The 113,286-nt window shown below is 63.6% G+C and carries 102 protein-coding genes and 1 tRNA gene (2 of these 103 cut by a window edge); 59 read left to right on the top strand and 44 right to left on the bottom strand.

The features are described from left to right. The 3 genes in view from glpK to FSY45_RS05960 are tightly spaced (at most 14 nt apart) and all read right to left on the bottom strand, a layout consistent with a single transcriptional unit that may run on beyond the window. A protein-coding gene (gene glpK / locus FSY45_RS05970; RefSeq protein WP_046461627.1) for a glycerol kinase GlpK crosses the window boundary here: on the bottom strand, positions 1 to 1,364 show its 5' portion. Its footprint begins 133 nt before the window's first position; only the first 1,364 of its 1,497 coding nucleotides appear in the window; it begins with the start codon at positions 1,362 to 1,364; the stop codon falls past the left edge of the window. Between the two features lie 14 nt (positions 1,365 to 1,378). Next, positions 1,379 to 1,858, bottom strand: coding sequence for a GNAT family N-acetyltransferase (locus FSY45_RS05965; RefSeq protein WP_046461628.1), 480 nt, complete (start codon positions 1,856 to 1,858; stop codon positions 1,379 to 1,381). Further along, positions 1,855 to 2,619: a DeoR/GlpR family DNA-binding transcription regulator gene (locus tag FSY45_RS05960; RefSeq protein WP_003068405.1), complete on the bottom strand. Its 765-nt coding sequence runs from the start codon at positions 2,617 to 2,619 to the stop codon at positions 1,855 to 1,857. Before FSY45_RS05960 ends, FSY45_RS05965 begins: the two co-directional genes overlap by 4 nt. Before the next feature lie 500 nt (positions 2,620 to 3,119). Here FSY45_RS05960 and FSY45_RS05955 point away from each other — a divergent pair, with 500 nt between their 5' ends. From FSY45_RS05955 to FSY45_RS05865, 19 genes are all read left to right on the top strand, one after another. Further along, entirely contained in the window at positions 3,120 to 4,715 is a 1,596-nt protein-coding gene (locus FSY45_RS05955; protein WP_034377342.1) for a glycerol-3-phosphate dehydrogenase/oxidase, read from the top strand. 422 nt (positions 4,716 to 5,137) lie between these two features. Next, positions 5,138 to 5,506: a 50S ribosomal protein L14 gene (gene rplN / locus FSY45_RS05950; protein ID WP_003050500.1), complete on the top strand. Its 369-nt coding sequence runs from the start codon at positions 5,138 to 5,140 to the stop codon at positions 5,504 to 5,506. Between the two features lie 12 nt (positions 5,507 to 5,518). Continuing rightward, positions 5,519 to 5,836, top strand: a complete 318-nt coding sequence (gene rplX / locus FSY45_RS05945) for a 50S ribosomal protein L24 (RefSeq protein ID WP_003068411.1) — start codon at positions 5,519 to 5,521, stop codon at positions 5,834 to 5,836. A gap of 10 nt (positions 5,837 to 5,846) precedes the next feature. Beyond that, entirely contained in the window at positions 5,847 to 6,386 is a 540-nt protein-coding gene (gene rplE, locus FSY45_RS05940) for a 50S ribosomal protein L5 (protein WP_003050507.1), read from the top strand. 8 nt (positions 6,387 to 6,394) lie between these two features. Beyond that, complete coding sequence (rpsN, locus tag FSY45_RS05935; protein ID WP_003050509.1) at positions 6,395 to 6,700, top strand: 30S ribosomal protein S14; 306 nt, start codon at positions 6,395 to 6,397, stop codon at positions 6,698 to 6,700. 20 nt (positions 6,701 to 6,720) lie between these two features. Next, on the top strand, positions 6,721 to 7,116 hold the full coding sequence (gene rpsH / locus FSY45_RS05930; RefSeq protein WP_003050510.1) for a 30S ribosomal protein S8: 396 nt from the start codon (positions 6,721 to 6,723) through the stop codon (positions 7,114 to 7,116). A 24-nt stretch (positions 7,117 to 7,140) separates the two neighbouring features. After that, positions 7,141 to 7,674 carry a 50S ribosomal protein L6 gene (gene rplF, locus FSY45_RS05925; protein WP_003068417.1) on the top strand — a complete coding sequence of 178 codons (534 nt, stop codon included), beginning with the start codon at positions 7,141 to 7,143 and terminating at the stop codon, positions 7,672 to 7,674. A gap of 11 nt (positions 7,675 to 7,685) precedes the next feature. Continuing rightward, positions 7,686 to 8,051 carry a 50S ribosomal protein L18 gene (gene rplR / locus FSY45_RS05920; protein WP_003050513.1) on the top strand — a complete coding sequence of 122 codons (366 nt, stop codon included), beginning with the start codon at positions 7,686 to 7,688 and terminating at the stop codon, positions 8,049 to 8,051. A 15-nt stretch (positions 8,052 to 8,066) separates the two neighbouring features. Continuing rightward, complete coding sequence (gene rpsE, locus FSY45_RS05915) at positions 8,067 to 8,588, top strand: 30S ribosomal protein S5 (RefSeq protein ID WP_003050515.1); 522 nt, start codon at positions 8,067 to 8,069, stop codon at positions 8,586 to 8,588. Between the two features lie 14 nt (positions 8,589 to 8,602). Next, on the top strand, positions 8,603 to 8,785 hold the full coding sequence (rpmD, locus tag FSY45_RS05910; RefSeq protein ID WP_003050517.1) for a 50S ribosomal protein L30: 183 nt from the start codon (positions 8,603 to 8,605) through the stop codon (positions 8,783 to 8,785). Between the two features lie 11 nt (positions 8,786 to 8,796). Beyond that, positions 8,797 to 9,228: a 50S ribosomal protein L15 gene (gene rplO / locus FSY45_RS05905; protein WP_003050519.1), complete on the top strand. Its 432-nt coding sequence runs from the start codon at positions 8,797 to 8,799 to the stop codon at positions 9,226 to 9,228. Positions 9,229 to 9,252: 24 nt separating this feature from the next. After that, on the top strand, positions 9,253 to 10,566 hold the full coding sequence (gene secY, locus FSY45_RS05900; protein ID WP_003050520.1) for a preprotein translocase subunit SecY: 1,314 nt from the start codon (positions 9,253 to 9,255) through the stop codon (positions 10,564 to 10,566). Positions 10,567 to 10,684: 118 nt separating this feature from the next. Next, on the top strand, positions 10,685 to 10,798 hold the full coding sequence (rpmJ, locus tag FSY45_RS05895; RefSeq protein WP_003050535.1) for a 50S ribosomal protein L36: 114 nt from the start codon (positions 10,685 to 10,687) through the stop codon (positions 10,796 to 10,798). Between the two features lie 22 nt (positions 10,799 to 10,820). Beyond that, positions 10,821 to 11,186 (top strand): 30S ribosomal protein S13, encoded by a 366-nt coding sequence (gene rpsM / locus FSY45_RS05890; RefSeq protein WP_003068424.1) that lies wholly within the window; start codon positions 10,821 to 10,823, stop codon positions 11,184 to 11,186. A 17-nt stretch (positions 11,187 to 11,203) separates the two neighbouring features. Continuing rightward, a complete protein-coding gene (gene rpsK / locus FSY45_RS05885; RefSeq protein ID WP_003050538.1) occupies positions 11,204 to 11,608 on the top strand; it encodes a 30S ribosomal protein S11 in 405 nt (134 codons plus the stop codon). Positions 11,609 to 11,697: 89 nt separating this feature from the next. After that, on the top strand, positions 11,698 to 12,321 hold the full coding sequence (gene rpsD, locus FSY45_RS05880; protein ID WP_003068426.1) for a 30S ribosomal protein S4: 624 nt from the start codon (positions 11,698 to 11,700) through the stop codon (positions 12,319 to 12,321). A gap of 112 nt (positions 12,322 to 12,433) precedes the next feature. After that, positions 12,434 to 13,432, top strand: coding sequence for a DNA-directed RNA polymerase subunit alpha (gene rpoA, locus FSY45_RS05875; protein WP_003050542.1), 999 nt, complete (start codon positions 12,434 to 12,436; stop codon positions 13,430 to 13,432). A 131-nt stretch (positions 13,433 to 13,563) separates the two neighbouring features. Beyond that, positions 13,564 to 13,947: a 50S ribosomal protein L17 gene (gene rplQ, locus FSY45_RS05870; protein ID WP_003050544.1), complete on the top strand. Its 384-nt coding sequence runs from the start codon at positions 13,564 to 13,566 to the stop codon at positions 13,945 to 13,947. Positions 13,948 to 13,987: 40 nt separating this feature from the next. Next, a tRNA-Met gene (locus FSY45_RS05865) sits at positions 13,988 to 14,064 on the top strand. Between the two features lie 72 nt (positions 14,065 to 14,136). On the opposite strand, the gene FSY45_RS05860 is transcribed toward FSY45_RS05865, so the two are convergent. Next, positions 14,137 to 14,463 (bottom strand): hypothetical protein, encoded by a 327-nt coding sequence (locus FSY45_RS05860; protein ID WP_046461629.1) that lies wholly within the window; start codon positions 14,461 to 14,463, stop codon positions 14,137 to 14,139. Between the two features lie 268 nt (positions 14,464 to 14,731). Here FSY45_RS05860 and FSY45_RS05855 point away from each other — a divergent pair, with 268 nt between their 5' ends. After that, positions 14,732 to 16,237, top strand: a complete 1,506-nt coding sequence (locus FSY45_RS05855) for a DASS family sodium-coupled anion symporter (protein ID WP_003068430.1) — start codon at positions 14,732 to 14,734, stop codon at positions 16,235 to 16,237. Positions 16,238 to 16,246: 9 nt separating this feature from the next. On the opposite strand, the gene FSY45_RS05850 is transcribed toward FSY45_RS05855, so the two are convergent. From FSY45_RS05850 to FSY45_RS05820, 7 genes are read right to left on the bottom strand one after another with little or no spacing between them, the layout of a single operon-like run. After that, positions 16,247 to 16,837, bottom strand: coding sequence for an alkylhydroperoxidase domain protein (locus tag FSY45_RS05850; RefSeq protein ID WP_046461631.1), 591 nt, complete (start codon positions 16,835 to 16,837; stop codon positions 16,247 to 16,249). Beyond that, entirely contained in the window at positions 16,834 to 17,529 is a 696-nt protein-coding gene (locus FSY45_RS05845) for a CMD domain protein (protein WP_046461632.1), read from the bottom strand. Before FSY45_RS05845 ends, FSY45_RS05850 begins: the two co-directional genes overlap by 4 nt. Beyond that, the gene (locus FSY45_RS05840; protein WP_046461633.1) at positions 17,526 to 18,644 is read right to left on the bottom strand and encodes a putative FMN-dependent luciferase-like monooxygenase; all 1,119 of its coding nucleotides are present in this window, start codon (positions 18,642 to 18,644) and stop codon (positions 17,526 to 17,528) included. Before FSY45_RS05840 ends, FSY45_RS05845 begins: the two co-directional genes overlap by 4 nt. Continuing rightward, positions 18,625 to 20,310: an ABC transporter ATP-binding protein gene (locus tag FSY45_RS05835; protein WP_046461634.1), complete on the bottom strand. Its 1,686-nt coding sequence runs from the start codon at positions 20,308 to 20,310 to the stop codon at positions 18,625 to 18,627. Before FSY45_RS05835 ends, FSY45_RS05840 begins: the two co-directional genes overlap by 20 nt. Further along, positions 20,307 to 21,239, bottom strand: a complete 933-nt coding sequence (locus FSY45_RS05830; protein ID WP_046461635.1) for an ABC transporter permease — start codon at positions 21,237 to 21,239, stop codon at positions 20,307 to 20,309. Before FSY45_RS05830 ends, FSY45_RS05835 begins: the two co-directional genes overlap by 4 nt. Next, positions 21,236 to 22,183 carry an ABC transporter permease gene (locus FSY45_RS05825; RefSeq protein ID WP_003068441.1) on the bottom strand — a complete coding sequence of 316 codons (948 nt, stop codon included), beginning with the start codon at positions 22,181 to 22,183 and terminating at the stop codon, positions 21,236 to 21,238. The genes FSY45_RS05830 and FSY45_RS05825 overlap by 4 nt, the downstream gene beginning before the upstream one ends. 27 nt (positions 22,184 to 22,210) lie before the next feature. Continuing rightward, positions 22,211 to 23,923, bottom strand: a complete 1,713-nt coding sequence (locus tag FSY45_RS05820; RefSeq protein ID WP_171832553.1) for a TIGR04028 family ABC transporter substrate-binding protein — start codon at positions 23,921 to 23,923, stop codon at positions 22,211 to 22,213. Positions 23,924 to 24,144: 221 nt separating this feature from the next. Here FSY45_RS05820 and FSY45_RS05815 point away from each other — a divergent pair, with 221 nt between their 5' ends. The 3 genes from FSY45_RS05815 (at position 24,145) to FSY45_RS05805 (ending at position 26,943) form a co-directional block, all read left to right on the top strand. Beyond that, the gene (locus tag FSY45_RS05815; RefSeq protein ID WP_187427533.1) at positions 24,145 to 24,729 is read left to right on the top strand and encodes an OsmC family protein; all 585 of its coding nucleotides are present in this window, start codon (positions 24,145 to 24,147) and stop codon (positions 24,727 to 24,729) included. Positions 24,730 to 24,752: 23 nt separating this feature from the next. Next, positions 24,753 to 25,574: a VOC family protein gene (locus tag FSY45_RS05810; protein ID WP_148747959.1), complete on the top strand. Its 822-nt coding sequence runs from the start codon at positions 24,753 to 24,755 to the stop codon at positions 25,572 to 25,574. Between the two features lie 118 nt (positions 25,575 to 25,692). Further along, complete coding sequence (locus tag FSY45_RS05805; protein ID WP_046461637.1) at positions 25,693 to 26,943, top strand: Hsp70 family protein; 1,251 nt, start codon at positions 25,693 to 25,695, stop codon at positions 26,941 to 26,943. Between the two features lie 84 nt (positions 26,944 to 27,027). Here the strand turns inward: FSY45_RS05805 and rsmI are convergent, their stop codons facing one another. Then, positions 27,028 to 27,951: a 16S rRNA (cytidine(1402)-2'-O)-methyltransferase gene (rsmI, locus tag FSY45_RS05800; RefSeq protein ID WP_003068451.1), complete on the bottom strand. Its 924-nt coding sequence runs from the start codon at positions 27,949 to 27,951 to the stop codon at positions 27,028 to 27,030. On the opposite strand from rsmI, the gene FSY45_RS05795 reads away from it, so the two are divergent. From FSY45_RS05795 to FSY45_RS05785, 3 genes are all read left to right on the top strand, one after another. Next, complete coding sequence (locus FSY45_RS05795; RefSeq protein ID WP_003068453.1) at positions 27,951 to 28,352, top strand: YraN family protein; 402 nt, start codon at positions 27,951 to 27,953, stop codon at positions 28,350 to 28,352. The genes rsmI and FSY45_RS05795 overlap by 1 nt on opposite strands. 89 nt (positions 28,353 to 28,441) lie before the next feature. Next, positions 28,442 to 29,050 (top strand): SIS domain-containing protein, encoded by a 609-nt coding sequence (locus FSY45_RS05790; RefSeq protein ID WP_003068456.1) that lies wholly within the window; start codon positions 28,442 to 28,444, stop codon positions 29,048 to 29,050. After that, on the top strand, positions 29,047 to 29,700 hold the full coding sequence (locus FSY45_RS05785) for a BON domain-containing protein (RefSeq protein WP_003068458.1): 654 nt from the start codon (positions 29,047 to 29,049) through the stop codon (positions 29,698 to 29,700). The genes FSY45_RS05790 and FSY45_RS05785 overlap by 4 nt, the downstream gene beginning before the upstream one ends. 61 nt (positions 29,701 to 29,761) lie before the next feature. Here FSY45_RS05785 and FSY45_RS05780 read toward each other — a convergent pair whose 3' ends face one another. The 3 genes from FSY45_RS05780 to FSY45_RS05770 form a co-directional block, all read right to left on the bottom strand. Further along, the gene (locus FSY45_RS05780) at positions 29,762 to 30,673 is read right to left on the bottom strand and encodes an NAD(P)-dependent oxidoreductase (protein WP_046461638.1); all 912 of its coding nucleotides are present in this window, start codon (positions 30,671 to 30,673) and stop codon (positions 29,762 to 29,764) included. A gap of 148 nt (positions 30,674 to 30,821) precedes the next feature. Continuing rightward, positions 30,822 to 31,958: a PilT/PilU family type 4a pilus ATPase gene (locus FSY45_RS05775; RefSeq protein WP_003068462.1), complete on the bottom strand. Its 1,137-nt coding sequence runs from the start codon at positions 31,956 to 31,958 to the stop codon at positions 30,822 to 30,824. Between the two features lie 125 nt (positions 31,959 to 32,083). Next, positions 32,084 to 33,127, bottom strand: a complete 1,044-nt coding sequence (locus FSY45_RS05770) for a type IV pilus twitching motility protein PilT (protein ID WP_003068464.1) — start codon at positions 33,125 to 33,127, stop codon at positions 32,084 to 32,086. Between the two features lie 37 nt (positions 33,128 to 33,164). Between FSY45_RS05770 and FSY45_RS05765 the strand changes: the two genes are divergently transcribed. After that, on the top strand, positions 33,165 to 33,896 hold the full coding sequence (locus FSY45_RS05765) for a YggS family pyridoxal phosphate-dependent enzyme (RefSeq protein WP_046461639.1): 732 nt from the start codon (positions 33,165 to 33,167) through the stop codon (positions 33,894 to 33,896). A 132-nt stretch (positions 33,897 to 34,028) separates the two neighbouring features. Here the strand turns inward: FSY45_RS05765 and FSY45_RS05760 are convergent, their stop codons facing one another. Beyond that, positions 34,029 to 35,276, bottom strand: coding sequence for a branched-chain amino acid ABC transporter substrate-binding protein (locus FSY45_RS05760; RefSeq protein ID WP_046461640.1), 1,248 nt, complete (start codon positions 35,274 to 35,276; stop codon positions 34,029 to 34,031). 46 nt (positions 35,277 to 35,322) lie between these two features. Next, positions 35,323 to 36,093 (bottom strand): TetR/AcrR family transcriptional regulator, encoded by a 771-nt coding sequence (locus FSY45_RS05755; protein ID WP_046461641.1) that lies wholly within the window; start codon positions 36,091 to 36,093, stop codon positions 35,323 to 35,325. Between the two features lie 165 nt (positions 36,094 to 36,258). On the opposite strand from FSY45_RS05755, the gene FSY45_RS05750 reads away from it, so the two are divergent. Further along, the gene (locus FSY45_RS05750) at positions 36,259 to 37,857 is read left to right on the top strand and encodes an AMP-binding protein (protein ID WP_046461642.1); all 1,599 of its coding nucleotides are present in this window, start codon (positions 36,259 to 36,261) and stop codon (positions 37,855 to 37,857) included. A gap of 68 nt (positions 37,858 to 37,925) precedes the next feature. Further along, positions 37,926 to 41,222, top strand: coding sequence for a carboxyl transferase domain-containing protein (locus FSY45_RS05745; protein ID WP_046461643.1), 3,297 nt, complete (start codon positions 37,926 to 37,928; stop codon positions 41,220 to 41,222). Between the two features lie 9 nt (positions 41,223 to 41,231). Here FSY45_RS05745 and FSY45_RS05740 read toward each other — a convergent pair whose 3' ends face one another. The 3 genes from FSY45_RS05740 to FSY45_RS05730 form a co-directional block, all read right to left on the bottom strand. Beyond that, on the bottom strand, positions 41,232 to 42,008 hold the full coding sequence (locus tag FSY45_RS05740) for a class II aldolase/adducin family protein (protein WP_046461644.1): 777 nt from the start codon (positions 42,006 to 42,008) through the stop codon (positions 41,232 to 41,234). Positions 42,009 to 42,069: 61 nt separating this feature from the next. Further along, on the bottom strand, positions 42,070 to 43,428 hold the full coding sequence (locus FSY45_RS05735; RefSeq protein ID WP_046461704.1) for an MFS transporter: 1,359 nt from the start codon (positions 43,426 to 43,428) through the stop codon (positions 42,070 to 42,072). A gap of 219 nt (positions 43,429 to 43,647) precedes the next feature. After that, on the bottom strand, positions 43,648 to 46,197 hold the full coding sequence (locus FSY45_RS05730; protein ID WP_187427532.1) for a LuxR C-terminal-related transcriptional regulator: 2,550 nt from the start codon (positions 46,195 to 46,197) through the stop codon (positions 43,648 to 43,650). 264 nt (positions 46,198 to 46,461) lie between these two features. Between FSY45_RS05730 and FSY45_RS05725 the strand changes: the two genes are divergently transcribed. Together FSY45_RS05725 and FSY45_RS05720 are read left to right on the top strand one after the other, a co-directional pair. After that, on the top strand, positions 46,462 to 47,604 hold the full coding sequence (locus tag FSY45_RS05725) for an aminotransferase class V-fold PLP-dependent enzyme (protein WP_046461646.1): 1,143 nt from the start codon (positions 46,462 to 46,464) through the stop codon (positions 47,602 to 47,604). Between the two features lie 90 nt (positions 47,605 to 47,694). Continuing rightward, positions 47,695 to 48,105, top strand: coding sequence for an FKBP-type peptidyl-prolyl cis-trans isomerase (locus tag FSY45_RS05720; protein WP_039050153.1), 411 nt, complete (start codon positions 47,695 to 47,697; stop codon positions 48,103 to 48,105). Here FSY45_RS05720 and norR read toward each other — a convergent pair whose 3' ends face one another. Further along, positions 48,106 to 49,692 (bottom strand): nitric oxide reductase transcriptional regulator NorR, encoded by a 1,587-nt coding sequence (gene norR, locus FSY45_RS05715; protein WP_003068486.1) that lies wholly within the window; start codon positions 49,690 to 49,692, stop codon positions 48,106 to 48,108. 159 nt (positions 49,693 to 49,851) lie between these two features. Here norR and hmpA point away from each other — a divergent pair, with 159 nt between their 5' ends. Continuing rightward, the gene (gene hmpA, locus FSY45_RS05710) at positions 49,852 to 51,030 is read left to right on the top strand and encodes an NO-inducible flavohemoprotein (RefSeq protein WP_003068487.1); all 1,179 of its coding nucleotides are present in this window, start codon (positions 49,852 to 49,854) and stop codon (positions 51,028 to 51,030) included. Between the two features lie 82 nt (positions 51,031 to 51,112). Here hmpA and FSY45_RS05705 read toward each other — a convergent pair whose 3' ends face one another. Beyond that, positions 51,113 to 51,817 (bottom strand): hypothetical protein, encoded by a 705-nt coding sequence (locus FSY45_RS05705; protein ID WP_046461647.1) that lies wholly within the window; start codon positions 51,815 to 51,817, stop codon positions 51,113 to 51,115. An 11-nt stretch (positions 51,818 to 51,828) separates the two neighbouring features. Beyond that, positions 51,829 to 52,074 carry a DUF3297 family protein gene (locus FSY45_RS05700; protein WP_003068494.1) on the bottom strand — a complete coding sequence of 82 codons (246 nt, stop codon included), beginning with the start codon at positions 52,072 to 52,074 and terminating at the stop codon, positions 51,829 to 51,831. A 519-nt stretch (positions 52,075 to 52,593) separates the two neighbouring features. Here FSY45_RS05700 and FSY45_RS05695 point away from each other — a divergent pair. From FSY45_RS05695 to FSY45_RS05665, 7 genes are all read left to right on the top strand, one after another. Beyond that, on the top strand, positions 52,594 to 54,006 hold the full coding sequence (locus FSY45_RS05695; protein ID WP_003068497.1) for a hypothetical protein: 1,413 nt from the start codon (positions 52,594 to 52,596) through the stop codon (positions 54,004 to 54,006). Positions 54,007 to 54,008: 2 nt separating this feature from the next. Beyond that, a complete protein-coding gene (locus FSY45_RS05690; RefSeq protein WP_003068498.1) occupies positions 54,009 to 55,334 on the top strand; it encodes a glycosyltransferase in 1,326 nt (441 codons plus the stop codon). 10 nt (positions 55,335 to 55,344) lie between these two features. Next, entirely contained in the window at positions 55,345 to 57,621 is a 2,277-nt protein-coding gene (locus FSY45_RS05685; protein WP_052951084.1) for a TolC family protein, read from the top strand. Next, entirely contained in the window at positions 57,618 to 58,748 is a 1,131-nt protein-coding gene (locus FSY45_RS05680; RefSeq protein WP_046461648.1) for an HlyD family secretion protein, read from the top strand. The genes FSY45_RS05685 and FSY45_RS05680 overlap by 4 nt, the downstream gene beginning before the upstream one ends. A gap of 67 nt (positions 58,749 to 58,815) precedes the next feature. Continuing rightward, positions 58,816 to 60,141: a DUF445 domain-containing protein gene (locus tag FSY45_RS05675; protein WP_012840058.1), complete on the top strand. Its 1,326-nt coding sequence runs from the start codon at positions 58,816 to 58,818 to the stop codon at positions 60,139 to 60,141. Positions 60,142 to 60,489: 348 nt separating this feature from the next. Continuing rightward, positions 60,490 to 62,511 (top strand): ligand-gated channel protein, encoded by a 2,022-nt coding sequence (locus FSY45_RS05670; protein WP_003068506.1) that lies wholly within the window; start codon positions 60,490 to 60,492, stop codon positions 62,509 to 62,511. Positions 62,512 to 62,590: 79 nt separating this feature from the next. After that, positions 62,591 to 63,559 carry a siderophore ABC transporter substrate-binding protein gene (locus tag FSY45_RS05665; protein ID WP_046461649.1) on the top strand — a complete coding sequence of 323 codons (969 nt, stop codon included), beginning with the start codon at positions 62,591 to 62,593 and terminating at the stop codon, positions 63,557 to 63,559. A 113-nt stretch (positions 63,560 to 63,672) separates the two neighbouring features. On the opposite strand, the gene FSY45_RS05660 is transcribed toward FSY45_RS05665, so the two are convergent. The 3 genes from FSY45_RS05660 to FSY45_RS05650 form a co-directional block, all read right to left on the bottom strand. Continuing rightward, entirely contained in the window at positions 63,673 to 64,104 is a 432-nt protein-coding gene (locus tag FSY45_RS05660; protein WP_003068510.1) for a hypothetical protein, read from the bottom strand. A gap of 100 nt (positions 64,105 to 64,204) precedes the next feature. After that, entirely contained in the window at positions 64,205 to 64,609 is a 405-nt protein-coding gene (locus FSY45_RS05655; protein ID WP_046461706.1) for a hypothetical protein, read from the bottom strand. A gap of 99 nt (positions 64,610 to 64,708) precedes the next feature. Continuing rightward, the gene (locus FSY45_RS05650) at positions 64,709 to 66,130 is read right to left on the bottom strand and encodes a heavy metal sensor histidine kinase (RefSeq protein ID WP_046461650.1); all 1,422 of its coding nucleotides are present in this window, start codon (positions 66,128 to 66,130) and stop codon (positions 64,709 to 64,711) included. 58 nt (positions 66,131 to 66,188) lie between these two features. Here FSY45_RS05650 and FSY45_RS05645 point away from each other — a divergent pair, with 58 nt between their 5' ends. Beyond that, complete coding sequence (locus FSY45_RS05645) at positions 66,189 to 66,530, top strand: DUF5713 family protein (protein ID WP_046461707.1); 342 nt, start codon at positions 66,189 to 66,191, stop codon at positions 66,528 to 66,530. Between the two features lie 10 nt (positions 66,531 to 66,540). On the opposite strand, the gene FSY45_RS05640 is transcribed toward FSY45_RS05645, so the two are convergent. Further along, positions 66,541 to 67,230 (bottom strand): heavy metal response regulator transcription factor, encoded by a 690-nt coding sequence (locus FSY45_RS05640; RefSeq protein WP_046461708.1) that lies wholly within the window; start codon positions 67,228 to 67,230, stop codon positions 66,541 to 66,543. Positions 67,231 to 67,377: 147 nt separating this feature from the next. On the opposite strand from FSY45_RS05640, the gene FSY45_RS05635 reads away from it, so the two are divergent. From FSY45_RS05635 to FSY45_RS05615, 6 genes are all read left to right on the top strand, one after another. Next, a complete protein-coding gene (locus tag FSY45_RS05635) occupies positions 67,378 to 68,655 on the top strand; it encodes a TolC family protein (protein ID WP_046461709.1) in 1,278 nt (425 codons plus the stop codon). 15 nt (positions 68,656 to 68,670) lie between these two features. Then, complete coding sequence (locus tag FSY45_RS05630; protein ID WP_003068530.1) at positions 68,671 to 69,999, top strand: efflux RND transporter periplasmic adaptor subunit; 1,329 nt, start codon at positions 68,671 to 68,673, stop codon at positions 69,997 to 69,999. Between the two features lie 162 nt (positions 70,000 to 70,161). Beyond that, positions 70,162 to 73,284 (top strand): efflux RND transporter permease subunit, encoded by a 3,123-nt coding sequence (locus FSY45_RS05625; RefSeq protein ID WP_046461651.1) that lies wholly within the window; start codon positions 70,162 to 70,164, stop codon positions 73,282 to 73,284. A gap of 228 nt (positions 73,285 to 73,512) precedes the next feature. Further along, positions 73,513 to 73,686, top strand: coding sequence for a hypothetical protein (locus tag FSY45_RS27775; RefSeq protein ID WP_003068537.1), 174 nt, complete (start codon positions 73,513 to 73,515; stop codon positions 73,684 to 73,686). Between the two features lie 25 nt (positions 73,687 to 73,711). Continuing rightward, positions 73,712 to 75,946 carry a phosphocholine-specific phospholipase C gene (locus FSY45_RS05620; RefSeq protein ID WP_187427531.1) on the top strand — a complete coding sequence of 745 codons (2,235 nt, stop codon included), beginning with the start codon at positions 73,712 to 73,714 and terminating at the stop codon, positions 75,944 to 75,946. 75 nt (positions 75,947 to 76,021) lie between these two features. Next, the gene (locus FSY45_RS05615) at positions 76,022 to 77,353 is read left to right on the top strand and encodes a D-serine ammonia-lyase (RefSeq protein ID WP_046461653.1); all 1,332 of its coding nucleotides are present in this window, start codon (positions 76,022 to 76,024) and stop codon (positions 77,351 to 77,353) included. Positions 77,354 to 77,367: 14 nt separating this feature from the next. On the opposite strand, the gene FSY45_RS05610 is transcribed toward FSY45_RS05615, so the two are convergent. From FSY45_RS05610 to purU, 6 genes are all read right to left on the bottom strand, one after another. Further along, on the bottom strand, positions 77,368 to 78,630 hold the full coding sequence (locus FSY45_RS05610; RefSeq protein ID WP_046461654.1) for a sorbosone dehydrogenase family protein: 1,263 nt from the start codon (positions 78,628 to 78,630) through the stop codon (positions 77,368 to 77,370). Positions 78,631 to 78,644: 14 nt separating this feature from the next. Next, entirely contained in the window at positions 78,645 to 80,192 is a 1,548-nt protein-coding gene (locus tag FSY45_RS05605; RefSeq protein WP_003068550.1) for an FAD-linked oxidase C-terminal domain-containing protein, read from the bottom strand. Positions 80,193 to 80,330: 138 nt separating this feature from the next. Next, entirely contained in the window at positions 80,331 to 81,452 is a 1,122-nt protein-coding gene (locus FSY45_RS05600) for an ABC transporter substrate-binding protein (RefSeq protein WP_046461655.1), read from the bottom strand. A gap of 156 nt (positions 81,453 to 81,608) precedes the next feature. Further along, positions 81,609 to 83,528 carry a UvrD-helicase domain-containing protein gene (locus FSY45_RS05595; RefSeq protein WP_003068554.1) on the bottom strand — a complete coding sequence of 640 codons (1,920 nt, stop codon included), beginning with the start codon at positions 83,526 to 83,528 and terminating at the stop codon, positions 81,609 to 81,611. A 111-nt stretch (positions 83,529 to 83,639) separates the two neighbouring features. Further along, positions 83,640 to 84,542 (bottom strand): LysR substrate-binding domain-containing protein, encoded by a 903-nt coding sequence (locus tag FSY45_RS05590; protein ID WP_012840040.1) that lies wholly within the window; start codon positions 84,540 to 84,542, stop codon positions 83,640 to 83,642. Positions 84,543 to 84,566: 24 nt separating this feature from the next. Beyond that, the gene (gene purU / locus FSY45_RS05585) at positions 84,567 to 85,415 is read right to left on the bottom strand and encodes a formyltetrahydrofolate deformylase (RefSeq protein WP_046461656.1); all 849 of its coding nucleotides are present in this window, start codon (positions 85,413 to 85,415) and stop codon (positions 84,567 to 84,569) included. A 51-nt stretch (positions 85,416 to 85,466) separates the two neighbouring features. Here purU and FSY45_RS05580 point away from each other — a divergent pair, with 51 nt between their 5' ends. Next, positions 85,467 to 88,169 carry a GGDEF and EAL domain-containing protein gene (locus FSY45_RS05580; RefSeq protein ID WP_046461657.1) on the top strand — a complete coding sequence of 901 codons (2,703 nt, stop codon included), beginning with the start codon at positions 85,467 to 85,469 and terminating at the stop codon, positions 88,167 to 88,169. Between the two features lie 25 nt (positions 88,170 to 88,194). On the opposite strand, the gene FSY45_RS05575 is transcribed toward FSY45_RS05580, so the two are convergent. Further along, entirely contained in the window at positions 88,195 to 89,091 is an 897-nt protein-coding gene (locus FSY45_RS05575; RefSeq protein WP_003068562.1) for a ChaN family lipoprotein, read from the bottom strand. A 147-nt stretch (positions 89,092 to 89,238) separates the two neighbouring features. Here FSY45_RS05575 and FSY45_RS05570 point away from each other — a divergent pair, with 147 nt between their 5' ends. After that, positions 89,239 to 90,339 (top strand): AbrB family transcriptional regulator, encoded by a 1,101-nt coding sequence (locus tag FSY45_RS05570; protein WP_046461658.1) that lies wholly within the window; start codon positions 89,239 to 89,241, stop codon positions 90,337 to 90,339. Then, positions 90,336 to 90,581 (top strand): hypothetical protein, encoded by a 246-nt coding sequence (locus FSY45_RS05565; RefSeq protein ID WP_003068567.1) that lies wholly within the window; start codon positions 90,336 to 90,338, stop codon positions 90,579 to 90,581. The genes FSY45_RS05570 and FSY45_RS05565 overlap by 4 nt, the downstream gene beginning before the upstream one ends. Positions 90,582 to 90,665: 84 nt before the next feature. Here FSY45_RS05565 and FSY45_RS05560 read toward each other — a convergent pair whose 3' ends face one another. The 3 genes from FSY45_RS05560 to FSY45_RS05550 form a co-directional block, all read right to left on the bottom strand. Next, complete coding sequence (locus FSY45_RS05560) at positions 90,666 to 90,959, bottom strand: DUF3567 domain-containing protein (RefSeq protein WP_046461659.1); 294 nt, start codon at positions 90,957 to 90,959, stop codon at positions 90,666 to 90,668. A 285-nt stretch (positions 90,960 to 91,244) separates the two neighbouring features. Further along, positions 91,245 to 92,396, bottom strand: a complete 1,152-nt coding sequence (locus FSY45_RS05555; protein WP_046461660.1) for a DUF3108 domain-containing protein — start codon at positions 92,394 to 92,396, stop codon at positions 91,245 to 91,247. Between the two features lie 25 nt (positions 92,397 to 92,421). Then, the gene (locus FSY45_RS05550; RefSeq protein WP_046461661.1) at positions 92,422 to 93,213 is read right to left on the bottom strand and encodes an IclR family transcriptional regulator; all 792 of its coding nucleotides are present in this window, start codon (positions 93,211 to 93,213) and stop codon (positions 92,422 to 92,424) included. A 109-nt stretch (positions 93,214 to 93,322) separates the two neighbouring features. Here FSY45_RS05550 and FSY45_RS05545 point away from each other — a divergent pair, with 109 nt between their 5' ends. The 3 genes from FSY45_RS05545 (at position 93,323) to FSY45_RS05535 (ending at position 96,525) form a co-directional block, all read left to right on the top strand. Next, on the top strand, positions 93,323 to 94,393 hold the full coding sequence (locus FSY45_RS05545; protein ID WP_046461662.1) for a fumarylacetoacetate hydrolase family protein: 1,071 nt from the start codon (positions 93,323 to 93,325) through the stop codon (positions 94,391 to 94,393). 18 nt (positions 94,394 to 94,411) lie between these two features. Continuing rightward, positions 94,412 to 95,452, top strand: coding sequence for a TraB/GumN family protein (locus tag FSY45_RS05540; RefSeq protein ID WP_046461663.1), 1,041 nt, complete (start codon positions 94,412 to 94,414; stop codon positions 95,450 to 95,452). A 98-nt stretch (positions 95,453 to 95,550) separates the two neighbouring features. Next, on the top strand, positions 95,551 to 96,525 hold the full coding sequence (locus tag FSY45_RS05535; RefSeq protein WP_003068579.1) for a tripartite tricarboxylate transporter substrate binding protein: 975 nt from the start codon (positions 95,551 to 95,553) through the stop codon (positions 96,523 to 96,525). Between the two features lie 110 nt (positions 96,526 to 96,635). On the opposite strand, the gene FSY45_RS05530 is transcribed toward FSY45_RS05535, so the two are convergent. Next, positions 96,636 to 97,538, bottom strand: a complete 903-nt coding sequence (locus tag FSY45_RS05530; protein ID WP_148747958.1) for a LysR family transcriptional regulator — start codon at positions 97,536 to 97,538, stop codon at positions 96,636 to 96,638. Positions 97,539 to 97,716: 178 nt separating this feature from the next. Between FSY45_RS05530 and FSY45_RS05525 the strand changes: the two genes are divergently transcribed. The 5 genes from FSY45_RS05525 (at position 97,717) to FSY45_RS05505 (ending at position 103,077) form a co-directional block, all read left to right on the top strand. After that, a complete protein-coding gene (locus FSY45_RS05525; RefSeq protein ID WP_046461664.1) occupies positions 97,717 to 98,436 on the top strand; it encodes a pirin family protein in 720 nt (239 codons plus the stop codon). A gap of 84 nt (positions 98,437 to 98,520) precedes the next feature. Further along, the gene (locus FSY45_RS05520; RefSeq protein WP_003068587.1) at positions 98,521 to 99,198 is read left to right on the top strand and encodes an isochorismatase family protein; all 678 of its coding nucleotides are present in this window, start codon (positions 98,521 to 98,523) and stop codon (positions 99,196 to 99,198) included. Positions 99,199 to 99,379: 181 nt separating this feature from the next. After that, on the top strand, positions 99,380 to 101,269 hold the full coding sequence (locus FSY45_RS05515) for an amidohydrolase (RefSeq protein ID WP_046461665.1): 1,890 nt from the start codon (positions 99,380 to 99,382) through the stop codon (positions 101,267 to 101,269). A gap of 1 nt (position 101,270) precedes the next feature. Then, positions 101,271 to 101,462: a hypothetical protein gene (locus tag FSY45_RS05510; RefSeq protein WP_046461666.1), complete on the top strand. Its 192-nt coding sequence runs from the start codon at positions 101,271 to 101,273 to the stop codon at positions 101,460 to 101,462. Beyond that, positions 101,452 to 103,077, top strand: coding sequence for an MFS transporter (locus tag FSY45_RS05505; RefSeq protein ID WP_046461667.1), 1,626 nt, complete (start codon positions 101,452 to 101,454; stop codon positions 103,075 to 103,077). The genes FSY45_RS05510 and FSY45_RS05505 overlap by 11 nt, the downstream gene beginning before the upstream one ends. 83 nt (positions 103,078 to 103,160) lie before the next feature. Here FSY45_RS05505 and FSY45_RS05500 read toward each other — a convergent pair whose 3' ends face one another. The 5 genes from FSY45_RS05500 to FSY45_RS05480 all read right to left on the bottom strand — a co-directional run bounded on the left by FSY45_RS05500 (position 103,161) and on the right by FSY45_RS05480 (position 109,971). After that, positions 103,161 to 103,706 carry a RidA family protein gene (locus tag FSY45_RS05500; protein ID WP_080944466.1) on the bottom strand — a complete coding sequence of 182 codons (546 nt, stop codon included), beginning with the start codon at positions 103,704 to 103,706 and terminating at the stop codon, positions 103,161 to 103,163. 18 nt (positions 103,707 to 103,724) lie between these two features. Continuing rightward, on the bottom strand, positions 103,725 to 104,222 hold the full coding sequence (locus FSY45_RS05495; RefSeq protein WP_034354874.1) for a cytochrome c: 498 nt from the start codon (positions 104,220 to 104,222) through the stop codon (positions 103,725 to 103,727). A gap of 30 nt (positions 104,223 to 104,252) precedes the next feature. Continuing rightward, positions 104,253 to 105,848: a flavin monoamine oxidase family protein gene (locus tag FSY45_RS05490; protein ID WP_046461668.1), complete on the bottom strand. Its 1,596-nt coding sequence runs from the start codon at positions 105,846 to 105,848 to the stop codon at positions 104,253 to 104,255. A 304-nt stretch (positions 105,849 to 106,152) separates the two neighbouring features. Then, complete coding sequence (locus FSY45_RS05485) at positions 106,153 to 107,712, bottom strand: sensor domain-containing diguanylate cyclase (RefSeq protein ID WP_223305688.1); 1,560 nt, start codon at positions 107,710 to 107,712, stop codon at positions 106,153 to 106,155. A 195-nt stretch (positions 107,713 to 107,907) separates the two neighbouring features. After that, a complete protein-coding gene (locus FSY45_RS05480) occupies positions 107,908 to 109,971 on the bottom strand; it encodes a molybdopterin-dependent oxidoreductase (protein ID WP_046461670.1) in 2,064 nt (687 codons plus the stop codon). A 160-nt stretch (positions 109,972 to 110,131) separates the two neighbouring features. Between FSY45_RS05480 and FSY45_RS05475 the strand changes: the two genes are divergently transcribed. Beyond that, complete coding sequence (locus FSY45_RS05475) at positions 110,132 to 111,292, top strand: ABC transporter substrate-binding protein (protein WP_148747957.1); 1,161 nt, start codon at positions 110,132 to 110,134, stop codon at positions 111,290 to 111,292. Between the two features lie 84 nt (positions 111,293 to 111,376). Next, entirely contained in the window at positions 111,377 to 112,588 is a 1,212-nt protein-coding gene (locus FSY45_RS05470) for a M20 aminoacylase family protein (RefSeq protein WP_046461672.1), read from the top strand. Here the strand turns inward: FSY45_RS05470 and FSY45_RS05465 are convergent. Then, positions 112,575 to 113,286, bottom strand: the 3' portion of a protein-coding gene (locus FSY45_RS05465; RefSeq protein WP_003068608.1) for an AraC family transcriptional regulator. The gene runs 323 nt beyond the window's last position; only the last 712 of its 1,035 coding nucleotides appear in the window; its start codon lies beyond the right edge, outside the window; the stop codon is at positions 112,575 to 112,577. The genes FSY45_RS05470 and FSY45_RS05465 overlap by 14 nt on opposite strands.

Genomic DNA, 113,286 nt, shown 5'->3' with positions numbered 1-113,286 from the left:
ACGCCGCTGGACAGGCCGGCCAGATAGGCCGCACCCAGGGCCGTGGTTTCCACGCAGGCCGGGCGCACCACGGGAATGCCCAGCAGGTCGGCCTGGAACTGCATCAGCAGATTGTTCACGCAGGCACCGCCGTCCACGCGCAGCTCGCTGACCGGCGTGCCGCCCGTGGCCACGGCGTCGCGGCTCATGGCGCCGAGCAGGGCCGCACTCTGGTAGGCAATGGATTCCAGGGCCGCGCGAGCGATATGGGCCATCGTCGTGCCGCGCGTCAGCCCGGTGATGGTGCCGCGCGCATCGGGCTTCCAGTAGGGGGCGCCGAGGCCGGTAAAGGCCGGCACCAGCATCACGCCGCCGCTGTCGGGCACGCTTTCGGCCAGTTGCTGTACCTGGCCGCTGTGCTCGATGGCCTGCAGGCCGTCGCGCAGCCACTGCACCACGGCACCGCCGACGAAGACGCTGCCTTCCAGCGCAAACTGGGGCTGGCTGCCCGCCTGGGCGGCCGATGTGGTCAGCAGGCCGTTGCTCGAGGTCTGGAAGCTGCTGCCCGTGTGCATGAGCATGAAGCAACCCGTGCCATAGGTGTTCTTGGCCATGCCGGCGTCGAAGCAGGCCTGGCCGAACAGCGCGCTTTGCTGGTCGCCGGCCACGCCGCCGATCTTGATGGAGCCGCCCAGCACCTCGTCGGCCGTCTGGCCGAAATCGGCGGCAGAGGGCAGGACTTCGGGCATCAGGCCCGCAGGAATGTCGAGCAGGGCCAGCAGATCGGCATCCCACTGGTTGCTGTGCACATTGAAGAGCATGGTGCGGCTGGCATTGCTCACATCGGTGACATGGCGCTTGCCGCCCGTCAGCTGCCAGATCAGCCAGCAATCCACCGTGCCGAAGGCCAGCTCGCCGGCCTGCGCTGCGGCGCGTGCGCCGGGCACGTTGTCCAACAGCCACTTGAGCTTGGTGCCTGAAAAATAGGCATCGATGCGCAGGCCGGTTTTCTGCAGAATGGTGTCGCTGTGGCCGGCTTCGCGCAGTTGCACGCAGGTGGGTTCGGCGCGGCGGTCCTGCCAGACGATGCCATGGTGAATGGGCGCGCCGGTCTTGCGGTTCCAGACGATGGTGGTCTCGCGCTGGTTGGTAATGCCCACCGAGCGGATATCGGCGGCCTTGAGGCCCGCCTTGGCCAGCACCTCCTTGGCGGTGCTCAGCTGGGTGCGCCAGATCTCGCGCGGGTCATGCTCCACCCAGCCCGGCTGCGGGTAGATCTGCGGCAGCTCCAGCTGGGCCGATGCCACGATGCGGCCTTGCGTGTCGAAGACGATGGAGCGGGAGCTGGAGGTGCCCTGGTCCAGGGCGAGCAGATAGGTTGTCATGGGTTGTCCGTGATTCAGAGGGGGAGCACAAAGCGCGCCATTTCGGCCTGCTCGCTCCAGCCCTGCCGGGAGTAAAAGCCGCGCACATAGGAAGGGCGCTCGCGGTTGTTGACCAGCCAGATGCGTATGCAATGGCGCTCGCGCGCAGCCTGGGTGGCTGCGTCCAGCAGCTGCTGGCCCAGGCCTGCACCGCGCGCTGCCTCGGCGACAAACAGCTCGCTCACATAAGCTTCCCATCCTTGCAGCACGGCGACCGGCAGCCAGTGCACGGCGCAGTAGCCGTGAATATGCTGCTGAGCGTCTTGCGCCACCAGCATCAGAGAGCGCTCCGGACCGGCCTGCAGCTCGTCCAGCAGCGCCTGCACGGCCTCGGTGTTCTGGGCGGCAGAATGGGTTTCATAGGCCTTGAACCAGCCTATATCGTGCAGCAGCTGGGCAATGCCTGCTGCATCCTTGGGCAGCGCGGGGCGGATCAGATAGGGGGCAGCATTCATTGGGCGATGGTGCATTGCACCTCGGCATCGCGCAACAGGGCATCGAATGGCGCGGAGGGCGCAACGTCGGTGAACAGGCGGTCGATCTGATTCAGTCGGGCCAGCTCCACCATGGCCTGGCGGCTGAATTTGCTGTGGTCGGCTGCCAGCCAGACTTCGCGCGACTGGCCGATGATGGTCTGGGCCACCTTGACCTCGCGCAGGTCGAAGTCGCGCAGGCTGCCGTCCGATTCGATGGCCGAGATGCCGATCACGGCAATGTCCACCTTGAACTGCCGCATGAAGTCCACGGCCGCCTCGCCGACAATGCCGCGGTCGCGTGTGCGCACCACGCCGCCGGCGACGATGACCTCGCAATCGGCATTGCTGCTGAGGATGGCTGCAACATTGAGGTTGTTGGTGATGACGCGCAGCCCCTTGTGCTGCAGCAGGGCCTGGGCCACCGCTTCGGTGGTGGTGCCGATATTGAGAATCAGCGAGCAGCCGTTGGGAATGGCTTCGGCAATGGCGCGTGCGATGCGCATCTTGCCTTCGGCATGCAATACCTGGCGCTGGGTATGGGCCAGGTTCTCCACGGTGGCGCTGGGCACGCGCACGCCGCCATGAAAGCGCACCAGCAAGCCGGCATCGGCCAGCTTCTGTATGTCTCGGCGCACGGTCTGCAGCGTGACCCCGAGGATTTCTGCCAGTTGCTCCACCGAGGTGGACTGACGGGCGCGGACTTCTTCGACAAGCTGCAACTGGCGGGGATTGCTGTTCATGACTGATGACTGGTTATATAGGTGCTATTGGCGCATGGACGGGCTGCAGGTGAAGAGCTCTATAGGGGAGAGCGCCAGCCGCAGCGGGCAGTGCAGGGATTGTGAGCGAATCCAAACGAACCTCTAATAGGGTGATTTTCTATGGAATTGCCCGGTAAAAAACAAAAATGAATCCACGCCGAGTCTGAAGTCTGACAGCAAGCTGCGGTTATATGTCATCGTGGCGAGTTGTTGCAGCAGTAACAATTGGCGCTGCAAGAAGAATGCAGTTCATGCATTGAGAGTGTGCAAGCGTGCCGATTGCCGATGTTGCGGCCTGACCGGGGTGGCGCTGGGCTAGTGGTTTTGGCTTGAATCGCGCAAAAACGAATCGATATTTGGGATTTGCAATGCACTAAAAGCGAAAAAGAGCGAAAATATTCGATCTGAAATTTGTTCTTTGCTGTGCGCGTCTCATCGCTGGATGATGGCGGCGCGGCGATCACCGCAGAAGTCGTTCCATGAACCAGTCCACTCAACCCTTGGCTACAACGCGCGCGCAACTGCTGGAGCGCCTGGCGCAGACCGAAAGCTTCGATCTGGCTATCGTGGGCGGCGGTGCCACGGGGCTGGGCGTGGCGGTGGATGCGGCGGCGCGCGGCTTTAAGGTCGTGCTGCTGGAGTCGCTGGACTTCGCCAAGGGCACTTCCTCGCGTGCCACCAAGCTGGTTCACGGCGGCGTGCGCTATCTGGCGCAGGGCAATATCTCCCTCGTGCGCGAAGCACTGCACGAGCGCACGACCCTGTTGCACAATGCGCCGCATCTGGCCCAGCCTCTGGCCTTTGTGATGCCCTCGTACAAGCTGCTGGATACGCCGTTCTACGGCATCGGCCTCAAGATGTACGACGCGCTGGCCGGCAAGGCCGGCCTGGGGGCTACCGAATTCCTCTCCAGCGCCAAGACCGTGAAATACCTGCCGACCGTGCAGCAAAAAGGTCTCAAGGGCGGGGTCAAGTACTGGGATGGTCAGTTTGACGATGCGCGCCTGGCGCTGGCGCTGGCGCGTACCGCAGCGGCCAAGGGCGCTTTGCTGATCAATTACTGCCCGGCAGAAAAGCTGATCTACGAGGGTCAGCAGATTGCCGGCCTGATCTGCCGCGATGCGGAATCGGGCCGCAACTTCACCGTGCGCGCCAAGTGCGTGGTCAATGCCACGGGACCATGGGTGGATCTGTTCCGCCAGCAGGATGCCGAGGCCCAGGGCAAGCCCGTCAAGCCCATGGTGGCGCCCAGCCAGGGCGTGCACGTGGTGGTGGACCGCGAGTTCCTGCCCACGGATCATGCGCTGCTGATCCCCAAGACGGCCGATGGTCGCGTGCTGTTTGCCGTGCCGTGGCTGGGCAAGGTCATTTTGGGAACCACCGACACGCCGCGTCACGATCTGGCGCGCGAACCCCTGCCTTTCCCAGAAGAGCTGGACTTCATTCTCGGCGAGGCCGGCAAATATCTGAATCGCCAGCCCACGCTGGCCGATGTGCGCAGCATGTGGGTGGGCCTGCGCCCCCTGGTCAAGCCGCAGGACGATGACGGCGAGAACACCAAGAAGATCAGCCGCGAGCACACGGTGATGGCCAGCAAGACCGGCCTGGTGACCGTCACCGGCGGCAAATGGACGACGTACCGGGCCATGTCCGAGGATGTGCTGGCCGAATGCTTCCAGATCGGTCGTCTGCCCAGCCGTCCTGCCGGGGTGACCGTGAACCTGCCCCTGGTCGGTGCGCCGGCCGAGGCCGCAGTCACGCACAGCATGAACCAGAGCCAGGGCCTGCACTCCTACGGCACGGATGCCGCCGCCGTGGCTGCGCTGCCTGGTGCGCAGAACTGGCTGATGGATGGTCTCTCGGAAGCCATGGTGCGCTTTGCCGCCCGCTTTGAATACGCGCGCACCGTCGAGGACATGCTGGCGCGTCGCAGTCGCCTGCTTTTCCTCGATGCCCGCAAGGCTGCCGAGATCGCGCCCCGCGTGGCGGCCATCCTGACCGAGGAGCTGGCCCAGGATGTGCAGCTCAACGACTTCCTGGCCCTGACCCGCCAATATCTGCCCGCCCAGGGCTGATCCGCGCGGCCGCCCTGCGGGGCGTGGCGTACGGGCAACAGGCTGTGGTTCGCAGGTCTTGCGAAAATGTGAGCTGTCAGCGCTTTCTATCTGTTGATTTCAGATCAAATATTGTTTGAAATCAATGCTCCAAGAGCGCTATGCGCTATTGTTTTGGTTGCAAGTGCGAAAGACCTGTCTGCCAGGCTTTGCGCCAGTGAAATCAGTGCGGGTATTGCAGGCTAAACGCTTGACGCACAAAGGATTTCCTGCGACAATCTACTGCTTCACGTTTAAAAGCGTGGAACTTTCTGCCCAGCGGGAAGCCCTCCGGAATGGTCCGGAAGGTGGACGACGGGCCCAAGACTGACCGGCTGCTTGATCAGCCCTTGAGAAGACTCTGGGGCTGTCGAGCGTTGCTGGAGCAAGTTGGGAATATTGAAATGATCCAAACAGAATCTCGGTTAGAGGTTGCCGACAACACCGGCGCGAAGTCTGTTCAGTGCATTAAGGTGCTGGGCGGTTCTCATCGTCGCTACGCAAGTGTTGGCGACATCATCAAGGTGAGCGTCAAGGAAGCAGCTCCTCGTGGTCGCGTCAAAAAAGGCGAGATCTACAGTGCTGTGGTGGTGCGCACCGCCAAGGGCATCCGTCGTGCAGACGGTTCGCTCGTGAAGTTCGACGGCAATGCCGCCGTGCTGCTGAACGCCAAGCTGGAGCCTATCGGCACCCGTATCTTTGGCCCCGTGACTCGTGAACTGCGTACCGAAAAGTTCATGAAGATCGTGTCGCTGGCCCCTGAAGTTCTCTAAAGGAATAGCACCATGAACAAGATTCGCAAGGGCGACGAAGTTATCGTGCTGACCGGCCGTGACAAGGGCAAGCGTGGCGTGGTTTCTCTGCGCAAGGATGACTCCCACGTGATCGTGGACGGTGTCAACCTGGTCAAGAAGCACACCAAGCCTAACCCCATGAAGGGCACCACCGGCGGTATCGTGGAAAAGGCCATGCCTATCCACCAATCCAACGTGGCTATCTTCAATGCAGCGACCGGCAAGGCCGATCGCGTGGGCATCAAGGTGAACGCCGACGGCACACGTGTTCGCGTGTTCAAGTCCAATGGCGCTGAAATCGCCGCCTAAGGAGTAACACATGGCACGACTGCAAAAACTCTATCGCGAAAAGATCGCGGCTGAACTGAAGGAAAAGTTCGGCTACACCTCCGCTATGGAAGTGCCCCGTCTGACCAAGATCACTCTGAACATGGGTGTGAGCGAAGCCGTGGCCGACAAGAAGGTGATGGACAACGCCGTGGCTGACCTGACCAAGATTGCTGGTCAGAAGCCTGTGGTGACCAAGGCCAAGAAGGCTATCGCTGGTTTCAAGATCCGCGAAGGCCAAGCTATCGGCTGCATGGTGACCCTGCGTGGCGTTCAGATGTACGAATTCCTGGACCGTTTCGTGACCGTGGCTCTGCCCCGCGTGCGTGACTTCCGTGGTATCTCGGGTCGTTCGTTCGACGGTCGCGGCAACTACAACGTTGGCGTCAAAGAACAAATCATCTTCCCCGAAATCGAGTACGACAAGGTGGACGCTCTGCGTGGTCTGAACATCAGCATCACGACAACAGCGAAGAACGACGAAGAGTGCAAGGCACTGCTCGCCGCTTTCAAATTCCCCTTCAAGAACTGAGGTGGCGCATGGCTAAAGTAGCAATGATTCAGCGCGAACTGAAGCGCGAAAAGCTGGCAGCCAAGTATGCTGCCAAGTATGCAGAACTGAAGGCAATCGCCGGCGACGTGAAGCGTTCCGACGAAGAGCGCGACGCCGCTCGCCTGGGTCTGCAGAAGCTGCCCCGTAACTCGAACCCCACTCGCCAGCGTAACCGTTGCGAGATCACTGGCCGTCCTCGCGGTACCTTCCGCCAATTCGGTCTGGGTCGTGCCAAGGTGCGTGAATTGGCCTTTGCTGGCGACATCCCCGGTGTCACCAAGGCCAGCTGGTAAGCAAGCAGGAGAGATTAAACATGAGCATGAGTGATCCCATCGCTGACTTGCTGACCCGCATCCGCAATGCACAACTGGTCTCCAAGGCCACTGTGTCGGCTCCTTCCTCCAAGGTGAAGGTTGCCATCGCACAAGTGCTGAAGGAAGAAGGCTATATCGACGGCTTCGAAGTGAAGTCCGAAGGTGGCAAGTCCGAACTCGAAATTACCCTGAAGTACTACGCCGGTCGCCCTGTGATCGAGCGTATCGAACGTGTGAGCCGTCCCGGCCTGCGCGTGTACAAGGGTCGTCACGCAATTCCTCAGGTCCAGAACGGCCTGGGTGTGGCCATCGTCACTACTCCCAAGGGCGTGATGACTGATCGCAAAGCACGTGCTGCCGGTATCGGCGGTGAAGTGCTGTGCTATGTGGCCTAACGGACATTAAGGAGAAATACTGAAATGTCTCGCGTAGCAAAAGCTATTGTGACCATCCCCGCAGGTGTGGATGTGTCCATCAACGCTGAAACCATCAAGGTCAAGGGCAAGGGCGGCGATCTGTCGCTGGCTCTGAACGGCCTGGTGACCATCGGCAACAACGACGGCAAGCTGTCCTTTGCTCCCGCCAACGATTCCCGTGAAGCTGACGCTCTGGCCGGTACCATCCGCCAGCTGGTCAACAACATGGTCAAGGGCGTGACTGAAGGCTTCGAGAAGAAGCTGACGCTGATTGGCGTGGGCTACAAGGCCGCTGCACAAGGTTCCAAGCTGAACCTGGCTGTGGGCTTCTCGCACCCCGTCAACTTCGAGATGCCTGCCGGCATCACTGTCGCTACCCCCACTCCGACTGAAATCGTGATCAAGGGTGCTGACCGTCAAGTGGTCGGTCAATTGGCTGCTGAGATCCGTGCCGTTCGTCCTCCCGAGCCTTACAAGGGCAAGGGCATTCGCTATGCGAATGAGAAGGTCGTGATCAAAGAGACCAAGAAGAAGTAAGGAGCTGCATGATGTTGAACAAGAAAGAGCAGCGTCTGCGCCGTGCCCGTCAGACTCGCATCCGCATTGCCCAGCAAGGCGTTGCACGTCTGAGCGTGAACCGCACCAATCTCCATATCTACGCCTCCGTGGTTTCGGAAGACGGCACTACCGTGCTGGCTTCGGCCTCCACTGCAGAAGTCGAAGTGCGTTCGCAACTCGGCGCCGCTGGCAAGGGTGGCAACGTGGCCGCCGCCACGCTGATCGGCAAGCGCATTGCTGAGAAGGCTAAGGCTGCTGGCGTTGAGAAAGTGGCTTTCGACCGCGCCGGTTTTGCATACCACGGCCGCGTGAAGGCTTTGGCAGAAGCCGCTCGCGAAGCGGGCCTGCAGTTCTAAGCGGAGCGGATACAAATGGCTAAATTTTCCCCCAAAGTGCAAGACGAAGGTCGTGACGACGGTCTGCGCGAAAAAATGATCGCGGTCAACCGCGTCACCAAGGTTGTGAAGGGCGGTCGTATTCTCGGCTTCGCTGCACTGACCGTGGTTGGCGACGGTGACGGTCGCGTTGGCATGGGTAAGGGCAAGTCCAAGGAAGTGCCTGCTGCCGTGCAAAAAGCGATGGAAGAATGCCGTCGCAACCTGATGAAGGTTGCACTCAAGAGCGGCACCATTCACCACTCGGTGAAGGGCCATCACGGCGCTGCCAAGGTCGAGCTGCACCCAGCTCCCAAGGGTACCGGCATTATTGCTGGCGGCCCTATGCGCGCTGTTTTTGAAGTGGTGGGTATCACCGACATCGTGGCCAAGAGCCACGGTTCGTCGAACCCCTACAACATGGTTCGCGCAACTTTCGACGCTTTGAAGAACTCCACGACCCCTGCGAACGTGGCAGCAAAGCGCGGCAAGTCGGTCGAAGACATCTTCACCGCCTGATCGGAGTCCAGCACATGACAACACAACAAACTGTCAAGATTCAGCTGGTTCGTAGCCCCATCGGCACCAAAGAGTCGCACCGTGCGACTGTGCGTGGCCTGGGTCTGCGCAAGCTGAACAGCGTCAGCGAACTGCAGGACACTCCTGAAGTGCGCGGCATGATTAACAAGATCGCCTACTTGGTGAAGGTTCTCTGAAAGGATTGATGATGGAACTCAATAGCATCAAGCCTGCAGACGGCGCCAAGCACGCCAAGCGTCGCGTGGGTCGCGGTATCGGTTCTGGTCTGGGTAAGACTGCCGGTCGCGGTCACAAGGGTCAGAAGTCGCGTTCGGGTGGCTACCACAAGGTGGGCTTCGAAGGCGGTCAAATGCCTCTGCAGCGTCGCCTGCCCAAGCGTGGCTTCAAGTCGCATCTGCTGAAGTTCAATGCAGAAGTGACCCTGTCCGAGCTGGATAAGCTCGGCCTGGCCGAAGTCGATCTGGCTGCTCTGAAGCAAGCCGGTCTGGTTGGCTCTATCGCTAAGGTCGTGAAGATCATCAAGAGCGGTGAACTGACTAAGGCTGTCAAGCTCAATGGTATCGGCGCTACCGCCGGTGCCAAGGCTGCCATCGAAGCTGCCGGTGGCAGCATCGCCTGATTAAAGTTCTGAAAGAAGACATCCGTGGCTACTAGCGCAGCTCAAATTGCAAAGACTGGAAAATTCGGCGACCTGCGTCGTCGTCTGGTTTTTCTGTTGCTTGCGCTGGTCGTATACCGCATCGGGGCGCATATCCCCGTTCCGGGCATCGACCCAGCGCAGCTGCAGCAGCTGTTCTCTGGCCAGCAGGGCGGCATTCTCAATCTGTTCAACATGTTCTCGGGTGGAGCGCTCTCGCGCTTCACAGTGTTCGCACTGGGGATCATGCCGTACATCTCGGCATCGATCATCATGCAGCTCATGACCTACGTGGTCCCGACATTCGAGCAGATGAAAAAGGAAGGTGAAGCGGGTCGTCGCAAGATTACCCAGTACACCCGCTACGGCACTCTGGGCCTGGCGCTGTTTCAGTCCTTGGGAATTGCTGTTGCCCTGGAAAGCTCCGCAGGCTTGGTTCTGAACCCTGGTTTTGGCTTCCGCATGACTGCGGTGGTCAGTCTCACGGCCGGTACCCTGTTCCTGATGTGGCTCGGTGAACAGATCACTGAACGTGGTCTGGGCAACGGTATCTCGATACTGATCTTTGGCGGTATCGCCGCAGGCCTGCCGAGCTCCATCGGCGGTCTGCTGGAACTGGTGCGCACCGGTGCCATGAGCATTCTGGCGGCAATCTTCATTGTTCTCGTTGTGGCAGCCGTGACGTATTTCGTCGTGTATGTCGAACGAGGTCAACGCAAGATCTTGGTGAATTACGCACGCCGGCAAGTCGGCAACAAGGTGTACGGTGGTCAGTCTTCGCACTTGCCACTGAAGCTGAACATGGCAGGTGTGATTCCTCCCATCTTCGCTTCGTCGATCATCTTGCTGCCCGCTACGGTGGTGAATTGGTTCAGTGCAGGAGAATCCATGCGCTGGCTGAAGGATATTGCGAGCACGTTGACCCCTGGTCAGCCAATCTATGTCATCCTTTATGCTGCCGCGATCATTTTCTTCTGCTTCTTCTATACGGCCCTGGTTTTCAACAGCCGGGAAACTGCCGACAACCTGAAGAAGAGTGGCGCTTTCATCCCCGGGATTCGTCCTGGCGAACAGACAGCCCGCTACATTGACAAGATTCTGGTTCGCCTGACCCTGGCTGGCGCGATCTACATTACCTTCGTGTGCTTGTTGCCCGAATTCCTGATCCTGAAGTACAACGTTCCGTTCTACTTCGGTGGTACATCGTTGCTGATCATTGTGGTCGTGACAATGGACTTCATGGCGCAAGTGCAGAACTACGTGATGTCGCAGCAATACGAGTCGCTCCTGAAAAAAGCGAACTTTAAGGCTGGTATTTGATGACAAGGCTGCCCAAGGGGGCAGCCTGCCAAAAGTTAGTAGACGCCCATCGATCTATCGCGGGCATTGTTTCCCGGTCGATAGGCCGATAGTGGATGGAAAGTTTTAGGAGAAAAGAATGAGAGTTTCGGCTTCGGTCAAGAAAATCTGCCGTAACTGCAAGATCATCCGCCGCAAAGGTGTTGTGCGCGTGATCTGCACTGACCAGCGCCACAAGCAGCGCCAAGGTTGATTGAAAGCATTAGAGGACTAATATGGCACGTATTGCTGGCATTAACATCCCGCCGCACAAGCATGCTGAAATCGGCCTGACTGCCATCTATGGCATCGGTCGCACTACAGCTCGCAAGATCTGCGAAGCATGCGGTATCGAGTATTCCAAGAAGGTCAAGGACCTGACGGACGCTGATCTGGAAAAGATCCGTGACTTCCTGAATCCCATGACTCTGGAAGGTGATCTGCGTCGCGAAACCACGATGAACATCAAGCGCTTGATGGACATCGGTTGCTACCGCGGTTTCCGTCATCGTCGCGGCCTGCCCATGCGCGGTCAACGTACCCGCACAAACGCCCGTACTCGCAAGGGTCCGCGCAAGGGTGCTGCGGCTCTGAAGAAATAAGAGATTGAAAGATCATTATGGCTAAGTCTCCCGCAAACAACGCAGCTGCTCGCGTTCGCAAGAAGGTCCGTAAGAATATTTCTGACGGCATCGCGCACGTGCACGCTTCGTTCAACAACACGATCATCACCATCACCGACCGTCAAGGCAACGCTCTGTCGTGGGCTTCGTCGGGTGGCCAGGGCTTCAAGGGTTCGCGTAAGTCGACTCCCTTTGCTGCTCAGGTTGCTTCGGAAGTGGCCGGTCGTGCTGCTATCGAACAGGGCATCAAGAACCTGGAAGTCGAAATCAAGGGTCCCGGTCCTGGCCGTGAATCCTCGGTTCGCGCCCTGGGTGCTCTGGGTATCCGTATCACTTCCATCTCGGACGTGACTCCGGTTCCCCACAACGGCTGCCGCCCTCAAAAGCGTCGTCGTATCTAATTTTTTATCAAGCCCACCGCCGCCCAGGTGCATTTGCATCGCGGGCGGCTCCCGTGTTTGCGCACGGTAGATGACACAAAGGAAATCAAGTGGCACGCTATATTGGCCCTAAGGCAAAACTCTCCCGCCGCGAAGGCACCGATCTGTTCCTGAAGAGCGCACGTCGCTCCATCGCAGACAAGGCAAAGTTCGACACCAAGCCTGGTCAGCATGGCCGCACTTCCGGTCAGCGCACTTCCGACTACGGTCTGCAACTGCGCGAAAAGCAGAAGGTCAAGCGCATGTACGGCGTGCTGGAGAAGCAATTCCGCCGCTACTTCGAAGCTGCTGACCGCAAGCGTGGCAACACTGGTGCCAACCTGCTGTCGCTGCTGGAATCGCGTCTGGACAACGTCGTGTACCGCATGGGCTTCGGCTCCACTCGCGCTGAAGCACGTCAGCTGGTGTCGCACAAGGCTATCACTGTGAACGGCCAGTCCGTGAACATTCCTTCTTTCTCCGTGAAGGAAGGCGACGTGGTTGCCCTGCGTGAAAAGTCCAAGAAGCAAGCTCGCGTGGTCGAGGCTCTGCAACTGGCTGCTCAAGTGGGCTTCCCCGCATGGGTTGAAGTGTCTGCTGACAAGGCAGAAGGTACTTTCAAGAAGTCTCCTGACCGCGATGAATTCGCAGCTGACATCAACGAATCCCTGATCGTTGAGTTGTACTCGCGTTAATCTTTAGCAGCGACATTTCTGTAAACCGTCCCCACGGCGCGAGGCATCGCGCCGTGGGTGCTTCACCAGCCTTACCGGTGTAACGAGCCGAGGGTATTGAGAGGAAGTCTGCATGCAAACGAATTTGCTGAAGCCCAAGACAATCAATGTCGAGCAACTTGGTCACAACCGTGCCAAGGTTGTTCTGGAGCCGTTTGAGCGTGGCTACGGTCATACGCTGGGCAATGCCCTGCGCCGTGTTCTGCTCTCCTCCATGGTGGGTTACGCAGCGACGGAAGTGACGATTGCTGGGGTGCTGCATGAGTACTCCTCCATCGACGGTGTCCAGGAAGATGTGACCAACATCCTGCTGAACCTCAAGGGTGTGGTGTTCAAGCTGCACAATCGTGACGAAGTCACCCTGAGCCTGCGCAAGGATGGCGAAGGTGTTGTCACTGCCCGTGACATTCAGACCCCCCACGACGTAGAAATCGTCAACCCTGATCATGTGATCGCCCATCTGTCGCAAGGCGGCAAGCTGGACATGCAGATCAAGGTGGAAAAGGGCCGCGGCTATGTGCCCGGCAACGTGCGCCGCTACGGTGACGAATCGACCAAGTCGATCGGCCGTATCGTGCTCGACGCTTCGTTCTCGCCCGTCAAGCGCGTGAGCTACGCTGTCGAATCCGCACGTGTGGAACAGCGTACCGATCTGGACAAGCTGGTTCTGGAAATCGAAACCAACGGTGCCATCACCGCTGAAGACGCAGTGCGTGCATCCGCCAAGATCCTGGTGGAGCAGCTGGCAGTGTTTGCCCAGCTCGACGGTGGCGATATCGCCAGCGTGTTCGACGCTCCTGCCGGTGGCCGCGGCGCTGCCACGTCGTTCGATCCCATCCTGCTGCGTCCTGTGGACGAGCTCGAGCTCACCGTGCGTTCTGCCAACTGCCTCAAGGCAGAGAACATCTACTACATCGGTGACCTCATCCAGCGTACCGAAAACGAGCTGCTCAAGACTCCCAACCTGGGTCGCAAGTCGCTCAACGAGATCAAGGAAGTTCTGGCTTCCCGCGGTCTGACTCTGGGCATGAAGCTTGAAAACTGGCCACCCGCTGGCCTGGAAAAGCGTTAATTGCTACAATAGAGGACTTTGCTGGAGTTGATCCGGCAAAGTCCAAGTGCCTCGGGCAGTACCTGATACGGCTGCCTGATTTAATTTAGAAAAGATCTCCGGATAAAAACGGGGAGCAAAGGAAAAGCACCATGCGTCACGGCAACGGCCTCCGCAAACTGAACCGCACTTCTGCACACCGCAAGGCAATGCTGCAGAACATGATGAACTCGCTGATCGAGCACGAAGCAATCAAGACCACGGTCCCCAAGGCCAAGGAACTGCGTCGCGTCATCGAGCCCATGATCACTCTGGCCAAGGTTGATACCGTGGCTAACCGTCGTCTGGCTTTCGACCGCCTGCGCGACCGCGACAGCGTGACCAAGCTGTTCAACGTGCTGGGTCCCCGCAACGCTCAGCGTCCCGGTGGCTACACACGTATCCTGAAGATGGGCTTCCGCGTGGGCGACAACGCTCCCATGGCCTATGTGGAACTGGTCGAGCGCGCTGAAGAAGCCGCTGCAGCAGCTGAATAAGCCAGGGCAGGCTGCAAAGCCTGCTATAATTTGGAAATACCGCGCGATGGAGCAGTCTGGTAGCTCGTTGGGCTCATAACCCAAAGGTCGGAGGTTCAAATCCTTCTCGCGCAACCAAATTGAAAAGGTCACGACAATGTCGTGACCTTTTTTTTGTCCATTTTCCATTGAAGGGCGGCAGCGCTGGTATCAGCTCGTCATACCTCCCGACGCTGTGCCCGAGCGCCGGCTCAGATGCTCGCGCACCCGGCTGGCAATCACCTGAGCGATTTCCGGGCTCAGTACCTCGCTGATATGAAGTACCTCGGTGTAGTGCAGATAGAGCAGGCCGCGCAAGGTCCTGAATGCCGTCTCATGTTCGGCACCGCAGATGCCGGCATCGTTGGCCAGCACGCGTTCGACGGCACCGGGCTCAAGCAGCCGGATCTTGCAGATAGCAGCCTGATGCAGTATCGCTAGATCTATTTCTTCAAGGCGGCTTTCCCATTCATCGGGCAGGAATCGGTTCGCTGGCATTTAGAGTGTCTCTCCTGCTGAATCCATGGGCATGTGCCCAATGCTTGAATACTGACATGTACGAGGTCTTGCCATTGGTTTTGCTTCTGCAAGTCTTGCCGTCGATCAAACTTTGGCAACGTAAAAGTCGGCCTGGAGTCGAAGCCATGCGGCACTGCATCATGATGCCAGTCTGTGACCCGAGCGCCAATGTCCGTCGGGGACTCCTGGCTTTTGCTGAGCTGAGGTATGGTGTCTCGATGCGCTGCAGGTAAAGAAAAGGACTTCTATGTTCGAGAAGATCGTCTCGATGTTCCGTTACTTCAAATCGGCCGTTCCGTTTCGGGTCGTGCCTGCACTGATTTCCACCCTGGTGCTGACCGGTCTGCTGCTGACGCCGGTACCTGCGGGACTGGACAGCAAGGCCTGGCAACTGGTGGCCATCTTTCTGACGACCATCGTGGCGATCATCCTCAAGGTCATGCCCATAGGCGTGATGGCATTGATGGCGATTGTCATCGTGTCGCTGTCCCAGGTCACCTCCAGTTCGTCCAAAGGTGCGATCACGGATGCGCTGAGCAGCTTTGCGAATCCTCTGATCTGGCTGATCGTGGTGGCGGTTCTGATATCGCGCGGTCTCAAGAAGACGGGGCTCGGCAACCGCATCGGATTGCTGTTCATTGCGCTGATGGGCAAGCGCACCATAGGCATAGGTTACGGACTCGCGATCTGCGAGCTGGTACTGGCCCCGTTCACGCCCAGCAACACGGCACGCGGTGGCGGCATCGTGCATCCGATCATGAAGTCCATCGCCAATGCCTTTGAATCGGATCCGGCCAAGGGAACGCAAGGCAAGGTCGGGACCTATCTGGCGCTGGTCAACTACCATTCCAATCCGATCACCTCGGCGATGTTCCTGACCGCGACGGCGCCCAATCCGCTGGTCGTGGACCTGGTGGCCAAGGCCACGGGTCAGTCCCTGCACCTGAGCTGGACAAGTTGGGCTCTGTACATGCTGCTGCCAGGGCTGCTGTGTCTGCTGTTGATGCCGCTGGCGATCTATCTGCTGTCGCCACCCGAACTCAAGGCCACGCCCAATGCCGTGGAGTACGCGCGCGCCGAGATGGCAGGCATGGGCCCGCTGTCAGGCAAGGAGCGCGTGATGCTCGGCACCTTCGGCGTGATGCTGTTGCTATGGGCGAATGTGCCGCAAATGCTGTTCGGCCCGGCGTTCACGCTGGACCCGACCGTGGTGGCTTTTCTCGGTTTGTTCGCCCTGATCATCACGGGGACCATCGATTGGGATGATGTGCTGTCCGAGAAAAGCGCCTGGGACACCCTGATCTGGTTCGGTGCCTTGGTCATGCTGGCCGAGCAGCTCAACAAGCTCGGTGTGGTCGCCTGGTTTGCCGAGGGTTTGAAGAGCGCCATCGTCGCCAGCGGCCTGGACTGGCTGCCCGTGGCCGCCATTCTGGTGGGCGTTTTCGTCTTCTCGCACTATCTGTTTGCCAGCACCACGGCCCATATCAGCGCCATGATGCTGGCCTTTCTGACCGTGGGCGCGCAACTGATCCCGGCTGACTACGTCGTCCCCTTCATGCTGATGATGACGGCCGGTTCGGCCATCATGATGACGCTGACGCACTACGCGACCGGCACTTCACCCATCATCTTCGGCAGCGGCTATGTGACTCTAGGTGTCTGGTGGCGCGTGGGGGCTGCGATGTGCGTGCTGGAGTTGCTGATCTTCGCTGTCGTCGGCAGCGCCTGGTGGAAGTTGCTGGGGCTGTGGTGAGCCGCGCTGTCAGCTGCTCGTGCGCAGGGGCTCGCCCAGAGACAGCATGAGCCGGTTGGCCCAGTTGAAGAAGGCAGTGCCCTGCAGCGCATCGGAGATGGCCGCGTCATCCAGGCCGGCGGCGCGCAGCGCATCGATATGACTGGACTCCAGTGCGGGCGGCGTCTGCGTCAAGGCCACGGCGGCGGCGACGATGGCGTTCCAGCGCGGGCCCAGATCGCTGCCCGGACCTTCATCGAGCAGGCGCTGCACATCGGCGGCGCGTTGCGAGAAATGCGTGGCAAAGCGCGCATGTACCGAAGCGCAGTAGATGCAGCCATTGGTGCGTGAGGTTGCAGCTGCTGCCAGTTCGCGCTCGGCGCGCGGCAGGCCGGCGTCGGGGTTGTAGAAGATGTCCTTGTCGGTGCGCGTGCGTGCTCCCAGCGTGTCGGGGTCGCGCGCCAGCAGCCGGAAATAGGGTGAACGCGCGCGCGCCGCGTCCACCAGGCCTGCATGGTGGCGCTCGCTCAGCTCGCTCTCCTGCAGCGGAGCTATCCATGGCTGCCAGTCGAGCTGTTCCTGGGTGAAGACCTGGGGGGAGGTGTTGTGCGTGGTGCTCATGGCTGGGCTTGCAGGGCGAGGGTGGAAGATGCCGTGGTGACTGCAGCTCGTGCGCCAAGCACGCGCAGCCCCGCCACAAGGCGGATCTGGAAGGACAGGAAAGAGGCGAGCTGGGACAGGATGACGATATCGGTCTCGCTCCAGCCGGCCTGCTGCAGCGCCAGCAAGGCCTGGGCACTCGCATCGCGTGGGTGGTAGGCCAGCAGATGGGCATGGGCCAGCGCGGCGCTCAGGCGCGGGCCCAGCAAAGTCGCATGGGCCGGGTCCACGGCGTAGTTGGGGCCGCTCTGGTCCTCGCGGCTCAAGGGGCCGGCCGGATAGATCCCGTAGGGACCGTGCGGGCCGCTGCCGGGCTGCAGGCTGGCAGCGCGCCCGCGCACCACTTCCGAGCTCACGGCATCGGCCAGATCGGCATCCTCGCCCGCCAGGGCGCGTGTATAGAAGGCCGTGCTGCGAGGCTCGCCATGTAGGCCTGCCGTGAAGGCGGCCAGCGTCAGGCGCTCGCGCAGCGAGACGGTTCCTGCAACCGGCTCGGCGGGGGTGAACAGCGCGGCAAAGCTTTGCTGGGCCTGGGTGCGTGCCTCGCTACGGTGGCGGCGCACCTGATCGAGCGTGCTGCCGGCAGCGATATCGGCGAGATGGTCGATCACATCTTCGGGAAAGCGGGTCTGTGCGGTGTTGCTCATGGTCATGCGGCTTGAAGCAGTTCGGTCCGGACTGGGGGTTGTGAAGCGCCGGCGGGGGCCTCGCTGCGGCGCCAGCCCAGAGCCGGCGCCACGACGGCTGCCGTCAGCTCGATGGAGCGCAGAATGGCCTGGTGCGGCGGGTCGATGGAGTGGACCTGGAACACGATGTCGCTGGCTTGCGCCAGCGCCGTGTCGGCGCGCAGCGAGGCGATCACCTCCTCGGGCGTGCCCACATGCACGTCGTAGGCTTCAATGAGCTGCTGCAGCGGCGCCTGCGGATCGACGCGCGTTGCCCATTGCGTGGAGGAGGTTGAGGCCAGGGCCGCATGGCGCTGGGCCGCGCGGCGCAGACCGGCTTCGGCCCATTCCAGTGCCTGGGCGCGCTGGTCGGAAACCAGCAGGGTGCGCGAAGCCAGGATGCGCGGTGCGCGTCCTGCGGGCAGGGCCGCGAGATAGGCTTCGATGATGGGGTTCTGTATCTCGGACAGCGTGGCCCGGGGGCGGCCTTCGGGTCGGGGCTGTGTGCGCGAGAGCATCAGGCCGTCCCTGTTGGCACCAGCGCGTGCCCCGCCTTCGACCGAGAACGTGGCCTGCCAGACGCGCTCCAGCAGATGCGGGGCTGCGGGGTACAGACGCACGCCGCCTGCCAGCTCGCGCCCGGCCCAGGCATCCCTCAGCACGGCGAAGTTGCGCGCAAAGACCGCGCCGCGCTCGCTGCCTGTGACGCCGAAGGCCTCGAAGGACTCCGCCGTGCCGCCCGTGCCAAGGCCCACCTCGAGGCGGCCGTCCGAGAGCAGGTCCAGCACGGCCGCATCCTCGGCCACGCGCAGCGCGTTTTCCAGCGGCAGCGTGACCACGCCCGTGCCCAGGCGGATGCGCCGCGTGTGTGCCGCCACATGCGCGAGAAAGACAAGGGGCGAGGGCAGGCCGCCCTCGCTTTCGTGGAAATGATGCTGGGCGATCCAGGCCGAGTCGAAGCCCTGGGCTTCGGCATGGGCGATCTGCTCGGTGACCAGGCGGTAGCGTTCGCCGGCCGGTACCTCATCGAGCAGGCGGCTGAAGAAGCCCAGGCGTGGGGCAGGGCGCACGCGAGCAAGAGTGTCAGGCGGGGTGGGGGACAAAATCAATGCTCCTTTTGCCGGGAATGGCGTCCATGAGTTCGCGCGTGTAGTCGCTGGTGGGGCGCAGGAACACGTCCTCGACGCTGCCCGCGTCCACCACCTTGCCTGCGCGCAGCACCGACACCGTGTCGGCGATCTGGCGCACCACGGCAAGGTCGTGCGAGATGAAGAGATAGCTCAGGCCGAGGTCCTGCTGCAGCTGCGCGAGCAGGGCGAGGATCTGGGCCTGCACGGTCACGTCCAGGGCCGAAACGGCCTCGTCCAGCACCACCACCTCCGGTTGCAGCACCAGGGCGCGTGCAATCGCCACGCGCTGGCGCTGGCCGCCCGAGAGCGCATGCGGGCGCCGTTCGAGCACGGCGGCAGGCAGGCCCACGCGCTCGAGCATGTCAAGCACGCGCTGGCGGCGCTCCTGGGGCGGCAGCGGCTCGAAGTTGAGCAGCGGCTCCTCGATGATGTCGAAGACACGCTGGCGCGGGTCCAGCGAGCTGAACGGGTTCTGGTAGACCAGCTGGACCTTGCGCCGCAGCTGGCGCAGGGCCTCGCCGCGCAGGCCCGTGAGTTCGGCGCCGGCGATGCGGATGCGACCCGATGTAGGGCGTGCCAGGCCCACGATGTCGCGTATGGTCGTGGTCTTGCCCGAGCCCGACTCGCCGACGATGGCATGCGTGGAGCCCCGGCGCAGGCGCAGCGACACGCCGTCCACGGCGCGGAAAATGCCGCGCCCCTGGCTGGGGGCATGGAAGTCGTGAACCAGGTCCTCGACCTCGATGGCCCAGTCCTCGGTGGCAATCGCCGTCTCAGGCGGTGTGCGACGGGGGGCGGGCGTGAGCGAAGGTGCGTCCGACAGCAAGCGGCGCGTATAGGCGCTTTGCGGATGGCGCAGAAGCTCCAGTGTCGGGCCTTGTTCCTGGATGCGACCGCCCTGCATGACGATGAGGCGATGCGCGCGGTCGGCCGCCACGCCCAGGTCGTGGGTGACCAGCAGCACGGCGGTGCCGGTTTCGCGGCGCAGCTCGTCGATCAGATCCAGGATGCGCCGCTGCACCGTGACATCCAGCGCGCTGGTGGGCTCGTCGGCGATGATCAGCGCAGGCCGCAGCGCGATGGCGATGGCGATCAGCACACGCTGGCGCATGCCGCCCGACAGCTCGTGCGGATACTGGCGCGCCCGCAGGGCGGGCTGGGACAGGCCCACGCGGGTCAGCAGGTCGATCACGCGCGCCTCGATGGCAGAGCGGTCGCGCAGGCCGTGAATGCGCAGGATTTCGCAGACCTGGTCGCCCACGGTGCGCACGGGGTTCAGCGAGGTGGTCGGGTCCTGGGGCACCAGGCTGAGCACGCGGCCGCGAATGCTGTTCCAGCGCGCGGCGCTCCAGTCCGAGACCTCGGTGCCTTGCAGCCGGATGCTGCCTTGCTCGCGGCGCCCGTTGTCGGCGAGCAGGCCAATCACGGCCTGGGCCGTGGTGGTCTTGCCCGAGCCCGATTCGCCGACCAGGGCCACGACTTCGCCGGGCGCCACGGAAAACGACAGGCCGTGGACCACGCGCTGTTCCTGGCCGCTGTGGTCGCGGTAGGCGATGACCAGGTCCTGGACTTCGAGCAGCGGGGCGGCGGCTGCGGCAGTGATTGCAGTGGCGGGGCGGTCTTGCAGCAGGGTGCTCATGCCGGCCTCCGCGCGAAGGAGGCTCCGATGCGGTTGGCGGCCAGAACCACGGCCACCACGACCAGGCCCGGCGCCGTGGTCAGCCACCAGGCGGTGGCGATATAGTTGCGCCCTTCGGCGATCAGCAGGCCCCATTCGGGCGTGGGCGGCGGCGCGCCGTAGCCCAGAAAGCCCAGCGTGGAAATCGACAGGATGGCCGAGCCGAACTGCAGAGCGGCCAGGGCCACCACCGAGGTCAGCGAATTGGGCAGCACATGGCGCCACAGCACGGCCGCAAAGCGTCCGCCGCTGCCGAAGGCAGCCTCCACATAGTCCGAGCGGCGCACGCGTACCACCTCGGAGCGCACCAGGCGCGCGAAGCCGGCCACGGATGCCACCCCCACGGCGATGGCTGCATTGATGGTGCCAAAGCCCAGCAAGATGATGATGGTCAGCGACAGCAGCAGCGAGGGCACGGCCAGAAGCACGTCGATGAGGCGCATCAGCGCGTCATCGACGCGGCCGCCCGCTGCACCGGCCAGCAGGCCGATCAGCGTGCCCGCCACCAGGCCCACGGCCACGGCCAGGAAAGCGCCCGACAAGGAGTGCACCGAGCCATGCACCACGCGGGCCCAGAGATCACGCCCCAGCGCATCCGTGCCCAGCCAGTGCGCGAGGCCGGGCTCCAGCAGTTGCTGGCCGGCCTGGCCGACGACGGGATTCTGATGCGCAAACCAGCCCGGAACCAGGGCCCACAGCGCGGCCGTGGCAATCACCAGCAAGGCCAGGGCCAGCGTGGGCGACAGGCGTCTGAGCCTTTGCAGATCGATCAGGATGGGGCGCAGGCTTTTTGCGGCCGGTGCCGGCGGGGGCGCCAGCCTGGGCGCTGCGGTCGAGGCGACGCCGGATGCCAGTGGCTTGGGAATGGCGGTCGAGACGGCGGTGTTCATGCCCGGTTCTCCACAGAATGACGCAAACGAGGATCGAGCAGCGGGTAGAGCAGGTCCACGGCGAGGTTGATGAGCACGAAGGCGGCGGCCGAGACCACGACCACGGCCTGGAGCACGGCCGTGTCCTGGTTGCCCACGGCCTGCTGGGTCAGCGTGCCCAGGCCGTTGAGGCCGAACACGGCCTCGGTGACCACGGCGCCGGCCAGCAGCTCGCCGAACAGCACGCCGGCAATCGTCAAGGTCGGCAGCAAGGCATTGCGCGCCACATGGTGCAGCAGCACCCAGGCGCGAGAAGCGCCCTTGGCGCGCGCCACGGCCACAAAGGGCTGGGCCAGCACGTTGTCGATATTGCGCAGCAGGATCTGGGCCAGCGGCGCCGAAATCGGGACGGCCAGCGTCAGCGTGGGCAGGACCAGGCCTTCCCAGGGGCCGGGATTGATGACGGGAATCCAGCCCAGACGGAAGGACAGCACCTGGATCAGCATGATGCCCAGCCAGAAAACGGGCACGGAGACAAAGACCGAGGGCAGGGCTTGCAGGGCATTGCGCAGCCAGGCCAGAGGCGCGAGGCTGGCCGCAGCCGCCAGAGCGATGGCCAGCAGCGCCGCCGTGGAAAAGCCCAGGGCCGCGAGGCGCAGCGTGGGCGGCAGACTGGTGGCCAGGCCCTGGCTCACGGGCACGCCGGCCTGCAGCGAGTAGCCGAAATGGCCCGTGAGGAACTGAGCCAGCGTATGCAGGTATTGCTGCCAGACGGGCTGGTCGGCGCCATAGGCGGCGCGGATGTCGGCGATTTCCTGCGGGCCCAGGCCCAGCTCGGGGTTCAGGAACTTGATCAGCACGGCATCGCCCGGCAGCAACTGCAGCAGGATGAAAGAGGCCGTGAAGGCCGCCCACAGCACCAGGGCGGCCTGTGCGATGCGGCCAAGCAGATAGCGGCGTGGCATGGGTGCGCCTCCTTGATCGGTGCGCAATCAGCGCTTGGCCAGCCAGGTGCTGTAGAAGCTGGGACGGCCCACGGCCTCGAAGCCCACCTCGCGCACCCAGGTCGCACCCGCGAAGGCCTGGGGCTCCTCGAAGATCGGGATTACGTAGGCCTGGTCGATCAGATAGTTCTGCACCTCGCCGGTCAGCGCGAGGCGCCGGTTGGCATCGGTCTCGGCCGCGATGGCATCGAACAGGCGGTTGAGCTTGCCGTCCTCGAAGGACTTGACCTTCTGGCTCACACCGCCTTTTTGCAGCAGCACATTGCGGTTGCTCGGGTAGTAATTGCTCTTGATCACGTCAGGATCGGCGCGGCCCACCATGCCCGGCAGCACGCCTGTCTTGTCGGGGTCCAGCGTGTCCACCGTGCGGCTGCCCGAGTCTCCGGCCAGCACATTGAGCTTGATACCCAGCCTGGCCCATTGCTGGGCCACGAGCTGCAGGGTTTCCTTGTTCTGTGGCTGGGGCAGGGATTCGTAGGTCGAGAGCACGAAGTCCTGGCCGTTCTTCTGGCGCAGGCCGTTGGCGCCCAGGCTCCAGCCGGCTTCGTCGAGCAATTGCTTTGCCCTGGCCTCGTCAAAGACCAGCTTGGCCGACAGGTCCACATAGCCGGCTGCCGTGGAGGCGATCACCGAACGTGCCTGCGGGTAGCGCGGCGAGAACAGGGTTTCGACGATCTCCTTGGTATTGGTGCCATGCAACAGGGCCTGGCGCACCTTGAGGTCGGCCACCAGGGCGTTGTCGGGACGGATGGCGATGCTGTTGTTCACACCGCGCGTGGACGGCGCGTAGATGCTGAACTTCTGTTGCTCCACGCGCTTTTCGTCATAGGCCTGGACCTGGCGGATGAAGCCGGCCTGACCGGCCAGCAGTGCGCCTATGCGCACGCTGTCCTCGGGCGTGACGATGAACTTGACTTCATCCAGGCGTGCTCGGCCCTGGTGGGCCAGCTTGGCCGGGCCCCAGCGGTAGTCCTTGCGCGCCTTGAGCACCAGTTCCTTGCCCAGGGTCTCGCTGGCCACCACGAAGGGGCCCGAACCTATGATGCGCGTGGCATCGCCAAGCTCCTCGAAGGGACGATCCAGCGTGGCCGGCGAGACCAGGCCCGAGCCGATCACCGAAGTGCCCTGGAGAAAGCCCGGCGAGGGTTTCTTGAAGAAGAACTTCACGGTCAGCGGATCGACGACTTCGCTGCGCTCGTAATTGTTGATGACCTCGGAAACCGGCTGCTTGAGCGCCTTGTTGCCCAGGCCGTAGGTGTCGAAGTTGCGCGCCACGGCGGCCGCGTCCAGCGGCGATCCGTCCGAGAAGCTCACGCCGGAGCGCAGCTTGAAGCTGTACTCGGTGGCGTCGGCGTTCACGGTCCAGGACTCGGCGATCCAGGGCTGGATTTCCAGCGTCTCGGGGTCCTGATAGGTCAGCTTGTCCGTGATCTGGTTGAGTACGCCGCCGTTGGGATAAAAGCCCCCGGCAGGCGGATAGAGATTGGTATGTGCCTGCTGCTCGAGATAGACCAGGGTGCCGCCCTGGACCGGTTCCGCCGATGCGCCGGCCTGGGCCGTGCCGGATTGCCTGGAGCAGCCGGCCAGCAGCATGCTGCCCGTCAGTACCGCCACTGCGGCCCATAGGGCGCGGCGTTGGGCCGGCTTGTTCACCGGCTGTTTTATCGATGGATCCGTCTGCGAAGGGAAAAACACGTTCATACCTCGTCGCCACATGGCGTTGAAAACTCAGGTTCCGGACGCATCGCCGCAGCAACCGACCGGATTCATGGTTCTCATGCTATCGACACCAAATATTCGTGTTCATATATTGAGTAGCATCGTTATGCGAAAAACAACTAAGCGGTGAGAGGCCGCATATTTGCAAAGCGCATAAGCGCAGACGAATTCCTTTGTTGGCCCGGCGCGCCGCTCTCACAACAATGGCCTGGCATTCCTCTATCGAAAGCCCGCTCATGAGCCATCTCAACGAATATCTTTCCGAAAAACGCGCGGCCGTGCTGGCGCGCAGCGCCGCCATCGAGGCGGGCACGGCCCAGGCCGCCAGGCTCAAGGCCAGCGTGCGTGCCGAGGGGCGCAGCGGCGTGCGTCGTCTGCGCATCCGCGAACACCAGGTCATCAGCGACAGCCCGCCCGACTTCGCGGGCTACAACCTCGGCCCGAGCTCGCCCGAGCTGCAACTGGGCGTGCTGGGCACCTGCGTGACCCATATCTTTCTGATCCAGGCGGCCGAGCGCCAGGTGCCGCTGGAGAGCCTCGAAGTCGAGGTCACGGGCGTCATAGACCCGCGCGGCGGCAAGCCCGGCCATGAGGCGACGCCGATCTGGCCGCACGATATCGGCTACACCGTGCATATCGATTCGCCAGCCAGCCGTGCCGAGATCGATGCGCTGTTCGAGGCCGTGGAGCGAAGCTGCCCCATCCTCAACCTGCTGCGCAACCCCCAGTCCATCCGCGCCGAGGTGCGCCATACCGACTCCAGCGCGCCCGAGCGCCTGGCGGCCTGAGAACCTTTTGGAAAGACTTTTGCATGAGCCTGCCACTCGACCATATCGTCATCGCGGTCCAGGATCTGGAGCGCACGATTGCCGACTACCAGTCCCTGGGCTTCAACGTGCTGCGCGGCGGCGAGCACCCGGGCCGCTCCACGCACAATGCCCTGGTGGTGTTTGCCGACGGCGTCTATTTCGAACTCATTGCCTGGCGTGCGCCCGCGCCCGAGGAACGCTGGTGGCAGCAGTTGCAGCAGCACGGTGAGGGCCTGGTCGACTTTGCGCTGCTGCCCTCCGAGACCGGCGCCGTGGTGGCGGCGGCCCAGGCGCGCGGCCTGGACTATGAAGCGCCTTATGAGGGCGGACGTCTGCGTCCCGATGGAGAGCAGCTGCGCTGGCGCAATGCACGCGCCCACAGCCAGGATCTGCCGTTTCTGTGCGGCGACCTGACGCCGCGTGCCTTGCGGGTGCCCGAAGGCCAGGCCCGGGTGCATCCCAATGGCGTGACCGGCGTGGCGCGCCTGGAAGTGGCGGTGAAGGACCTGCGGGCCAGCCTGGCGCGCTGGCGGGCCTTGCTCGGCGAAGGCGTGGATGTCGGCGCGCTGCGGGTCTCGGCCGACGGCAGCACGCAGCAGGTATCGCTGGGTCTGGGCACCACCGAGCTGGTGCTGGCGGCACCCGTACAGGCTGCAGGCCTCCTGGCCCAAAGACTGGCCACTCGCGGCGAAGGACCTTATGCGGTCGTGCTGTCGGTGCCGCAGCAGGCGGTAGCAGAGGGACTGGACGAAGTTGCCACCCACGGGGTGCGCATTGAACTGGCACTGCATTCCGGCAGCGAGCTGGAAACCGCCGCCGCCTAGGCCCAATAACAGGGGCGCTAGAATAGCGCCCCCGCTGACACCCATGCCCACTTCGGTGGGCGTTTTCGTTGCGGCCGCGTCAGCCTTTGCGGGCCGGCGCGGTGCAGCGCCGCCTTTCATGACCACAGCTCTCACGTCTGCCACTCTGGGCATCGATTTCGGAACCTCCAACTCTGCTGCTGCCTATCGCCTGCCTGGCAAGACCGCAACTTTGCTGCCTCTGGAAGGAGCGGCCACGGGCATGCCCACGGCGCTGTTCTTCAATACCGAAGAACACAGCACGCATTTCGGCCGCGATGCCATGCAGCAGTATCTGGCAGGCGAGGAAGGGCGCCTGATGCGCTCCCTCAAGAGCCTGCTGGGCAGCAGCCTGTTGCTGGAAAAGACCGCGGTGCACGAGCAGCTCGTCAGCTATCAGGACATCATCGCGATCTTTCTCAAGCGCGTGGCCGATCAGGCGCGTCACGCGCTGGACGGTCGTCTGCCCGAGCGTGTGGTGCTGGGGCGTCCCGTGCATTTTGTCGACGAACACCCGGAGCGAGACCGTCAGGCGCAGGATGCCCTGGCCGCTGCGGCGCGCGCTGCTGGCCTGGGCGAAGTCAGCTTTCAGCTGGAGCCGATTGCGGCGGCGCTGGATTACGAGCAGCGCCTGAGCGAGGAGCAGTTGGTGCTGGTGGTCGATATCGGCGGCGGCACCTCGGACTTCACGGTGGTGCGTCTCGGTCCGCAACAGGCCGGGCATGCCGACCGCACCCAGGACATTCTGGCCACCACCGGCGTGCATATCGGAGGCACGGATTTCGACCATCGCCTCAACGTGGCCCAGGTCATGCCGCTGCTGGGCTACAAGCACATCGGCCCCAGTGGGCGCGAGGTGCCCAGCAGCGTGTTCTTCGATCTCTCCACCTGGCATCTGATCCAGTGGCTGTACACAGCCAAGGCCCTGGCTGCGGCGCGCGGTCTCAAGAGCGATTACAGCGATCAGCAGCTGCACCAGCGCCTGATGAAGGTGCTGGATTGGCGTGAAGGCCATAGGCTGGCCGATGCGGTGGAGCAGGCCAAGATTGCGGCTTCGCAAAGCCATGCGGCCTCGGCCATAGCGCTGGACTGGCTGGAGCAAGACCTGCCGGCGGCCATCTCCCCGGAGGTTCTGCAGGAGCAGTTGCAGGCCTTGCTGCTGCAGGTCGTCGAATGTGCGCAGGACTGTGTGCGCCAGGCCGGCGTGGCAGCGCCAGACGCCATCTATCTGACCGGCGGCTCGTCGGCCCTACGTACCCTGCGCGATGCGCTGCGCGTCGCTTTCCCCGATGTGCCGCAGGTCGAAGGCGACCTGTTTGGTGGCGTGGCAACCGGTCTGGCCTACGCTTGAGTCGCAACCAGGCTTCCCCAAACGGGGGCTGCGGGGCAGCCCTTGCCAGGCGTCTCCGGTTTGTACCGCGCCCGGTTGACCTACCTATTCCTCTTCGGCGGCCCGCTTGAGTTCCAGCGCCCGGTCGTAGAGCGTGTTGCGGCTGGCCCCAGTGATTTCGGCGGCCAGCTTCACGGCCGTCTTGGTCGGCAACTCGGCCAGCAGCAGCTTGAGCACGCGCTCGGCCTCGCCCGACTCCTGCTGCACCGCCACGGGGTGCAGCACGATGGCGAACTCGCCCTTGACACGTTGCGGCGAGGCCTGCAGCCAGGCTGCCAGCTCGTGGGCCGGCATGCTGGCGATGTCTTCAAACTGCTTGGTGATCTCGCGCGCCAGCGTGACGCGTCGCTCGCCCAGCAGGGCCAGAGCCTGGGCCAGCTCGATGATGCGGTGCGGGGCTTCCAGCAGCACGGTGCAACGCGGCTGGTCGGCCAGCTTCTGCACGGCGGCCAGTCGTTCGGCATTCTTGGTAGGCAGGAAGCCGGCAAACACAAAACCGCTTTCGCCCTGTGCCGGAGTGACGGCGCCGGCCACGCTGATGGCCGATGTCACGCTGCTGGCGCCGGGTAGCGGAATGCTGCGCAGACCCACGGTCTGCAGCGCCGCGCACAGGCGCGCGCCCGGGTCGCTGACACCGGGAGTGCCTGCATCGCTGACATAGGCGATGCGCTGGCCTTGCTGCAGGCGCTCGATCACCTGCTGGGCGGCTTCTGCCTCGTTGTGCTGGTGCACGGCCAGCAACTGGCTGCCGGGTCGGTCCAGCCCGTAGCTGCGCAGCAGGCCCTGAGTGTGGCGCGTGTCCTCGCAGGCGATGCAGTCCACGATCTGCAGCACATGCAGCGAGCGCAGGCTGATATCGGCCAGATTGCCAATCGGCGTCGCCACCACATACAGGGCTCCCTGCGGATAATGCTGGGAAGCGGCCGCGTCATGTGCGGCAGTCAGTGCAGAGGCGAAAGAGGTAGTCAATGGATTTCCTTGGAAAGCGGCCCAAGCCGGCGCAAAGCACAACCGCACGCGGGCAGCAGGCCGAGGATGCCGCGTTGGCGCATTTGCAGACGCGGGGCCTGAAGCTTGTCGAGCGCAATTATCGGACGCCGGGCCGTGGTGGCGGCGAAATCGATTTGATCCTGCGTGACCGCGACGGGTCTTTGGTGTTCGTCGAAGTCCGCAGCCGCAACACCGAGCGCTTCGGCGGTGCCGGCGGCAGCATCGGCCGTCTCAAGCAGCAGCGCATCGTGCTGGCCGCCAGATACTATCTGATGCGGCTTGCGGCAGCGCCGCCATGCCGCTTTGATGTGGTGCTGGTCGATAGCGCCGGGAACCAGATGCGCCTCGAATGGCTCCAAGCGGCATTCGAGGCGCTTTAGTCGCCGCGTCATAGTTGTGCGCAACACTGATGCGCAAATAACGGTTTGCTACCAAAGAGATAACAGGTGGCGGGTATCATCGGGCCTCCATGCTAGAGCAACGAATTCAACAGCATTTCATCGACAGTGCCGACCTGAAGTACCAGGCCGCCCAGGCGCTGAGCCAACCTATTGCTTCCGCCGTACAGGCCATGCTGGCCTGCGTGACGGGCGGCGGCAAGGTGCTGGCCTGCGGTACGGGCGTTTCGGCCAGCGATGCCCAGTTATTTGCCTCCCTGTGCGTGACAGGGTTCGAGCGCGATCGTCCCGAGCTGGCGGCCGTGGCCCTGACTTCCGATGGCGGCCTGCTGGGCAGCGTGGGAGCCACGGGCTCGGGCGGCAATGCCAGCCAGTATCTGGCGCGTCAGGTGCGGGCGCTGGGGCAGCCCGGCGATCTGCTGCTGCTCATGTCGGTGACCGGCAACGACACGGCTGTGCTGGAGGCTCTTGAAGCCGCCCACGAGCGCGACATGATGGCCGTGGTGCTGACAGGCCGCACCGGCGGAAATCTGGCCACCGCCGTGCGAGAGACCGATGTACTGATCTGCGTGCCCCACGACCGTGCGGCGCGCGTGCGCGAAACCCATACCTTGATCCTGCACTGTCTGGCCGATGGTGTGGACTCTCAACTGCTTGGTGACCAGGAGATGCCTTTATGAAGTTGAAGTGGACCCGTGTTGCATGTGCGGCCCTGACTGTTGCCGCTCTGGGCGGTGCCTTGAGCGGTTGCGTGGCTCTGGTGGGCGGCGGTGCTGCTGTGGCGGGCATGTCGGCAGTGGACAGGCGTACCACCGGCACACAGGTTGAGGACCAGGGCATAGAGCTGCGTGCCGGCAATCGCATCAGCGAGGTGATGGGCGACAAGGCCCGCGTCAGCGCCACCAGCTACAACCGTGTGGTGTTGCTGACCGGCCAGGCAGGCAATGCGACGGACAAGGCAACCATCGAGAAGCTGGTGCGCGAACAATCCACCGTGCGCCAGGTCTATAACGAGATCGAGGTCGCGCCTTTCACGGCCACTCTGGGTCAGCGCTCCCAGGATTCTCTGATCACGACCAAGGTCAAGGCCAGTCTGGTCAACGCCAAGGACATTTCATCCTCGGCCATCAAGGTCGTGACCGAGAACAACGTGGTCTATCTGATGGGCATAGTCACGCCGCGCGAATCCAAGCGGGCTGCCGAGATCGCTCGTGGCGTCAACGATGTGAGCAAGGTTGTGCGCCTGTTTGAGGTCATCTCCGAAGATGAGCTGGCTGCAGCAACATCCAAGGCCGCCCCTGTGGTCGAGGATCGCTCCAGCATGAACTGAGGTGAGCTGACGGTCACAAAAAAGCCGGACTCGAGTCCGGCTTTTTTCATGGCGCAGCGGCTCAGCGCAAGCGCTGGATCAGGCTGGAGGTATCCCAGCGATTGCCGCCCATGGCCTGTACATCGGCATAGAACTGGTCCACCAGCGCGGTGACGGGAAGGCGTGCGCCATTGCGCTGGGCCTCGGCCAGCACCAGCCCCAGATCCTTGCGCATCCAGTCCACGGCAAAGCCGAAGTCGAACTTCCCCACGGCCATGGTCTTGCCGCGATTGTCCATCTGCCAGCTCTGAGCGGCGCCCTTGCCGATCACGTCGAGGACCTTCTCCACGTCCAGGTCGGCGCGCAGGCCAAAGGCAATGGCTTCGGACAGCCCCTGGACCAGGCCCGCAATGCAGATCTGATTGACCATCTTGGTCAGTTGACCGCTGCCGCTGGCACCCATATAGGTAAAGGCGCGCGAGAAGGCACCAGCCACCGGTGCCACCTGGTCGAATACCTCCTGATCGCCACCGCACATGACAGTGAGCTGACCGTTGACCGCACCGGCCTGACCACCCGATACCGGGGCATCCATGAAGTGCAGGCCGCGCTGGAGGGCCTGTGCATACAACTCGCGTGCCACCTGGGCCGAGGCCGTGGTGTGATCGACAAAGATGGCCCCAGGCTCCATGCCCGCAAAGGCGCCGTCGTCTCCCAGCGCAATCGAGCGCAGGTCGTCGTCGTTGCCCACGCAGCAAAAGACCATGCGTGCACCCTTGACGGCTTCACGGGGCGTGGCTGCATGGCGGGCGCCGACAAATTCCTCGACCCAGGCCTCGGCCTTGGTGGTCGTGCGGTTGTAGACCGTGACCTGATGGCCTGCCGCAGCCAGATGCCCGGCCATGGGGGAACCCATGACGCCCAGACCCAGAAAGGCCACAGGAGTGGAAGTGCAGGGTGCGTAGCTGCGGGAGGCGATGGTGGCTGTGCTCATGAAATCCTCTAAGACTGGGTACGGAACAGTTCGATCATGGTAGCGCCGCAGTGCATGGCCTTGGCGTAGAGCAGGGTCCTGGGCGGCCCTGCCGCCCCACAGCAAAGCCAGCGCTCCACCTGTGGGAGGAGATGCCGGCGCCTTGGGGTTAGACGATGGTCAGATGCTCGGTGCCGGCCGCCAGGTCCAGAGTCCGGGCACGCTGGCTGTTGAGCTTGATCTGCAGACGCAGGTCGTTGACCGAGTCTGCATTGCGCAGCGCGTCTTCATAGGTGATGAGATTGGACTCGAACAGGTCGAACAGCGCCTGGTCAAAGGTCTGCATGCCGATGTTGCGGCTTTTCTTCATGATCTCCTTGATCTCGACGACTTCACCCTTGAAGATCAGGTCTGCGATCAGCGGAGAGTTGAGCATCACCTCGATGGCGGCGACACGGCCCTTGCTGTCCTGCTTGGGGATCAGGCGCTGGGAAATGATGGCCCGCAGATTCAGCGACACGTCCATCAGCAGTTGCGGACGGCGCTCTTCGGGGAAGAAGTTGACGATACGGTCCAGAGCCTGGTTGGCACTGTTGGCGTGCAGCGTGGCCAGACATAGATGCCCGGTTTCCGAGAACGCAATCGCGTGCTCCATGGTTTCTCGGTCACGGATTTCGCCCATCAGAATCACATCGGGCGCCTGGCGCAGCGTGTTCTTGAGCGCGGCTTCCCAGCTTTCAGTGTCCAGTCCCACCTCGCGTTGCGTGACCACGCAGTTCTTGTGCGGATGCACGAATTCCACGGGGTCTTCCACGGTGATGATGTGGCCGAAGGAGTTTTCATTGCGCCAGTCCACCATGGCGGCCAGCGTGGTGGACTTGCCCGAGCCCGTCGCGCCGACCAGGATGCACAGGCCGCGCTTGGTCATGGTCACTTCCTTGAGCACCTGCGGCACGCCCAGGCCGTCAATCGTGGGCAGGGTGCTGGGAATGGTACGCAGCACCATGCCGACCTTGCCCTGTTGCATGAAGGCGTTGACACGGAAGCGCCCCACACCGGCAGGCGAGATGGCGAAGTTGCACTCCTTGGTGTGTTCGAAGTCCGCCACCTGCCTGTCGTTCATGATGGAACGCGCCAGGGCCAGCGTATGCAACTGGTTCAGCGGCTGGGGCGAGACCTTGGTGACTTTGCCGTCAATCTTGATGGCGGGCGGAAACTCTGCAGTGATGAACAGGTCGCTGCCGTTGCGGCTGACCATGAGCTTGAGCAGATCGTTGATGAATTTACTGGCCTGATCGCGTTCCATGATCGTTCCTTGAGGCAGCGTCAAAATTGGCAGAGCCCAAGTGAGAGACGCCGAGCAAGAGCCGCCTCGCGGCGAGGGCGTCGTCCCCCTGGGGGGAAGCGGCAAAGCCGCTCAGGGGGGAGGCATCATCCAGGAAAATTCTCGGGAATCTTCGCCTTGCTGCGCGCTTCGGCCGGGCTGATGAGGTTGCGGCGCACCAGATCGGTCAGGTTCTGGTCCAGAGTCTGCATGCCCATGTTCTGGCTGGTCTGAATGGTGGAGTACATCTGTGCCACCTTGGCTTCGCGGATCAGGTTGCGGATGGCGGGCGTGCCCAGCATGATCTCGTGTGCGGCCACACGGCCCTGGCCGTCCTTGGTCTTGCACAGCGTCTGCGAGATCACGGCCTGCAGCGACTCGGACAGCATGGCACGCACCATTTCCTTTTCCTCGGCCGGGAACACGTCGATGATACGGTCGATGGTCTTGGCGGCCGACGAGGTGTGCAGCGTGCCGAACACCAGGTGCCCGGTTTCGGCCGCCGTCATGGCCAGACGGATGGTTTCCAGGTCCCGCATTTCGCCGACCAGGATCGCGTCCGGGTCTTCACGCAGCGCGGACTTCAGCGCTGCCGCGAACGACAGCGTCATGGGGCCGACTTCGCGCTGGTTGATCAGGCATTTCTTGGACTCGTGCACGAATTCGATGGGATCTTCCACCGTCAGGATGTGGCCGTACTCGGTCTCGTTGAGATAGTTGACCATGGCGGCCAGCGTGGTGGACTTGCCCGAGCCCGTGGGGCCGGTCACCAGCACCAGACCACGTGGCTTCAGGGCCAGGTCGGCGAAGATCTTGGGGGCGTTGAGCTGCTCCAGCGTCAGGATCTTGCTGGGAATGGTACGGAACACGGCCGCCGCGCCGCGGTTCTGGTTGAAGGCATTGACACGAAACCGGGCCAGGCCTTCAATCTCGAACGAAAAGTCCACTTCCAGAAACTCTTCGTACTGCTTGCGCTGGGCATCGCTCATGATGTCGTAGACCATGGCGTGCACGGTCTTGTGGTCCAGCGGATCGATGTTGATGCGGCGCACATCGCCGTGGACGCGAATCATGGGTGGCAGGCCTGCCGACAAATGCAAGTCCGAAGCCTTGTTCTTGACACTGAATGCCAGCAATTGCGTGATATCCACGGAGATCCCTCTCTGGTTTGATACTCTGGCGCCAATTATGACGACGATTGAAAACAATCTGGGGCAGATTCATGCCCGCATGGCAGCCGCTTGCGCCAGTGCAAGCCGGCCCGTGACATCGGTGCAACTGCTGGCCGTTTCCAAGACCTTTGGCGCGGATGCGGTGCGCGAGGCGGTGCTGGCCGGCCAGCGCAGCTTTGGCGAGAACTATATCCAGGAGGCCGTGGAGAAAATTGCCGCGGTGCGCGCTATGCAGCTGGCGGGCGGCGAAGCGCTGCAGTGGCATTGCATAGGCCCCATCCAGAGCAACAAGACGCGGCTGGTGGCCGAGAATTTCGACTGGGCTCAGACCGTGGACCGGCTCAAGATCGCCGAGCGCCTTTCGGCCCAGCGTCCGCAAGGCATGGCACGGCTCAATGTCTGCATCCAGGTCAATGTGGATGGCGGTGCCACCAAGTCCGGCGTCATGGCCGAGCAAGCACTGGAGCTGGCCCAAGCCATGGTGAAACTGCCCAATCTGCAGCTGCGCGGCATCATGAGCATTCCTGACGATGCTCCTGATTTCGAGGCGCAATGCGTAGTCCACAAAAAGGCCAAAGCCGTTTTTGAGTCCATCAAGGCCAGTGGTCTCGCGGGGCTGGAACATTTCGACACGCTGTCCATGGGCATGACCGGCGATCTGGAAGCCGCCGTGGCAGCAGGCAGCACCATGGTGCGCGTGGGCAGCGGAGTGTTTGGACGGCGTACTTACAGTACACCAACCCCCTGAGCCGCGTAGCGGCTTCCCCCTCTCTCTTCGGGAGGGAGGACGACAGCCTCGCTGCGAGGCGGCTCTTGCTCGCTGTCTCTGGCTTGGTGCGCGCCGGTTTCAAGCTTCAGTTGCTGTGTTGTAGTCTTTTGCTCAAGGCCGTTTCATTTGGCATTCGGTCGGTAGATCAAGCTGCTGGGCGGAATAGACGGCATCGGTTCTGAAGCCGTAGTTCGTGCCTTCCCAGCCGGTCTTGACCAGCTTGCCGTCCACGGGGGCGATGGTGTTGACGACCTGGGGCAGCAGCAGCTGGTGGTCCTTGCCGCGCATCTTGACGGGGCCGAAGACGGTGTCCATGGACATGTCCTCCATGGCCTTGGCAATTTTCACGGGCTCGGTGGACTGGGCCTTGGCCATGGCAGCGGCCAGCATGCGCGGCACAAGATCCATGCGCGGGGCGAGAAAGTCCTGGTTCATCCTGGCCTTGTACTCCCTGGCCCGGGCGTCTGCCTGGGCTCGGTCGGCCATGCCGGGATGCCATTCCGCGACCCAGGTCACCTGGCCGATCCTGGCCTGGGAAATCGAGGTCACGGTGCCCGGAAAGCCGCCTGCGCTGTGGTTGAAGTAGCGCAGGTTGTAGCCCGAGTCCCCAGCGGACTTGAGCAGCAGAGCCAGATCCTGGCCCCAGTTGCCGGTGATGACCGAATCGGTGCCGACCTCCTTGATCTTGGCCACATAGGGCGCAAAGTCCTTGATGCGGCCCATGGGGTGCAAGGTCTCGCCCACGAACTGCACATCCGGCCTTGCCTTGGCTACCATGCTGCGGCCGAAGCTAGCCCATTGCTTGCCATGGGCGTAGTCCTGGTTGAGCAGAAAGACCTTGCGGATCTCGGGCTGGGTCTTGATGTAGTTGGCAATGGCCTGCATGCGCATGGCCGTGTTGGCGTCGAACATGAAATGCCAGAAGCTGCAGGACTTGCCGGTCAGCTCTGGATCGATGGAGCTGTGGTTGAGTATCAGCACCTCCTTGCCCGGGTTGCGCTGGTTGTAGCGCGCCGCCGCCTGCACCAAGGCCGTGACCACCGATGAGCCCGAGCCTCCGGTCACCACCACGCGTGCGCCCTGGTCAATGGCGGCCTGCAGCGCGCTCTGGCTCTCCTGGGCCGAGAGCTTGCTGTCGAACTGCAGCAGCTGGAATTTCGCGCCGTTGTAGAGGCCGCCCTTGGCATTCACGTCATCGACGGCGTAGAGCACATGGTTGCGCATGACTTCACCCACATTGGCAAACGGGCCGGAGAGCGGGTCGATGAACGCGATCTTGAACGGCTCTGCCGTCTGGGCGGATACGGTGCCGGCACACAGGCTGGCAGCCAGCGCAAGGGCTGAGAAGCGAACTGACATGGTTTTGTCTCCAGGAGTTGGAATGGCGCCTTGGCCTTCGAGGCTCTCAGCTGGCGCTGTTGGTGGTGGATGAAGCGCTCTTGCGGCGCCTGGGGGGCGAAGGGTTCTGCGCTGCCGGCGCCGGCGCGGCTCTGGCCGCGCGTTTGCGCGCAGGGGCCGCCGCAGTGCGCAGGCCCAGCACGCGCGAGGCCAGCTCGGTGAGCTCGACCACCATCTCGGCTGGGCCCAGCTTGCCGCCAGGCTGATACCAGTTGTAGAGAAAGCCGGGCAGACTGCAGGCCGCCTGTGCCGTGATGCGGGTGTCGCGGAAATCGAAATGCCCGCTGGCGCGGCCTTCGTCGAGCAGGGCGCAGAACTGCTTGTAGAACTGCTGGGCCACATTGCGCGAGGCCTTGAGATAGGCGGGGCTGAAGGCCTGCGGCTCGCGGTAGGGGAAGAAGCCCGCCGGGTAGTGCGCAATGGTGGCGGCGATCAGTCGCTGAAGACCGTCGATGGCTTTTTCATGCGCGGGGCGCGGGTCGTCGGCCGCAAAGTCCAGCACCGTGAAACAGGCCTCGGTCGGTGCCCAGCACAGGGTTTCGAAGATCTCCTGCTTGTTGCGGAAGTAGTAGTAGACAAAGGGCTTGGTCACGCCCAGCGCCTGCACGATCTGCTCTATGGTGGTGTTGGCATAGCCATAGCGGTCGAACAGGGCTTCGGCGGCCTTGAGAATGCGCTCGCGCTTCTCGTCGGAGCCGGCTGTGGGCAGGCGCTGGCGGCCGCGCGGCGCCACGGGCGCAGCCGGCTTTTTCTCGGTCTTTCTGGTCGTGGCGGGCATGAGGGTTTGCGTGTGTCGCATTCGTTATACCAATGGGTAGCATTGTTCTACCGGCAGGTATACATTGACAAGACGCCGAGCAGCAGATTGCCCTAAGGCAATCCCTGAGAACGCCCGCAAAGTGGCGCCGCTGTTCGGTCTATACGAGACACCCAGGAGACAACCATGGCTGAATCCGAAATCCTCATTCCCCTGCATGAGGCCTTGCGCCGCAATGCGCGCCAGCACCCCGAGCGCGATGCCTATATCTGGTACGGCCAGCACATCAGCTGGCGCCAGGTGGACGAGGCCAGCGATGCCGTGGCCGCGCATCTGCAGCAACTGGGCGTGAAGCCCGGCGAGCCTGTCGCCCTGTTCATGAACAACTGCCCGCAGTACATCATTGCGCACTACGCGGTGCAGAAGATCGCGGCCATCGTCTGTCCCTGCGGGCCGCTTAACAAGGAGCATGAACTCGAATATCAGCTCAATGATCTGCAGGCCAGGGTCATCATTGCGGCCGATGTGCTGCTGCCCGTGGTCGACAAGGTGCGCGGCAGCACCGCACTGCAGCATGTGCTGGCCGTGCGCTACGGCGACTGGCTGCCCGCCAGAGTCACGCTGCCCCTGCCTGTCGAACTGCAGGCCCCCGTGCAGCCGCTGCCCGGCAATGTGACGTCGTTCTGGGATCTCATGCACAGCGGCGCCAGGCCTTCACATGTCGAGGTGGACATGGACGAGGTGGCGCTGATGACCTACACCTCGGGCACCACGGGCCTGCCCAAGGGCGCCATGCTGAGTTTTGGCGCGGCCGCCTACAAGACGGCCGGCGCGTCCCGGGTGACCGGCGTCAGCGCCGAGGATGTCCTGCTGGCCGTGGCGCCGCTCTATCACATCGCCGGCATGTCCATGGGGGTGAACATGCCCGTGCATTCGGGGGCGCCCTGCGTGCTGCTGCATCGCTTCGATCCGCTGGCCGTGGCGCAGGCGCTGGAGCGCTACCGTGTCAGCTGGTGGTACAGCATCGCGCCCATGAATGTGGCGCTGATGCAGGTGCCCGGCGTGGAGAAGATGGATTTCAGCGCGCTGCGCCGCAACACCGTCACCAGCTTCGGCATCAGCTATACCGAGGATCTGGCCCAGCAATGGCGCAGGTTCGCACCTAATGCCATCTCCAGCGAGGCGGCCTACGGCCTGTCCGAAACCCACACCATGGATACCTTCATGCCGGGCGATGCCATTCGCTGGGGCACCCATGGCAAGCCCGCGCCGGGCAACGAAATCCGGGTGATAGATCCGGAGACCGGCGCACCGCTGGCTGCAGGCGAGGTGGGCGAGATCATCATTCGCGGCCCGGGCAACTTCAAGGGCTACTGGAACAAGCCCGAGGCCACGGCCAAGACGCTCAAGGACGGCTGGGTGCATACCGGCGATATGGGCAAATTCGATGCGGACGGCTATCTGACCTTCATCGGCCGCTTCAAGGAAATGATCAAGGTCTCGGGCTACAGCGTGTTCCCCGAGGAGGTGGAGACGATTCTGATCAAGCATCCGGCCATCGCCCAGGCTGCCGTGATCGGTGTTGCCGACGCTCAGAAAGGCGAGGTCGTGCGCGCCTTCATCGTGCGCAAGCCCGGGCAGAGCCTGGAAGCGGAAGGCCTGCTGGCCTGGAGCAAGGAAAACATGGCCAGCTACAAGGCGCCGCGCGAGGTGCGCTTCATCGATGCGCTACCGGCCACGGGCGCAGGAAAGGTGCTGCGCCGTTTGCTGCGAAATATTCCCTGATTTTTTGCATCAAAAGTGATTGTGATCATTGATTGGTGAGCGCTAAAAGCTATTAAAACGAGAGTCCTATGTTCAAGAAAGTCCTGATCGCCAACCGCGGTGAAATCGCGCTGCGCATCATCCGTGCGCTGCAGGAGCTGGGCATTGCCAGCCTGGCGGTGTATGCCGCCGACGATGCGGCGGCCCCGCATGTGCAGGCCGCTGACGAAGCGCAGGCACTGGGCGCCAGCGGACCGGCTGCCTATCTCGATGGCGCGCAGCTGCTGCGTATCGCGCAGCAGCACGGTTGCGATGCGCTGCACCCGGGCTATGGCTTTCTCAGCGAGAACGCGGACTTTGCGCGCGCCTGTGCGGCAGCGGCCCTGCGCTTTATCGGCCCGACGCCCGAGCAACTGACGCTGCTTGGCGACAAGGCCAGGGCCCGTGCGCTGGCGCAGCAATGCAGTGTGCCCCTGATGCCCGGCAGCACCGAGGCCGTGACGCTGGAGCAGGCACAGCAGTTCTTTGCGCGCCAGCAGGCCGACGGGGCCAGCGGCATCATGATCAAGGCCATCGGCGGCGGCGGCGGTCGCGGCATGCGTGCGGTCACCGAGGCTGCCGAAGTGGCGGCCGCCTACCAGCGCTGCCGCAGCGAGGCCCAGGCAGCCTTCGGCGTGGATGGCGTCTATGTCGAGCGGCTGATGAGCGGCGCGCGCCATATCGAGATCCAGCTGCTGGGCGACGGCAGCGAATGGCCGATGGCGCTGGGCGAGCGCGAATGCACGCTGCAGCGGCGCTTTCAGAAGCTGGTGGAGATTGCGCCCAGCCCCAGCCTGACGCAGCCGCTGCGCGAGCGCATCACCGAGGATGCGCTGCGCATGGCAGCCAGGCTGCGCTACGAAAGCCTGGGCACGTTCGAGTTTCTGGTCGATCTGCAGTCCGAGTCTCTGCCCTATGTGTTCATCGAGGCCAACCCGCGCCTGCAGGTGGAGCACACGATTACCGAAGAGGTCTTTGGCGTCGATCTGGTGCAGGCCCAGATCCGCATTGCGGCGGGCGAGCACTTTGCCGACCTGGGCCTCAACGTGAATGCCCCGCCCCGGCCGCGCGGCCATGCCATGCAGTGGCGCATCAATGCCGAAACCCTGGATGCCCAGGGCAACTCCCGCCCCGGCAGCGGCCGCATTGCCGCGCTGCAGTGGCCGCAAGGCCCCGGCATACGCCTGGACGGTCATGCGCAGCAGGGGGCGAGCCCGTCGCCGCATTACGACACCTTGCTGGCCAAGCTCGTCGTGCACAGCAACGCGCCGCATTTCGAGGATGTGCTGCGCCGCTCCCGGCGCGCGCTGGCCGACTGCCGCATCGCGGGCCTGGCCACCAATCTGCCGCTGCTGCAGGCCCTGGCCCAGCGGCCCGAGATGCTGGAGCAGACCGTGCACACGCGCTGGCTGGAAGAGGTCCTGCCGCAGCTGGTGGAAGCCGCAGAAAAGATAGCTTCAAGCGCAAGTCATTCAAGGAATTTAGATACTTTTGAGTCTAAAAACAATGTATCCCAAGCGCAGCAAGCTCCTGAAAATGCAGTGCTGGCCCCCATGCCGGCCAGGGTCGTGCAGTGGTCTGTTGCGGTGGGCGAGACGGTGGCCAAGGGCGCCGAGCTGGGCATTCTCGAAGCCATGAAGATGCAGCATGTGCTGTTCGCGCAGGCGGCGGGCCGGGTTCAGGCGCTGCTCGCGGAGGCCGGCAGCTATGTGGCGCAGGACCAGGCCTTGCTGGTGCTCGCGCCCGTTCAGGGGGAGGCCGCGCATGCCGAGGTCGTGCCGCAGCGGCAGGATCCCGACCACATTCGAGACGATCTGCAGCGCGTCAAGGATCGCCATGCCTTCACGCTCGATGCAGCGCGGCCCGATGCCATGGCCAGACGCCATGGCCAGGGCAGCCGCAGCGCGCGCGAGAACATTGCCGATCTCTGCGATGCAGGCAGCTTCATCGAGTACGGGGCGCTGGCGATTGCCGCGCAGACACGCAGGCGCAGCCTCGACGATCTGGTGGCCAACACGCCGGCCGACGGCATGGTCACGGGCATGGGCTCCATCAATGCCGCGCAGTTCGGCGCGGAGCGCTCGCGCGCCGTGGTCATGTCCTATGACGCCACGGTGCTGGCCGGCACCCAGGGGGCGCGCAATCACGCCAAGACCGACCGCATGCTGGGCATCGCGCTGCAGCAAAAGCTGCCCGTGGTGCTGTTTGCCGAAGGCGGCGGCGGCCGGCCCGGCGATACCGACACGCCCGTGGTCGCAGGCCTGCATGTGCATACCTTCGCGGCCTATGCGGCGCTCTCGGGTCAGGTGCCCGTGGTGGGTATCACCCATGGCCGCTGCTTTGCGGGCAATGCGGCGCTGCTGGGTTGCAGCGACGTGATCATCGCCACGCGCAGCAGCAATATCGGCATGGGCGGACCGGCCATGATCGAGGGCGGCGGCCTGGGTGTCTTCCGTCCCGAGGAAGTCGGCCCCGCCAGCGTGCAGCATGCGAATGGCGTGATCGATATCCTGGTCGACGACGAGGCCCAGGCCGTGGCCGCGGCCAGGCACTATCTGTCCTTCTTCCAGGGGCGGGTCGAGCAATGGTCCGAGCCCGATCAGCGTCTGCTGCGCCAGGTCGTGCCCGAGAACCGCCTGCGTGCCTACGATACGCGCGCAGCCATGGCCGGGTTGGTGGACGAGGGCAGCCTGCTGATGCTGAGAACCGGCTTCGGCGCCGGTATCCACACGGCGCTGGCGCGCATCGAGGGGCGGCCCGTGGGATTGATGGCCAACAACCCGGGCCATCTGGGCGGCGCCATCGATGCCGATGCGGCCGACAAGGCGGCGCGTTTCATGCAGTTGTGCAATGCCCACGGCATCGCCATCGTCAGCCTGGTCGATACGCCCGGCTTCATGGTCGGGCCGGAGATCGAGAAAACCGCCCAGGTGCGCCATGTCAGCCGGCTGTTCGTCATGGCGGCCAAGCTGCGCGTCCCGTATTTCAGCGTGGTGCTGCGCAAGGGCTACGGCTTGGGCGCCATGGGCATGACGGCGGGCAGCTTTCATGCGCCCATCTTCAATGTGGCCTGGCCCACGGGCGAGTTCGGCGCCATGGGCCTGGAAGGGGCTGTGCGGCTGGGCTTTCGCAAGGAGCTCGAAGCCCTGCCCGAGGGCGCGCAGCGCGAGGCGTTGTTCCAGAAGCTGCTGGCCCAGCAATACGCACATGGCGAGGCCATGCACATGGCGGCCACGCTGGAAGTCGATGCCGTCATCGACCCTGCGGAGACCCGCGCCTGGCTGGTGCGCGGCCTGGCCGGTGCGCGACTGCGCGATGAGCCGGCCCGGTTTGTCGATACCTGGTAGGGCGGAGGGCTAGCGTTCGTAACCGGGGCTGCGCCTGTCCAGCCTGCGTAGCAGCCCCGGCCAGTTCAGCGCGCCGGAGCCCATGCCCTTGGTGACCTGCTGCGCCTGCTGCGCCGAGGTGGCGATGATGGCCGGGTCAATCATGGTCAGTCTGCCGCCGCCGGACTGCGCGCGTACTTGGATCATGCACACCGACTCGAAGGTATACATGGCCATGAAGGCGTCGGCGACGCTTTGGCCCACGGTCAGCAGGCCGTGGTTGCGCAGCATGAAGAAATTGTTGTTGCTCAGGTCGCGCACCAGGCGAGGCTTTTCATCGTCGCGCAGCGCTACGCCCTCATAGTCGTGGTAGCCGAGCGAGCTGAGCACGAAAATGGACTGCTGGGAGATGGGCAGCACGCCATCCGCCTGCGCCGACACGGCCACGCCGTTGACGCTGTGGGTGTGCAGCACGCACCCGGCGTCCTCGCGCGCCGCATGGACGGCGCTGTGGATGGTGAAGCCTGCCGGATTGATGGGGAAGGGCGAGTCCATCACCACATTGCCCGCAAGATCGACTTTCACCAGCGAGGATGCGGTGATCTCGTCGAACATCATGCCGTAGGGATTGATGAGAAAGTGGTGCTCCGGCCCAGGAATCTTGGCGGTAATGTGGGTGTAGACCATATCGTCCCAGCCCATCAGCGCGACTAGGCGGTAGGCAGCCGCCAGATCGATGCGCGTGCGCCATTCCTCGGCGCTGATCTTGCCCTGGAGGCTGGGAGTGTCCTGTATCGATGTCTTCATGAAGTGAACTCATTGTTGGGGGATAGAAGATAGAGGCTTGCGTGCAGGTATCCGGGGCGACTCAGGCCACCTGCGGCACGGCATGCCGTGGGGGCGGGCGCACGGTCAAGAGCAGCAGCAGACCCGCTGAGACATACAGAGCGATCACCAGATACATGCTGTAGGTGTTGTTGCCGGTCTGCTTGATGAGCAGGGCGTTCGCATAGGGGCTGAAGGCGCCGCCCAGGTTGCCCAGGCAGTTGATAAGGGCGATGCCGATGGCGGCTACCTTGGCGGGCAGATACTCGCTGACCATGGCGAAGAACAGCGGCGTGGCCGAGGCCAGGCCGATGACCCCAAGCGACAGAGCGAGCAGCGAGCCCGGCAGATTGCCCTGCAGCAGGGTCGTCGCGTACAGGCAAACCGCGGCTAGGCCTGTGCAGGCGGCAAAGTGCAGACGGCGCTCGCGATGGCGGTCCGAGTGGCGGCCAATCAGAATCATGCCCACCACGCCGCAGGCATTGGGGATGGCGGCCAGCAGGCCGACGGTCAGCACGTCCTTGACGCCCCAACTCTGGATCAGCGTCGGCATCCAGAACACCATGGTGTAGCTGGCCCCCAGCAGGCAGAAATACGTCAGCGCGAGTAGCCACGTCTTCGGATCGCGTAGCAACTGGCCGTGGGTGGCGTTGGCGGCCTTGTCGGTGGCGGAGCTCTGCTCTTGGGCGAAGCTCTCGTTGATCACATCCTTTTCGGCGTGGGTCAGCCATTTGGCCGAGCCGGGCTTGTCCTGCAGCCAGAAAAAAGCCACCACGCCCAGCACTGCTGCGGGCAGGCCTTGCACCAGGAACAGCCATTGCCAGCCGTGCCAGCCGTTGACCCCATTCAGGTATTTGAGGGTGGCACCGCTCAACGGCCCGGCCAGAACGCCGATGATCGTCGTGGCTGCCATGAAGGTGGCGATCACTTGCCCTCGGCGCGTTGACGGATACCAGTAGGTGAAATACAGAATCATGCCGGGGAAGAAACCGGCCTCGAAGGCTCCGAGCAGAAAGCGTGCAATGTAGAACTGTGTCGGCGTCTGCACGAACATCATGCCTGCGGCGATCAGGCCCCAGCACACCATGATGCGCAGCAGCGTCTTGCGCACGCCGATCCGCTCCAGCAGCATGTTGCTGGGCACTTCAAACAAAAAGTAGCCGATGAAGAAAATTCCTGCGCCCAGGCCGTAGACAGCCACATCCCAGGGCAGGGTCTCCTTCATCTGTAATTGGGCGTAGCCGACGTTGACGCGATCGAGGTAGGCCACCATGTAGGCAATCAGCAGCAGCGGCAGGATGCGCCAGCTGACCTTGGAAAAGACGGCATTGGTCACTGCCGTCGATGCATCGCCGGGCTGCCGAGCGCCTGATGTGGGGAATCCTTGCGGTGGATTGCTCATGCTGCCTGCCTCCATCATTCGTTGTGTGGCAGGCAGTCTAGGAACAGGGGGCAAGATGCGTCACCACCTGTTTGGGTGGTATTAGGGTTTGTCGCCAGGTCTTGCAGTCGCCCAGGCGTCTCGCGCTACGGCCCTGGGCGCGTTGTCGGAAGGTGCGGATGAACCCCGAGTGTCCAAGATGAGCGATCAAAACGGACATGTGGGTTCGTGAACAGTGTCTCAGTCCAGCAGGTGCAGACGCCGGGCCTGGGCGATGGCCTGCGTGCGGTTGTGTGCATCGAGCTTCATGTACAGCCGTTTCAGGTACCACTTGACCGTGTTTTCAGTCAGTTGCAGCCGTTGGGCGATTTCCTGGTTGCGTCCGCCCAGTGCCAGTGCCTGGAGCAGTTCGCGTTCGCGCTGGCTGAATGTGCCGATGTGTCGCGGCTTCTTCTGCGCATCAGCCGTGCTGCGTCCTGCCGCCAGCACCTGGTGGAGATATTCGCGCGGTGCAGGCAGTGGCGCGGCGCTGGTCAACCAGGCGCCGATGCGGTCGAGCACGGGCGGCCCCTCGTCGGCAAAGCTGCGCACAAAGCCTTGTCGGCTACCCATGTCCAGTGCTGAGGCCAATGCAGCATCGGCATCGCTGCATTGGCCCAGCGCGTCCAGCGCGCAGGCATGCAGAATGCCGAGCTTGAGCGCGCGCCAGCCGCGCTGCATGAACTGCGCCTGGGCCAGCCGCTGCGCAATGGCTGGCAGTGCCTGGCGCGCCTGGCCGCTGCGCACCAGTAGGCGCAGCCAGGTCAGGTCGCCAGCCTCGGCATCGGTGGCGAAGTGAAAGCGGCCTGCATCGGGCCGTTCTGCGGGCATCAGCTTCTGCGCCAGGTCATGCTGGCCCGATAGCGTGGCCATGCGCACCTTCTCCCAGCGGCAAGCCATCACCAGCCGGTGAAAATTCCGTTGCAGGGCGCGTGCCAGCGTCCTGTCCAGAATGGCTTGCGCGGCCTCGTGGTTGCCGCGCGCAAAGTCCAGCCGTGCCGCAGCCAGATAGCTGCCTATCGCCAGATCAGTGGCCTGGGAGTCGTCAGCATGTGGCGTATGCAGGGCCAGCAATGCTTGCAGCGCATCAAGCTGGTCGGTTTCGTAGAGCAATTCGCAGCGCAGCCCCAGGCCGGGGGCTGCATACTCGCTGCGTTCATCCATGCTCTGGCCGCTGTAGCAAGCCAGAGCCTTCCGCAGTTCGCCGCGCGAACTCCAGATGGCCGCACGCAACCCCTGTGCAGCTGACAGGCCGAACAAGTGCAAGGCCTTGCGGTTGTGGAGGTCGGCCTGATCCAGCAGCGCCAGCGCCGTATCGAAGTTCATGCGCGCAAGCTCGGCATAGGCTTGCACATTGAGCATGCTGCCTCGCGCATAGTCACCTTCGGTCCATGAAAGATTGCGCTGGATGACACGAAGCACCTGCTCCATATCGCCCGAGGCAATGGAGATCAGCGCCTCCAGCGCCAGATAGTCCTCCCGCATCGGGCGGTCGAACGCCTGCTGGGCGGACAGCGCGCGCAGCTGCTGAAAGCGCGCCTGAGCCTCCTCGACCTGATGCAGATAGGCATGCGCGCGGGCAGAGGCCCAGACAATGCCTGGATGGCTGTCCGCGATATGCGCGGGCAGGCGGGCAATCGCTTGCTGGACTGTCGCCAGGTGTCCGCTGAGCACCAGCGGGCGAGCTGCGCGGTTCACCAGCGCGGCAGCGAAATCCGGGTTGCCGCAATCGAGACCGTGTCCCACGGCTTCGGTCAGCAGGCCTCTGGCTTCCAGCCAGGCTGCTGTCCTGCAGTGCAGCAGCGCGGCGCGACCGGGGTGAAGGGCGTCCAGGCGCTTGCGCAAGAAATCCTGCAGCAGCGAGTGGCAGATCCAGGCGCCGCTCTGCCCCGGCCCCTGGCTCAGCGGCGTGATGAATTGCAGGCTCCGCGCCATCTCCTCCAGCAGCGGCGCGCTGTCGCTGCGTCCGCATAGCGCATCGCACAGAGAGGGCAGCAGATAGCGCAGCACGCAGGTGTCGAGCAGAAAGGCTCGCCATTGCGGTGGCTGTTGCTCGAAGACCTCGTTGGCCAAGTATTCGGCCAGATCGGAGCGGTTGTCCTGCAGCATGTCCAGGAAGCGCGGGTCGTTTTCGCTACGATGCAGCGCGAGCGCCCCCAGGCGCAGTGCAGCAGGCCAGCCCTCGCAGCGTTGGGCGATCAGCTCCAGCCATGGCTGGGGTGGCGGGGGGCGGCCGACATTGCCCACCTGCAGCAAGGCCCGGGTTTCGCCGTCATCGAAGCGCAACTGACGTGCGCTCCACTCCAGCAGACCCGCGCCGACCTTCATGCGCGCGAGCGCAATGGGGGAATGGGGGCGGGCGCTGGCGACGATACGCAGATTGTCCGGCGCAAAGCGCAGCAGCTGATGCAGCAGTCGTACCGAGGCGCTTGTCTGCACCGATTCCAGCTCGTCCAGGAACAGCACCCGCTGCCCGGGCAGCAGGGCCACGGCCTGTAGCCATGTGCCCAGATCGGCAAAGCGCGCGATGCCGCTGGCGCTGCGGCTGCCCCAACTGCGGTCTATGCAGGCCTGCAGATGGGTCAGCAGGTGCAAGGGGTCCTCATCGCATGGGTCCAGCGTCAACCAGTGGCAAAAGGTGGCGGGCGCGCTGCCCAGGTGCTCGAAGAGCAGGCTCATCAGCGTCGTTTTTCCGTAGCCAGCCGGGGCGCGCAGCATCAGAACCCGCCATTCCGGCGTTTGTTTCAGCATTCCCAGCAGCTTGCTGCGCGGCACGCAGGCGTGGCCAAGCCTGGGCGGCTGCAGCTTCCCTTCAAGGGCTGCATAAGCGCAGGCGTCGACAGATGGTGTTGGAGGCGCAGGCATTCGGGTGTTTCAGCAGTCGCAGTCGGCGGCGTGAGCGTGAGCTTGGCACAAGAGCGGCGCAGCGGGTGTAGCCAACGTGCCTGGCGGGCCAGAGGCTGTACCGCTGCGTGATAAGCTGCCCAGCTGTTTTTCTATGCGGAGATAACCCCCATGCCCGGACTTCTGCCCGATATCGATCCCGATGGCCTGCTCGAATTCTCGGTGGTCTACACCGATAGAGCGCTCAACCACATGTCCAGGAAGTTCGTGGGCGTGATGCAGGACATCCTGGGCATGCTCAAGGACGTCTATCACGCCAACACGGCCGTGCTGATTCCCGGCAGCGGCACCTTCGGCATGGAAGCCGTGGCGCGCCAGTTCGCCAATCGCGAGCGGGTGCTGATCGTGCGCAACGGCTGGTTCAGCTACCGCTGGACGCAGATCTTCGACGCCGATGCGGGCCTGGGCGGCGGCTCAGTGGTCTGCAAGGCGCGCAAGCAGGGCGAGGGCAGCCAGGACCCCTGGGCGCCATGTCCGGCAGCGGATGTGGCCGAGACCATTCGCGTGGAGCGTCCCAAAGTGGTGTTTGCCCCGCACGTGGAGACGGCCAGCGGCATCATGCTGCCCGATGAATACCTGCGCACCGTCGCCGATGCCGCGCACGAGGTCGGCGCGCTGTTCGTGCTGGACTGCGTGGCATCCGGCGCCATGTGGGTCGATATGGAAAAAACCGGCGTGGACGTGCTGATCTCGGCGCCGCAAAAGGGCTGGAGCAGCTCGCCTTGCTGCGCCATGGTCATGCTCTCGGCGCGCGCTCGCGAGGCCATAGAGCATACGCAGAGCTCCAGCTTCTCCTGCGATCTGAAGAAGTGGATGCAGATTGCCGAGGGCTACGAAAAAGGCCAGCACGCCTATCACACCACCATGCCCACGGATGCGTTGCTGCGCCTGCGTGACGTGATGCTGGAGACGCGCGAATACGGCTTTGCCAAGGTGCGCGAAGAACAGATGGAACTGGGACGCAAGGTGCGCGAGCTGCTGCAGTCGCGCGGCTTCCCCAGCGTCGCCGCCGAGGGCTACAAGGCGCCTGGCGTGGTCGTCAGCTACACCACTGACGCGGAAATCCAGAGCGGCCGCGCCTTCCTCAAGGTGGGCTTGCAGACCGCCTCTGGCGTTCCGCTGCAATGCGATGAAGGCCCGGACTTCCAGACCTTCCGCATCGGCCTGTTCGGCCTGGACAAATGGCATGACTCGGATCGCTCTGTGGCGCATCTGTCCAAGGCTCTGGACGATATCGGCATTGCCCGGATCTGAGATAGGTGCGGCTTGCGGCATTGCTGCCGTGACATTTTCTCGACCCGACTTCGTAATAAAGTCGGGTTTTGTTTACTCAGTGCATCCGATATGAAAAAAGCAATCTCCGTGATCGGATTTGTATTTGCTCTGGGCGCTGGCGCAGTGGTTCATGCTGCGCCGGTCACTACCGCCAGCGGGCTGATCTATGAAAGCCAGGTCGAAGGCAGCGGGCCCAGTCCCAAGGCGACGGACACCGTCAAGGTGCACTACCGCGGCTACTTCCCCGATACCGGCAAGGAGTTCGACAGCTCCTATGCACGCAAGCAGCCCATCGAGTTCCCGCTCAATGGCGTGATTCCCTGCTGGACCGAGGGCGTGCAGAAGATGAAAGTGGGTGGCAAGGCCAAGCTGACATGTCCTCCCGGCATAGCCTATGGCAGCCGTGGTGCAGGCCGTGCCGTTCCCCCCAATGCCACGCTGAACTTCGATGTGGAGCTGCTGGGCATCCAGGGCCGCTGATCAAGGCCTGTCGATCTCAAGCCGCTTGGCCAGGCGCTGCAGATTGGCTCGATCGAGCTGCAGCTCGCGCGCTGCGGCGGCCCAGCTGCCCCGGTGGCGGGCCAGGCTGGAGCTGACCAGCTGGCGTTCATAGGCGCTGACGGCGGCGCGCAGACCGGCCTCGGGCGCCACCTCAGCGGTGGCCGGGTCCATGGATGCTGTGGCCTGTGCGGCGGCAGGTGCCTCGGCCCGCTCCCAGAGATCGGCAAGTCCCAGGGTCACGATGCGCAGCCTGGCGCCGGCGCGGCTGGCGCTGCCGTCATTGCGGCTCAGGGCCCTGAGCACGGCGCGGCTGATGCAGTGCTCGAGCTCGCGCACATTGCCGGGCCAACTGCGATTGAGCAGGGCCGCCTGTGCGGCCGCATCCAGGCGCAGGCCGCCGAGCCTGAGTCTGGATCGGTTCTCCTCGAGGAAATAGCCCGCCAGCTGCAGCACGTCGCTGTCGCGCTCGCGCAGCGGCGGCACAGTGAGCGGATAGACATTGAGGCGGTGATAGAAGTCCGCGCGCATGCGCCCGGCACGGACCTCCGCAGCCAGGTCGCGGTTGGTGGCGGCGATCACGCGCACATCCACATGGTGCTCCCGGTCCGAACCCAGGCGCTGCAGCTGGCCGCTTTGCAGCACGCGCAGGAGCTTGGCCTGCACGGGCAGCGAGAGTTCGCCGACCTCGTCCAGGAACAGCGTGCCCTGATGCGCCTGCTCGAACTTGCCGCTGCGCTCGCTCAGTGCTCCCGTGAAGGCCCCGCGCACATGGCCGAACAGCTCGCTCTCGACCAGGTTGTCGGGCAGGGCCGCGCAGTTGATGCTGATCATGGGCTTGTCGGCACGGCCCGACTGCGCATGCACTGCCTGGGCCACCAGCTCCTTGCCGGTGCCGGTTTCGCCGGTGACGAGCACGCAAAGATCGCTGGCGGCAACCAGGGCAATGTCTTTCTGCAACTGGCGCATGACAGGGCTTGCGCCCTGCAGTCCGCGCTCCTGCGGCGCGGCCGCTCTGGCCGAGCCGGTGGCGCCGCGCGCGAGCTGGGACAGCTGGTGCACGCGCTCGGCCGTGGCCACGGTGGCTGCGGCCAGATTGCTGAAGGCCTGCAGCATGGCCAGCGCCGCGGGGTCGGCGAACCGGCCCGGCTCCAGTGCGTCCAGCGTCAGCAGACCCCATGGCAGGCCGCCCAGCTGCAGCACGCAGCCCATGCAGTCATGCACATGCAGCTCGCTGATGGCCTGGCCTTTGTGCGCCACCAGCCCGTCATAGGGATCAGGCAGGGGACTGTCGGGTTCGAAGCGCATGGCCTGGCCGGCCGCCAGCAACTGGGCAAAGCGCGGATGCTCGCCCAGGCGAAAGCGCCGGCCCAGCGTGTCCGGCATCAGGCCGTCGATCGCCATGGGGCGCAGCCATTCGCCTTCGAGCTTCAGCAGGGCTACGGCATCGGCGGGCAACAGATTGCGCAGTGCGGCCAGCAGACGGCGCAGACGTTCGCGCTCGGACAGGTCCTGGGCCAGATCGGCGATCAGCGGGCTGACGGCGTTGAGAATGTGGGATGTTGTCATAACGACATCGGATGGTGTCAATGAGACAGCAATTGATGGATGTCATATTGACGCATGTTTTTGCAAGCCATTGTTCTGCAATGGTCTTGTTGCTGGCACGCCGTTTGCATTTATCCGCTCAAGCCTTGCAGCTGGCAAGGCAGCAACCAGGAGATTTGCATGCTTACCGAACGTCAACGCGAGATCGTCAAGGCCACCGTGCCGCTGCTGGAAACCGGCGGCGAGGCCCTGATCACGCATTTCTACCAGACCATGCTGGGTGAGTATCCCGAGGTGCGCCCGCTGTTCAACCAGGCGCACCAGCAAAGCGGTGCCCAGCCGCGAGCATTGGCACATAGCGTGCTGATGTATGCCAAGAACATCGACCGACTGGAAAACCTGGGCAATCTGCCTGCGCAAATCATCAACAAGCATGTGGCGCTGCAGGTACAGGCCGAGCATTACCCCATCGTCGGTGCCTGCCTGCTGCGCGCCATTCGCGAGGTGCTGGGGGCAGAGATCGCCACGGATGAGGTGATCGCCGCCTGGGCCGCCGCCTATCAGCAGCTGGCCGATATCCTGATCGGTGCGGAGCGCGCGGTGTACGAGCAGACTGCGGCAGCCGAAGGCGGCTGGCGTGGTGCGCGTGCCTTCAAGCTGGTGCGCAAAGAGGCCGAAAGCGCCGAGATCACGTCCTTCTATCTGGAACCCGTGGACGGCGGCGCGGTGATTGCCCATCAGCCAGGCCAGTACATCGGCCTGCGCGTGGTGGTCGACGGCCTGGAGCAGCGCCGCAACTACTCGCTGTCGGCGCCTGCCAACGGCAAGAGCTATCGCATCAGCGTCAAGCGCGAGGCCGGCGGCAAGGTCTCCAACCATTTGCACGACCAGCTGCATGTGGGCGATACGCTGGAGCTGTTCCCGCCTGCCGGCCATTTCACCTTGCAGGCCAATGCCAAGCCCCTGGTGCTGATCAGCGGCGGTGTGGGCATCACGCCCACGCTGCCCATGCTGCAGGCCGCGCTGCCCACGGGGCGCGAGATCACCTTCATCCACTGCGCGCGCGATCGCGGCGTGCATGCCTTCCGCGAGAAGATTGATGCGCTGGCTAACAGCCACGAGCAGCTCACGCGCCGCTATTGCTACGACCAGGCAGACGCGGGCGACGAGGTCGATGCCCAGGGCCTGCTGAGCACCGATCGACTGGCCCAGTGGCTGCCCGAGTCACGCGATGCCGATGTCTACTTCCTGGGCCCGCGCGGCTTCATGCGCAGTGTCAAGCAGTCGCTGCGCGAGCTGGGCGTGCCCGAGGCCCAGGTGCACTATGAGTTCTTCGGTCCTGCGGAAGCTCTGGCTTGAGCGAGCTGAATGCTATTGAATAAATAGCTTTATGCGCTTGGTGTGAAAGGGGGAGAGGCTGAACAGGCTTGAACTCAAGCCTTCAGTCTCTTCCATGCACTATGGTGTGAATGATTTCCCTGCCATCCAGGATGCGGCTGACACCATTGAACCAGCGGCAGTCGGTGTGGATGTTGGCGTAGCGATCCATCCAATCCAGCGTGATGGGTGAAATGCAAACCAGACGCTGGCTCTGCAGACCAGCATCAAACACTTGTGCGCGGAACTGGCTCAGGTTGGCGGGGCAATCCATCTCTTGAGCAAAGCACTGCCATGCAGCATGCAAAGCCGTGGCGTCTGCTGCGCGCAATCGTGTTTCAGGCTCGGAGGCTTCCGCGGGACTGGTTTGCCAGTCGCTGATTTGCCCCTGCTGCAGGGTGGCCTTGACGCAGTGCCCTGCATCGCCGAAGACCAGCGCTTGAGCATCGCTCAGGCTGTGTACATAGAGTCTGTTGGACTCTGGCACTTCTGCGGCAAAGCGTTGCAGCAGCGGTATGTCCATCCCTAAAACGAAGCTGCTGCAAAGCGCGGGCTGTACAGCGATGGCTTCGGGTCGCAGCACCTGTTGCACCCAGGTTTGCCAAGGCAGCGCAAGCCCGGGCATCAACCATCCCAGCTCGCCCTCCGTGATTCTGTGTCGCAGCTCGGCCTCTTGCCTTTGTCCATCGGCGATCTGGCTGCGAGAGTATGGCCGCACGGCATTCAGCTCACGCTTGAGCTGGCGCTTGTTCAGGCGTTGTGCGGCCACGGGGACTGGGTTTAGCGGTAATACGCTTCGACCGTACCCTTGAGCTTGATCAGCAGGGGCTTGCCCTTGCGGTCCAGGGTCTTGCCGGCGGGCACCTTGACCCAGCCCTCGCTCACGCAGTATTCCTCGACGTCAAAGCGGTCCTTGCCGTTGAAGCGGATGCCGATGTCGTGCTCGAACACGGCGGCCACATGGTGGGGGCTGCGAGGGTCAACGGACAGATGGTCGGGCAGTTCGGGGCGTTGTATGTCGGTCATATCGTGCGGATCCAAAAACGCCTATTGTCCTCTGCTTTGCTGGCTAGTCCGGTGAGCTCCTGCCATGAGTCTCTGCTTTTCTTCCTGCGTGAAAACAAGCTGTTGGACTACTTTTGTCAATTCCTGGGGTTATTGACTGCCGCAAATGTTACCTGTGCGTGCGCCAGATGGCCGGTTCGGTTTTACATGTCTGCATACAGTTTCCGCTGAGTCGCTGCTCATGTGTGTCGACGGTGACTTTTTGTGTTGGTTTGTGTTGTCACCCCGAGAGGCCCAAGGGAAGTTCGGGTTGATGAAAACCCGAATTGATAAGGCAGGAACAGCGTGAATGTCCAACTCTGTATGTGGATGTAGCGTAACGGCTGTACAGCTTGTTTGTTTGCTAAATGCAACTTGGTTTTCAAAGTTTAAAAGCTATGAAAACGGTAGTCGAAGCTTCACTTCCAAACCGAAAAATGAGCTCTCCGAAACAGCGCCCCGAGCTTGTGCAGCCCGGCGCGCGCAACACAGGAGAGTCTGATGGATACAGCCATCCGCACCAAGGCAGGCTTGGTTTTTCTGGGGCCACTCACTACAGCCGTCCCTGAGTCAGAGCGATCTGTCTCCTATCAGGATCTGGATGCGCTGATGCACTCCGGTGTACAGCCGCAGGGCATTTATTTGCGTGCCGTGCCGCACCAGGTCTGGCGCAAATGGCTCAATCGCACCCGCCAGAGCGACTGGTGGAGCCTGCCGGTCTTTGCGGAACCGGCGCTGCGCGACGCGCAGCCGTACGTGGATGCGCTGTGCAGCGTGGAGCGGGCACATGAAGTCACCGAGGGCATGGCCTTGCGCCGCCAGATGCTGCCCGATCCTGGCGATGTGCTGGGGCTGGAGGAGCGTCTGCTGTACTTCCTCTACGAACGCGGGCCGCAGACGGGCTTTCGGCCGCTGCTCGACCGCGACAGCGACCAGCTCTACCGCTATCCGGTCGCGGAGCAACTGGCCTGCGCACAGGAGAGCGTGTCCCAGGCGCTGGAGGAGCTGCGCCGCCGCGGGCTGCTGCGCTCCGAGGGGCTGGTGGACCGCACCCGGCTGTGCTCGGGTTGCGGCTCGGCGCACATCCATTTCGTGGACGTATGCCCGCATTGCCAGAGCCTGGACACCCGACGCGAGTCAATGCTGCACTGCTTTGCCTGCGGCCATGTCGGCGCCGAATCGCAGTTCGTTGAAGGCGGTGCGCTGGACTGCCCCAAATGCCATGTGCATTTGCGTCACATCGGCGTGGACTACGACAAGCCGCTGGCCCAGTACCACTGCCGCAGCTGCCAGCGCTCATCGGTCGATTCCATGGTCCAGGCGCGCTGCCTGGACTGTGCGCGCACGAGCACGCCCGACGAGCTGGAGGTGCGTGAAGTCGCCACGCTGATGCTGAGCGCCAGTGGGCGTCAGGCTGTGCGCAATGGCGGAGTGGGCGAGGCCTACCCGCCGCTGAAGGCGCGCAACTATGTGGACCCGCAGGGCTTCAAGCGAATGTTGGGCTGGGCCAGCGACATCCAGGCGCGCAACCCGCAGTTCAGCTTCCACCTGATGCGCATGGAGCTCGAGCACAAGGGGCTACCGGCGCAGCAACTCAGCCCCTGGCAGATCACCGAGCTGCTGGACGAACTCGCCGTGCGCCTGAATGCCCAGCTGCGCGAGTCCGATCTGATTACCCGCGTGGACGAGCACAGCCTGTGGGTGATCCTGCCATACACGATGCCGCAGGGCCTGCAAAGCCGCATCGAGAAAACCATGGAAAAGCTGGCCGAGGAAGAGGGTGAAGCCAAGCGCCTGGCCCTGTCGGTGCACCTGCGCAGCATGGAAGTCAAGGCCATGAACGACGGCAGCGAAGCACCATCCGCGAGCAATCTGATGCGGAAGATGCAGGCCGACACGCTGCAAGAGGCCTGACCATGTGGCAGCAGTTTGTGGAATCTTTCTTGCTGCTAGCGCACAGCTTCAGCACCCGGGGCGCATGGGATCAGGCATTCAACCTGTTCCCGTTCATCGTCCTGCTGGAACTGCCGTTCTATGTGCTGGTCGTCGGCGGGATGCTGCGCTACGGGTTGCGCCATTGGCGTGTTCCGGTCCGGCGCCTGCAGTACCCGTCCGTGTCTTGCCTGATCACCTGTTATTCCGAAGGCGATGATGTGCGCAAGACCATCAGCTCCTTGGTGAATCAGCGCTATGCGGGGCGCATCCAGCTCATTCCGATCATCGACGGAGCTATCAAGAACAGCGACACGCTGCATGCGGCACTGTCCGAGGCCAAACGCTGGGAAGGTACCGAGGGGCGCGAAGTCACCGTGCTGCCCAAGTGGCAGCGCGGCGGCCGGGTGTCTTCGCTGAATGCGGGGCTGACGCTGGCCACGGGCGACGTGGTGATGGCACTGGACGGCGATACCTCGTTCGACAACGACATGGTGGAGAACGCCACACGCCACTTCGACGACCCACTGGTGGCGGGGGTTGCGGGCAATCTGCGTGTGCGCAACCAGGGCAGAAACCTGGTGACCAAGATGCAGGGGCTGGAATACATGCTCTCCATCAGCGGTGGCAAAACGGGCCTGTCCGAGTTCAACATCGTCAACAACATCTCGGGTGCCTTTGGAGTGTTCCGGACTTCGCTGGTCCGGCACCTTGGCGGTTGGGACGCGGGGACGGCGGAGGACCTGGACATGACGCTGCGCATCAAGCAGTACTTCGGTCGCTACAGCGGCATGCGCATCAAGTTCGAGCCGCATGCCATGGGGCATACCGACGCACCGGAATCCTGGCGCGTGTTCTTCAAGCAGCGCTTGCGCTGGGACGGGGACATGTACTACCTGTTCGTGCGCAAGTACCGTTTCAACCTGCGGCCTTCGTTGCTGGGGTGGCCGAACTTTCTTTTCACCCTTATCAACGGCCTGCTCATGCAGCTGGTGCTGCCCTATCTGATCGTGGGATCGCTGGCAATGCTGCTGTTCATCCAGCCGCTGGGCATCGTGCTGGGCACGCTGGCTTTCGTCTACCTGGGCTATCTGCTGTTGTTATTGGCCTACTACCTGGTCTACCTGGCCACGGTGTCGGAGCGCATCCGGCTGGACCTGTCCTATCTGCCGTACCTGCCGCTGTTTCCTCTCTTTGCCTTCGTGACCCGGGTGCACAGCGGCTACGCCATCCTGGTGGAAGCGCTGACCCATTCGCACTTGGACTCGTCCATGGCGCCCAATTGGGTGCTGCGCAAGAACAAATTCTAAAAACCAACGCATGAAACCATTTTCCCTTCACTACCTGCCGGGTGGGCCGCACCGCGTCCGTGCCCTGAGCGGCCTGATAGGCGTCAGCCTGCTGGCTTCCATGCTGGGAACAAGCGCGAGCGCGCAGACTACCACTGCCGTATCCGCAGCGTCTGAGACGCGTGCTCCTGTCGCTTCCGCTGACACGGGCCAGCCATGGAGCTGGGCCGACCTGCAGGCCTGGAGCGCGGAGCAGGCGCCAGCCGTGCGGCTGGCGCGCCTCAAGGAGCATGTGGCCGGCAGCAACCTCAAGCTGGTCGAGTCGGACAACGGTGCACGGCTTATCGCGGCTGCCGGCCTGGCACGCGCCAAGGAGCCGGTGACGGATACCCTGAACCGCGACTACAGCCGTCTGTCGGGGCAGGCTGGTCTGCGCTGGAGTTTTCTGGGCGCCGAGGAAGCACGCCGGCGCAATGTGCAGGAGGCCAGGACCGAGCAACTGAGCAGTACCGCGCAGACCCAGCTGCTGCAGGCCCAGGCCGTGACGGAGCTGGGACGGCTGTATGTGCGCTATCTGCGCAGCCAGCAGCGCGAGCAGGTGGCGCGGGCCTATCTGTCCACGCGCTCCCAGATCGAGGGAAGGCTGCAGGAGCGCGTGGCTGGCGGCCACATGCTGCGCTCTGAAGGGCTGGACCTGCAGGGCTACTACGAAGCCGCGCAGAACCGCGTGGCCAAGGAGAAGGAAATGCAGCGCGCAGCCTTGCAGCAAATGGGTTTTTTGACCGGCCGCCGTCTGCGCGCCCAGTCGGTGCCGGCTCTGGCCCTGCCGCAGACCTGCATGAATCCGGCCATGCTGCAGGATGCGCTCAACACGCATCCCGCGCTGGAATCTGCACGCTATGCGATGGAAGGATTGCGGGAGCAGGCCCGGCACACGCGCTATGGCGGAGTGACGGGCGGCGTGCAACTGAGCCAGAGCCTGAGCAAGGATTTCGGCGGCAGCCCCGGCCATGCGACGGCCGTGGCGGTGGATGTGTCCATCCCCCTGCAATGGCGCAGTCAGCAGGATGCGATGGCGGCCAAACTGCAGGGCCAGTATGACGAGGCGGCCGAGCAATACGCGCAGACCCAGGGCAAGCTGCAGCTGGAGCAGCAGACCGTGCTGGAGCAGTACAGGTTGAGCCAGGGCGAACTCAAGAGCAGTGCCCAGCGCTATGCAGCGGCCACCGAAGGGCTGCGTGTGGCGCAACTGCGCGCGCCCAGCCTCGGCGGTGACGGCATGGTGCAGACCATCAAGGCCGACAACGGCCGCTACGAAGCGGCGGTGCGCTATATCAGCTCCGCCGAAGGAGAGGATCTGGCGGCCATGGACATGCTGTATTACACGCGTGGTTGTAGCTTGCAGGTGCGTAGCGACGACCCCCTGCAGGCTGCGGTGCTGCAGCGTACTGGTGCCGCAGCTTCCGCAGTGGGTGCTGACGGACTGGTAGCAGTGGCGCAGCAGACTAGGCTCAGCGGGGAAGCGGGCGTTGCCAAACCCGCTGCAGCCGCTGCGGCAGCCGCACCTGCGGGAACCGGCTGGTATGCATGGAAAGGCTGGCAATGGGTGCAGCAGCCGGCCCGCATCGACCAGCTGCCGCAAGGCACGCAGCGCCTTCTGGTGTCGTTCACCGAAGAGCAGTTGCAGCGCCTGGCGGCCGACGAGCAGGCTCGCCAGGGACTGGAGCAGCTGGCGCAGCGTGCACGCCAGCGCGGCATCCGGCTGGAGCTGCTGCTGGGCGAGCCGACCTGGGTGCTGCCCAAGGGGCGCGGCAACATGCTGGCGCTGCTGCAGAAGGTGCAATCCATGCCGTTCGGCATGGTCCACCTGGACCTGGAGCGCAGCCAATTGCCCGAGGTACAGCAAAAGGACTGGGGCCGCAATGTGCTCGACAGCCTGCAGGAGGCGGTGACTCAAAGTCGCCTTCCGATCTCGCTGACGACCCACCACCGCGAACTGCGCGAACCCGGCTTTCTGCAGGCCCTGCAGAAGGCCGGCGTCAAGGAAGTCGTGCCCATGATCTACAGCGCCAATGCGCAGAGCACGGTGAACGTGATCAAGCAGCTGCCGCCCATGCCTCAGGGGCTGGACCTGGCCGTGGCGCAAAGCATTGAAAAGGAATTGCCCTCGGAAGAGAGCTTGTTTCGCATAGGCAGGCGCCAGGCACTGGTTCATTGGCAGGGCGTGGCACAAGCGCTGCGGACGGTGCACGGTTTCAAAGGCGTCGTCGTGCAGTCCTGGGAAGACTATATGGAGGCTCAACCGTGAAGATCCAATTCAATGCTCCGCCGGCTTCGGCGGAAGTCAGCAATGGCATTCCCGTCAAGTACGACAACGTCAAGCGCAAGGTGCCGCGCTGGCGCTGGTATCTGGTGCTGGGCATTGTGCTGCTGATACCCTTGTACTTTGTCTACAAAACCGTGAGCAGTACGGTGCTGCGCGCTTCGCCCGGCATGGTGGTCATCGACCAGGTCGTGGTGCGTGCACCGATCACGGGCCAGGTGGAGCAGGTCGCCCCGGAGGGGCAGGCTACAGAGCAGGGCGCGCGCGTGCTGCGTGTGGTGCAAAAGCAGGTGCCCACGCCGGCGGCCGGTACGGTGCAGGCAGCCGACGTGGTGGCCAGTTCCGCGGACCATACCTATGCGATGCAGCGCCAGGATCTGCAGGGCCAGCAAAAGGCCTTGCAGTCCAGTCTGCAGGCCATGCAGGGCCGCATGTCCCTGATGCAGGATCGCGTGCGGCAGATTGATGAGCTGTTCCGCCAGGGCGCGGCCACGCGCCAGGAAGTGGACGCGGCACGCCTGCAGATGCTGCAGGCACAGGCCGAGATTGGCCGTGCCCAGCGCGAAATCCTGGTTGCCAGCCAGCAGCAGAGCGCCCTGTATCTGCAGGCGGCCAAGGATGCTGCGGCCACGCGCCAGGCTGTCGGTCTGGCACAGGCCGGCAACATCACGCCGGTTGCGGATCTGATGGCGCCCGTGCCCTCGCAGGTGGTGCGCAGCTTCGTCAAGGCAGGCGAATGGGTGGTGGCCGGAGACGAGCTGATGGTGCTGCAGACGCGCAAGGCGCCCTGGGTCCAGGCCTATCTGACGCCCCAGCACCTGAGGTACGCGCGCAAGGGCCAGAAGGCCACGTTGGTCTTCCTAGATGGGCAGAAGGTGCCGGCCGAGGTCGATGAGGTCTTCTCGGAAACCCAGCGCATCCCGGCCGAGCGCGTGGGCCCGATGGAGTCGCAAAGCGCCGCGGTGGTGGTCAAGCTGCGTCCGCTACAGGCCCTGCCTGCCGAGCACCGCGTCAACCGCCTGCCCATTGATGTGCGCTTTGAGAGAAGCTGGTGGCCCTGGAGCCAGGACCACCGGCTTGCTGATTTCACGGCAAACGTCAAGGTCGGCTGACCCGTCCGATGCTGGCGGCAGCCCTGGGCTGCAGACGAGCGGGCCGAGAGGCCGTATGCTCTAGCGCATGCTCACGTCTGAACAACGTCGCTCACTGCAGCAGGCCAAGCGCATGCCGCTGGTTCTGCTGCTGCTGGTGGCCGCAGGTTTCATCGCCACTGCGCTGGCTGGCTCGCGCTGGGCCATAGAGGGGCAGGCCGTGCCTTTATGGCTGGTCTGTCTGCGCGGCATTTGCGAGGCTGCCATGGTGGGGGCGCTGGCCGACTGGTTTGCGGTCTCGGCGCTGTTCCGCCATATTCCGCTGCCGCTGGTGGGGCGGCACACGGCCATCATCTCGCGCAACAAGGATCGCATAGGCCGCAACCTGGCCACTTTCGTGCGCGACAAGTTTCTCGACGCGCCTTCGCTGGTGGCGCTGATCGAGCGCAACAACCCCGCCCAGGCGCTGGCGGACTGGCTGACGGCTCCCGCCAACAGCCAGCTGCTGGGCAGGCAGGTGGCGCGGCTGGCGCTGGCCGCGCTGGAGATGGTGCAGGACAAGCAGGTAGAGAAGTTTCTGACCCAGTCGCTCAAGGCCGTGATGCAGCATGTGGATCTGTCGCGCGCGGCGGCATCGCTGCTGTCGGGGCTGACGGCGGGCGGGCGCCATCAGGAGGTGCTCGACGATGTGCTGGCACGCATCAGCCGCGTGCTGCGCCAGGAGCAGACCCATGTGCTGATTGCGCAGACCATCGTGGTCTGGCTCAAGCGCGAGCACCCGATCAAGGAAAAAATGCTGCCCACGGACTGGCTCAGCGACAAGGGCGCCAGTCTGATCGCCAGCGCTCTGGACAGCCTGCTGCAGGACGTGGCCCAGAACCCCGGCCACCGTCTGCGCGAGGCCTTCGACAGCTCCATACAGCGCCTGATCGACGGTCTGCAGAACGACCCGGTCTACGCCGAGAGGGTAGAAAAACTGCGCAACTATCTGCTGCATGACGAGAAGCTGGCCGTCTATCTGCGCGAGCTATGGGCAGGCTGGCGCACCAAGCTGGAGCGCGATCTGGCCGACGAAAACTCGGCCATGGCACGGCGTGCCGCCGTGATGGGGCGCTGGTTGGGTCAGGCACTGGCGCATGACGAGGCGCTGCGCAACTCCATGAACGAGCGCCTCAAGCGCTGGGCGACGACGCTGGCTCCCGATGTCTCGCAGTTCATCGCCAGACATATTGCCGACACGGTGCAGCGCTGGGATGCCGAGCAACTGGCCACGCTGATCGAGGCGCATATCGGCAAGGATCTTCAGTACATACGCATCAACGGCACGCTGGTGGGCGGCGCCATCGGTTTGCTGCTGTTTCTGATCTCGCATGCCGCGGCCCTGTGGCGCAGCCTGCTGGCCTGGCTGGGATAAAGCTCTATGAGCCGCAGCCGGTGCCAGTTGGCGCTGGTTAGCGTCCTTGTCAAAGTACTTAACAGTAAAAATTCTTTGGAAGGCCTGTTGGTTGCGGTTACAATGAGAATTATTCGCAACAAGAAGACCTTGCGGTAATCTTTGACTCAGCCAGGCATGCACATTGAATGACTGCATGCCGCCATGCCCAGCTGCATGTTTAGCCAGGACGATCTCTGCGCAGATCGTGATTGCCTTCTTCATCACTCCAACAGCGCGAATGCTTCGCTGACCTGCACCTGCTGTTCGTGGCTTTGGCCATGAGGCGCAGCCGTGTCTGGTCGATGTGCATCTTCTTCCAAACTCATCATGCAAATTCATGCAGCCGCTGCTGCAGGCCTGGCCATGGCCTGCGCGTCTTCGTCTTTCCGTCCTCTGTTCACCACCCGCCGGTCGCTGCGTCCTGTGCTGGGCATGGCGCTGGCTGCAGCAGGCCTGCTGACCCACGGGCTGACGGCGGCACAGGAGAAATCGCTGGAGACCGTGGTGGTGACGGCCTCGGGCTTCGAGCAGGAGATCAAGGATGCGCCGGCCTCGATTTCCGTCATCACCCGCGAAGAGCTGGAAAAAGGCAGCTACAACAATCTGCATGATGCGCTGCGCGATGTGCCCGGCGTGAATCTGGTGCCTTCGGACAACAATTCCAACGACATCAGCCTGCGCGGCATGGGCGTGAACTACACCCTGATCCTGGTGGACGGCAAGCGCACCAATACCCGCGAAACCCAGGCCAACGGCTCCACCGGCACCGACCAGAGCTGGGTGCCGCCGCTGGAGGCGATAGAGCGCATCGAGGTGGTGCGCGGCCCCATGTCCTCGCTCTACGGCTCGGACGCCATGGGGGGCGTGATCAACATCATCACGCGCAAGGTGGCCAAAGAGTGGATGGGCTCCATCCGCACCGAGGCCACGCTGCAGGAGCGCTCTTCCTCGGGCAATATCTACCAGAGCAATTTCTATCTGTCCGGCCCCATACAGACCGATCTGCTGGGCCTGAGCATCTACGGCAACTACAACAAGCGAGGCGAGGACAACATCCTCAACGGCTACAACGACTACGACAACCGCGCGCTCAACGTCAAGCTGGCACTGACGCCCAACAAGGACCACGACATCATTGCCGAGCTGGGCACGGGCAAGCAGCACTACACATCGACGCCGGGCAAGACACTGGCGGCCACGGCCGCACTCAGCGACCGCAAGTTCGAGCGCGACAACTTCTCGCTGCAGCACAAGGGACGCTGGGGCTGGGCGTCCTCGGACACCTATCTGCAGCAGGAGAAGACGCGCAATCTGTCGCGCGACATGACCATCAAGAACACGGTGTTCAACAGCAGCTGGGTGGCGCCGCTGGGGGCCAGTCATCTGCTGACCACGGGTGTGAGCTACAACGAGCAGGACCTGACGGACACCACCACCAACACCTTGCCCAATGCCAGCCGCACCAGCATCAACCGCAGCCAGTGGGCCGTGTTTGCCGAGGACGAATGGCGTCTGCACCAGGACTTTGCGCTGACCGGCGGCCTGCGCTACGACCATGACAGCCAGGCTGGCGGCCAGGTCAGCCCGCGCCTGTATGGCGTGTGGAATCTGGCCCCGCAGTGGACGGTCAAGGGCGGTGTCTCCACGGGCTTTCGTGCGCCGTCGCTGCGTCAGACCGTGGGTGACTGGGGCCAGAGCAGCCGTGGCGGCAATATCTACGGCAACCCCGATCTGAAGCCCGAAACCTCGCTGACCAAGGAAATCGGCGTGCTCTACGACAGCGGCGCCGGCACCACGGCGGGGCTGACGGTGTTCGACAACGAGTTCGAGGACAAGATAACCCGCGTGGCCTGCCCCAGCTGCGGCCCGCTCAACAGCTCGGGCCGCGTGCCCACCACGAACATCAATGTGGACAACGCCATCACGCGCGGCGTGGAGGCTTCGCTGGGCACCCAGCTGAGCAAGACGCTGCGCCTGAAGACCAACTACACCTTCACCAAGTCCGAGCAAAAGAGCGGCCAGTTTGCCGGCCTGCCGCTGAACCAGCTGCCGCGCCATCTGTTCAATGTCTCGCTGGACTGGAGCCCCACGGCCCAGCTCAACGGCTGGCTCAAGGCTTCCTACCGCGGTGAGGAAAGCGCCCCCACGGGCGGAGCGTCCTCGGGCAGCTTCACCCAGAAGAGCTACACCATGCTGGACCTGGGCGGCTCCTACAAGCTCAGCAAGACCGTCACGCTGTATGCGGGCATCTACAACCTGCTGGACAAGCAGGTCATCTATGACGGCGTCAATTACGACACTGTGCTCGACGGCCGCCGCTACTGGCTGGGCATGAACGTCAAGTTCTGATTATCGCCATCGCAGCCGTTGCCAAGATTCGCGGCAAGGGCTACTGACTTTTCTTCTGTTTTGCTTTTCAAGGTTCTTCATGCAGCAACTGATCAGCCGTCGCGCCGCCACCCTGGCACTGCTGACGACGGCCGGAACCGCCTGGGCGCAAACGCAGGCGGACCAGCCGTCTGCGGCCCAACCCGTCCGTATCCAGGTCGAGCATGCCAGGGGCGTGGCCGAGCTGCCTTTCGCTCCCCGGCGTGTGGTGGTGTACGACCTGGCTTCGCTGGACACCATGCAGGCGCTCAAGCTGCCGGTGACGGGAGTGCCCAAGGTCCATTTTCCCGCCTATCTGGCGGGCTACGCCGATGCCCGCTATCAGGTGGCTGGCTCGCTGTTCGAGCCCGACTACGAGGCGCTGAGCCGCATCCGCCCCGATCTGATCGTGGTGGCCGGCCGCTCGGCCAGCAAGTACGAAGCGCTGAGTCGCATCGCGCCCACGCTGGATCTGAGTACCTCGGGCAAGGATTTGCTGGGCGATATGCAGCGAAATGTGACCGCACTGGCCAGCCTCTGGGGCAAGCAGGCGCAGGGCGAGCAGCTCATGCAGCAGGTGCGCAGCGATGTGCAGGCCACCCGCGCTGCCGCAGCCAAGGCCGCACCGGGCCTGCTGGTGCTGGCCGTCAACAAAAACATGAGCGCCCAGACCCCGGGTTCGCGCTTCGGTCTGCTGCATGACGTGCTGGGCATCAAGCCTGCCTTGCCCACAGATCCGGCCCAGGCGCGCGGCATTGCGCTGAAGATGGACGATATTGCCAGGATAGACCCAGAGTGGCTGTTCGTGATCGACCGCAATGCGGGCACGGGCAGCACCAGGGACAAGGACGGCAAGCCGGTGGTGCCGTCGCGTGAGCTGTTCGACAACGACACCATCAAGAACACCCGTGCAGGCCGCAAGCAGCAGCTGGTGTTCGTCGATCCCCAGCTCTGGTATTTGCTGGGCAGCAGCGGTCCCCAGGCCATGCGGGCCAATGCGCGGCAGATTCGCGCTGCATTCGAGCGCTAGGCTTCGCGGGAGGTGGCAAATTTAATAGCTGCTCTCGCCAATAAACAAAGGGGTTCAATGCATTCATGCACTGAACCCCTTTGTTTTAATACGCAGCAAGCTATCAAAAAACATCAGGCATCGGGCGCGGAAGGCTCGGGCGGCAGCAGCTGTTTGCCAATCAGCTGCCAGGCCTTGGCGGCATCGGTCTGGCCGGCAAACAGGTGGCAGCTGGCGGCCGTCATGGCGATGCGACCGTTCTCTGGCTCCAGGTCGAAGGCCAGCTCGCATTGCGCAGCGGCGTTGGCCCACATGACCAGCGCGTTGCGGTTCTCTTCCTTCTGCAAGGCGTGGGCCTCGGCCATCCAGGCCTGTGCCAGGCGAAAGGCGGCTTCGGGCTCGCTCATATCGGCCTTGTGCGCCAGATAGAACTCCTTGCCGGCGGCCTGCCAGAATGCGCGGGCCTGCTCGAAGTCCTGCGTGGCAATCTTCTGGGCCTGCTGTACCAGCGCGTTGCCGGCCTGCAGATGGGCCTGATAGGTGGATGCGTCTTGATCTTGGGACATGGCGCTTATTGTCCTCATTGCAGGGCCCGGCCGAACCCGCCCACGCGCATCGCCCCTGGACAGGCCCGGGGCATTGCCGGTGCCTGCCGGCGGCTCGCCGCTAGTAGCGGAAGTCCAGCTGATGCGGGCCCTTGCCGATCTCTGCCGCCTGGGTCTGGCTGGCGCCCTCCCTGGTGGTGGCGGTGATCTTGTAGCTGCCGGCGGGCAGCTGGATCAGACAGACCGGGCCGTTAGCCGTGAAGCGGCTGCTGTCCTTGCCGGAGCTGACCTCGACCGCCACATTGGCCAGATAGGCGCCGTCCTTTTGCGCAAACAGCAGCGACAGCGGGTAGTCCTTCATCGCGGCGCGCATGAGTGTGGATTCATCTTCGCCTATGCCGCCGCAGCTGTAGCGCAGCACGCCGGCCTGCTGCATATCGGGAATCCGGCCCTGAGCCAGAGCGGGCAGGCCGATACCGGCACTGGCGGCCAGAACCAGGCAGGCAGCGTTTCTCAAGCAATGCATGGTGTTTCCTTTCAGCGATACACGGCCGGCCATCTTGCGGCCTGAGCGCGCAGCTCCATGTCATCCCTGCTCGGTGCTGCGTGTGGGCCTCATCGGCTTTTACGCCAGGTTGCCGGATGAAACAGGCGCCCGGGCCTGCGCATCCTGTCCCGCAGGCAGGCTCAGCCCGATGGAGGTGACAGAGCGGTCGGAGTGCGCAAACGCCTGTCCGCCATGCATGCGCGCGATCGCGGCCACGATGGACAGGCCCAGGCCGTGGTTGCGATCGGCCTGGCTGCGGGCTGCGTCCGAGCGATAGAAACGGTCAAACAGTCTGGGCAGATGTTCTGCGGCAATGGCCTGGCCCTGGTTCTGCACCGCCAGCCTGACCTGGCCGGCCTGCGGCGTGCTGATCTGTATCTCTATGCAGCTTCCCGGCGTGGCATAGCGGGTGGCATTGCCCAGCAGATTGGACAGTGCCCGGCGCAGCAATCGCGCATCGACCTGGGCCTGCGCATCGCCCTGCACCCGCACCTGCAGATCAGCCTCCTGCAGCGCGGCCTCGTGATACTCCACCACTTCGTGCGCGAGGCTGGCCAGGCTGGCCACCTGAATGCGGTGCGCGCTTTCGCCGCGATCGGCGTGAGAGAGAAAAAGCATGTCCGCCACGATGCCGGCCATGCGCTGCAGATCCTCCAGATTGGAAGCCAGGATGTCGCGCAGCTCGCCCGCATCGCGGGGCTTGCGCAGAGCCAGCTCGCAACTGCTGATGAGCGTGGTCAGCGGGGTGTTGAGCTCATGGGCCACATCGGCATTGAAGGCCTCCATCTGCCGGTAGGCCACCGCCAGCCGCTCCAGCAGCGCGTTGAACTGTGCAATCAGCGGACGCAGCTCCTGGGGCTGGTTGCTGTCGTCAAGCCTGGTCTGCCAGTCGTGCGTGAGATCCTTGGCGCCCAGTTGCCGGGTCTGCTCCACCAGCGAATGCAGAGGCGCCAGCCCGCGGCGCACCAACCAGGCACTGAATAGCGACACCAGCAGCGCACCGCTGACGGCGGCCAGGCCCAGAATCCAGGCCAGCTGGCGCAGCAGGGCATCGTCGGGGCGGCGGTCCAGCATCAGCAGCACCTGTACGAGCTGCTGTTCCTGCTGGTCCACATGGGCTGGCAGCACGACGCTGAAGCTGCGCCGTGCGCTGTGAACATCGTCCAGGGGCTGGTGCAGTTTCTCGAACAGCAGCGCGCCGCTGGCATAGCTGACGCGGATCGACATATCCTCGTGGCCCGTGAGAAAGTCGGACAACATGTGCTGCATGCTGGACGCGGAGCGGTTGGCACGCGCCTGTTGCAGAAGATGGGTGACCGTGACCTGCTTTTGCTCCAGGCTTTCCTGCTGGCGCTGGGCCAGTGCCAGCCAGCTGCCCCAGTAAACGGCAACGCAGACCAGGCCCAGGCCCAGCATGGTCTGCAGGGCCAGCGAGCGCGACAGCCGGCGGCTCAGGTTCGGGATCTGAGGAGTGCCTGGAGAGACGTGATCAGCGGTCATGAGTGGCTGCTATGCTGGAAGATTCATTGTTTGCGGTTTGCTGGAAAAGGAACGGACCATGAGTCTTGGTAACGCCATCATGAACAACTACGCCTTCTTGCTGGAGATGTACGAGGACAGCTATTTCCCCGAGGAACTTGTTCGCAAGGGTGAGGATATTCTGAGAGAACTCTGCCTGCAGATAGAGCAGCAAAAGCCGCAGAACCTGGAGCAACTGCATCGATTGACCCACGCTGCGACCGAGCGTTTCAACGATCTGCAGCAGGAGTTCGAAGAGCAGGGCAGCGAGATAGAAACGGCGGCGCGTGAATGCATTGCGGCTGACTTCGAGGCCATTGCCAAGGCTTATGGTTTTGAAGATGCGGATGTGGAGGAGCTGATCGCTCTACGCGAATGGTAAGCACCGGGGCTCAGGCCTCGGAGCGCAGCTCCAGCACATAGCCCATGCCGCGCACCGTGTGCAGCAGGGGCAGCTCGAACGGTGCGTCGAGCTTGAGGCGCAGGCGGCGCACGGCGACCTCGACGACATTGGTTTCGCTGTCGAAGTTCATGTCCCAGACCTGGGAGGCCAGCTCGGTGCGCGACAGCACTTCGCCCTGGCGCCGCAGCAGCAGACTCAGCAGATTGAACTCCTTGGCCGTCAGGTCCAGTCGCTGGCCCGCACGCGTGGCGCGGTGACGCAGCAGATCCAGCTCCAGATCGGCCATGCGCAGCACCGTGGCTTCGGGCGTGGCCGTGGCCTGCAGGCCGCGGCGCAGCAGCGCATGAATGCGGGCCACCAGTTCTGAAAATGCAAAAGGCTTGACCAGGTAGTCATCGGCGCCGGCCTGCAGTCCTTTGACGCGGTCTTCCACCTGGGCGCGGGCCGTGAGCATGAGCACTGGTGTCTGGCGGGACTGGCGCAGAGCCGCCAGCACGGCCAGGCCGTCTATGCCGGGCAGCATGCCGTCCAGAATGATGAGGTCGTAGGGCTGCTCGGTGGCCAGATGCAGGCCGTCAATGCCGTTGTGTGCGGCATCGACCACAAAGCCTTCCTCGCCCAGGCCTTTTTGCAAGTATTCGGCGAGTTTGGTTTCGTCCTCGATGACTAGAAGCTTCATGCGCAGATTGTCGAGCAAGTCGGTCGTTTGCGAAGATGACAAATTTGTCATCTTGAGGTCAGAACCCTGTGGGGGCCGCGAGGCTAGATTTGCTCCGCTTGCACAAGACTGCCAATGGAAGGGCAGGCATGCCGGCGGAGCATCACCATGACATTCATCACCAAGGCGGCCGCTGTGTTGCTGGGCAGCGGTTTGGGCCTTTTCGTTCCTTGTGCCTGGGCGCAACAAGCTGCGCCAACAGCAGCAACAGCAGCAACAGCAGCGGCAGCCGCCCCCATCAGCCTGCAGGCCGCACTGGCGCTGGCCATGGAGCACAACCCTGGTCTGCGAGCGGCAGCGCAGGCCCTGGCGGCCAGCGAGGGGGCATTGATCCAGAGTCGCGCCAGATCCAATCCCGAGCTGGCCTATTCGCAGGAAGACACGCGCCGCGAAACCAGGTCCATGACTCTGCAATGGAACCAGTCCATAGAGATCGGCGGCAAGCGCGAGGCCCGCATGAAGGCGGCCGAACACGGTCGCGAACTGGCCAGGGCCGAGCTGGAGGCCGCGCAGGCCGGTCTGCGTGCCGATGTGCGCACGGCTTTTGCCAATGTGCTGGCCGGCCAGCAACGCGTGCAGCTGCATCAGAAGACGCTGGAGATTGCCGGCAGTGCCCGCGATGCCGCGGCCAAGCGCGTGCTGGCAGGCAAGGTGGCTCCGCTGGAGGAAACCAAGGCCCGCGTGGCCGAGAGCAGTGCCGAGCTGGCGCTGGCGCAAGCGCGCTCCGGTCTGCGTGTGGCACGTCAGCAGCTGGCGGCGCTGTGGGGAGCGCAGCCTGCGGCATTTGGCAGTGCGGTGGGGGAGCTGGCGCAACTGCCTGTGCTGCCCGATGAAGGCCTGATGCTGGAAAAGCTGGAGCATTCACCGCAGATGCTGCGCGCGCAGCAGGCCGTTTTTCAAGCCAGGTCCGTCGCCGAGCTCGAGCGTGCCAAGCGCCTGCCTGACCCCAGCGTGAGTCTGGGCATGAAGCGTGCACAGGAAGTGGGACGCAATCAGCTGGTGGTGGGTATCTCGGTGCCGCTGCCGATTCTGGACAGCAACCGCGGCAATCAGCTGCAGGCGCTGCGTCTGGCCGACAAGGCCGAGGACGAGCTGCTGGCCACACGCCAGCAAATGTACGCACAGTTGCAGCAGCAACGCGAGCAACTGCAGTCCAGCCGGGCCCAGGCCGAGCAACTTGCACAGCAGGTCCTGCCGGCGGCCGAGTCCGCTTACGAAGTCGCAGCCAAGGGCTTTGCCCTGGGCAAGTTCAGCTATCTGGAAGTGCTGGATGCCCAGCGCACGCTGGCCGAGGCACGAAGCCTCTATCTGGAGCAGCTGGTGGCAACCCATCAGGCGGCTGCGGACATCACCCGCCAACTGGGCGATGTGCCCGGTCTTGAGTAAGAACAAGCACATATCATGAATTCCACATCCCCTAAGCCCCGCCGCACGGCGATTGCCATCGCCATCATTCTGGCGCTCGGCGCGGCCGCTGCTGCAGCCATTGTCTACGGTACGCAGCCGGCGGCTGTCAGCGCTGAAGGCCACGGTCACGGTGCTGCAGAGAAGAGTCATGCCCATGAAGAAAACAACGGGCATGAGCATGACGAAAAAGAGGGGCATGACCATGGCAGCGAGCCTGGGCATGAACAGGCAGCAAGCGCCGGAAAACCTGCAGCCAAGCCCGAATCCGCTCATGCCGATGATGAGGATGAAGGCCTGCTCAAACTCGATGCCGAGCGCGCAAGGGCTGCGGGCGTGGCGCTGGCCGAGGCCGGCCCGGCGTTGATAGCCAGCATGCTGCAGTTGCCGGGCGAGATTCGCTTCAACGAGGACAGGACGGCTCATGTGGTGCCGCGGGTGGCGGGCGTGGCGGAGAGCGTGGCGGCCAATCTGGGGCAGGTGGTCAAGAAGGGCCAGTTGCTGGCCACCCTGACCAGCCCTGCGGTATCCGAGCAGCGCAGCGAGCTGATGGCCGCGCAAAAGCGTCTCGCACTGGCGCGCACCACCTACCAGCGCGAAAAGCAGCTGTGGCAGGAAAAGATCTCGGCCGAGCAGGACTATCTGCAGGCCCAGCAGGCACTGCGCGAGGCCGAGATCGCATCCGCCAATGCGCAACAGAAGCTGGCTGCAATCGGTGCCGGCTCAGGCACTGCCGGGGCGCTGAACCGCTTCGAGCTGCGCGCGCCCTTCGATGGGGTGGTTGTGGAAAAGCATCTTGCCGTGGGCGAAGCCGTGCAGGACAGCACGGCCGTGTTCACCATCTCCGATCTGCGTTCGGTCTGGGCTGAAATGAAGGTGGCCGCCAGCGACCTGCCCTTTGTGCGCGTGGGCGAAAAGGCCACTGTGCATGCGACGGCCTTTGAATCGAAAGCCACGGGGACGGTGGCCTATGTGGGCGCATTGATAGGGCAGGAAACCCGCACGGCACCGGCACGCATCACCCTGGACAACCCGGATGGTATCTGGCGTCCGGGCCTCTTCGTGAATGTGGATCTGACGGCATCCAGCCAGAAGGCGGCGGTGACGGTGGCCAGTGCGGCCATCCAGAAGATCGACGGCGACAAGCCCGTGGTGTTTGTGCCGGTGGACGGCGGCTTCAAGGCGCAGGCCCTGAAGCTGGGCAAGACCGACGGCCAGAACACCGAAGTGCTGCAGGGCCTGAGTACAGGCCAGCGCTATGTGAAGGACGGCAGCTTCGTCCTGAAGTCCGAGCTTGGCAAGGCAACAGCCGAGCATGTGCACTGATTAGCCACCCCCTGAGGCGCGGCGCGCCTTCCCGTTGCACGGCGCCCCCAAGGGGGACGACACCCTCGCCTGGGTGGCCCCGCCGCGAGGCGGCTCTTGCTCGGTGTCTCTGGTTTGGATTGCGCCAGTGTGACAGGGCAGATGAAGATATTTGGAGTTTGAATGTTTGAGCGCATCATCCGCTTTGCGATTGCCCAGCGCTGGCTGGTCATGCTGGCCACGCTTGCCCTGGTGGGCCTGGGTATCTACAACTACCAGCGTCTGCCCATCGATGCCGTGCCCGACATCACCAATGTGCAGGTGCAGATCAATACCTCGGCTCCAGGCTATTCGCCGCTGGAGACCGAGCAGCGCGTCACCTTCCCCATAGAGACCGTGATGGCCGGCCTGCCGGGGCTGGAGCAGACCCGCTCGCTGTCGCGCTACGGCCTGTCCCAGGTGACGGTGGTATTCAAGGACGGCACGGACATCTACTTTGCACGCCAGTTGGTTAACGAGCGCATGCAGCAGGCGCGCGATGCCCTGCCGGCGGGTGTCGCGCCTGCGCTGGGACCTATCTCCACGGGGCTGGGCGAGATCTATCTGTGGACCGTGGAGGCCGATGAGGGCGCCACCAAGCCCGACGGTTCGCCCTATACACCCATGGATCTGCGCGAGATTCAGGACTGGGTCATCAAGCCCCAGCTGCGCAATGTGGCGGGCGTGACCGAGATCAATTCCATCGGCGGTTTCGCCAAGGAATACCTGGTGGCGCCGCAGCCGCAAAAGCTCGCGGCCTATGGTTTCACGCTGGCCGATATCGTCGCGGCGCTGGAACGCAACAACGCCAATGTGGGCGCCGGCTATATCGAGCGCCAGGGCGAGCAGTATCTGATCCGCGCGCCGGGGCAGGTGGGGGGCATTGCCGATATTCGCGAAGTCATCGTGGGGTCGGCGCAAGGCCAGCCGATTCGCGTGCGCGATCTGGCCGATGTGGGCCTGGGCCGCGAGCTGCGTACGGGGGCTGCCACGGACAACGGTCGCGAAGTGGTGCTGGGTACGGTGTTCATGCTGATTGGCGAGAACAGCCGCGCAGTGGCGCAGGCGGTGCATGAGCGCATGCAGGTGATCAACAAAAGCCTGCCGCTTGGCGTGAAGGCCGTGACGGTGTACGACCGCACCAATCTGGTGGACAAAGCCATTGCCACGGTCAAGAAGAACCTGATCGAAGGTGCGGCGCTGGTCGTGGCGATTCTGTTCCTGTTTCTGGGCAATCTGCGGGCAGCGCTGATCACGGCGCTCATCATTCCGCTGTCCATGCTGTTCACCTTCACGGGCATGGTGCAGATGCGCGTCAGCGCCAATCTGATGAGCCTTGGGGCGCTGGACTTCGGCATCATCATTGATGGCGCGGTGGTGATCGTGGAGAACTGCGTGCGCCGTCTGGCCCATGCCCAGGCAGCAGCAGGCCGATCGTTGACCCGCAGCGAACGTTTCGAGGAAGTGTTTGCGGCAGCCAGGGAGGCAAGGCGTCCGTTGTTGTTCGGTCAGCTCATCATCATGGTGGTCTATCTGCCCATTTTTGCGCTTACCGGTGTGGAAGGAAAGATGTTCCACCCCATGGCGCTGACGGTGGTGATCGCGTTGCTGGGTGCCATGCTGCTGTCTATCACCTTCATCCCTGCCGCGATTGCGCTGTTCATGGGCGACAAGGTGGCCGAGAAGGAAAACCGTTTGATGGAGTGGGCGCGCCGTGCCTATGCGCCGGTGCTGGACAAGGTCATGCATGCACCAGCAGTGGTGTTGACGGCGGCCAGCGTCATCGTTGCCCTGAGCCTGCTGCTGGCCACGCGCATGGGCAGCGAGTTTGCCCCCAATCTCAATGAGGGCGACTTTGCGATTCAGGCGTTGCGCATACCGGGCACCAGCCTTACGCAGTCGGTGCAGATGCAGATGCAGATCGAGAGCGAGCTCAAAAAGCAGTTCCCTGAGATCGAGCGTGTGTTTGCGCGCACCGGCACGGCAGAGATCGCCTCCGACCCCATGCCGCCTAATATTTCGGATGGCTACATCATGCTCAAGCCGCGTGAGCAATGGCCCGATCCGGCGCGCTCGCGTGACGATCTGCTGGCTGCCGTACAAGAGACCGTGGAAAAGATTCCGGGCAGCAACTACGAGTTCTCGCAGCCGATTCAGCTGCGCTTCAACGAGCTGATTTCGGGCGTGCGCAGCGATGTGGCCGTCAAGATCTTCGGCGATGACATGGTCCAGCTGGAAAAGTCCGCGCAGGCCGTAGCCGCCATGCTGCAAAAGATTCCTGGTGCCTCCGAGGTCAAGGTCGAGCAGACCACGGGCCTGCCCATGCTCACGGTGCAGATCGACCGCGAAAAAGCCTCGCGTTACGGTCTGAACATGGGTGATGTGCAAGATGCCATCAGCACGGCTTTTGGCGGGCGTGAAGCCGGCACGGTATTCGAGGGTGACCGACGTTTTGCCATCCAGGTTCGCCTGCCCGAGGCCATGCGCAGCGATGTGGGCGGCATAGGTCGCCTGCCGATCGCGCTGCCGCGCGGCGGTGACGGGCGTCTGGGCTTTGTGCCGCTTTCATCGGTGGCGACGGTGGAGCTGGCTCCGGGCCCCAACCAGGTCAGCCGCGAGGACGGCAAGCGCCGCATCGTGGTCAGCGCCAACGTGCGCGGGCGAGATATCGGCTCCTTTGTGGCACAGGCTCAGCAGGAACTCGAAGGCGTTGCGTTGCCTGCAGGTTACTGGACACGTTGGGGCGGAACCTTCGAGAACCTGGAGTCGGCCCGCCAGCGTCTGATGATCGTGGTGCCCGTGGCGCTGGCGCTGGTGTTCACGCTGTTGTTTGCCATGTTCGGCAACGTGCGCGACGGTCTCATTGTCTTCACCGGCATTCCGTTTGCGTTGACGGGCGGAATTGCAGCGCTGTGGCTGCGCGGCATTCCGCTGTCCATTTCGGCGGCCATCGGCTTTATCGCCCTATGCGGCGTGGCCGTGCTCAACGGCCTGGTCATGATCTCCTATATCCGCAGCTTGCGCGAACAGGGAATGGATCTGGAACAGGCCGTGACCGAAGGGGCGCTCACGCGTCTGCGTCCCGTGTTGATGACGGCCCTGGTGGCATCGCTGGGCTTTGTGCCCATGGCGATTGCCACGGGAACGGGGGCCGAGGTGCAAAGGCCGCTGGCCACGGTGGTGATTGGCGGCATTCTCTCGTCCACGGTGCTGACGCTGTTGGTGCTGCCGCTGCTGTACAGACTCGGTTACCAGAAGCACCAATAACCGTGCAAGCGTCAGTGCTCTGAACGGCGTTGCAATGTCTTCTGCACAGGGCCGATGCGGATGCATCGGCCCTTTTTACATGGCGCTTCGTGCCGGGCAAGGCCCGCGAATTCCGGGCGCTGGCGCGATGCGAGGAAACGGATTGAAACACGGGCGTCATCGGCATGACACGAGCTTTTCCTAGATTCTTGCCGGTCGAAACCTGTCGACATCCAAGTGAAAGACTCCATGCAAAACAAGCGTTTGATCAAGGCGCTGGCGCTCGTCTGCCTGACGGCCGCCACGCTGGCCGCCTGTGGCGGCAGCGATGACAGTCCGCCTGCTCCCACGAACCCGACCAATCCCACGACCCCCACGAACCCCACCGAGCCGGCCAAGCCGGAGATGCGCTGTGCTCCCTGAGCGCGGTGACAGACAAGGCTTCACCATGATTTCGCGACGCAACCTTCTGCAGGCCGGCAAGAACGCCGCCTTTTCCGCTGCCGCACTGGCGGCCTTTCCGCCCAGCATCCGCCGTGCGCTGGCCATTCCGGCCAACAATGTCACGGGCACGGTCATGGACGTGCAGCATGTGGTGATCCTGATGCAGGAAAACCGCTCTTTCGACCAGTACTTCGGCACACTCAAGGGGGTGCGCGGCTTTGGCGACCGGATGACGATTCCCGTGCCCAACGGCCGCAAGGTCTGGCAGCAGGAGCGTGCCAACGGTACGGTCATCACGCCCTACCATCTGGACGGAACGGCCAACAACGCGCAGCGCGTTTCCGGCACCCCTCATTCCTGGCTGGACAGTCAGCAGGCCTGGGACAACGGCCGCATGTCGCGCTGGCCCGTGGCCAAGACGGACACCTCCATGGGCTATTTCAAGGAGCAGGAGCTGCCCTACCAGTTCGCGCTGGCCAATGCCTTCACGATCTGCGATGCCTACCACTGCGCCATGCACACCGGAACCGACGCCAACCGGTCATTCCACATGACAGGCACCAACGGTGCCATACCGCAGAACGTGGCCTTCGTGAATAACGAGTGGGATGCCATCAACGGCGTGCCCAGCGACGCCAACACCGGCTACACATGGAAGACTTATGCCGAGCGGCTGCAGGAAGCCGGGGTGAGCTGGATCAGCTACCAGAACATGCCCGACGAATGGGGCGACAACATGCTGGGGGCGTTCCAGAACTTCCGCAGAGCGAATCTGGCCTCCGGCTTTCCTGTCTCCAGCGGCGGAGCGCCCAATGCGCCGTATACCAACACCGGCCAGGCCTTGCCCTACCACGCCTATGATGCGGCCAGCGACAACGCTGCCAACCCGCTGTACAAAGGCGTGGCCAACACCTTGCCCGGCAACAAGCCCGAGGAATACCTGGACGCCTTCAAGCGCGATATTCGCGAAGGCAAGCTGCCCCAGGTGTCCTGGGTCAATGCACCGTCCATCTATTGCGAACACCCCGGCCCATCCAGCCCGGTGCAGGGCGCCTGGTTTCTGCAGGAGGTGCTGGACGCGCTGACGGCCAATCCCGAGGTCTGGAGCAAGACCGTGCTGCTGGTCAACTTCGACGAAAACGACGGCTACTTCGACCATATGCCTTCGCCCTCGGCGCCATCGCAGAACGCCGACAAGACCTATGCAGGCAAGACCACGCTGCCGGAGGCCGATCTGCAGGCCGAGTACTTCACGCATGACGCGCCGGTCGGCAGCCGCAGCCAGCCCGCCCCCGATGGCCGTGTCTACGGTCCCGGGCCGCGCGTTCCGCTGTATGTGATCTCGCCATGGAGTCGTGGCGGCTGGGTCAACTCGCAGGTATTCGACCATACGTCGGTGCTGCGTTTTCTGGAGGCCCGCTTTGGCGTGAAGGAACCCAATATCAGCCCGTTCCGTCGTGCGGTATGTGGAGATCTTCTGAGCACCTTCAACTTCAAGACGCCGAACAACGAGACCCTGCCCCTGCTGGCCGGACGATCCACACGTGATGTCGCCGACCAGCTGCGTGCCGATCAGCAAAAGCTGCCCGCCGTGCCGGTGCCGCGCGATATGCAGCTGCCTTTGCAGGCGGTCGGTACGCGTCCCTCGCGGGCCTTGCCCTACGAGCTGCACACCAGTGCGCGCTGTCAGGCCAACAGCCAGGTGGAGCTGGTGTTTGCCAACACCGGTACACAGGCGGCCGTCTTCCATGTCTATGACCGCTACAAGCTGGATCGCACGCCGCGTCGCTATATGGTGGAAGCGGGCAAGACGCTGTCCGATACCTGGGATGCCGTGCGCGACAATTTCGGCAAGTACGATCTCTGGGTGCTGGGTCCCAACGGTTTTCACCGTCACTTCAAGGGCGACCTGAATCGCCTGGGCAGTACACAGGCTGCCCCCGAGGTGCGTGTCTGCTACGACATCGCCAATGGCAATGTCTATGTGGATCTGATGAACAAGGGCGCTCAGGCTGCGGTGTTCACCATCACACCCATGGCCTACCTGAGCGACGGTCCATGGACGGTTAGCGTTGCCGCTGCCGCCAACGCCGAGAGGCATTGGGAGCTGAAGGCCAGCGGCCAGTGGTATGACTTTGCCGTAACCTGCAACAGCGATCCGGCGTACTACCGGCGCTTTGCCGGCCGCGTGGAAACCGGTCAGCACACGATCAGCGACCCGGCCATGGGCGAGGTATAGCGACCATGCTGCGCCTTTGCTGACCTGTCTGGCATGCACCATTGGCCCTAATATGGCGGTCTTGTATGACGATGGATGCTTGCCATGACTTTCCCCGCACTGCGCGACCTTGTTGAAGACCTGCGTCATGCCCGGCCCGCGCTATGGGCCGGGCGCAGCGAGGGGGCTCGGTCCACGCACTCTATAGACGCAGCTCAGGTTCAGCAGGCTGTACAGCGTTTTGAACGTTTTGCACCCTTGCTGGCGCAGCTGTTTCCAGAGTTGCAGGCGTCTGGCGGACGTATTGAGTCGGCGCTGCTGCACGTGCCGCAGATGCAGCAGGCTTTGCAGCTGCCCGAGCAACTGGGTCGGCTCTGGCTCAAGGCCGATCACAGCCTGCCTGTAGCGGGCTCCATCAAGGCACGCGGTGGCGTGCATGAGGTGCTGGAGTATGCGGAGCAGATCGCTTTGCAGCATGGCCTGCTGGCCGATGGCGACTATCTGCAACTGGCCTCCGATGCTGCGCGTGCGGTGTTCGCCAGCTACCAGGTGGCGGTAGGCTCCACGGGCAATCTGGGCCTGTCGATTGGCGTCATGGCTTCGGGCCTTGGCTTCAAGGCAACGGTCCATATGTCTGCCGATGCCAAGGAGTGGAAAAAGCAGCGCCTGCGAGCCCGTGGCGTGCAGGTGGTGGAGCATGCCGGCGACTATGCCCAGGCCGTGGCCGCAGGCCGCGCGCTGGCCGACCAGGATACGCACTGTCACTTTGTGGATGACGAGCATTCGCTTTCGCTGCTGCTTGGCTATGCGGCGGCGGCTCCGCACCTGGTCGCGCAACTTGCAGAGAACGGGATTGCCGTGGATGAGACGCATCCTTTGTTTGTCTATATTCCCTGCGGCGTTGGGGGGGCGCCCGGCGGCGTGGCGCTGGGTCTGCAGCAGGCATTCGGGCCGCATGTGCATTGTTTTTTTGCCGAGCCCGTGCAGTCGCCCTGCTTCATGGTGGAGATGCTCGCCGGTGCTGCAGCGCTGCCTGGTCTGGAAGCCCATCCTTCGGTCTATGAGCTGGGCCTGAACAACCAGACCGAGGCCGATGGCCTGGCAGTGCCGCGTGCATCGGAGCTGGCTGCCGACGTGGTGCGTGGTTTTCTCGGCGGAGTTTTCACGGTGGAGGACGAAACCCTGTTTTGCCATCTGTGCCTGTTGAAGGATAGAGAGGGGCTGCAGATCGAGCCATCGGCCGCAGCGGGCTTTAGCGGTCCGCGCGCCCTTTTGGAGAGTGTTGCGGGTCAGGATTATCTGCAGCGCCAGAAGCTGCTGCCGCACATGGCAAACGCCACACATATTGTCTGGACCACGGGCGGCCTGTTTGTCCCCGACGAGGAGTACGCGAGGTTTCTGGCACGTGGACGCGATCTGCTGAACTGAGCGCCTTGCCTGAGTTACCCGGGTCTTGGCGCCCTGCCCGCTTCACTCATCAGTATCAGCAGGCTGCGGTTGAAGTCCTCCACCACCAGCAGGCGGCCCGCGTGATCGATGCCCATGCCCGTGGGGCACCCGCCGGGGCGCAGACCGGGCCTGGCGTCCCAGTTGCTCAGCCATTGAATGGGTTTGCCAGAGGGCCGGCCCTTGTCGTCGCGCGCAAAGCCCACTAGGCGTTGACCGTCTGCGCGTTGGCCGTGCCAGGCCACCAGCAATTGCCCGCCAAACGCGCTGCCCACAGGCGTGGCCAGCATTTGCAGTGGAGTCACGTGGGCGGGCCAGAGCATATGCGGCGCCTCGGTCTTGCTGCAGTCAAAGCGCTTTTCATAGCCCTGCGCGTTCTGGCGTGCGCCTGTGCAGTAAGGCCAACCGTAGTCGGCACCCGCGCGCAGCAGGTTGAGCTCCTCCGGCGGTTGCCTGGGGTCGCGGTAGTCGATATTGTTTTCGCCTTGCCAGACGGTGCCTGCCGCAGGGCCGTCGGGCATCACGGCCAGCGCCATGGAGTTGCGCAGGCCGCTGGCAAAGGGTTTGAATTCCTTGACGGGCTGCTTGCCGGCCTGCAGCACCATGCGCCAGACGGCAGCGCGCGGCATGGCCGCGCTGCGCTCGGGGCAGGGCACGGCTTGCTTCTGGTCTTCACCCCGGCAGGCATCGGTGGCCGATCCCATATTGACGTAGAGGCTGCCGTCCGGCGCAAACGCCAGCTCCTTGAGCAGGTGCGCACCGTCGGCCGGCAGGCCGCTGGCCAGCAACTCGGGCTGAGGTGTCTGTCCGAGTGAAGGCACTGCAGCGCGCCATATCTTGTCGGCCTCGCCGATATAGATTTTTCCGTCCGGACCGCGCGCCATGCCCGAAGGGTAGTTGAGCTTGCTCAGCAACACTCTGGCTTCGACGGCCCTGGCCGTGGTGTTGGCATTGGCGGGAGTCGCCGCGTCTGGCGGCAGGCGCAGCTCGATCAGCTGGCCCACCTGGGGCATCCAGTTGCCCATGTCCAGCACCCAGATACGGCCCGGCTCAATCTCCAATACGCGGCGCGGAAAGCGCAGACCATGGGCATCGTCGGCTATCAGCCCCACGCAGGTGCCCGAGGGACTGGTGATGGCCAGGCGTGGATAGATACCGCATTTGCCGGTGGAGGCATAGCCGCGTGCATGCGCACCTGGGCTGGCAACCATGAGCAGCAGCGCAGACAGTCTCAGAATCAACCTGTATTTGCGCTGCATGGTTCTCCAGGAGGTTAAAAGCGCGGCAGATCGGGGTGGGCAATCTGTCCGCCGCGCACCAGCATCTTGCCGTACTCGGCGCAGCGGTTGAGCGTGGGAATCACCTTGCCGGGGTTGAGCAGCGATTGCGGATCAAACGCCGCCTTGAGCGCGAACATCTGGGCGTTCTCGGTCGTTGTGAACTGGGTGCACATGCTGTTGAGCTTTTCCACGCCCACACCATGCTCGCCCGTCACCGTGCCGCCCATGGCCACGCTGGTTTCCAGAATGTCGGCTCCGAACAGCTCGCAGCGGTGCAGTTCGTCGGGGTTGTTGGCATCGAACAGTATCAAGGGGTGCAGATTGCCGTCTCCTGCATGGAACACGTTGGCGCAGCGCAACTGGTATTTCTTCTCCATCTCCTGAATCGCCAGCAGGATGTCGGCCAGACGCTTGCGCGGAATGGTGGAGTCCATGCACATGTAATCGGGGCTGATACGACCGCTTGCGGGGAAGGCGTTCTTGCGCCCGCTCCAGAAGCGCAGACGCTCTTCCTCGCCTTCGCTGACGGTGATGGCCGTGGCGCCGGCGTGGCGCAAAACTTCGCTCATGCGGGCGATCTCTTCCTCGACCTCCTCGGGCGTGCCGTCACTCTCGCACAGCAAGATGGCTTGCGCCGTGAGGTCGTAGCCGGCACGCACAAAGTCCTCCACGGCGGCCGTCATGGGCTTGTCCATCATTTCCAGTCCGGCGGGAATGATGCCGGCCGCGATCACCGCAGCCACTGCGTCGCCCGCTTTGCGCACATCGTCGAAGCTGGCCATGATGCAGCGCGCCAGCTGGGGCTTGGGCACGAGTTTGACCGTGACCTCGGTCACCACGGCCAGCATGCCTTCGCTGCCTATCATGACGGCCAGCAGGTCCAGGCCGGGGGTGTCGAGCGCATCCGAGCCGAACTCGACGGGCTCGCCTTCGATGCTGAAGCCTTTGACCTTGAGCACGTTGTGCACCGTGAGCCCGTACTTGAGGCAGTGCACGCCGCCCGAGTTCTCGGCCACATTGCCGCCGATGGTGCAGGCGATCTGGCTGCTGGGGTCGGGCGCATAGTACAGACCGTAGGGGGCAGCGGCTTCGCTGATGGCGAGGTTGCGCACACCGCACTGCACCAGGGCTGTACGGCTGTAGGCATCGACCTTGAGGATTTTGTTGAATTTGGCCAGCGACAGCGTCACGCCCATGGGGTGAGGCATGGCGCCACCCGAAAGCCCGGTGCCCGCACCACGTGCAATGACGGGCGCTCCTATGGCGTGGCAGGCCTGGAGCACAGCCTGCACCTGAGCATAAGTCTCGGGCAGGCAGACCAGCAGAGGGCGCTGGCGGTAGGCCGTCAGTCCGTCGCACTCATAGGGCGTGGTGTCTTCGCTCTGATAGAGCAGGGCATGCGCCGGCACATGGGGGCGCAGTGCCTCCACCACCTCGGCCTGGCGCCGAGCACGCTCGGACTGCTCGGGCGGGTGGTGTGCGGCGTTGGCCGCTGCGCTGGAGGTGGCGACGAGATCGGTAAAAGTGCTGGCGAACGTCATGCCTGCAAATGTAGGGGATGCGCCCGCGCATTGGTGTGAGCTTTATTGCAAAGCTGCTTGAAATGCTTTGCGACGATGATGATATTTGCTCTTGAAACAATAGCTATTGACGATTGATGAATAAGGCTTGGAGTTGATTTATTCCCTGAAATGACCGCTCGCATCAATCATGGTCAGCCCCACATAGCTGGAGCCGCTGCGCGGCGGTGTGAAGCGCAGATGCATGGCGCCGTAGCGAATCTCGCCCATGGCGTCGAGGGCGGCCAGCAAGCCCGCCCGATTGCTTGTGGGCGCAGCTTTACGCAGCGCATCCAGCAAGGTTCGGGTGTTGAGAAAGACTTCCAGGCCCAGATAGGAGGCCGGCGGCATGCCGCCGTGGTCGAGGAGCTGCTGGTAGTCCTTGATGGCCGGAACCGCGCCCTTCCAGGGGCTGGGTACCAGGGTGGTGAAGGCAATGCCGCGTGTATAAGGGCCCAGCCCTTGCACCACCGCACGGTTGGCCTGGGCGGCCAGGTTGTAGAAAGGCGCCGTGACATGAGCCTGTCTGGCCATGGTGATCAGACCTATGGTGGCAGGGGCGCCCGCCAGCACGATGACGCCTTGGAGATCGGGCAGGGCGGCCAGCTGTCTGGCCAGGTCCGGGGTGTTGCTGCCCGAAGCCTCCACGGCCAGAGTTGCCGCGGCCTTGAGATCATTGGCTGCAAAGGCGTTCAGGGCGATCTGCAGGCTGTTTTTGCCGAAGCCGTCGTTCTGGTGAACGATGGCGATCCGCCGCAGACCTATGGTCTGCATCTGCTGCAGCATGGCCGCGACTTCTGCCTGGGTGCTGGCGCGCAGCGGATAGATGAAACGGCCCGGCTGCTGGCGCATGCTGCCGGCTCCGGCAATCACGCCCACCAGGGCCGTCTGGCCTTGCTGTACCTCGGGTTGCATGGCTGTGCAACTGACCGTTCCCCAGCAGTTGAGCAGGGCCAGGGCTCCTTCCTGGATCAGTTGGCGTGCATTGCCGGCGGCGCGCTGCGGCTCGTAGCCATCGTCCAGCACCTTGAGTGTCAAAGCTTTGCCGCCCAGGCCTCCCTGCTTGTTGAATGCCTCCACCTGCGCCTGCATGATGCTCATCCCTTCCTTGCCGGCTTCGGCCTGCGAGCCTGACAGTGGCAAGCTGGCGCCTATGGTGAGCTTGTTCTCCTGCGCATGCAGGGTCAGGCTGGCGGTGATGCCGGCGGCCAGTAGCCAGGCGCAGCGCGATGGGGTTTGCATGGGTCTCCTCCTCGTTGTTGTGAGCCCATGGTGGGAGGACTGCAACAAGGGTGGGAGAGGGCAACTGTGGCCATGTCGGCTGGGGGCGACGTTATGGTGTTTTGACCCGCTTATGAGGTACGGACTTGATCTGCATCGCCCCATGGCCTTGCGTCGTCATCTGCTCTCCAGTATCCACAGGCGCTTGCTGGCGCGGGTCATGGCGACGTAGAGCATGTTGCGCTGTGGGTCGCTCGCATTGGGCGAGAAGTGCCTGGAATTGACAAAGGGCACGGCCACATACTCGTATTCATGGCCTTTGCTGCGTTCTACCGTGAGCAGTTGCAAGCTGGGCTTTTCATGGCGCTGATGCTGCGCGATGCTCGACTGGACCATGAGGCTGAGGCGGCCCAGGAATTCATCGACGGAAAGCCCGGCGCAGATGCGCGACAGCGCTTGCAGGCTGGCCAGGCACTGGCGCAGTTCGTCCTGGCTGATGGGGGCCTGGGCGAAGAACTGTCGCAACAGAGGGTGCAGAAGCAACTGCCCCGCATCGGCGCACTGGTCTGCGGGCAAGGCCAGCAACCGGGCACAGGGGGAGTCTGGTGCGATGTAGGCGGCGAGGAAGCGGCGCATGGCGGCTTGCTGTCCCATGAGTTCGGCGGCAATGCGCAGCGTGTCGGACTCCGGCGGGGCGTCGCCCAGTGCAGTCATGTCGAACAGGCCGTTGGCCAGCAGATCCCGGTCGGGCGGGCTGGCATGGCGCACATAGCGCATCAGACCTTCGGCAGCGCTGCTCAGAATGCCTTGCGAGAGCAGCGCACCGCCGCTGCAGCCCTGCATGGCCCACAGCATGGCCAGCACCAGGGCGATTTCGCGGCGCTGGTAGAAGCGCTGCATGCCTTTGCAGGCATAGTGCACGCCCTCGTGGGCGAACAGCCATTCAAGCAGTACCGAATCTTCGGGTGAATGCAGGATGACTCGCAGCACGGCTGGCGGGTCCTGCGGTTTGCGGGGCAGACGGGCCACGGTGGCATGAATATCCAGCAATTGCCGGGCGCAGTCCTCGTCATCGCCATGGCGATGTTCGAACCAGGCTGAGGCGTTGCGGTAATGGGCGTCGAACTCCACGCCGAAGCGCTGGTTCAGTTCCTGGCAGATGAGGGGGCCGAAGCGATAGGTCGTGTTGAGCGTGGCCTGGCCGGTGCCCGCGGGCAGCTCCTGCAGGATGCGCTGGGCGCTGTCGCCAAAGATGGAGGAGGCGCCCGGCAGTATGTGCTGGTTGAAGTCGCCGACACCGATGAAGCGTCCGTTGCCGCGCGCCAGATGGCGCAGCACCAGCAGCGCGGCTTCGTCAAGGTCCTGCAGTTCGTCGAACAGTACGGCTTCGAAGCGACCCTGCAGCAGCGGGAAGCCGGCGTCGAAGTCCAGTGCTGCCAGCTGGCAGGCGAGCGCGTAGGTGCAGTCGCCGGGTGCATAGAACAGCGGCTCCTGGGTGGGGCCTGCGCGTAGCCGTTCATAGCTGCGCAGCAGCCGGTACAGGCCGTAGTCCAGAGCGTTGTCGCGGCAATATGCCAGCGCGCTGAGGCCGCTGTCGTCGATGTCGAGTTCCAGCATGCACTGCTTGGCCAGGGCCTCGAAAGCGAGGAAGGCGCTGATGTCCAGAGGCCGTGCGAAGTAGTCCGCCAGCTCGGGTATGTCGAGCTCGGCATGCCGTTCGGCCTCTTGCGACAGCGCTTCATGCGCCTGCTGGATGAGCAGGTTCTTTTCCAGGCTGGAGGAGAGCATGGGGACAGGGTCGCCCTGCTCTTCGAGTAGGCGGGCGCAAAAATGCTCCAGAGTGAGCAGATGCAGGCCTTCGAGTCGCACGGCGGAGATCCGGTCCAGGCGAGCCTGAATGGCCTTGATGCCGGCCTCCGAGTAGGCCAGCATCAGCACGTTGCGCGCGCCCTGGGTGCAGATCAGGTCGGTGGCCTTGATGGCCAGCGTAGTCGTCTTGCCCGTGCCGGCCAGGGCGCGGATGAGCAGCGAGGACGCTTCGCTGTTGAGGGCCTGGTTCTGGTCAAGGCCGGGGTACAGCCTGGGCTGCAGGTTCATGCAGTGGGTGCTCCATCTTCGTTATCCATCGAGCTATCCGTGCAACGGCTGTTCGCCGGTCCAGGGACTGCGAGCAAGAACTGCGCCGCCGCGAAGCCGCCGGGTTGCAGCTCAGCCCATGGCCTTGCGCAGCCACTCGGCGAAGGCCGCACATTCCCAGCGGTCCATGATGCCGGTCTTCCAGCACAGATAGTGTGCGTGGGGACTGGGAGCATCGACATCGAACAGGCGCACCAGCGTACCGTTTTCCAGCCAGGGGGCGCCGAGCTTGTGGCGTACCAGGGCAATGCCCATGCTGGCCGATGCGGCGTCGCACATCAGACCGATGTCGTTGAACTGCGAGCCTTCGTTGGGTTCGGCCATGTCGAGGCCGGTCGCTGCGAACCAGGTGCGCCAGGGCTCCAGCGGGCTGCGCAGCAGCGGCATGCCTTCCAGGTCGTCCGGGCGCTCGAACGGGCCATGTTCGCGGATGAAGCTGGGCGAGGCCAGCGGCGTGACCGTGTCGCGGGCCAGCTCGATATGCTCCACATCGGCATAGTGGCCGGCGCCGAAGCGCACCATCAGGTCGGCATCCTCGCCGATCACATCCAGCAGCGGAATCGACACCTGCAGCGCAATGTCTATCTCGGGATAGGCCTCGGTGAACTGGCGCAGGCGCGGGATCAGGATCACGCGCGCAAAGGTGGGGGTGACGGCCAGCTTCAGGCGTCTGCGCCCAGGCGAGGCTGATGCTCCTGGAAAGCGTTGCAAGGCGCCCAGGCCTTCACGCACATGGGCCAGATAGGAGCTGCCGTCCGTGGTCAGCGAGAAATCCGTTCGGCCGAACAGGCGAGCCCCCAGAATCTGCTCCAGCTGCTTGACTCTGTGGCTGACGGCACTGGGCGTTACGCACAGCTCCTCCGCCGTCAAGGTGACCGAGCGCAGCCGCGCCAGAGCCTCGAAGGTGAGCAGGCACTGTATCGGCGGAATCCGCCTGGCCGTAATGCTGTTCAAGGCGCCGGGGCTGCGGGTCATACAATCAATCCCAAGCCCAGGGATTTAACGGAACACCACGGTCTTGTGACCGTTGAGAATGACGCGGCGCTCGCTATGCCACTTCACGGCACGGGCCAGAACCTGGCTCTCGGTGTCGCGGCCGCGGGCCGTCAGGTCCTCCACGGTGTCGGTATGGTCGGCGCGTGCCACGTCCTGCTCGATGATCGGGCCTTCGTCGAGGTCGGCCGTCACATAGTGGGCGGTGGCGCCGATCAGCTTCACGCCGCGGTCATGCGCCTGGTAGTAGGGCTTGGCGCCCTTGAAGCTGGGCAGGAAGCTGTGGTGGATATTGATGGCGCGGCCGGACAGCTTTTTGCACAGGTCGTTGGACAGCACCTGCATGTAGCGTGCCAACACCACCAGCTCGGCGCCTTCTTCCTCGATGATCTCGTACTGGCGCTCTTCGGCCTGGGCCTTGGTCGCGGCAGTCACGGGAATGTGATGGAAGGGGATGTTGTAGCTGGCCGCCAACTGATAGAACTCGCGGTGGTTGCTGATGATGGCCTTGATCTCGATGGGCAGCAGGCCCGACTTCCAGCGGAACAGCAGGTCGTTGAGGCAGTGGCCTTCCTTGCTGACCATGATGACGGTCTTGATGCGCTCGGACTTGGAGTGCAAACTCCACTGCATTTGATATTGATCAGCTAATTCGGCAACGGATGCCTTTAGAGAGGCGGCGTCTTTGCCATCGCAGGCAAACTGCACGCGCATGAAGAACAGACCGGTGACCGGGTCGTTGTACTGCGCTGCTTCTTCAATATTGCCGCCTTGTTCAAGCAAGAATCCGGAAACGGCATGCACCAGGCCCAGTCGGTCTGGGCAGGATAAAGTCAAAATATAGGCTTGGGTCATAGCTCGGCAATTGTCGCAGCAAGGCGAGGACCCTGCGGACAAAGGAAATTCATGAAAAGCGAGGAGGGGCATTCTGCGCTCACACCCTGGGTGATTGTCACCCTCTATTTGTGCGTGGGGATGCTTTGGTTGGGGGCGCAGGCGGGCGTGCTCGGCTATTTTGATGTATCGCTGAATCGACAGTCTCTGCGTTGGCAGATAGGCCTGTTCATTGTTTGGTTGCTGGCAACAGCGCTGATTGCACTTTGGTTCATGCAGCGCAAGGCGCGCGCCGACCAGCGTGGCCGGGAGACGGCGCAGGAGCTGGAGCTGGTGGTGCGCCACGCACCGGCCGGTATGGCTCGCGTGCATGTGGGCGGTGCAGAGATTGTCTGGGCCAATGCCAAGCTGGCGGGTTGGCTGGGCTGCAGCGTCGAGTCGCTGCGCGGTCAGGATTTTCGTGTTCTGGTGCCTGTGAATGACCAGGACGACGTTGCTCTGCAGCTGCAGCGCCTGCTGGACGGCAGCACCGATTACTTCCAGGTGTTGCGCCAATGCGTGAATGCCGGCACCGGAAAGGTTACGCCCGTGCTGTGCACCACCAGCCGCGTGGCGGCTTCGGGTGTGGACGGGCCGGTGGCCCTGGTCTGCGTGCTGCAGGATCTCAGCGAGATGGTGAGTGCGCGCAATGCCATGATGCGCAGCGAGACTATGCTGCGCCTGGCGCTGGAGGGCAGCGGCAATGGCGTGTGGGAGTGGGACGCGCTTGAGCAGCGGCTGAACTTCTCCACGGGCATGAGTGCCTTGCTGCGCTATCAGGGCCAGGATCTGGCCCGCGAGTTCGATTTCCATCAGCGCCTGCACCCCGAAGATGCCGCAGGTGCGCGCGCCCAGGCCGAGCAAGCACTGGAGCAGGGCAGCATGCTGGTGCTGACGGCGCGTCTGCTGTGCTTTGACGGTCTGTATCGCTGGTTCCGCGCACGCGGCCAGGCCTACAGGGATGAGAGCGGACGCCTGATACGGATCTCGGGCCTGCTCTCCGACCAGACTGCGAGTCGCGAGGCCGATGAGCGCAGCCGCCTGGCTTCCACGGTGGTGGACAACACCATCGAGGGCGTGGTGGTGACCGATGCACACAGCCGAATTCTCTCGGTCAACCACGCGTTCACGAAGCTGCTGGGCTTCAGCGAAGCGGAAATGCTGGGCAAGACGCCGCGCATGTTCAAGTCCGGCCGGCATGACAAGGCCTTTTATGACGCCATGTGGGCCAGCATGCATGCCACAGGGCACTGGCAGGGCGAAATCTGGAATCGACGCAAGAATGGAGAGGTCTTTCCCGAGCGCATGTCGCTGAGCGCGGTCAAGGATGCCAACGACAAGGTGACGCATTACGTCTGCATGTTCACCGATATCTCGGCCGAGAAGGCGCGCGAGCAGCAGCTGGAGTTTCTGGCCCATCGCGACACCTTGACCGGTCTGCCCAACCGCTCTCAATTCACGCGTATGCTGGGCGAGGCGGTGGAGTTGAGTCAGAGCACCAACCGTCGCATGGCCGTGCTGCTGTTCAATATCGACCGCTTCAAGGACGTGAACGACAGCTATGGCCACTCCATCGGCGACGAGGTGCTCAGGCATGTGTCTGTGCAGATGCAGGGTGCTTTGCGGCACGGCGACATCATTGGCCGCCTGGCGGGCGATGAAATCTGCGTGGTGGCGCAATCCATTTGCGGTCGCGACAGCGCGGTGGACGTGGCCGAGCGCCTGATGGCCGCAGCCGGCCAGCCCTGGACCACGCCAGATGGCCTGTCGGTGGTGGTCAGCGTCAGCGCAGGCATCTGTCTGTATCCCGACCATGCATTGACAGCCGACGATCTGCTGCAGGGCGCCCATGCAGCGGTGTATGGCGCCAAGGCCAGAGGCTCCAATGCCTGGTGCTTCTTCCATGAGAACATGACCCAGGCCGCCCGCGAGCGTCTGGCGCTGGAGGCGCGCCTGCGCCGTGCGCTGGAGCTGGGCCATATGCGTCTGTATTACCAGCCGCAGATCGATCTGGCGACGGGGCGCGTGGTGGGGGCTGAAGCCTTGTTGCGCTGGCTGGACCCAGAGGAAGGCCTGATCTCGCCGGCCCGTTTCATTCCCGTGGCGGAAAACTCGGGCGTCATCGGCCCGCTGGGCCTGTGGGTGCTGGGTGAGGCCTGTCGTCAGGGCCAGCAATGGCGCGCCGCCGGACTGCCCGATCTGGCGATTGCGGTCAATGTCTCGCTGCATCAGTTTTTGCTGACCGATATTGCCGGGGCGACGGCCGAAGCGCTCAACAAATCGGGTTTTCCGGCCAGCCTGCTGGAGCTGGAAATCACCGAAAGCGCACTGGCCGAAAAGCCCGAAGAGGCGTTGGCCGTGCTCAACCGCCTGCGCGAGCTGGGCCTGCGCCTGGCCATCGATGACTTTGGCACCGGCTATTCCTCGCTGGCGCACCTCAAGCGTTTTCCGCTCGATCTGCTCAAGATCGACCAGGGCTTTATCCGCGACATTCCGCACAGCGCGGACGATATGACCATCAGCAGCTCGGTCATTGCCCTGGGTCATGCCATGGGTCTGAAGGTCCTGGCCGAAGGCGTGGAAACCCAGGAGCAGCTGAGCTTCCTGCAGCAAAAAGGCTGTGACTACTTTCAGGGCTATTTCTGCAGCCGGCCCTTGCCGGCCGAGGACTTCACGCGCCTGCTGGAAAAGACGCGTGAGGGGCAGCCGCTGGTGGCTGTCGCGACCGCGGGCTGAGGGTCACCAGCGCTGCAGCAGCCCGTCAAGGCTTGGTCGCAGGTCTGTTCTTCCACTGTTCGCGCAGTTGGCTGCACTGGTCTTCGGAGGCGTTGCCCTCCAGCGTCAGCAGCTTGTCTGCCTTCATGGCGATAGCAGTCTGAGCCTTGTCTGCTTGGGCTATCGCCACCTTTTGCTTGAAATCGCCGGGCAGCCAGGTCGGCACGCCGATATCGCTGCGCACATGGCCGCGGCCCGCCACCAGCAGCACGCTTTTGCCGGGCTGGCCCAGCTCGCGTACGGCTGTTTCAGTCACTCTGGCCATGGATTCATCGCGGGCCAGCTGAATTCGGGCCATGGGCGCGAACTGCGATTCGGGCAGCAGGCCGCAGTGGCCATCCTTGATGGCATCGAGCTGCAACTGCCAGCCCGCAGCCGGCAGGTGTCCGTCGTAGCGGGACTCGCCCATGGCCTGCTTCATCCGGGCACGTGGCAGATTGCCACCGAGCACGGGCACGCCGGCTTTCACGGCAGCCATCACCACCGGGCCATAGTCTTGCCAGGGCCAGCCGCCCGGGCCGCCGCCCTGAGCCCATTGCAGAGCAGTTTTCACCTCCTCATCGCTGGCCGATGCGGGCAGGCTCCGGGTGCTGCCGCCTGCGGGGGCCATCTCGACCACCAGGGCTGCGAGCCTGCCTTGCGCTGCCAGGTGGCGCACGGTAGCTGCTTCCCACTGATGATGGGCGATCTGGTCATGCTGCTCGCCGAGCAGAATGGCCGGTGTTCCGGCCCACTGCCCCAGTGTCTGCTGCCATTCGGTGTCGGAGGTCAACTGAGTTCTTTGATGGGCACAGCCACCCAGCAGCAGGGCGCTGGCTAGAGCTGTCAAGGCCAAAGGATTGAAACGCTGGCGCGGCTGCGCCGCAGAAATGAAAGTCCACATATGAGCTGATTGCGTTCGTCTGAGACGGGGCATGGCTTCGTAGCTGTAGATTTCGTACCGGCTTTGCCCACCGAGTTTTGCCGCGATACTGCGGGGCATTGCCCCTGTCGCGCGCCCATTGTCGTGCCTTGCCGGATTCCCGTGCACATGTCCGTATTGCTTCCTCCCGTGTTTCTGGCCCGTGTGGCCGCTACTTTGCTGCTGGCATGGCTGGCAGCCCAGCTCTGTCTGGTGCTGCATACGCCGCTGCCCTGGATGCTGGGGCCGCTGATTTCCGTCTCCCTGCTATCGATTGGCGGGGCGCCCACCCAAAGCTGGGCCAGGCTGCGCGATCTGGGGCAGTGGACGATAGGCGGCGCTCTGGGCCTGTACTTCACGCCTGCGGTGACCGAATTGGTCGCCGGTCTGTGGTGGGCGATTGCGCTGGCCATTGCCTGGGCCCTGTTGCTGGGCTGGGTCTTCGGGCGCTGGCTGTATCGCGTCCAGGCCCCCTCCATGCTGGCGCAACCGGACATGGATGAAGAGCGCTTGCGCGCCACGACCTATTTCTCGGGGGCGATAGGTGCGGCCTCGGAGATGACGCTGCTGGCCGAGCGCGAGCATGCGCGCACAGATCTGGTGGCGGCGGCGCACAGCCTGCGGCTGGTGATAGTGACGGTGAGCATTCCCTTTGCACTGCAATGGTCGGGACTGCAGGGCGACCCGGGCCTGACGCTGCCCAGCGTGCGCACCGTGCAATGGCCAGGCTTTGCCTGGCTGGTGCTGGCCACCGGCGCCGGGGCATTGCTGATGCTCAGGCTCAGGCGTGCCAATCCCTGGTTTCTGGGGGCGCTGGCCGTATCCATGGGCTTGACCATGGCAGGCCTGGAGCTGTCCGCCGTGCCGCAATGGTTGATGAATGCCGCCCAGTTGGTGATCGGCGTAAGCCTGGGGGTGCGCTTTCGACGTGAGTTCCTGCACACGGCTCCGCGCTGGCTGGGCATGGTGGCGCTGGGTACCGTGGGCCTGATGGCAGTCTGCGCCGGCTTTGCCTGGCTGCTGCACTGGGCCACCGGCCTGCCCTGGGTCACCTTGCTGCTGGGCACATCGCCGGGTGGCATTACCGAGATGGCCATCACCGCCAAGGTCCTGCAACTGGGCGTGCCCGTGGTCACGGCCTTCCAGGTCTGCCGGCTGATTGCCGTGCTGCTGCTGGTAGCGCCGCTGTACCGGTGGCTGAACAGAGCGCTGCCGGGGGCGAGGCCATGATCCGCAGCAGGCGAAATCCCTGGAAGTCGGTCCTGATCATCAGCGCCTGCGCCGGCTTTGCGATGGCCGGACTTCTGATGTGGATGGCCTGGGAGCACAACCCCCAGTGCGAGATTCACTGCGCAGAGCAAGGCATTGACTGGGGCTACTGGCTTGCGCTGGGTGCGGCTGGGGGGCTGCTGGGCTTTTTGGGCTGCATGCTGAGTGCCTGCGTGTTGATGCTGTTGTGCAGAAAGTCATAGTGGCTCGCGCTCTTCCGGCAAGCACTAGAGTGTGCTTTCAGACATCAAAAAAGCCACTCTTTCGAGTGGCTTTTTTCAAGGTGTTCAGTGAATGATGACCGGCTGCTGGGCCAGGCCCGTGTAGGTATCGAGAATTTCCTCCACCTCTTCCTCGGTGGGGGCGTCCTGCTGCCAGGCGAGGATCTGCTTCTGGAACATTTCGGCCCAGGAGCCATCCAGATACACCTCCTTGCCCGAGCGCTTGTCCACGATTTCAAAGCCGTGGCGCGGCAGTTGGTGGGCTTGCTCGGCCTTGGCTTTGCCTGCCGGAACGTCTGCCTCCATATCGGGACGCAGATGGAGCACCGCAAAGGATTCAGAGTCGTAAAGCATTTGCATGGTGTTCCTCCTTTCACTTCCGTTATGAGCATGCCTGCCATGGATATGGCGACAGGGTGCCGCATTTCAAGGTGGAAATGCCTGCTCTTGGCACTTGGGCACAGTATTCCATGGATTTGACATGGTTGTGGGCAACCGGCTTTCCCGATCTGTAGTAGGCAAGTCCTTGAATGGCGCGACAGCGTTCAGCCCGAGCCGATGCAGGTTGCAGGCCTTGGCTGGGAGGTGAGTGAGCGCTTGGGGCGCGGTGCTCCCGGGGTTTACGCCAGGGGGGCAGCATGGAGGCTATTGCGGCGCGGGCAGATATTTCTTGAGCTGCAGGTCGACAAAGTCGTCCTGTCCCTGAGTGAGCTTGATGCGCACGGGCAGGTATTGCATGGACGGAGCCAGCCAGACCGAGCCGCGCTGGTCGCTGCTGCTTTTGCCGGGCAGTTTGTCCAGGCGCAGCGCCATGACGCTGCCAAACGGCAGCTCCAGCGCCTCGCTGGCACCCACGCGGAACTGCCAGCGCACGGCCGAGCGTGCGCTGCTGGTGGTCAGCTCTATCAGCGTGCCTGGCGGGTATTTCTCTGGGGCGGCGGCCATCAGGGCCGAGAGCTGCAGAAACACGCTGAGGCGGTCCTGCACTCCATCGCCGATGGCCGCATCGGTCTGGCCGCCGCTGTAGTGCGCCTTGCCACTGGCCACATCAAAGGCGGCGGACTGGGTTTTGCGCCCCTTGTCGCTGAAGTTGAGCGGTTGCAGGCCCTTGGGCGTGATCAGCCCCTCGCTGGTCTGGGCGCGCTCGCCGAGCAAGAACATGCTGATCGACTGTCTGGCCTGGTAATACTGGCCGTCATGCTGCCATTGCAGCTGGGCGCCGGCCGAATATTGAAAACCCTTGACCTGACCCGAGGCATTGAACTCCAGTGTGGCGGAGTTGGGCAGGGTGACGGGCAGCACAGAGTCAGGTGGCAGCGGCGCGCCGCCTGCGGGCGTGACCTGGATGGGGCGGGCCGTGTCGGCACCATTGGCTTCGGGAGGCTCGGCCATGGGCTCGGGAGCCGGCTCTGCAGCAGCAGCGGGCTGCCCTGTATTGGTGGGTGCTTCTTTTTCAGGCGCTTCTTGCGTTTGTGGTTCCTGGGCTGGAGGCGGATTTGGCTCTGATTCCTGTTCGTCCGGTGCTGGGGCAGGCACGGGAGCAGGAGCCGGCGCCCGGGGTGAGGCCTGGGGTTTGGGCGCTGGAGCTGGAGCCGGCTTGGGCGCTGCGGGTGCAGGCGGCGGAGGAGGGGGCGCCTGCAGCATGCGCGTCTCCATCACGATCTGGTCGTCCGCCGCTTTGTCCGGCGGGCTCAGTTCGGGCAGGCCCCAGAGCAACAGCCCATGGGCTGCCAGCACCAAGCCGGTGATGGGCAGCAGTGTCTCGCGTGCCTGGCTTGCCTGAGGGGAGCGGCCCATGAGCGTGATTCGGAGATTGCGGGTTTCAGTGATTGGGGTCGGCGCGCCAGCCCAGATCGCAGGAAAGCTGGCGGGCGGCCGCCTGAAGCGGCGCGTCTATGGCTCCACCATAGTCCGGGTCGAAAGTCGCCAGCGAGCCCAGGGTCATCAGACCCAGCACGATATGGCCGGACGCGTCGAAGACCGGCACGCAAAAGGCCACGATGCCCGGCAGCACGGTGTCGACCACGCGGGCCGTGCCGCGCTCGCGCACCTCGGCCAGCATGGCCGCCACGGCCTCCTCGGTCTGGGGCAGGTCCTGGCGCCGGGCTTTGCGCGCGCGCTCGATTTCGGGCTCCAGCAACGCGGCCGTCGCCTCGCGCGGCAGCCAGGCACCGAAGCAGCGCCCTGTGGCCGAGGCCAGCATGGGCATGACGTCGCCCAGGCGCAGATTGGCGGTGACGGACTGCGCCGATTCCTCCCAATGCACGATGGTCGGGCCATGGTTGCCCCAGACGGCGATGGCCAGCGTGTGATTAAGGGACTCAAGCAGTGCCGGAATGCGCTCGCGCGCCAGACGCACCGGGTCGAGGCGAGCCAGCGAGGCCAGGCCGATCTTCAGCGCCGCAGGGCCCAGGTCGTAGCGCGAATTGCGCTCGTCCTGCGCCACCAGGCCGATGCGCTGAAAGCTCACCAGATAGCGGTGCGCCTTGGCGGCACTCATGCCGGCGGCGGCGGCGACATCCTTGAGCATCAGCGGTCCGCTGGCCTGTGCCAGCGCCTCGACGAGGGAGAAACCCACTTCGACCGACTGAATCCCTGCGCGTTCCTTTTCCATTGCAATAGAATCGTGTTTTGTTTAGTTAAATCAATTTAACCAATCGTAATTTTGGCTAGCGTTGTCAGGCATTGTGCCAGCACCGCTGCCGTGAGCAGAGGGACAGAGAATGAAACTGGCAACCTACAAGGATGGCTCGCGCGATGGGCAACTGGTCGTGGTCTCGCGCGACCTGAGCCAGGCCTGCTATGCCACCGGCATTGCCAATCGCATGCAGCAGGTGCTGGACGACTGGAGCTATATGGCCCCCCAGCTGCAGGATCTGTCGCATGAACTCAATCACGGCAAGGCCCGCCACGCGTTTCCCTTCGATCCCCAGCGCTGCATGGCACCGCTGCCGCGAGCTTATCAGTGGGCCGATGGCTCGGCCTATATCAATCATGTGGAGCTGGTACGCAAGGCGCGCAATGCCGAGGTGCCGGCCAACTTCTACACCGACCCGCTGATGTACCAGGGCGGCAGCGATGATTTCATCGGCCCCTGCGACGATGTGATCGTTCCCAGCACGGCCATGGGCATAGACTTCGAGGCCGAGATCGCCGTCGTCACCGGCGATGTGCCCATGGGCACGGATGCCAAGGATGCGCTGGATGGCGTTCGTCTCGTCATGCTGGCCAATGACGTGAGCCTGCGCAATCTGATTCCCGGCGAACTGGCCAAGGGCTTCGGCTTCTTCCAGAGCAAGCCCGCCACGGCTTTCAGCCCTGTGGCCGTGACACTGGACGAGCTGGGCGATGCCTGGAAGGGCGGCCGTCTGCATCTGACGCTGCAGAGCACCTGGAACGGCCGCAAGGTCGGCATGTGCGATGCGGGCGAGGAGATGACTTTTCACTTCGGCCAGCTGATCGCCCATATCGCCAAGACCCGCAATGTACGCGCCGGCTCCATCGTGGGCAGCGGCACGGTGAGCAACAAGGGCGTGGAGACCGGCAGCGGCAAGAACAAGCGCATGGAATGGCCCAAGGGCTATAGCTGCATCGCCGAAAAACGCTGCATAGAGACCATTCAGGACGGCGCGCCCAAGACCGAGTTCATGCAGTTCGGCGACACCATCCGCATCGAGATGAAGGGCAAGGACGGCCAGAGCATCTTCGGTGCCATCGACCAGAACATTGCGCCGCCCGGCGGCAGCAAGGATGACTTGCCCGAAGCTCAGCCTCTGGATAGCTCTGAAGACTAAGCCCTCGTTGCAGTCGCCATGCCCATGCCAAGTCTGAATCTCTCGCGCTGGATTTTGCCTCTGAAGGCCGTGCCGGCCATGGCGCTCGCTTTGTTGACGGGCCTGGCCATGGCGGCAGAACCAGCCGCCGAACCGGCTGCCAGTTGCCCGCCGCCGTTCAGCCCGCCAACGCCGGCCGAAGTGCAGGCCATGGCCCCCCATATGCAGGACAGAGGCCTGCTCTGGCGCGTGCAGGACGGCGAGCGCACCAGCTGGCTTTACGGCACTTTGCATGTGGGCAAGCGGGAGTGGATATTGCCCGGCCGCACCATCGTGCGCTCCATGTATGGGGCGGACCTGCTGGCACTGGAGCTTGATGTGCTGAATCCGCAGGTCATGCAGCAGTTGATCGACGGCTTCCAGGCCCGTGTCGACGCACCTGCGCTGCCCGCAGAGCTGGAAGCCCGGCTGGCGCAGCATCGAAAGCAGGCCTGTGCCGAGCATCTGAGCACACAACGCCCGGACGCCCAGCTGCTGGGCCTGGTCAGCCAATTGGGCCGCAAGCAGGGGCTGGTGGCCGAGTTTGGCGCCGATCTGCTGCTGGCAGGCATGGCCCATGCATTGCACAAGCCCGTGCTGGGGCTGGAGTCGGCGCAGACCCAGCTCGAGGAGCTGCTTTCCGACAATCCCTTGGAGGTGCAGGAAAGCGTGCGCGACGGGCTGGACCAGCTTGATGACCCCAAGGCTCCGGAAATCCTGCAGCAGCTGGCGAATATCTGGGCCAGCGGCAATGAAAAACAGCTGGAGAACTATGCCGACTGGTGCGACTGCATCAAGACCGAGCGTGACCGGCTCAAGTACGCGCGCCTCATGGATGGACGCAATCCGGGCATGGCAGATGGCATTGTTCGTCAGCTCCAGCAGGGCAAGACGGTGTTTGCTGCCGTGGGTGCGCTGCACATGATCGGTCCCAAGGGCCTGCCTGAGCTGCTGCGTCAGAAAGGCTATCAGGTCGAACGCGTGAGTTTCAAACTGCCACCCATACAGAAGTCGGAGTCAAAGCCGATTCAAACCGAATAGAGACAAGCGCAGGCAGCTATCAATTAATAGAAAAGGCAGCCTGGCGGGGTCTAAAAATCATTCCACAACCCCCTACATCACCCTCAAGGAGACAAACGATGGATCGTCGTCAATTCCTGGCTGCCGTGGCAGCCAGCTCGGCTGCTGCCGCATCCCCCTTCGCCATGGCGCAGGACTGGCCTGCCAACCCCGTGCGCTGGGTTGTGCCCTACCCACCCGGAGGCGGCACCGATGTGCTGGCCCGCACTGTGGCCGAGTCCATGCGCAAGACGCTGAACCAGACCATCGTGGTGGACAACCGTCCTGGCGCCTCGACCAATATCGGCGGCCAGCTCGTTGCCGCGGCCAAGCCTGATGGCTACACCATCATGTCGGCCGACAACGCCATCCTGGCGTTCAACGAGCACCTGTTCAGCAAGCTGCCCTTCAGTCCCGACAAGGATTTCACCTATGTGGGCGGCATCAGCCGTTTCCCCATGGCGCTGGTGGTCAACCCCGCGTTCGAAGCCAAGGATTTCAAGGAATTCCTGGCCTATGCCAAGGCCAACCCCGGCAAGCTCAACTACGCCTCCCCCGGCAATGGCTCGCCCCATCATCTGGCCATGGAGCTGTTCAAGAACCGCACCGGCACCAGCCTGACCCATATCCCCTACAAGGGCGCCGCGCCCGCGCTGGCCGATGTGATGGGCGGCCAGGTGCCTTGCATGTTCCTGGATCTGGCATCGGGCCTGCCGGTGATTCAGTCCGGCAAGGTGCGAGCCCTGGCCATAGGCACGGCCAAGCGCGTGCCCAATCTACCCAATGTGCCCACGCTGGCCGAGCTGGGTCTCAAGGATTCCGAGGTCTATGCCTTCCAGGGCATTCTGGGTCCCAAGGGATTGCCGCCAGCCATCGTGCAGCGTCTCAATGCAGACCTGCAAAAAGCTCTCAAGGACCCCGACGTGGTCAAGCGCATGGCCGACTTCGGCATGGAAGCCCTGCCCGGCACGCCCGAGCAGTTTCACCAGCTGGCGCGCACCGAAGCCAAGCGCTGGGGTGAGGTCATCAAGGCGGCCGGCGTGAAGCTGGACTGATCGTCCTTTCCCTGAGCTTCGCGAGGTCCTGGGCATGGCTTGAGCCGTTGCCGCAGACCTCGTCGGCTCGCATCGTAGCGGCCCTGCCACCTTGAGTTGCAGGGCCGTTTTCAGTAGGGAAGTATGCCGGGCAGCAGTGGGCGGCTGAGGCGTTCGCGCCACCATTGCTGGGCCCTGCCGCGGGCATCGCTGCGCCAGGCCAGCCAGAAGGTTTCGGGTGGGCGCGGTTCTTCCACCGCCAGTTCCACCAGTACCCCGGTCTCCAGCTCCACACGCACGCATGCGCGCGGCACAAAGCCGTGGCCCAGCCCGGCGGCCTGGCATGCGATCTTGGCCTGCATGCTCGGCACGGTGATGCGTCGCTGGCCGGTGAGCAGGCCCACGGTGCGGTCGGTCAGCGAACGGGCGCCGTCGCCCACCACCACGGCGGTGTGCTCCAGCAGGTCGCTGCGCGCCAATGGCCGGCCCAGGCGCGCCAGCGGGTGGCTGGCCGTCACGCAGAACACGAAATCGAGCTGGCCCACGGCCACGGCCTTGTGGCCGCCGCCGGCCGGGCCTTCGCCCGCAGCCACTATCAGGTCGGCCCTGCCTTCGCGCAAGGCTTCCCAGGTGCCGGTCAGCGTCTCGCAGCCGATGCGCAGACGCGTGCCGCTGTTCAGCGCCTCGAAGGCCTGAATGTCGGAGCCGAAGGCGCTCGTGGGGATCAGTGAGTTATGCACCAGGCGCACCTCGGTCTCGAAGCCCGTGGCGATCTGGCGCAGCCGCGATTCGAGCTGGCGCGCGGCAGCCAACAGCCATCGCCCTTCCTTGAGCAGTTCTTCGCCCGCTGGCGTGAGACTGACGCGCGGGCCGTTGCGCACAAACAGGTTCAGACCCAGCTGTTCCTCGAGCTTGGAGACGGCATAGGAGATGGTCGACGGTACTTTGTGCAGGCGCTCTGCCGCACCGGCGAACGAGCCGTAGCGCGCAATGGTGTCCACCAGTTCGATGGCTTCCAAAGAGAGTTTGAGCATACTGGATTTGCCTAAAAAACAATCATCGAAATTATCGATGATTGAGGGAATTTTCTTTCAGCATAACCGCATATCAGGCCGCGGATACTTCATTCATCGCCACACGGAATGCAGAAGAAAAAGGCAAGCGGGCCAGCAGCAGGAAGTGTGAACACCATCGATTGTCTAGGAGAGAGAAATGCTTGAAGTTCGCCCATCCAACCACCGCGGTCGCGCCAACCATGGCTGGCTGCAATCGCGCCACACCTTCTCCTTCGGCCACTACCGTGACGCCAGTCAGCAAGGCTTTTCGGATCTGCTGGTCATCAATGACGACCATGTGTCCCCCGGTCAGGGCTTCGGCACCCACGGCCACCGCGACATGGAAATCTTCTCCTATGTGCTCGATGGCGCCCTGGAGCACAAGGACTCCATGGGCACGGGCTCGGTGATCCGTCCCGGCGACGTGCAGATGATGAGCGCCGGTACCGGCGTGGAGCACAGCGAGTTCAACCACTCGGCCCAGGATCCGGTGCACTTTCTGCAGATCTGGATCGTTCCCGCAGAGCGTGGCGCCGCTCCACGCTATCAGCAGGTCCATGTGGACGATGCCGACAAGCGCGGCCGCCTGCGCCTGATCATCGCCCCCGAAGGCACAGACGGCACGCTGGCCGTGCGCCAGGACGCCCGGGTCTATGCAGGCCTGTTCGACGGTGAAGAGTCCGCCGAACTCGATGTGGGGCCCGAGCGCCATGTCTATGTGCATGTGGCCCGCGGCAGCATCAGCGTGAACGGAGCGCACCTGTCCGAAGGCGACGGCGCCCGCATCCGCAACGCCGGGGCCATGCGCTTCGATCAGGGCGAAGACGCCGAGGTGCTGGTCTTTGATCTGCGTCCCCGCGAACTGCCCACCTTGTAAGCAACAGTTTTCACACCCCGGTTTCATCCTGCTTTCTTGTTTCCCCTGCAGCCTCTCGCTCACCTTTTACCCAGGAGTTTCTCCATGACCAACGCCAACGCTTCCATCGCCCGTCCCGTCGCCGTCGCCAAGCCCGGTGCCAAGCTGCTCAACCCCCATGACCACACGCTGATCATGATCGACTTCCAGTCGCAGATGGCCTTTGCCACGCACTCCATCGACCCCGTGCAGCTGCGCTCCAACGCCGCCTTGGTCGCTTCGGCTGCCGCCGGCTTCGGAGCCTCGACCATCCTGACCACCGTGGCAGAAAAGAGTTTCTCGGGACCCATGTTCGAGGAAGTGACTGCGCCTTTCCCCGGCCAGACCCTGCTGGACCGCACCTCGATGAATACCTGGGAAGACGAGGCCGTGATCCGCAAGGTCAACGAGATCGGCAAGCCCCGCATCGTGCTGGCCGGCCTGTGGACCAGCGTGTGCATCGTCGGACCGGCCCTGTCGGCGCTGGACCAGGGTTTTGAGGTTTTCGTGATCGCCGATGCCTGCGGCGACATCTCCACCGAAGCCCACAACCGTGCCATGGAGCGCATGGTCCAGGCTGGAGCCCAGCCCATCACCTCCTTGCAATACCTGCTGGAAATGCAGCGCGACTGGGCCCGCACCGAGACCTATGACATGACCACGGGCATTGCCAAGAAGCTGGGTGGCGGCTACGGCATCGGCATCACCTACGCCAAGACCATGTTCGGCGCGCACGAAGGCTAAAAAAAAGGGGCAGGGGCCTGCTGCGCGGCCGTATCCTGCGCCTGTGGTCCTCGCCGCACGTCGGTACGGCTGCGGTCCTCGGCCCAGGCTGCGGCCGCTCGCCACGGCCTCTGCCTCCTTTTTTGCCCCCTCTCCGGCTTTCTCATCCCTTCTTTGCGTTGCTGACCCCCATAGGCACATCATGACCCAGCCCTCCACCCCCGATCTGATCCTGTTCAACGGCCGTTTCACCACGCTGGACCGCAGCAACCCCACAGCCACGGCCGTGGCAGTAAGCCAGGGGCGCTTCAGCGCCGTCGGCAGCGACCGCGAAGTCCTGTCCCTGGCCGGCCCGCAGACCAGGCGCATCGATCTGGGCGGACGCAGTGCGCTGCCGGGTCTGATCGACAACCACCTGCACCTGATCCGCGGCGGCCTGAACTTCAACATGGAGCTGCGCTGGGACGGCGTGAAGAGCCTGGCCGATGCCATGGCCATGCTCAAGGCCCAGGTGGACGTGACCCCTGCGCCCCAGTGGGTGCGCGTGGTGGGCGGCTTCAGCGAGCATCAGTTCGTGGAAAAGCGCCTGCCCACGCTGGCCGAACTGAATGCCGTGGCGCCCGACACCCCGGTCTTCATCCTGCATCTGTACGACCGAGCCCTGCTCAATGCAGCCGCCCTGCGTGCTGTGGGCTACACCAAGGACACGCCCGAGCCGCCCGGCGGCCAGATCCTGCGCGACAGCGCCGGCAATCCCACGGGCCTGCTGCTGGCCAAACCCAACGCTTCCATTCTCTACGCCACGCTGGCCAAGGGGCCCAAGCTGCCGCGCGACTACCAGGTCAACTCGACACGCCACTTCATGCGCGAACTCAACCGCCTGGGTGTGACCGGCGCCATTGACGCGGGCGGCGGCATGCAGAACTATCCCGACGACTACGACGTGATCCAGGAACTGGCCGATGCAGATCAGCTCACCATCCGCCTGGCTTACAACCTGTTCACGCAAAAGCCCAAGGAAGAGAAGGACGACTTTCTGCGCTGGACCGCCAACTCGCAGTACAAGCAGGGCACGGACTACTTCCGCCACAACGGCGCAGGCGAGATGCTGGTGTTCTCGGCCGCCGACTTCGAGGACTTCCGCCAGCCCCAGCCCGAGCTGGCGCCCGGCATGGAAGGCGAGCTCGAAGAAGTGGTGCGCATCCTGGCCCAGAACCGCTGGCCCTGGCGCATGCACGCCACCTACGATGAGACCATAGACCGCGCGCTCAATGTGTTCGAGAAGGTCAATAAAGACATCCCCCTGGCCGGCCTGAACTGGTTCTTCGACCACGCCGAAACCATTTCCGAAAAGTCCATCGACCGCATTGCGGCTCTGGGCGGCGGTGTTGCCGTGCAGCATCGCATGGCCTATCAGGGCGAATACTTCGTCGAGCGCTATGGCGCGGCCGCGGCCGAGGCCACGCCCCCCGTCAAGCGCATGCTGGAAAAGGGCGTCAACGTGTCAGCCGGCACCGACGCCACCCGTGTTGCCAGCTACAACCCCTGGGTCTCGCTGTCCTGGCTCATCACGGGCAAGACCGTGGGCGGCCTGCAGCTCACGCCCCAGCGCAACTGCCTGACCCGCGACCAGGCCTTGCGCATGTGGACCGAGAACGTGACCTGGTTCAGCAACGAACAGGGCAAGAAGGGCCGCATCCAGGTCGGCCAGCTGGCCGATGTGATCGTGCCCGACCGCGACTTCTTCGCCTGCTCCGAGTCCGATATTGCCGACACCTCGGCCCTGCTCACCGTGGTGGGTGGCAAGGTGGTCTACGGCGCCGGCAGCTTCGCCGACTTCGATGAATCGGCCCCGCCCCTGGCCATGCCCGACTGGTCACCCGTGCGCACCTTCAAGGGCTATGGCGCCTGGGGTGTGCAGGAAGGTGCACCGCTGCAGGCCGTGATGCGCAACGCGGCAGTGAACTGCGGCTGCGCCAGCAGCTGCAACATGCACGGCCACGCCCATGCCACGGCCTGGAGCAGCAAGCTGCCCGTGGCCGATCTCAAGGGCTTCTGGGGCGCCCTGGGCTGCGCCTGCTGGGCGGTGTGAGATGGGCGAGACACTGCATGCCGTAGCCACTGCACCCCAGGTGCAGTCGCTGGCCCTCGCAGGTTTCACGGTGCTGGCGGCCTTGCTGGCCGAGCGCCAGCGTGCTGTCAACGCATTTTTTGAACACTGGGGCCTGGTCGGCGGCATGCTGCTCGTCGCCTGGCACGATCTAGGAGACTCCCATGCCGGATAACACCAAAGCCGCCTCGGGCAGCTTCGCGCCCCTGGCCATTCCCGTCTTTGCAGTGCTGTGGGCCGCCACGGTGCTGGGCAATATCGGCAGCTTCATGCGCGATGTGGCCAGCGCCTGGATGGTGACCGAGCTCTCGTCCAGCCCCACGGCCGTGGCCCTGATCCAGACGGCGGCCACGCTGCCAGTTTTTCTGCTGGCCATCCCGGCCGGCGTGCTGTCCGACATCCTGGACCGCCGTCGTTTCCTCATCGGCGTGCAGGTGTTGCTGGGCGCCGTGAGCGGCACGCTGCTGGTGCTGGCCCAGACCAACACCCTCACGGTGGAATACCTGGTGGCCCTGACCTTTGTGGGCGGCATTGGCGCCGCCCTCATGGGTCCGACCTGGCAGTCCATCGTGCCCGAGCTGGTGCCGCGCAGCGAACTCAAGAGCGCCGTGGCCCTGAACTCCCTGGGCATCAACATCGCCCGTGCCGTCGGCCCGGCCGCCGGCGGCCTGCTGCTGGCCAGCTTCGGCGCCGCGGCGGCCTACGGCCTTGATGTGCTGAGCTATGTGTTCGTGATCGCCGCCCTCATCTGGTGGAAGCGTCCCAAGGCCGAGGCCTCGGCGCTCAACGAGCAGTTCTTCGGCGCCTTCCGGGCCGGTGTGCGCTATGCCCGTGCCAGCCGCGAGCTGCATGTGGTGTTGCTGCGCGCCGCTGTGTTCTTCCTGTTCGCCAGCTCGGTCTGGGCCCTGCTGCCCCTGGTGGCGCGGCGCATGCTGGATGGCACGGCCGGCTTTTATGGCGTGATGCTGGGCGCTGTGGGCGCCGGAGCCATCCTGGGCGCCGTGCTGCTGCCCAAGCTGCGCAAGCGTCTCGATACCGACGGTCTGGTGTTGCTGGCTTCTGTGGTTACTGCCTTGGTCATGGGCATGCTGACCCTGGCGCCGCCCCAGTGGGCTGCCGTGGCGCTGATGCTGGTGCTGGGTCTGGGCTGGATTGTTGCGCTGACCACGCTCAACGGCGTGGCCCAGGCGGTGCTGCCCAACTGGGTGCGCGGCCGGGGTCTTGCCATCTACCTGATGGTATTCAACGGTGCCATGGCCCTGGGCAGCCTGGGCTGGGGCCTGATTGCCGGCCAGTTGGGCCTGCCGGTCACGCTGCTGATCGGGGCCCTGGGTCTGGTGCTGGTGTCCCTGGTCTTTCACCGCGTCAAGCTGCCTGGCGGCGAAGCCGATCTGCAGCCGTCCAACCACTGGCCCGAGCCTTTGCTGGCAGAACCCGTGGCCCACGACCGTGGTCCGGTCATGATTCAGGTCGAGTACCGGATTGCGCATCAAGACCTGGGCACCTTTTTCCAGGCCATGCAGCAAGTGGCCCAGGAGCGTCGTCGTGACGGTGCCTATGCCTGGGGCGTGGCCGAGCACACCGGCGAGCCAGGTCGGGTGATCGAGTGGTTCCTGGTCGAGTCCTGGGCCGAGCACCTGCGCCAGCATGGTCGCGTGTCCAAGGCCGACGCCGATCTGCAGGCCGCCGCTTTGCGTTACCACCAGGGGCCGGACAAGCCCGTGGTTCACCATTTCCTGGCCCTGGATGCGCGCAGCGCCCAGCAGGGATCTGGCTCCACCGCTCACTAAGCAGCGCAGGAATCGGCATTCATCGCTGACGGGACAGGCGATGAATGCCACCCGATTTATTTTTCCAGGGGCTGGAGCGTCACTTACTTGACGGGCTTGGCGGCACGCACCGCCACGACCTCGATTTCCACATACCAGGCCGGGTTGGCCAGGGCTGCAATCTGGAAGGCCGAGCGTGCGGGCAGATTGGGCTGGGCAGCAGTGCCAAAGAACTGGGTGTAGCCACGCATGAAGCCGGCAAAGTCCATCTTGTCGCCCTTGGCGGGATCGGCCACCAGGAAGACCTGCATCTTCACCACATCGCTCATGCCGAGATTCATGCTCTTGAGCTGCTCTTCCAGGCCCTTGAGGATGGCGACGGTCTGGCCCTCGGTATCTCCGCCGTAGGCCGCAGGATCAGTGGCGGACTTGGATTTGTCCACCACGGGCGGCACCTTGCCCGAGAGGTAGACAGTGCGGGCATCGGTGGGGATTTCCACGGCTGCGGCGATGGGGAAGGTCGAGCCCGGTGTCTTGTAACGCAGCACATCGCCACCGCCGGAGGTGGTGGCTGCGCAGCCGGTGAGCAGGACTGCAGCGCCCAGCAAGGCGGCGGTGGTGGCGGTCTTGAAGATGGATGGAACGCTCATGTGATCTCCTGAATGGGTTTATGGGGTGACGCGAAAGGGTTTGACGTCGGCGGCAGACAGCTTGTCCGGGTACTGATTGCCGAAGTTGCTGCGCACATAGTTCACGACGTCGGCAATCTGCTCGTCGGACAGCTTGCTGGCAAAGGACGGCATGCCGTGCAGGCCGTTCATGACGACCGAGGCCGGGTAGGCAGCGGCGGCCAGCTTGGGGTTGGAGGCCAGTGCTGGGTAGAAGCCGGCGCCCTTGGCGCCTTCGCCCTTGACCATGTGGCATCCCTGGCAGATGGCCTGGTACAGGGTCTCTCCGCCGCTCTGGCTGAAGCGTGGGCGGACTGCCGAGAAGTTCTGCATCAGCGCCTGGGTATCGGCGGGCGAGATGGAAAGAACGGCGGCAGACTGCAGTGTTTGCAGGTTTTTCACATCCTGGGTTTTCATGCCCTGTGATTGGGCCAGGACGGCGCCGGAGAGACCCAGGGCCAGGGCGAAAGCGGAGCAAAGACGGTGCAATGTGTGCATGGTGAAGTTCCTTGTTGCAGACATGGGCGATCAGAGGCTGGAGGCCTTGGCGTGCAGGCGCTGGATGGCGTCCAGCGAAGACAGCACGGCACCTTCCTGCCAGGCGGGGATGTACGAGACATGCTCGCCCGCCAGCACCAGGCGGCCGTCGATCTGGGCCAGATCCTTGTAGTGCTGCTCACGCAGCGCATCTGTCCAGTTGCCGAAGCAGCCATTGATCCAGGGCATGCGATGCCAGGCTACTGACACACCGTTGAGGAACTCCTGCTTGTACTGCGGATGGATCTGCGCGCCATACTCCAGCGCCAGACGAATGCGCTCGGCCGGCTTGAGCGAGGAGAAGCGGTAGCTGTTGGAGTTCTCGAAGGCATAGGCGCCCAGCAGCACGGCGGGGCCGTTGCCCATATAGCCGGTGGAGGGGTAGGAGATCTGCTGAATCGGCAGATCGGTGTAGCTGATGCCGCCGTAGATGCGCTCGTCCTCTTCCCAGAAGCGGCGCTTGAACTCCAGACCGACCTTCATGGAGCTGCCGTAAGGCACGGCAGCAATCGCGTTCTGCATGGCGCTGCCGGCCTGCACTTCGATCTGGCTCAGGATGGACAGCGGAATCGTGCACACGCACCAGTCGGCGCGGGCCTGCAGCGTGGAGCTGGGCTTGAGGGCGTCCACATAGTCCACGGTCACGCCCTTGTCGTTCTGGGCGATCCTGGTGACCTTGGCGTTGTAGCGTATGGCCGAGCCCAGATCGCGCGCCATGGCCTGGGCCAGCATGTCCATGCCGCCTTCGGGCTGGAAGATGGCGCTGTGGAATTCGTAGATATTGCCCACGCCCATCTGGCGCCACAAATTGGATTCGAGCAGCTCGTGCAGGCCCATGGGCGTCGACGGTTTGGCCTGCGCCATCAGGCCGCCGCCGGGGTCGATGTCGTAGCCACGAAAATCGCTGACCGCATTGCTGGCGCGGTAGCGGTATTCCTTGTCCAGCACGCCCCAGGCCTTGAGGCTCTCCAGCAGGCGTTCCTTGTCTTCCCGGCTGACGCTCTGGTCCAGTGCGCCCTGATTGGTAGCCTTGGACAGCAGCTCGGCCACATGGCCGTAGACATCGGTCTGAACATGGCGAAAGCGCTGGGGCTTGCCGGCCAGGGCCTTGCTGTTGTGCAGATAGGCGTTGTAGTTGACCTGGTTGAAGGCTTCGAGCTTGATGCCGAAGCGCTTGTAGTAGTCCAGCATCGCATGGTGGTGGTAGGGCACGCGCCAGGGGCCGGGGTTGAAGTAGTTGCCCTTGGCAAAGCCCACTTTCTGACGTGTACCGTCGAGTTCGCTGAACTCATCGCCGCCGCGCAGCGTCCAGCAGCGGCCTCCGGCGCGGCTCTGGTATTCAAGCAACTGCACCTTGTAGCCGGCCGCACGCAACTCGTGGGCTGCCACCATGCCTGCCAGGCCCGCGCCCAGCACCAGAACCGATGCGCCGGGTTTTGCGTTGCCGAGCTTGACCGGACCGCTGTAATGCGATTCGGCGGCATAGCCCAGTGAACTCATGGCTTGATACATGGCACTGCCGCCCGCGACCTTTCCGATCATCGAGAGCAGTTGTCTGCGACTGACATGCTTGCTTGGCTCTGGCATCTGAAATTCCTTTGCTGTTGTGTATTCCGCTGTCCATCCGGGGCTGCGGGGCAAGGGTTTTCAGCAAGAGCTGTGCCAGGTCAGAGGGCTCAAGGCATTAGTTCAATGAAATCAGTTACTTGTTATGAAATTCAGATCAATTTGCGCTCAATCCTCTTGACGCTTATGGTGCATGCTCACTAATTTGAAGCGTCAATGGCCAAATTGGTGCAACGGAGTCACACAATAAGCTGCAAAAAAAGCGTATCGGCTGTGACAGCGGATACGCCTTGAGTGTGGGAGCGGAACTACGGTGCTGCCGGGTTCAGAGCTCGCTGGGAGGCTCGCTGGCCTTACTGACCATGACACGATTGCGTCCACCTCGCTTGGCGGCATAGAGCATGGCATCGGCCTGCTGGAAGACGGCCTTGATATCGGGATCGCTGTCGGGCCAGTGGGCCACGCCCAGCGAGATGGTGATATGGCCCACTGGCGGTATCTCCATTTTCTCGACCAGCTGACGCAGGCGCTCGGCGGCATGGGCGGCGGCCTCCAGCCCCGTGCCGGGCAGCAGCAGCAGAAACTCCTCGCCACCCACGCGGCAGGGCAGGTCATCGACACGCGAGACCTCGCGCATGGTGCGTGCGAGCTGTCTGAGTACCTCGTCGCCTGTATCGTGGCCAAAACCGTCGTTGATATGCTTGAAGTGGTCGATGTCGATGGCAATCACCGAGAACGGCAGCGCTTGCGTCTGAAAGGCGCTGATGGCTGCCTCCAGATGGCGGCGATTGCCCAGCCCGGTCAACGGATCGGTGTTCACGTCCTCGCGCAGCTTGGTGATATTGCGTTGCAGCAGGCCCAGGCCCTTGAGCATGGCTTTCTTGAGTTCGTAGGACTCGAAGTACCAGGACTTGACGGCCTGAATGTTCTGCGCCGTCTCGGGCTTGTCCATATCGTGAGCGCCATTGGCGAGCTGGCGCAGCGGGCTGGCAATGCGGCGCGCGCTCCACCAGATGACCACCAGCATCAGCAGGGCGATGGGCAGGGTCTTGTAGAGCACGGAGCGCATCAGCTTGTTGAGCGGGGCCAGTGTGGCCGCCTTGGGGCGCTGGGCCACAATGCCCCAGCCCGAGGCATGGATGACGGCATAGCCGGCCAGCATTTCCACGCCCTTGCTGTTGACGACCGGCGCCGTACCCGACTCGCCTCGGATCACGGCGTTGATGACATCGTTGTTGATCACCTGGTCGCCAATACGATTGTTGTCGGGGTGATAGATGATGTGCTTGTTCTTGTCCACCACATAGACATAGGTGCCATCCTGGTAGAAGTGCGAGCCCAGCAGGGTGTCGAGGATGCTGTCTTCCTTGAGGTAGATGCTGCCGCCTACCGCTCCCAGGAATTCGCCCTGAGGGTCGAAAATGGGCTGCGAGACAAAGACGATGTAGTTGCCGGCCGTGGACATATAGGGCTGGCTGATGACGGGGCCGCGAGTGCTCAAGGTCTGTGCCACTCCGGCGCTTTGCAGTGTCTTGCCCTTGATCTGCAGGGTTTCGGGCGATGTCGCCAGCACATAGCCCGTAGGGTCGATGATGGTGACGGAGTTGAAGCTCTTGGTTTGCAGGCGCAGACGTGTGGCCTCCTTGGCCAGATAGTCCACGTCATCCATGTGCGCGCCCATCAGATTGGCGCTGTACTCCAGCTGCTGCAGGGCAGATTGCAGAAAATCATCCGTGCTCTGCGCCAGCTTAGTCGCATAGGCATGGTGACCTTCAAGCGTGTTGTCTATCAGCTGCTGGCGCTGCACCAGATAGCCGGCATAGAAGGTGTTGAGAAACGGGATCAGCGCGCTGCAGATGGTCAGGACCAGGATCAGTCGACGCAAATCAAGCCGGTTAGGCGCAAGCCGGTGGTGCCAGGGGAGAGATTTCTTCACAGATGATGTCGCGAGAGCAGGGCGGCTCTGCGCTGTACCTGTGTGCTCTGACAGGCTCAGACCCCGGCCGCATATTCATTGAGTGTCTGCATTATGGTTGCTCGCGCCGTGGCCCTGCTCATGGTCAACCACAATGCAGCCGCGTCAGGCTGACAACTCCTTGAACTTTTCCACCTGTACCGCGCAGTCGTAGAAGCAGGGCGCCCGGCCAATATCGGTGAGCTGCTGATGCGTCAGCTCGTTCACATTCGTGCCGTTGGCTCCCTGCTTGCGCCACCAGATGCCCAGGCCCACCACCACGCCGGCGCGAGCGCGGCCGTTGACGGCGGCATGGCAGACATGCTCGCCGCGCTGGTTGAAGACGCGTAACCGGTCCCCGTCGGCAATGCCGCGCCCAGCTGCGTCATCGGGGTGCATCTCCAGCAGTGGACGCTCTTCCATGCGGGCCAGACTGGCCACATTGGCAAAGCTGCTGTTGAGGAAGTTGCGTGCGGGTGGCGAGATCATGGCCAGTGGGTAGGCGGTCGTGGGTGGCTCGTAATTGGGCAGATAGTCGGGCAGGGTGTTGATGCCCAGCCGCGCCAGGGCGGGGTTGTCGAATTCGCATTTGCCCGATGGCGTGGCAAAGCCGCCTTCGGCAAACGGCGCATCGGGCAGCGGGATATGGGCAAAGCCCTGTTGCAGAAGATCGTCGAAATCAATGGCTGTCTGTGCTAGCGCTGCGCGGCACAGCGCTTCGTCGGAATCAGAGAAGCAGGCTGCGGCAAAAGCGGGGTCCAGCCTGGCCATATGCATGGCCAGATCGCGAAAGATCTGCGCGTTGCTGCGCGCCTGGCCTTGGGGCTCGATCGCGGGGCGATTCAGCAGCACATCGGTATGGCCGTAGCTGCCGTGGATGTCCCAATGCTCTAGCTGCGTGGTGGCGGGCAGCACATAGTCGGCATGGTCTGCGGTGTCGGTGAGGAAATGCTCAAGCACCACGGTGAACAGATCTTCGCGCGCAAAGCCCGCAGCCACCTTGGCCGACTCTGGCGCCACCGCCACGGGATTGCTGTTATAGACCACGACGGCTTCCACCTTGGGGCCGAAGCCGGCATCGCCCTCATGCAGCAGCACATCGCCAATCTGGCTCATGTTCAGCGTGCGTGGGCGACGCTCGCCCAGCAACTGCGGCATTTGCAGATCTGCGCGCTTGAACGGCGAGACCCCCGAGGCGGACAGCAGCAGCCCGCCAGCGCGGTGGCGCCAGGCGCCGACAAGAGCCGGCAAGCAGGCCACGGCGCGCACGGCATTGCCGCCGCCGCGCGCGCGCTGCATACCGTAATTGAGGCGGATGGCCGCAGGCCTGGTCGTGCCGTAATCGCGGGCCAGGGACTGAATCTGTTCCACGCTCAGGCCACAGACACTGGCGGCGCGCTCGGGCGGCCATTGCAATGCTCTGGCCCTGAGTGCCTCCCAGCCCTGAGTGTGTTGGGCGATGTAGTCATGGTCCAGCCAGTTGTGCACGATCAGCTCGTGCATCAGCGCCAGAGCCAGTGCCGCATCGGTGCCGGGCAGCAGTTGCAGATGCTCGTGGCATTTGTCGGCGGTCTCGCTCTTGCGCGGGTCTATGCAGATCAGCTTGGCGCCCTGGCGCTTGGCTTCCTGCGCATAGCGCCAGAAATGAAGATTGCTGGCGATGCTGTTGCTGCCCCAGATCAGGATCAGCTTGCTTTCGGCAAAGAACTCCACACGCATGCCCAGCTTGCCGCCATAGGTAGCGGTCAGCGCCTCGCTGCCGGCACTGGCGCAGATGGTGCGATCCAGCAGGCTGGCGCCCAGCTGGTGGAAAAAGCGCCGGTCCATGCTCTCGCTCTGTACCAGTCCCATGGTGCCGGCATAGCTGTAGGGCAGTATGGCTTCGGGCGCGCGCCGGGCGATGCCGTGCAGGCGCTGGGCAATATCGCTCAGTGCTTCGTCCCAGCTCACGGGGGTGAAGTGGCCGCTGCCTTTGGGGCCGCTGCGTTTGAGAGGCTGCAGCACTCGCCCGGCGTGGTAGGTGCGTTCGGTGTACTTGCTGACCTTGGCGCAGAGCACGCCGCCCGTGTGAGCGTGTTCAGCATTGCCTTGCACCTTGGTGGCCGTGCCATCGACCACCGTGGTGAGCAGGGCGCAGGTGTCCGGGCAGTCATGCGGGCAGGCACCGCGTACTTGAACGATATGAGGCATGTCGTGGGCTCGAAAATCTGGATCGGTTTGCGTCTGAAGACCGTTTTGTGGGCCTATTATGCGGCGCGCATCCATGTCAAAAAACCTGAGATGCAAGACCCCAGGAGCGGGCTGATCCAGCCCGTAGCAATGAGTAGCCCGTACAGAGAGATCAAGAGCAATGCCGTACAAGCGAGTGGAGTGGAATCGTCGTCAATTCATGACTGCTGGCGCAGCTGTGGCAGCCGGGAGCTGGATCGGCGCAAGTCATTCCCAGGATTCGAGCGGGCCCATTGTGCTTGGGCAGTCCTGCGCGCTGAGCGGCCCCTCGGCACAGCTGGGTATGCAGTTTGTGCAGGGCGCCAAGCTGTATTTCGATCAACTCAATGCCCAGGGCGGCATCGGCCGCCGCCAGGTGGAGCTGCGCACGCTGGACGATGGCTATGAGCCAGAGCGCTGCGTGGCCAATACCCAGAAATTCATTGCCGATGATGTGATGGCCTTGTTTGGCTATCTGGGCACGCCCACCAGCATGGCCGCACTGCCTTTGCTGCAGAAAGCCAAGCTGCTGCTGATTGCTCCACTGACAGGGGGCGCCGGCCTGCGCGACCCCAAGCTGGCGCAGGCGGTCTTCAATCTGCGTGCTTCCTATGCCGATGAAACCGCGCTCATGGTTAGGCAACTGGTTTCTTTGGGCCTCAAGAAGATCGCGGTGTTTCATCAGAACGATGCCTATGGCCAGTCAGGTCTCGAGGGGGTGATGCAGGCGCTGCAAGGCCATGGCCTCAAACCCGTGGGTGCAGCCACGGTGGAGCGCAACTCCCAGGATGTGACCAAGGCCGTCAAGACTCTGGTGCCGCTGGGGGCCGATGTCATCGTGCAGGTCGGCACCTATGCGGCCAGCGCTGCCTTTGTGCGAGCGGCACGCCAGGCAGGCTATGGCGGTCAGTTCTACAACGTGTCGTTCGTGGGCACTTCGGCACTGGTACAGGCCCTTGGCAAGGAGGCCGAGGGCGTGGTGGTCACCCAGGTCGTGCCCTCTCCCTTCAAGACCTCGCACCCCCTGGCGCGTGAGTTTCAGGCAGCCCTGCAGAAAGGAGGCGCGTCGCTGCAGCCCGATTACTCCAGCATGGAAGGCTATCTGGCTGCCCGTGTCGTGAGCGAAGCGCTGAAATCTGCCTCTGCCGCAGGCCGCCTGCAGCGCGATGGCCTGGTGGCGGCACTGGAGGCCATGAATGGCCAGCAGGTTGCGGGCTTTCCCATCGCCTTCCGCCCACAGGCCGGCAAGCCGCGTTTTGTCGAGCTGTCCATGCTTACGGGCGACGGAAAGGTCCGGGTGTGAGGCTTTGAGGCGCGCAGGGCGCAAGCTCTCTCGCTTTGGGCCATCATGGCATCTTTGCCATTGATGACCCCAAGGAGAGAGCGCATGGCCCTGCTGCCCGAACTTCAAGCAAGCGCCCCTGACATTGCCGCGCTGCGTCGCGATATCCACGCCCACCCCGAGCTGTGTTTCGAGGAAATACGGACCTCGGATCTGGTCGCGGCGAAGCTGGAGCAATGGGGCATAGCGATCCATCGCGGTCTGGGTAAGACCGGTGTGGTGGGCGTCATCCATGGCCGCGACGGCGGCAGCAGCGGCCGAGCCATCGGCCTGCGCGCCGATATGGATGCCCTGCCCATGCAGGAGTTCAACACCTTTGACCATGCCAGCCGCCATGCGGGCAAGATGCATGCCTGCGGTCACGACGGTCACACGGCCATGTTGCTGGCGGCGGCGCAATATCTGGCCGCACATCGCGACAGCTTCGAGGGCACGGTCTACACCATCTTCCAGCCTGCCGAGGAAGGCGGTGGCGGTGCCCGCGAGATGGTCAACGACGGACTGTTCGAGCAGTTCCCCATGCAGGCTGTGTTTGGCATGCACAACTGGCCGGGCATGAAGGCCGGTACCATGGCCGTGGGTGCGGGGCCCGCCATGGCATCCAGCAACGAATTCAGGATCGTGGTACGCGGCAAGGGCGGCCACGCGGCCATGCCGCATATGGTGGTGGACCCGGTACCCGTGGCGGCCCAGCTCATCATGGCTTTCCAGACCATCGTCAGCCGTAACGTCAAGCCCATTGAGGCGGGCGTGGTGTCGGTCACCATGGTCCATGCCGGCGAGGCTACCAACGTCGTGCCGGACAGCGTGGAGCTGCAGGGCACGGTGCGTACCTTTACGCTGGAGGTGCTGGACCTCATCGAGCAGCGCATGCAGCAGATCAGCGAGGCCGTCTGTGCGGCGCATGGCACGCAATGCTTGTTCGAGTTCGTGCGCAACTACCCGCCAACCATCAACACGGCCCCCGAGGCCGAATTTGCCCAGGCCGTGATGCGCGAGATTCTGGGCGATGCCGGTGTGGTGCCGCAAGAGCCATCCATGGGGGCCGAGGACTTTGCCTTCATGCTGCTGGAAAAGCCCGGTGCCTACTGCTTTATCGCCAACGGCGATGGTGATCATCGCGCCCTCGGGCATGGCGGTGGCCCCTGTACCTTGCACAACCCCAGCTACGACTTCAACGATGCGCTGATTCCGCTGGGAGCGACCTTCTGGGTCAAGCTGGCCCAGCGCTGGCTGGACCAGCCTACGCGCGGCTGAAGGCTTGGCCCCGCCGCTGCGGGCTGGGTGGAAGATTTCTTTCACGCCAGACCTCGGGCGGGCAGCCAAAGAGCGTGCTGAACCAGCGTGTGAAGGCACTGTGGCTGTTGTAGCCCAGCATGGAGGCGATCTGGCCCACAGGGTAGTCAGGGTTGCGCACATAGCGCTGGGCAAGATCCGAGCGAACCTCCTGCAGCAGGTCGGTAAAGCTCAGGCCTTCACCATCAAGCTCGCGCTGCAGGGTCCGTACGCTGCGCCCCAGACCCTGGGCCACGCAGATGCAGGTGGCATTGCCCGAGGGCAACATGAGATAGATGGCCTTGCGCACCTGCTGGCCGATGGAGGCCTGACGGCCCTGCTGCGTGGTGTCCACCATGGTCTTGGCATAGCGCACCAGAACCGGGTCGGCCAAGGGGTTGGGTGCATCCAGGTCCTCGGTACGAAACACAATGCCGTTGAAGTCCGCATCAAACTCCACGCGGCAACGAAACATCTGCTTGTGCAGGCCGGTGTCGCCGGGCGCGGGGTGGCTGAAGCAGACCCGCAGCGGGCGCCATTGCTCATGCAGCAGCAGGTTGCAGGTACGAAACAGCACGCCGATTGCCAGTTCCATGGATTGCGGCAATGCATCCGGCAGGGTGAACTCTTCGCGCAGCACCACGACGCCATTGGCGTCGTCCATATGAATCACCAGCGAC

This window comes from Comamonas sp. Z1 (genome assembly GCF_008121555.1).
In the GTDB taxonomy this organism is placed as follows: domain Bacteria; phylum Pseudomonadota; class Gammaproteobacteria; order Burkholderiales; family Burkholderiaceae_C; genus Comamonas; species Comamonas thiooxydans.
The sequence above is the reverse complement of the archived record's forward strand: the minus strand, read 5'-3'. Positions and strand labels throughout refer to the sequence as shown.

Bases quoted from the DNA above. Each gene is read 5' to 3' on its own strand.
- FSY45_RS05965 (WP_046461628.1), bottom strand. From the start codon at position 1,858: ATGAATGCTGCCCCCTATCTGATCCGCCCCGCGCTGCCCAAGGATGCA.
- FSY45_RS05960 (WP_003068405.1), bottom strand. From the start codon at position 2,619: ATGAACAGCAATCCCCGCCAGTTGCAGCTTGTCGAAGAAGTCCGCGCC.
- FSY45_RS05955 (WP_034377342.1), top strand. From the start codon at position 3,120: ATGAACCAGTCCACTCAACCCTTGGCTACAACGCGCGCGCAACTGCTG.
- rplN (WP_003050500.1), top strand. From the start codon at position 5,138: ATGATCCAAACAGAATCTCGGTTAGAGGTTGCCGACAACACCGGCGCG.
- rplX (WP_003068411.1), top strand. From the start codon at position 5,519: ATGAACAAGATTCGCAAGGGCGACGAAGTTATCGTGCTGACCGGCCGT.
- rplE (WP_003050507.1), top strand. From the start codon at position 5,847: ATGGCACGACTGCAAAAACTCTATCGCGAAAAGATCGCGGCTGAACTG.
- rpsN (WP_003050509.1), top strand. From the start codon at position 6,395: ATGGCTAAAGTAGCAATGATTCAGCGCGAACTGAAGCGCGAAAAGCTG.
- rpsH (WP_003050510.1), top strand. From the start codon at position 6,721: ATGAGCATGAGTGATCCCATCGCTGACTTGCTGACCCGCATCCGCAAT.
- rplF (WP_003068417.1), top strand. From the start codon at position 7,141: ATGTCTCGCGTAGCAAAAGCTATTGTGACCATCCCCGCAGGTGTGGAT.
- rplR (WP_003050513.1), top strand. From the start codon at position 7,686: ATGTTGAACAAGAAAGAGCAGCGTCTGCGCCGTGCCCGTCAGACTCGC.
- rpsE (WP_003050515.1), top strand. From the start codon at position 8,067: ATGGCTAAATTTTCCCCCAAAGTGCAAGACGAAGGTCGTGACGACGGT.
- rpmD (WP_003050517.1), top strand. From the start codon at position 8,603: ATGACAACACAACAAACTGTCAAGATTCAGCTGGTTCGTAGCCCCATC.
- rplO (WP_003050519.1), top strand. From the start codon at position 8,797: ATGGAACTCAATAGCATCAAGCCTGCAGACGGCGCCAAGCACGCCAAG.
- rpmJ (WP_003050535.1), top strand. From the start codon at position 10,685: ATGAGAGTTTCGGCTTCGGTCAAGAAAATCTGCCGTAACTGCAAGATC.
- rpsM (WP_003068424.1), top strand. From the start codon at position 10,821: ATGGCACGTATTGCTGGCATTAACATCCCGCCGCACAAGCATGCTGAA.
- rpsK (WP_003050538.1), top strand. From the start codon at position 11,204: ATGGCTAAGTCTCCCGCAAACAACGCAGCTGCTCGCGTTCGCAAGAAG.
- rpoA (WP_003050542.1), top strand. From the start codon at position 12,434: ATGCAAACGAATTTGCTGAAGCCCAAGACAATCAATGTCGAGCAACTT.
- rplQ (WP_003050544.1), top strand. From the start codon at position 13,564: ATGCGTCACGGCAACGGCCTCCGCAAACTGAACCGCACTTCTGCACAC.
- FSY45_RS05860 (WP_046461629.1), bottom strand. From the start codon at position 14,463: ATGCCAGCGAACCGATTCCTGCCCGATGAATGGGAAAGCCGCCTTGAA.
- FSY45_RS05855 (WP_003068430.1), top strand. From the start codon at position 14,732: ATGTTCGAGAAGATCGTCTCGATGTTCCGTTACTTCAAATCGGCCGTT.
- FSY45_RS05850 (WP_046461631.1), bottom strand. From the start codon at position 16,837: ATGAGCACCACGCACAACACCTCCCCCCAGGTCTTCACCCAGGAACAG.
- FSY45_RS05845 (WP_046461632.1), bottom strand. From the start codon at position 17,529: ATGACCATGAGCAACACCGCACAGACCCGCTTTCCCGAAGATGTGATC.
- FSY45_RS05835 (WP_046461634.1), bottom strand. From the start codon at position 20,310: ATGAGCACCCTGCTGCAAGACCGCCCCGCCACTGCAATCACTGCCGCA.
- FSY45_RS05830 (WP_046461635.1), bottom strand. From the start codon at position 21,239: ATGAACACCGCCGTCTCGACCGCCATTCCCAAGCCACTGGCATCCGGC.
- FSY45_RS05825 (WP_003068441.1), bottom strand. From the start codon at position 22,183: ATGCCACGCCGCTATCTGCTTGGCCGCATCGCACAGGCCGCCCTGGTG.
- FSY45_RS05820 (WP_171832553.1), bottom strand. From the start codon at position 23,923: ATGAACGTGTTTTTCCCTTCGCAGACGGATCCATCGATAAAACAGCCG.
- FSY45_RS05815 (WP_187427533.1), top strand. From the start codon at position 24,145: ATGGCCTGGCATTCCTCTATCGAAAGCCCGCTCATGAGCCATCTCAAC.
- FSY45_RS05810 (WP_148747959.1), top strand. From the start codon at position 24,753: ATGAGCCTGCCACTCGACCATATCGTCATCGCGGTCCAGGATCTGGAG.
- FSY45_RS05805 (WP_046461637.1), top strand. From the start codon at position 25,693: ATGACCACAGCTCTCACGTCTGCCACTCTGGGCATCGATTTCGGAACC.
- FSY45_RS05795 (WP_003068453.1), top strand. From the start codon at position 27,951: ATGGATTTCCTTGGAAAGCGGCCCAAGCCGGCGCAAAGCACAACCGCA.
- FSY45_RS05790 (WP_003068456.1), top strand. From the start codon at position 28,442: ATGCTAGAGCAACGAATTCAACAGCATTTCATCGACAGTGCCGACCTG.
- FSY45_RS05785 (WP_003068458.1), top strand. From the start codon at position 29,047: ATGAAGTTGAAGTGGACCCGTGTTGCATGTGCGGCCCTGACTGTTGCC.
- FSY45_RS05780 (WP_046461638.1), bottom strand. From the start codon at position 30,673: ATGAGCACAGCCACCATCGCCTCCCGCAGCTACGCACCCTGCACTTCC.
- FSY45_RS05775 (WP_003068462.1), bottom strand. From the start codon at position 31,958: ATGGAACGCGATCAGGCCAGTAAATTCATCAACGATCTGCTCAAGCTC.
- FSY45_RS05765 (WP_046461639.1), top strand. From the start codon at position 33,165: ATGACGACGATTGAAAACAATCTGGGGCAGATTCATGCCCGCATGGCA.
- FSY45_RS05760 (WP_046461640.1), bottom strand. From the start codon at position 35,276: ATGTCAGTTCGCTTCTCAGCCCTTGCGCTGGCTGCCAGCCTGTGTGCC.
- FSY45_RS05755 (WP_046461641.1), bottom strand. From the start codon at position 36,093: ATGCCCGCCACGACCAGAAAGACCGAGAAAAAGCCGGCTGCGCCCGTG.
- FSY45_RS05750 (WP_046461642.1), top strand. From the start codon at position 36,259: ATGGCTGAATCCGAAATCCTCATTCCCCTGCATGAGGCCTTGCGCCGC.
- FSY45_RS05745 (WP_046461643.1), top strand. From the start codon at position 37,926: ATGTTCAAGAAAGTCCTGATCGCCAACCGCGGTGAAATCGCGCTGCGC.
- FSY45_RS05740 (WP_046461644.1), bottom strand. From the start codon at position 42,008: ATGAAGACATCGATACAGGACACTCCCAGCCTCCAGGGCAAGATCAGC.
- FSY45_RS05735 (WP_046461704.1), bottom strand. From the start codon at position 43,428: ATGAGCAATCCACCGCAAGGATTCCCCACATCAGGCGCTCGGCAGCCC.
- FSY45_RS05730 (WP_187427532.1), bottom strand. From the start codon at position 46,197: ATGCTGAAACAAACGCCGGAATGGCGGGTTCTGATGCTGCGCGCCCCG.
- FSY45_RS05725 (WP_046461646.1), top strand. From the start codon at position 46,462: ATGCCCGGACTTCTGCCCGATATCGATCCCGATGGCCTGCTCGAATTC.
- FSY45_RS05720 (WP_039050153.1), top strand. From the start codon at position 47,695: ATGAAAAAAGCAATCTCCGTGATCGGATTTGTATTTGCTCTGGGCGCT.
- norR (WP_003068486.1), bottom strand. From the start codon at position 49,692: ATGACAACATCCCACATTCTCAACGCCGTCAGCCCGCTGATCGCCGAT.
- hmpA (WP_003068487.1), top strand. From the start codon at position 49,852: ATGCTTACCGAACGTCAACGCGAGATCGTCAAGGCCACCGTGCCGCTG.
- FSY45_RS05700 (WP_003068494.1), bottom strand. From the start codon at position 52,074: ATGACCGACATACAACGCCCCGAACTGCCCGACCATCTGTCCGTTGAC.
- FSY45_RS05695 (WP_003068497.1), top strand. From the start codon at position 52,594: ATGGATACAGCCATCCGCACCAAGGCAGGCTTGGTTTTTCTGGGGCCA.
- FSY45_RS05690 (WP_003068498.1), top strand. From the start codon at position 54,009: ATGTGGCAGCAGTTTGTGGAATCTTTCTTGCTGCTAGCGCACAGCTTC.
- FSY45_RS05685 (WP_052951084.1), top strand. From the start codon at position 55,345: ATGAAACCATTTTCCCTTCACTACCTGCCGGGTGGGCCGCACCGCGTC.
- FSY45_RS05675 (WP_012840058.1), top strand. From the start codon at position 58,816: ATGCTCACGTCTGAACAACGTCGCTCACTGCAGCAGGCCAAGCGCATG.
- FSY45_RS05670 (WP_003068506.1), top strand. From the start codon at position 60,490: ATGCAAATTCATGCAGCCGCTGCTGCAGGCCTGGCCATGGCCTGCGCG.
- FSY45_RS05665 (WP_046461649.1), top strand. From the start codon at position 62,591: ATGCAGCAACTGATCAGCCGTCGCGCCGCCACCCTGGCACTGCTGACG.
- FSY45_RS05660 (WP_003068510.1), bottom strand. From the start codon at position 64,104: ATGTCCCAAGATCAAGACGCATCCACCTATCAGGCCCATCTGCAGGCC.
- FSY45_RS05655 (WP_046461706.1), bottom strand. From the start codon at position 64,609: ATGCATTGCTTGAGAAACGCTGCCTGCCTGGTTCTGGCCGCCAGTGCC.
- FSY45_RS05650 (WP_046461650.1), bottom strand. From the start codon at position 66,130: ATGACCGCTGATCACGTCTCTCCAGGCACTCCTCAGATCCCGAACCTG.
- FSY45_RS05645 (WP_046461707.1), top strand. From the start codon at position 66,189: ATGAGTCTTGGTAACGCCATCATGAACAACTACGCCTTCTTGCTGGAG.
- FSY45_RS05640 (WP_046461708.1), bottom strand. From the start codon at position 67,230: ATGAAGCTTCTAGTCATCGAGGACGAAACCAAACTCGCCGAATACTTG.
- FSY45_RS05635 (WP_046461709.1), top strand. From the start codon at position 67,378: ATGACATTCATCACCAAGGCGGCCGCTGTGTTGCTGGGCAGCGGTTTG.
- FSY45_RS05630 (WP_003068530.1), top strand. From the start codon at position 68,671: ATGAATTCCACATCCCCTAAGCCCCGCCGCACGGCGATTGCCATCGCC.
- FSY45_RS05625 (WP_046461651.1), top strand. From the start codon at position 70,162: ATGTTTGAGCGCATCATCCGCTTTGCGATTGCCCAGCGCTGGCTGGTC.
- FSY45_RS27775 (WP_003068537.1), top strand. From the start codon at position 73,513: ATGCAAAACAAGCGTTTGATCAAGGCGCTGGCGCTCGTCTGCCTGACG.
- FSY45_RS05620 (WP_187427531.1), top strand. From the start codon at position 73,712: ATGATTTCGCGACGCAACCTTCTGCAGGCCGGCAAGAACGCCGCCTTT.
- FSY45_RS05615 (WP_046461653.1), top strand. From the start codon at position 76,022: ATGCTTGCCATGACTTTCCCCGCACTGCGCGACCTTGTTGAAGACCTG.
- FSY45_RS05610 (WP_046461654.1), bottom strand. From the start codon at position 78,630: ATGCAGCGCAAATACAGGTTGATTCTGAGACTGTCTGCGCTGCTGCTC.
- FSY45_RS05605 (WP_003068550.1), bottom strand. From the start codon at position 80,192: ATGACGTTCGCCAGCACTTTTACCGATCTCGTCGCCACCTCCAGCGCA.
- FSY45_RS05600 (WP_046461655.1), bottom strand. From the start codon at position 81,452: ATGCAAACCCCATCGCGCTGCGCCTGGCTACTGGCCGCCGGCATCACC.
- FSY45_RS05595 (WP_003068554.1), bottom strand. From the start codon at position 83,528: ATGAACCTGCAGCCCAGGCTGTACCCCGGCCTTGACCAGAACCAGGCC.
- FSY45_RS05590 (WP_012840040.1), bottom strand. From the start codon at position 84,542: ATGACCCGCAGCCCCGGCGCCTTGAACAGCATTACGGCCAGGCGGATT.
- purU (WP_046461656.1), bottom strand. From the start codon at position 85,415: ATGACCCAAGCCTATATTTTGACTTTATCCTGCCCAGACCGACTGGGC.
- FSY45_RS05580 (WP_046461657.1), top strand. From the start codon at position 85,467: ATGAAAAGCGAGGAGGGGCATTCTGCGCTCACACCCTGGGTGATTGTC.
- FSY45_RS05575 (WP_003068562.1), bottom strand. From the start codon at position 89,091: ATGTGGACTTTCATTTCTGCGGCGCAGCCGCGCCAGCGTTTCAATCCT.
- FSY45_RS05570 (WP_046461658.1), top strand. From the start codon at position 89,239: ATGTCCGTATTGCTTCCTCCCGTGTTTCTGGCCCGTGTGGCCGCTACT.
- FSY45_RS05565 (WP_003068567.1), top strand. From the start codon at position 90,336: ATGATCCGCAGCAGGCGAAATCCCTGGAAGTCGGTCCTGATCATCAGC.
- FSY45_RS05560 (WP_046461659.1), bottom strand. From the start codon at position 90,959: ATGCAAATGCTTTACGACTCTGAATCCTTTGCGGTGCTCCATCTGCGT.
- FSY45_RS05555 (WP_046461660.1), bottom strand. From the start codon at position 92,396: ATGGGCCGCTCCCCTCAGGCAAGCCAGGCACGCGAGACACTGCTGCCC.
- FSY45_RS05550 (WP_046461661.1), bottom strand. From the start codon at position 93,213: ATGGAAAAGGAACGCGCAGGGATTCAGTCGGTCGAAGTGGGTTTCTCC.
- FSY45_RS05545 (WP_046461662.1), top strand. From the start codon at position 93,323: ATGAAACTGGCAACCTACAAGGATGGCTCGCGCGATGGGCAACTGGTC.
- FSY45_RS05540 (WP_046461663.1), top strand. From the start codon at position 94,412: ATGCCCATGCCAAGTCTGAATCTCTCGCGCTGGATTTTGCCTCTGAAG.
- FSY45_RS05535 (WP_003068579.1), top strand. From the start codon at position 95,551: ATGGATCGTCGTCAATTCCTGGCTGCCGTGGCAGCCAGCTCGGCTGCT.
- FSY45_RS05530 (WP_148747958.1), bottom strand. From the start codon at position 97,538: ATGCTCAAACTCTCTTTGGAAGCCATCGAACTGGTGGACACCATTGCG.
- FSY45_RS05525 (WP_046461664.1), top strand. From the start codon at position 97,717: ATGCTTGAAGTTCGCCCATCCAACCACCGCGGTCGCGCCAACCATGGC.
- FSY45_RS05520 (WP_003068587.1), top strand. From the start codon at position 98,521: ATGACCAACGCCAACGCTTCCATCGCCCGTCCCGTCGCCGTCGCCAAG.
- FSY45_RS05515 (WP_046461665.1), top strand. From the start codon at position 99,380: ATGACCCAGCCCTCCACCCCCGATCTGATCCTGTTCAACGGCCGTTTC.
- FSY45_RS05510 (WP_046461666.1), top strand. From the start codon at position 101,271: ATGGGCGAGACACTGCATGCCGTAGCCACTGCACCCCAGGTGCAGTCG.
- FSY45_RS05505 (WP_046461667.1), top strand. From the start codon at position 101,452: ATGCCGGATAACACCAAAGCCGCCTCGGGCAGCTTCGCGCCCCTGGCC.
- FSY45_RS05500 (WP_080944466.1), bottom strand. From the start codon at position 103,706: ATGAGCGTTCCATCCATCTTCAAGACCGCCACCACCGCCGCCTTGCTG.
- FSY45_RS05495 (WP_034354874.1), bottom strand. From the start codon at position 104,222: ATGCACACATTGCACCGTCTTTGCTCCGCTTTCGCCCTGGCCCTGGGT.
- FSY45_RS05490 (WP_046461668.1), bottom strand. From the start codon at position 105,848: ATGCCAGAGCCAAGCAAGCATGTCAGTCGCAGACAACTGCTCTCGATG.
- FSY45_RS05480 (WP_046461670.1), bottom strand. From the start codon at position 109,971: ATGCCTCATATCGTTCAAGTACGCGGTGCCTGCCCGCATGACTGCCCG.
- FSY45_RS05475 (WP_148747957.1), top strand. From the start codon at position 110,132: ATGCCGTACAAGCGAGTGGAGTGGAATCGTCGTCAATTCATGACTGCT.
- FSY45_RS05470 (WP_046461672.1), top strand. From the start codon at position 111,377: ATGGCCCTGCTGCCCGAACTTCAAGCAAGCGCCCCTGACATTGCCGCG.